This is a genomic window from Micromonospora sp. NBC_00421, from assembly GCF_036017915.1.
Classification (GTDB): Bacteria; Actinomycetota; Actinomycetes; order Mycobacteriales; family Micromonosporaceae; genus Micromonospora.
Window position 1 is genome coordinate 4,549,052 of record NZ_CP107929.1, and the last position, 115,343, is coordinate 4,664,394.

General features: G+C 72.4%; 101 protein-coding genes (2 of these 101 running past the window's edge). 39 read left to right on the forward strand and 62 right to left on the reverse strand.

All coding sequences use genetic code 11. From position 1 onward, the window contains the following. The 3 genes in view from OHQ87_RS18965 to hutH are tightly spaced (at most 54 nt apart) and all read left to right on the forward strand, a layout consistent with a single transcriptional unit that may run on beyond the window. A protein-coding gene (locus OHQ87_RS18965) for a formimidoylglutamate deiminase (protein ID WP_328348908.1) crosses the window boundary here: on the forward strand, positions 1-172 show its end. 1,184 nt of this gene lie to the left of the window's left edge; the window shows 172 of its 1,356 coding nt (coding positions 1,185-1,356); the start codon falls outside the window, past its left edge; it ends in the stop codon at positions 170-172. 54 nt (positions 173-226) lie between these two features. Next, positions 227-1,462 carry an amidohydrolase family protein gene (locus OHQ87_RS18970; RefSeq protein WP_328339631.1) on the forward strand — a complete coding sequence of 412 codons (1,236 nt, stop codon included), beginning with the start codon at positions 227-229 and terminating at the stop codon, positions 1,460-1,462. After that, positions 1,450-2,988, forward strand: coding sequence for a histidine ammonia-lyase (gene hutH, locus OHQ87_RS18975; RefSeq protein ID WP_328339633.1), 1,539 nt, complete (start codon positions 1,450-1,452; stop codon positions 2,986-2,988). Before OHQ87_RS18970 ends, hutH begins: the two co-directional genes overlap by 13 nt. 400 nt (positions 2,989-3,388) lie before the next feature. Here the strand turns inward: hutH and rdgB are convergent, their stop codons facing one another. The 8 genes from rdgB to clpS all read right to left on the reverse strand — a co-directional run bounded on the left by rdgB (position 3,389) and on the right by clpS (position 8,687). Further along, a complete protein-coding gene (gene rdgB / locus OHQ87_RS18980; protein WP_328339635.1) occupies positions 3,389-4,003 on the reverse strand; it encodes an RdgB/HAM1 family non-canonical purine NTP pyrophosphatase in 615 nt (204 codons plus the stop codon). Continuing rightward, a complete protein-coding gene (gene rph / locus OHQ87_RS18985) occupies positions 4,000-4,728 on the reverse strand; it encodes a ribonuclease PH (protein WP_328339637.1) in 729 nt (242 codons plus the stop codon). The genes rdgB and rph overlap by 4 nt, the downstream gene beginning before the upstream one ends. A 200-nt stretch (positions 4,729-4,928) precedes the next feature. Next, positions 4,929-5,675 carry an MBL fold metallo-hydrolase gene (locus OHQ87_RS18990; protein WP_328339639.1) on the reverse strand — a complete coding sequence of 249 codons (747 nt, stop codon included), beginning with the start codon at positions 5,673-5,675 and terminating at the stop codon, positions 4,929-4,931. Between the two features lie 193 nt (positions 5,676-5,868). Further along, positions 5,869-6,834 (reverse strand): PLP-dependent cysteine synthase family protein, encoded by a 966-nt coding sequence (locus OHQ87_RS18995; RefSeq protein WP_328339641.1) that lies wholly within the window; start codon positions 6,832-6,834, stop codon positions 5,869-5,871. Between the two features lie 11 nt (positions 6,835-6,845). Then, positions 6,846-7,235, reverse strand: a complete 390-nt coding sequence (locus OHQ87_RS19000) for a MoaD/ThiS family protein (protein WP_328339643.1) — start codon at positions 7,233-7,235, stop codon at positions 6,846-6,848. A 61-nt stretch (positions 7,236-7,296) separates the two neighbouring features. Beyond that, positions 7,297-7,785 carry a M67 family metallopeptidase gene (locus OHQ87_RS19005; RefSeq protein WP_328339645.1) on the reverse strand — a complete coding sequence of 163 codons (489 nt, stop codon included), beginning with the start codon at positions 7,783-7,785 and terminating at the stop codon, positions 7,297-7,299. Positions 7,786-7,840: 55 nt separating this feature from the next. Then, a complete protein-coding gene (locus OHQ87_RS19010; RefSeq protein ID WP_328348909.1) occupies positions 7,841-8,335 on the reverse strand; it encodes a DUF2017 domain-containing protein in 495 nt (164 codons plus the stop codon). A gap of 61 nt (positions 8,336-8,396) precedes the next feature. Beyond that, positions 8,397-8,687: an ATP-dependent Clp protease adapter ClpS gene (gene clpS, locus OHQ87_RS19015; protein ID WP_091251593.1), complete on the reverse strand. Its 291-nt coding sequence runs from the start codon at positions 8,685-8,687 to the stop codon at positions 8,397-8,399. Between the two features lie 448 nt (positions 8,688-9,135). Here clpS and OHQ87_RS19020 point away from each other — a divergent pair, with 448 nt between their 5' ends. The 4 genes from OHQ87_RS19020 to OHQ87_RS19035 all read left to right on the forward strand — a co-directional run bounded on the left by OHQ87_RS19020 (position 9,136) and on the right by OHQ87_RS19035 (position 15,114). Next, a complete protein-coding gene (locus OHQ87_RS19020; RefSeq protein WP_328339646.1) occupies positions 9,136-11,814 on the forward strand; it encodes a LuxR C-terminal-related transcriptional regulator in 2,679 nt (892 codons plus the stop codon). Positions 11,815-11,830: 16 nt separating this feature from the next. Next, positions 11,831-13,117 carry a nicotinate phosphoribosyltransferase gene (locus tag OHQ87_RS19025; RefSeq protein ID WP_328339647.1) on the forward strand — a complete coding sequence of 429 codons (1,287 nt, stop codon included), beginning with the start codon at positions 11,831-11,833 and terminating at the stop codon, positions 13,115-13,117. Positions 13,118-13,253: 136 nt separating this feature from the next. Next, a complete protein-coding gene (locus OHQ87_RS19030; RefSeq protein WP_328339649.1) occupies positions 13,254-13,835 on the forward strand; it encodes an isochorismatase family protein in 582 nt (193 codons plus the stop codon). Between the two features lie 64 nt (positions 13,836-13,899). Then, positions 13,900-15,114, forward strand: a complete 1,215-nt coding sequence (locus tag OHQ87_RS19035; protein WP_328339651.1) for an MFS transporter — start codon at positions 13,900-13,902, stop codon at positions 15,112-15,114. Positions 15,115-15,425: 311 nt separating this feature from the next. Here OHQ87_RS19035 and ctaD read toward each other — a convergent pair whose 3' ends face one another. Further along, a complete protein-coding gene (ctaD, locus tag OHQ87_RS19040; protein WP_328339653.1) occupies positions 15,426-17,180 on the reverse strand; it encodes an aa3-type cytochrome oxidase subunit I in 1,755 nt (584 codons plus the stop codon). 137 nt (positions 17,181-17,317) lie between these two features. Then, positions 17,318-18,424, reverse strand: coding sequence for an FAD-dependent monooxygenase (locus OHQ87_RS19045; protein WP_328339655.1), 1,107 nt, complete (start codon positions 18,422-18,424; stop codon positions 17,318-17,320). A gap of 197 nt (positions 18,425-18,621) precedes the next feature. Between OHQ87_RS19045 and OHQ87_RS19050 the strand changes: the two genes are divergently transcribed. Then, entirely contained in the window at positions 18,622-19,401 is a 780-nt protein-coding gene (locus tag OHQ87_RS19050) for an IclR family transcriptional regulator (RefSeq protein ID WP_328339657.1), read from the forward strand. 155 nt (positions 19,402-19,556) lie between these two features. Beyond that, positions 19,557-20,684 (forward strand): GH12 family glycosyl hydrolase domain-containing protein, encoded by a 1,128-nt coding sequence (locus tag OHQ87_RS19055; RefSeq protein WP_328339659.1) that lies wholly within the window; start codon positions 19,557-19,559, stop codon positions 20,682-20,684. Between the two features lie 87 nt (positions 20,685-20,771). Here OHQ87_RS19055 and OHQ87_RS19060 read toward each other — a convergent pair whose 3' ends face one another. Beyond that, positions 20,772-21,554, reverse strand: a complete 783-nt coding sequence (locus tag OHQ87_RS19060; RefSeq protein WP_328339661.1) for an aldo/keto reductase — start codon at positions 21,552-21,554, stop codon at positions 20,772-20,774. A gap of 163 nt (positions 21,555-21,717) precedes the next feature. Here OHQ87_RS19060 and OHQ87_RS19065 point away from each other — a divergent pair, with 163 nt between their 5' ends. Further along, positions 21,718-22,905: a threonine synthase gene (locus tag OHQ87_RS19065; protein WP_328339662.1), complete on the forward strand. Its 1,188-nt coding sequence runs from the start codon at positions 21,718-21,720 to the stop codon at positions 22,903-22,905. Between the two features lie 117 nt (positions 22,906-23,022). On the opposite strand, the gene OHQ87_RS19070 is transcribed toward OHQ87_RS19065, so the two are convergent. Next, entirely contained in the window at positions 23,023-23,415 is a 393-nt protein-coding gene (locus OHQ87_RS19070; protein WP_328339663.1) for a cupin domain-containing protein, read from the reverse strand. 295 nt (positions 23,416-23,710) lie between these two features. Here OHQ87_RS19070 and OHQ87_RS19075 point away from each other — a divergent pair, with 295 nt between their 5' ends. Next, the gene (locus tag OHQ87_RS19075; RefSeq protein ID WP_328339664.1) at positions 23,711-24,478 is read left to right on the forward strand and encodes a response regulator transcription factor; all 768 of its coding nucleotides are present in this window, start codon (positions 23,711-23,713) and stop codon (positions 24,476-24,478) included. Positions 24,479-24,533: 55 nt separating this feature from the next. Here OHQ87_RS19075 and OHQ87_RS19080 read toward each other — a convergent pair whose 3' ends face one another. Next, the gene (locus tag OHQ87_RS19080) at positions 24,534-25,901 is read right to left on the reverse strand and encodes a cellulose binding domain-containing protein (protein WP_328339665.1); all 1,368 of its coding nucleotides are present in this window, start codon (positions 25,899-25,901) and stop codon (positions 24,534-24,536) included. 196 nt (positions 25,902-26,097) lie between these two features. On the opposite strand from OHQ87_RS19080, the gene OHQ87_RS19085 reads away from it, so the two are divergent. Further along, positions 26,098-27,195 carry a beta family protein gene (locus OHQ87_RS19085; RefSeq protein WP_328339666.1) on the forward strand — a complete coding sequence of 366 codons (1,098 nt, stop codon included), beginning with the start codon at positions 26,098-26,100 and terminating at the stop codon, positions 27,193-27,195. A gap of 5 nt (positions 27,196-27,200) precedes the next feature. Here the strand turns inward: OHQ87_RS19085 and OHQ87_RS19090 are convergent, their stop codons facing one another. Then, positions 27,201-27,482, reverse strand: coding sequence for a HesB/IscA family protein (locus OHQ87_RS19090; RefSeq protein WP_328339668.1), 282 nt, complete (start codon positions 27,480-27,482; stop codon positions 27,201-27,203). A gap of 230 nt (positions 27,483-27,712) precedes the next feature. On the opposite strand from OHQ87_RS19090, the gene OHQ87_RS19095 reads away from it, so the two are divergent. Together OHQ87_RS19095 and dacB are read left to right on the forward strand one after the other, a co-directional pair. Continuing rightward, a complete protein-coding gene (locus tag OHQ87_RS19095; RefSeq protein WP_328339670.1) occupies positions 27,713-28,438 on the forward strand; it encodes an MIP/aquaporin family protein in 726 nt (241 codons plus the stop codon). A 98-nt stretch (positions 28,439-28,536) separates the two neighbouring features. After that, positions 28,537-30,120, forward strand: a complete 1,584-nt coding sequence (dacB, locus tag OHQ87_RS19100) for a D-alanyl-D-alanine carboxypeptidase/D-alanyl-D-alanine endopeptidase (protein ID WP_328339672.1) — start codon at positions 28,537-28,539, stop codon at positions 30,118-30,120. A gap of 68 nt (positions 30,121-30,188) precedes the next feature. Here the strand turns inward: dacB and OHQ87_RS19105 are convergent, their stop codons facing one another. The 3 genes from OHQ87_RS19105 to OHQ87_RS19115 form a co-directional block, all read right to left on the reverse strand. After that, positions 30,189-30,626, reverse strand: coding sequence for a nitroreductase family deazaflavin-dependent oxidoreductase (locus OHQ87_RS19105; protein WP_328348910.1), 438 nt, complete (start codon positions 30,624-30,626; stop codon positions 30,189-30,191). A 75-nt stretch (positions 30,627-30,701) separates the two neighbouring features. Then, the gene (locus OHQ87_RS19110) at positions 30,702-31,601 is read right to left on the reverse strand and encodes a hypothetical protein (protein ID WP_328339674.1); all 900 of its coding nucleotides are present in this window, start codon (positions 31,599-31,601) and stop codon (positions 30,702-30,704) included. A gap of 212 nt (positions 31,602-31,813) precedes the next feature. Then, positions 31,814-32,407, reverse strand: coding sequence for a pentapeptide repeat-containing protein (locus tag OHQ87_RS19115; protein WP_328339676.1), 594 nt, complete (start codon positions 32,405-32,407; stop codon positions 31,814-31,816). A gap of 78 nt (positions 32,408-32,485) precedes the next feature. Here OHQ87_RS19115 and OHQ87_RS19120 point away from each other — a divergent pair, with 78 nt between their 5' ends. Next, a complete protein-coding gene (locus OHQ87_RS19120; protein WP_328339678.1) occupies positions 32,486-33,718 on the forward strand; it encodes a serine hydrolase domain-containing protein in 1,233 nt (410 codons plus the stop codon). Positions 33,719-33,762: 44 nt separating this feature from the next. Here OHQ87_RS19120 and OHQ87_RS19125 read toward each other — a convergent pair whose 3' ends face one another. Both OHQ87_RS19125 and OHQ87_RS19130 read right to left on the reverse strand, forming a co-directional pair. After that, positions 33,763-34,227: a PPOX class F420-dependent oxidoreductase gene (locus tag OHQ87_RS19125; RefSeq protein ID WP_328339680.1), complete on the reverse strand. Its 465-nt coding sequence runs from the start codon at positions 34,225-34,227 to the stop codon at positions 33,763-33,765. Between the two features lie 43 nt (positions 34,228-34,270). Continuing rightward, entirely contained in the window at positions 34,271-34,912 is a 642-nt protein-coding gene (locus OHQ87_RS19130) for a DUF6642 family protein (RefSeq protein WP_328339682.1), read from the reverse strand. 322 nt (positions 34,913-35,234) lie between these two features. On the opposite strand from OHQ87_RS19130, the gene OHQ87_RS19135 reads away from it, so the two are divergent. Next, entirely contained in the window at positions 35,235-36,014 is a 780-nt protein-coding gene (locus OHQ87_RS19135; protein ID WP_328339684.1) for a D-Ala-D-Ala carboxypeptidase family metallohydrolase, read from the forward strand. A gap of 150 nt (positions 36,015-36,164) precedes the next feature. Here OHQ87_RS19135 and OHQ87_RS19140 read toward each other — a convergent pair whose 3' ends face one another. From OHQ87_RS19140 to OHQ87_RS19150, 3 genes are all read right to left on the reverse strand, one after another. After that, complete coding sequence (locus OHQ87_RS19140) at positions 36,165-36,656, reverse strand: hypothetical protein (protein ID WP_328339686.1); 492 nt, start codon at positions 36,654-36,656, stop codon at positions 36,165-36,167. A gap of 229 nt (positions 36,657-36,885) precedes the next feature. Then, on the reverse strand, positions 36,886-37,488 hold the full coding sequence (locus tag OHQ87_RS19145; RefSeq protein WP_442930843.1) for a response regulator: 603 nt from the start codon (positions 37,486-37,488) through the stop codon (positions 36,886-36,888). 121 nt (positions 37,489-37,609) lie between these two features. Further along, positions 37,610-38,851 (reverse strand): sensor histidine kinase, encoded by a 1,242-nt coding sequence (locus OHQ87_RS19150; RefSeq protein WP_328339691.1) that lies wholly within the window; start codon positions 38,849-38,851, stop codon positions 37,610-37,612. A 133-nt stretch (positions 38,852-38,984) separates the two neighbouring features. Here OHQ87_RS19150 and OHQ87_RS19155 point away from each other — a divergent pair, with 133 nt between their 5' ends. The 5 genes from OHQ87_RS19155 to OHQ87_RS19175 all read left to right on the forward strand — a co-directional run bounded on the left by OHQ87_RS19155 (position 38,985) and on the right by OHQ87_RS19175 (position 43,530). Further along, the gene (locus tag OHQ87_RS19155) at positions 38,985-39,884 is read left to right on the forward strand and encodes an ABC transporter ATP-binding protein (protein ID WP_328339693.1); all 900 of its coding nucleotides are present in this window, start codon (positions 38,985-38,987) and stop codon (positions 39,882-39,884) included. Continuing rightward, entirely contained in the window at positions 39,881-40,663 is a 783-nt protein-coding gene (locus OHQ87_RS19160; RefSeq protein WP_328339695.1) for an ABC transporter permease, read from the forward strand. The genes OHQ87_RS19155 and OHQ87_RS19160 overlap by 4 nt, the downstream gene beginning before the upstream one ends. A gap of 2 nt (positions 40,664-40,665) precedes the next feature. Next, positions 40,666-41,385 (forward strand): YqeB family protein, encoded by a 720-nt coding sequence (locus tag OHQ87_RS19165; protein ID WP_328339697.1) that lies wholly within the window; start codon positions 40,666-40,668, stop codon positions 41,383-41,385. A 42-nt stretch (positions 41,386-41,427) separates the two neighbouring features. Then, complete coding sequence (locus OHQ87_RS19170; RefSeq protein ID WP_328339699.1) at positions 41,428-41,991, forward strand: SOUL family heme-binding protein; 564 nt, start codon at positions 41,428-41,430, stop codon at positions 41,989-41,991. Between the two features lie 105 nt (positions 41,992-42,096). Beyond that, positions 42,097-43,530 (forward strand): amino acid permease, encoded by a 1,434-nt coding sequence (locus OHQ87_RS19175; protein WP_328339702.1) that lies wholly within the window; start codon positions 42,097-42,099, stop codon positions 43,528-43,530. On the opposite strand, the gene OHQ87_RS19180 is transcribed toward OHQ87_RS19175, so the two are convergent. Continuing rightward, complete coding sequence (locus tag OHQ87_RS19180) at positions 43,470-44,615, reverse strand: hypothetical protein (RefSeq protein ID WP_328339704.1); 1,146 nt, start codon at positions 44,613-44,615, stop codon at positions 43,470-43,472. The genes OHQ87_RS19175 and OHQ87_RS19180 overlap by 61 nt on opposite strands. A gap of 56 nt (positions 44,616-44,671) precedes the next feature. Between OHQ87_RS19180 and OHQ87_RS19185 the strand changes: the two genes are divergently transcribed. The 5 genes from OHQ87_RS19185 (at position 44,672) to OHQ87_RS19205 (ending at position 48,704) form a co-directional block, all read left to right on the forward strand. Next, positions 44,672-45,604 (forward strand): ParA family protein, encoded by a 933-nt coding sequence (locus OHQ87_RS19185; protein ID WP_328339706.1) that lies wholly within the window; start codon positions 44,672-44,674, stop codon positions 45,602-45,604. After that, on the forward strand, positions 45,601-46,056 hold the full coding sequence (locus OHQ87_RS19190) for a Rho termination factor N-terminal domain-containing protein (protein WP_328339708.1): 456 nt from the start codon (positions 45,601-45,603) through the stop codon (positions 46,054-46,056). The genes OHQ87_RS19185 and OHQ87_RS19190 overlap by 4 nt, the downstream gene beginning before the upstream one ends. A gap of 151 nt (positions 46,057-46,207) precedes the next feature. Next, positions 46,208-46,429, forward strand: a complete 222-nt coding sequence (locus tag OHQ87_RS19195) for a TM2 domain-containing protein (RefSeq protein ID WP_328339710.1) — start codon at positions 46,208-46,210, stop codon at positions 46,427-46,429. Positions 46,430-46,585: 156 nt separating this feature from the next. Continuing rightward, entirely contained in the window at positions 46,586-47,782 is a 1,197-nt protein-coding gene (locus OHQ87_RS19200) for an endonuclease (RefSeq protein WP_328339712.1), read from the forward strand. Positions 47,783-47,852: 70 nt separating this feature from the next. Continuing rightward, complete coding sequence (locus OHQ87_RS19205) at positions 47,853-48,704, forward strand: aldo/keto reductase (protein WP_328339714.1); 852 nt, start codon at positions 47,853-47,855, stop codon at positions 48,702-48,704. Between the two features lie 109 nt (positions 48,705-48,813). On the opposite strand, the gene OHQ87_RS19210 is transcribed toward OHQ87_RS19205, so the two are convergent. Both OHQ87_RS19210 and OHQ87_RS19215 read right to left on the reverse strand, forming a co-directional pair. Further along, a complete protein-coding gene (locus tag OHQ87_RS19210; protein WP_328339716.1) occupies positions 48,814-49,584 on the reverse strand; it encodes a hypothetical protein in 771 nt (256 codons plus the stop codon). A gap of 70 nt (positions 49,585-49,654) precedes the next feature. Further along, positions 49,655-49,801, reverse strand: coding sequence for a hypothetical protein (locus OHQ87_RS19215; protein ID WP_328339718.1), 147 nt, complete (start codon positions 49,799-49,801; stop codon positions 49,655-49,657). A gap of 19 nt (positions 49,802-49,820) precedes the next feature. Here OHQ87_RS19215 and OHQ87_RS19220 point away from each other — a divergent pair, with 19 nt between their 5' ends. Next, entirely contained in the window at positions 49,821-50,705 is an 885-nt protein-coding gene (locus OHQ87_RS19220) for a cellulose binding domain-containing protein (protein ID WP_328339720.1), read from the forward strand. A 120-nt stretch (positions 50,706-50,825) separates the two neighbouring features. On the opposite strand, the gene OHQ87_RS19225 is transcribed toward OHQ87_RS19220, so the two are convergent. From OHQ87_RS19225 to OHQ87_RS19280, 12 genes are all read right to left on the reverse strand, one after another. Next, the gene (locus tag OHQ87_RS19225) at positions 50,826-51,194 is read right to left on the reverse strand and encodes a globin (RefSeq protein ID WP_328339722.1); all 369 of its coding nucleotides are present in this window, start codon (positions 51,192-51,194) and stop codon (positions 50,826-50,828) included. 300 nt (positions 51,195-51,494) lie between these two features. Continuing rightward, complete coding sequence (locus OHQ87_RS19230) at positions 51,495-52,817, reverse strand: AAA family ATPase (RefSeq protein ID WP_328339724.1); 1,323 nt, start codon at positions 52,815-52,817, stop codon at positions 51,495-51,497. Positions 52,818-52,908: 91 nt separating this feature from the next. Beyond that, positions 52,909-54,084 (reverse strand): cysteine protease StiP family protein, encoded by a 1,176-nt coding sequence (locus tag OHQ87_RS19235; protein WP_328339726.1) that lies wholly within the window; start codon positions 54,082-54,084, stop codon positions 52,909-52,911. Then, entirely contained in the window at positions 53,988-55,508 is a 1,521-nt protein-coding gene (locus tag OHQ87_RS19240; RefSeq protein ID WP_328339728.1) for a phosphoribosyltransferase family protein, read from the reverse strand. The genes OHQ87_RS19235 and OHQ87_RS19240 overlap by 97 nt, the downstream gene beginning before the upstream one ends. Before the next feature lie 47 nt (positions 55,509-55,555). Next, on the reverse strand, positions 55,556-56,194 hold the full coding sequence (locus tag OHQ87_RS19245; RefSeq protein ID WP_328339730.1) for a hypothetical protein: 639 nt from the start codon (positions 56,192-56,194) through the stop codon (positions 55,556-55,558). Positions 56,195-56,436: 242 nt separating this feature from the next. Continuing rightward, positions 56,437-57,000 (reverse strand): TerD family protein, encoded by a 564-nt coding sequence (locus OHQ87_RS19250; RefSeq protein WP_328339732.1) that lies wholly within the window; start codon positions 56,998-57,000, stop codon positions 56,437-56,439. After that, entirely contained in the window at positions 57,000-57,383 is a 384-nt protein-coding gene (locus OHQ87_RS19255) for a hypothetical protein (RefSeq protein ID WP_328339734.1), read from the reverse strand. Before OHQ87_RS19255 ends, OHQ87_RS19250 begins: the two co-directional genes overlap by 1 nt. 115 nt (positions 57,384-57,498) lie before the next feature. Beyond that, entirely contained in the window at positions 57,499-58,737 is a 1,239-nt protein-coding gene (locus tag OHQ87_RS19260; RefSeq protein ID WP_328339736.1) for a toxic anion resistance protein, read from the reverse strand. Positions 58,738-58,790: 53 nt separating this feature from the next. After that, entirely contained in the window at positions 58,791-59,366 is a 576-nt protein-coding gene (locus OHQ87_RS19265; protein WP_328339738.1) for a TerD family protein, read from the reverse strand. Between the two features lie 58 nt (positions 59,367-59,424). Further along, positions 59,425-60,099: a TerD family protein gene (locus OHQ87_RS19270; protein WP_328339740.1), complete on the reverse strand. Its 675-nt coding sequence runs from the start codon at positions 60,097-60,099 to the stop codon at positions 59,425-59,427. A 48-nt stretch (positions 60,100-60,147) separates the two neighbouring features. Further along, on the reverse strand, positions 60,148-61,287 hold the full coding sequence (locus OHQ87_RS19275; RefSeq protein WP_328339742.1) for a DUF475 domain-containing protein: 1,140 nt from the start codon (positions 61,285-61,287) through the stop codon (positions 60,148-60,150). A 144-nt stretch (positions 61,288-61,431) separates the two neighbouring features. After that, positions 61,432-62,010 carry a TerD family protein gene (locus tag OHQ87_RS19280; RefSeq protein WP_328339744.1) on the reverse strand — a complete coding sequence of 193 codons (579 nt, stop codon included), beginning with the start codon at positions 62,008-62,010 and terminating at the stop codon, positions 61,432-61,434. A 1,084-nt stretch (positions 62,011-63,094) separates the two neighbouring features. Here OHQ87_RS19280 and OHQ87_RS19285 point away from each other — a divergent pair. Continuing rightward, positions 63,095-63,481, forward strand: coding sequence for a hypothetical protein (locus OHQ87_RS19285; protein WP_328339747.1), 387 nt, complete (start codon positions 63,095-63,097; stop codon positions 63,479-63,481). Positions 63,482-63,618: 137 nt separating this feature from the next. On the opposite strand, the gene OHQ87_RS19290 is transcribed toward OHQ87_RS19285, so the two are convergent. Next, positions 63,619-67,353, reverse strand: a complete 3,735-nt coding sequence (locus OHQ87_RS19290; RefSeq protein ID WP_328339748.1) for a glycoside hydrolase family 2 TIM barrel-domain containing protein — start codon at positions 67,351-67,353, stop codon at positions 63,619-63,621. A gap of 846 nt (positions 67,354-68,199) precedes the next feature. Next, complete coding sequence (locus tag OHQ87_RS19295; protein ID WP_328339750.1) at positions 68,200-68,574, reverse strand: hypothetical protein; 375 nt, start codon at positions 68,572-68,574, stop codon at positions 68,200-68,202. 118 nt (positions 68,575-68,692) lie between these two features. Here OHQ87_RS19295 and OHQ87_RS19300 point away from each other — a divergent pair, with 118 nt between their 5' ends. Continuing rightward, entirely contained in the window at positions 68,693-71,755 is a 3,063-nt protein-coding gene (locus OHQ87_RS19300; RefSeq protein ID WP_328339752.1) for a DUF3427 domain-containing protein, read from the forward strand. Between the two features lie 20 nt (positions 71,756-71,775). On the opposite strand, the gene OHQ87_RS19305 is transcribed toward OHQ87_RS19300, so the two are convergent. Continuing rightward, positions 71,776-72,075, reverse strand: a complete 300-nt coding sequence (locus tag OHQ87_RS19305) for a helix-turn-helix domain-containing protein (RefSeq protein WP_328339754.1) — start codon at positions 72,073-72,075, stop codon at positions 71,776-71,778. 125 nt (positions 72,076-72,200) lie between these two features. After that, entirely contained in the window at positions 72,201-76,502 is a 4,302-nt protein-coding gene (locus tag OHQ87_RS19310; protein WP_328339756.1) for an AAA domain-containing protein, read from the reverse strand. A 144-nt stretch (positions 76,503-76,646) separates the two neighbouring features. Between OHQ87_RS19310 and OHQ87_RS19315 the strand changes: the two genes are divergently transcribed. After that, entirely contained in the window at positions 76,647-77,015 is a 369-nt protein-coding gene (locus OHQ87_RS19315; RefSeq protein ID WP_328339758.1) for a VOC family protein, read from the forward strand. Between the two features lie 74 nt (positions 77,016-77,089). On the opposite strand, the gene OHQ87_RS19320 is transcribed toward OHQ87_RS19315, so the two are convergent. From OHQ87_RS19320 to OHQ87_RS19340, 5 genes are all read right to left on the reverse strand, one after another. After that, positions 77,090-78,253 (reverse strand): phosphotransferase family protein, encoded by a 1,164-nt coding sequence (locus OHQ87_RS19320; protein ID WP_328339760.1) that lies wholly within the window; start codon positions 78,251-78,253, stop codon positions 77,090-77,092. A 76-nt stretch (positions 78,254-78,329) separates the two neighbouring features. After that, complete coding sequence (locus tag OHQ87_RS19325) at positions 78,330-79,103, reverse strand: TetR/AcrR family transcriptional regulator (protein ID WP_328339762.1); 774 nt, start codon at positions 79,101-79,103, stop codon at positions 78,330-78,332. Positions 79,104-79,467: 364 nt separating this feature from the next. Continuing rightward, a complete protein-coding gene (yidD, locus tag OHQ87_RS19330; RefSeq protein WP_328339764.1) occupies positions 79,468-79,851 on the reverse strand; it encodes a membrane protein insertion efficiency factor YidD in 384 nt (127 codons plus the stop codon). 775 nt (positions 79,852-80,626) lie between these two features. Beyond that, complete coding sequence (locus OHQ87_RS19335; RefSeq protein ID WP_328339766.1) at positions 80,627-81,295, reverse strand: RHS repeat-associated core domain-containing protein; 669 nt, start codon at positions 81,293-81,295, stop codon at positions 80,627-80,629. A gap of 676 nt (positions 81,296-81,971) precedes the next feature. Continuing rightward, the gene (locus OHQ87_RS19340) at positions 81,972-83,078 is read right to left on the reverse strand and encodes a hypothetical protein (RefSeq protein WP_328339768.1); all 1,107 of its coding nucleotides are present in this window, start codon (positions 83,076-83,078) and stop codon (positions 81,972-81,974) included. A gap of 246 nt (positions 83,079-83,324) precedes the next feature. Here OHQ87_RS19340 and OHQ87_RS19345 point away from each other — a divergent pair, with 246 nt between their 5' ends. Both OHQ87_RS19345 and OHQ87_RS19350 read left to right on the forward strand, forming a co-directional pair. Continuing rightward, positions 83,325-84,875, forward strand: coding sequence for a gluconokinase (locus OHQ87_RS19345; RefSeq protein WP_328339770.1), 1,551 nt, complete (start codon positions 83,325-83,327; stop codon positions 84,873-84,875). 48 nt (positions 84,876-84,923) lie between these two features. After that, positions 84,924-86,498: a GntT/GntP/DsdX family permease gene (locus OHQ87_RS19350; protein ID WP_328339772.1), complete on the forward strand. Its 1,575-nt coding sequence runs from the start codon at positions 84,924-84,926 to the stop codon at positions 86,496-86,498. Between the two features lie 58 nt (positions 86,499-86,556). Here the strand turns inward: OHQ87_RS19350 and OHQ87_RS19355 are convergent, their stop codons facing one another. The 11 genes from OHQ87_RS19355 to OHQ87_RS19405 form a co-directional block, all read right to left on the reverse strand. Then, positions 86,557-87,330, reverse strand: a complete 774-nt coding sequence (locus tag OHQ87_RS19355) for a hypothetical protein (RefSeq protein WP_328339774.1) — start codon at positions 87,328-87,330, stop codon at positions 86,557-86,559. Positions 87,331-87,548: 218 nt separating this feature from the next. Further along, on the reverse strand, positions 87,549-87,833 hold the full coding sequence (locus OHQ87_RS19360; protein ID WP_442930544.1) for a putative quinol monooxygenase: 285 nt from the start codon (positions 87,831-87,833) through the stop codon (positions 87,549-87,551). Between the two features lie 72 nt (positions 87,834-87,905). Beyond that, positions 87,906-88,664 carry a MerR family transcriptional regulator gene (locus tag OHQ87_RS19365; RefSeq protein ID WP_328339778.1) on the reverse strand — a complete coding sequence of 253 codons (759 nt, stop codon included), beginning with the start codon at positions 88,662-88,664 and terminating at the stop codon, positions 87,906-87,908. Positions 88,665-88,756: 92 nt separating this feature from the next. Next, complete coding sequence (locus OHQ87_RS19370; RefSeq protein WP_328339780.1) at positions 88,757-91,021, reverse strand: putative bifunctional diguanylate cyclase/phosphodiesterase; 2,265 nt, start codon at positions 91,019-91,021, stop codon at positions 88,757-88,759. Positions 91,022-91,137: 116 nt separating this feature from the next. Beyond that, complete coding sequence (locus OHQ87_RS19375) at positions 91,138-92,631, reverse strand: hypothetical protein (RefSeq protein ID WP_328339781.1); 1,494 nt, start codon at positions 92,629-92,631, stop codon at positions 91,138-91,140. Next, positions 92,628-93,716, reverse strand: a complete 1,089-nt coding sequence (locus OHQ87_RS19380) for a hypothetical protein (RefSeq protein WP_328339783.1) — start codon at positions 93,714-93,716, stop codon at positions 92,628-92,630. Before OHQ87_RS19380 ends, OHQ87_RS19375 begins: the two co-directional genes overlap by 4 nt. A 420-nt stretch (positions 93,717-94,136) precedes the next feature. Next, the gene (locus tag OHQ87_RS19385; RefSeq protein ID WP_328339785.1) at positions 94,137-94,370 is read right to left on the reverse strand and encodes a zinc-ribbon domain-containing protein; all 234 of its coding nucleotides are present in this window, start codon (positions 94,368-94,370) and stop codon (positions 94,137-94,139) included. A gap of 805 nt (positions 94,371-95,175) precedes the next feature. Continuing rightward, positions 95,176-96,039, reverse strand: a complete 864-nt coding sequence (locus OHQ87_RS19390) for an SRPBCC family protein (RefSeq protein WP_328339787.1) — start codon at positions 96,037-96,039, stop codon at positions 95,176-95,178. Continuing rightward, positions 96,032-96,592 (reverse strand): helix-turn-helix domain-containing protein, encoded by a 561-nt coding sequence (locus tag OHQ87_RS19395; RefSeq protein ID WP_328339789.1) that lies wholly within the window; start codon positions 96,590-96,592, stop codon positions 96,032-96,034. The genes OHQ87_RS19390 and OHQ87_RS19395 overlap by 8 nt, the downstream gene beginning before the upstream one ends. Before the next feature lie 99 nt (positions 96,593-96,691). After that, complete coding sequence (locus OHQ87_RS19400; protein WP_328339791.1) at positions 96,692-98,029, reverse strand: class I SAM-dependent methyltransferase; 1,338 nt, start codon at positions 98,027-98,029, stop codon at positions 96,692-96,694. Then, positions 98,026-99,408 carry an FAD-binding oxidoreductase gene (locus tag OHQ87_RS19405; protein ID WP_328339793.1) on the reverse strand — a complete coding sequence of 461 codons (1,383 nt, stop codon included), beginning with the start codon at positions 99,406-99,408 and terminating at the stop codon, positions 98,026-98,028. The genes OHQ87_RS19400 and OHQ87_RS19405 overlap by 4 nt, the downstream gene beginning before the upstream one ends. A gap of 137 nt (positions 99,409-99,545) precedes the next feature. Here OHQ87_RS19405 and OHQ87_RS19410 point away from each other — a divergent pair, with 137 nt between their 5' ends. Further along, positions 99,546-100,268 (forward strand): RICIN domain-containing protein, encoded by a 723-nt coding sequence (locus tag OHQ87_RS19410; protein WP_328339795.1) that lies wholly within the window; start codon positions 99,546-99,548, stop codon positions 100,266-100,268. A gap of 196 nt (positions 100,269-100,464) precedes the next feature. On the opposite strand, the gene OHQ87_RS19415 is transcribed toward OHQ87_RS19410, so the two are convergent. Then, complete coding sequence (locus OHQ87_RS19415) at positions 100,465-101,760, reverse strand: MFS transporter (RefSeq protein WP_328348911.1); 1,296 nt, start codon at positions 101,758-101,760, stop codon at positions 100,465-100,467. A gap of 74 nt (positions 101,761-101,834) precedes the next feature. Here OHQ87_RS19415 and OHQ87_RS19420 point away from each other — a divergent pair, with 74 nt between their 5' ends. Then, positions 101,835-102,866, forward strand: a complete 1,032-nt coding sequence (locus OHQ87_RS19420; RefSeq protein WP_328339797.1) for a GlxA family transcriptional regulator — start codon at positions 101,835-101,837, stop codon at positions 102,864-102,866. Between the two features lie 123 nt (positions 102,867-102,989). On the opposite strand, the gene OHQ87_RS19425 is transcribed toward OHQ87_RS19420, so the two are convergent. The 3 genes from OHQ87_RS19425 to OHQ87_RS19435 all read right to left on the reverse strand — a co-directional run bounded on the left by OHQ87_RS19425 (position 102,990) and on the right by OHQ87_RS19435 (position 107,576). Beyond that, positions 102,990-104,945: a vWA domain-containing protein gene (locus tag OHQ87_RS19425; RefSeq protein ID WP_328339799.1), complete on the reverse strand. Its 1,956-nt coding sequence runs from the start codon at positions 104,943-104,945 to the stop codon at positions 102,990-102,992. Between the two features lie 2 nt (positions 104,946-104,947). Beyond that, positions 104,948-106,504: a magnesium chelatase gene (locus OHQ87_RS19430; RefSeq protein WP_328339802.1), complete on the reverse strand. Its 1,557-nt coding sequence runs from the start codon at positions 106,502-106,504 to the stop codon at positions 104,948-104,950. A 103-nt stretch (positions 106,505-106,607) separates the two neighbouring features. Then, positions 106,608-107,576: an aldo/keto reductase gene (locus OHQ87_RS19435; protein WP_328339804.1), complete on the reverse strand. Its 969-nt coding sequence runs from the start codon at positions 107,574-107,576 to the stop codon at positions 106,608-106,610. A 119-nt stretch (positions 107,577-107,695) separates the two neighbouring features. Here OHQ87_RS19435 and mgrA point away from each other — a divergent pair, with 119 nt between their 5' ends. Continuing rightward, positions 107,696-108,685 (forward strand): L-glyceraldehyde 3-phosphate reductase, encoded by a 990-nt coding sequence (gene mgrA, locus OHQ87_RS19440; RefSeq protein WP_328339806.1) that lies wholly within the window; start codon positions 107,696-107,698, stop codon positions 108,683-108,685. Between the two features lie 21 nt (positions 108,686-108,706). Here mgrA and OHQ87_RS19445 read toward each other — a convergent pair whose 3' ends face one another. Continuing rightward, the gene (locus OHQ87_RS19445) at positions 108,707-109,666 is read right to left on the reverse strand and encodes a lytic polysaccharide monooxygenase auxiliary activity family 9 protein (RefSeq protein ID WP_328339807.1); all 960 of its coding nucleotides are present in this window, start codon (positions 109,664-109,666) and stop codon (positions 108,707-108,709) included. Between the two features lie 139 nt (positions 109,667-109,805). Here OHQ87_RS19445 and OHQ87_RS19450 point away from each other — a divergent pair, with 139 nt between their 5' ends. The 4 genes from OHQ87_RS19450 to OHQ87_RS19465 all read left to right on the forward strand — a co-directional run. Beyond that, on the forward strand, positions 109,806-112,043 hold the full coding sequence (locus OHQ87_RS19450; protein ID WP_328339809.1) for a DUF4153 domain-containing protein: 2,238 nt from the start codon (positions 109,806-109,808) through the stop codon (positions 112,041-112,043). A 181-nt stretch (positions 112,044-112,224) separates the two neighbouring features. Beyond that, positions 112,225-112,734: a SigE family RNA polymerase sigma factor gene (locus tag OHQ87_RS19455; RefSeq protein ID WP_328339811.1), complete on the forward strand. Its 510-nt coding sequence runs from the start codon at positions 112,225-112,227 to the stop codon at positions 112,732-112,734. Then, the gene (locus tag OHQ87_RS19460) at positions 112,731-113,576 is read left to right on the forward strand and encodes a hypothetical protein (RefSeq protein ID WP_328339813.1); all 846 of its coding nucleotides are present in this window, start codon (positions 112,731-112,733) and stop codon (positions 113,574-113,576) included. The genes OHQ87_RS19455 and OHQ87_RS19460 overlap by 4 nt, the downstream gene beginning before the upstream one ends. 244 nt (positions 113,577-113,820) lie before the next feature. Further along, positions 113,821-115,343 carry the beginning of an Ig-like domain-containing protein gene (locus tag OHQ87_RS19465; protein WP_328339815.1) on the forward strand. 2,572 nt of this gene lie beyond the right edge of the window, so the window shows 1,523 of its 4,095 coding nt (coding positions 1-1,523); it begins with the start codon at positions 113,821-113,823; its stop codon lies off the right edge, out of view.

Sequence of the window (115,343 nt, forward strand, 5' to 3'; positions counted from 1 at the left end):
CAGCCCGCGTACCGCCGGGGTGCCGCCGGTGGGGGTGTTCTTCGCGGCCACCGCCGCCGACGTCGACCAGGTGGTGGTGGACGGGCGGCAGGTGGTGCGCGACGGCCGGCACCTGACCGTGGACGTGCCGGCGGAGCTGCGCGCGGCGATCGCGGCGGTGACCGGTGCCTAGCCGTACCGGGTCGGCGGCGTGCGGAACGCGGCGGTCGGCGGCGGGAGGCGTGGCATGAGCAGTCTGTTGGTCGACGACATCGGCGAGCTGGTCACCAACGTGCCGGCGGCCGGCGGTGACGGGCCGTTGGGCCTGCGGCGCGGGGTCGCCCTGCTGGTGGAGGCGGGTCGGGTCGTCTGGATCGGGCCGGCCCGCTACGCGCCGGCCGCCGACCGGCGGATCGACGCCGAGGGCGGCGCGGTGCTGCCCGGGTTCGTGGACAGCCACGCCCACCTGGTCTTCGCCGGGGACCGGGCGGCCGAGTTCGCGGCCCGCATGGCCGGCGAGCCGTACACCGGGGGTGGCATCCGGACGACTGTCGGCGCGACCCGGGCGGCCTCCGACGACGACCTGCGGGACACCGTGCGCCGGCTGCGCGACGAGGCGATGCGGCAGGGCACCACCACCATGGAGATCAAGAGTGGGTACGGCCTGACCGTTGCCGACGAGGCCCGCTCGCTGCGGATCGCCGCCGAGGTGACCAGCGAGACCACCTTCCTCGGCGCGCACGTCGTCCCCGCCGAGTACGCGGGTCGTCCCGACGACTACGTGGGGCTGGTGTGCGGGCCGATGCTCTCCGCCGCCGCGCCGTACGCCCGCTGGGTGGACGTGTTCTGCGAGCGCGGCGCGTTCGACGCCGACCACGCGCGGGCGATCCTCACCGTCGGACAGGCCGCCGGGCTGGGGTTGCGGCTGCACGCCAACCAGCTCGGGCCGGGGCCGGGGGTGCGGCTCGGGGTGGAACTCGGTGCGGCCAGCGTCGACCACTGCACCCACCTGTCCGACGCCGACGTCGACGCGCTTGCCGGCTCGGCGGGGGCCGACGGGTCGGCCTCCGGGGACGGCTCGACCTCCGCGGACGGGCGGGCGGGCACCGTGGCGACCCTGCTGCCGGGTGCGGAGTTCTCCACCCGGTCGCCGTACCCGGATGCCCGGCGGTTGCTCGACGCGGGGGTGACCGTGGCGCTGGCCACCGACTGCAACCCCGGGTCGTCGTACACCTCCTCGATGCCGTTCTGCGTCGCGCTGGCCGTCCGTGAGATGCGGATGACCCCGGCGGAGGCGGTCTGGGCCTCGACGGCCGGCGGCGCACGGGCGTTGCGCCGGACCGACGTCGGGGTGCTGCGTCCCGGGGCGCGCGCCGACCTGATGATCCTCGACGCCCCGTCCCACCTGCACCTGGCCTACCGGCCGGGTGTTCCACTGGTCCGCCAGGTCCTGCACAACGGAGTGCCGCAATGTCGACTGTGACCGTCCAACCCACCGGGATCACCCCCGCCGACGTGCTCGCCGTGGCGCGCGGCGACGCCCGGGTCGTGCTCGCCCCGGCCGCCGTCGACGCGATGGTCAGCAGCAGGTCCATCGTGGACGGCATCGAGGCCGCCGGCCGCCCCGTGTACGGCGTCTCCACCGGCTTCGGGGCGCTGGCCAACACCTTCGTCGCCCCGCAGCGCCGGGCCGAGTTGCAGCATGCGCTGATCCGCTCGCACGCCGCAGGCATCGGCGCGCCGATGCCCCGGGAGGTGGTCCGGGCGATGATGCTGCTGCGGGTCCGCTCGCTGGCACTGGGCCGTTCCGGGGTCCGGCCGCTGCTCGCCCAGGGGCTGGTCGACCTGCTCAACGCCGACGTCACCCCGTGGGTGCCGGAGCACGGTTCGCTCGGCGCGTCCGGTGACCTGGCGCCGCTGGCGCACTGTGCACTGGTGCTGCTGGGCGAGGGATGGGTGCTCGGCCCGGCCGGTGAGCGGGTCGACGCCGCCGACGCGCTGCGCGACGCCGGGCTGACCCCTGTCGCGTTGGCCGCCAAGGAGGGGTTGGCGCTGATCAACGGCACCGACGGCATGCTCGGGATGCTGCTGCTGGCCGTCGCGGACGCCCGGCACCTGTTCACCATGGCCGACGTGACCGCCGCGCTGGCCATCGAGGCGATGCTCGGCTCGGAGCGGCCCTTCCTGCCCGAGCTGCACGCCATCCGGCCGCACCCGGGGCAGGCCGCCTCGGCGGCGAACATCCACCGGCTGCTCCAGGACTCGCGGGTGATGGACTCGCACCGTGATGACCTGGCACACGCCGTGCAGGACGCGTACTCGATGCGGTGTGCCCCGCAGGTGGCCGGCGCGGCCCGGGACACCCTGGACTTCGTCGTGACGGTGGCCGGCCGGGAGCTGATCTCGGTGGTGGACAACCCGGTGGTGCTGCCGGACGGTCGGGTCGAGTCGACAGGCAACTTCCACGGTGCCCCGCTCGGCTTCGCCGCCGACTACCTGGCCATCGCCGCCGCCGAGGTGGGGGCGATCGCCGAGCGCCGGGTGGACCGGTTGCTCGACGTGACCCGCAACCGGGACCTGCCGGCGTTCCTGTCCCCCGACGCCGGGGTGAACTCCGGGTTGATGATCGCCCAGTACACGGCCGCCGGGATCGTCGCGGAGAACCGCCGGCTGGCCGCCCCCGCCTCGGTCGACTCGCTGCCGACCAGCGGCATGCAGGAGGACCACGTCTCGATGGGCTGGGCGGGGGCCAGGAAGCTGCGCACCGTGCTGGACAACCTGACCAGCCTGCTCGCCGTGGAGCTGCTGGCAGCGGTCCGAGGGCTTCAACTCCGTGCGCCGCTGGTGCCGTCGCCGGCGGGACGGGCCGCGCTGGACGCGCTCGGCCCGGCGGCCGGCGCGCCCGGCCCGGACGTCTTCCTCGCCCCGGTGCTGGAATCGGCCCGTTCGGTGCTGGCCGGCCCCGACCTGCGCGCCGCCATCGAACGGCAGGTCGGCCCGCTGAGCTGACAGTGAGGCTGGCAGAAATGTGGCGGTCAGTAGTCAAGGCCGACTCGTCGCACCCGGCTACCGAGCGTGATCAAGCTCCCGAGGGCCACCACCCCGGTGCAGACCCTTTGCTCTGCTGCCACTGACGCGACAGGGGCTTGAACAGTGAAAACTCATACGCAGATTCCAAGAACAGTAATCCTGGCGAACACTCTGCGTGCCTGTCGCCTCGGGAGCAGCAGAGCAAAGGATGTGGGGTGGAAATGTGGGGGCCTGATCGAAACTACTTTCGGTGACTGGCTGCGGTGCCGTTCCTTAATCGACGGCCGGACGTCGGCGCGTATCCCGGCGACGATGAGTCGGTCGACGGCCGGCCGGCGTCGCATACGCCGGCGGGGCGACGGGTCGATCGACGGCTGGGTCAGCTGGCGGGCAGCACCTTGGCCGCCAGCTTCGCCAGCTCGCGCAGCGCCTTCCCCCGGTGGCTGATCGCGTCCTTCTCCTGCGGGGTCAACTCCGCGTTGGTCCGGTCCTGGCCGTCGCCGAGGAAGATCGGGTCGTACCCGAAGCCGCCCTCACCGCGCGGGGCACGCAGCAGCCGGCCGGGCTGGCGGCCGTCGACCAGGTGCTCCTTGCCGCCGGGCAGCACCAGCACGACGGTGCAGACGAAGGACGCCCCCCGGTGCTCGTCGGGCAGGTCGGCGATCTGGTCCAGCACCAGCTGGAGGTTGGCCCGGTCGTCGCCGTGCCGCCCGGCCCAGCGGGCGCTGAACACCCCCGGCATGCCGTTGAGCGCGTCGACCGCGATGCCGGAGTCGTCGGCGATGGTGGGCAGGCCGGTCCGCCGGCAGCCCTCCCGCGCCTTGATCAGGGCGTTCTCACCGAAGGTGAGACCGGTCTCCGGCAGCTCCGGGTACTCCTCGACGTCGTCCAGCCCCAGAAGGGCGATCCGGTGCGCGCCGAGCGCGCCGTCGAGGATGCGCTGGAGCTCCACCAGCTTCTTACGGTTACGGGTGGCGAGCAGGACCTTGTTCATGATGCGAGTGCCTTCCGCTGCGCCTCGGCCAGTTCCAGACAGCCCAACGACGCCACGTCCAGCAACGCGTCGAGCTGCGCCCGGGAGAAGACCCCGTCCTCGCCCGTGCCCTGCACCTCGACGAAGTCACCCTCACCGGTGCAGACGACGTTCATGTCCACCTCGGCGGCCACGTCCTCGACATAGCAGAGGTCGAGCAGCGGCTCACCGGCGACGATCCCGACGCTGACCGCGGCCACCGACCGGTGCATCACCTTCTCCGGCTTGCCGGCCAGCGACTTGCGGGTGGCAAGCCAGCTCACCGCGTCGTAGAGGGCGACGTACGCGCCGGTGATCGAGGCGGTGCGGGTGCCTCCGTCGGCCTGGAGCACGTCGCAGTCGAGCACGATCGAGTTCTCGCCGAGCGCCTTCAGGTCGACGCAGGCGCGCAGGCTGCGGCCGATCAGCCGGGAGATCTCGTGGGTCCGCCCGCCGATCTTGCCGCGGACGCTCTCCCGGTCCGAGCGGGTGTTGGTCGCCCGGGGCAGCATCGCGTACTCGGCGGTCACCCAGCCGAGCCCGGAGCCCTTGCGCCAGCGGGGCACGCCCTCGGTGACGCTGGCGGTGCAGAGCACCCGGGTCCCCCCGAACTCGACGAGCACCGAGCCCTCCGGGTGGGTGCTCCAGCCACGGGTCAGCGTCACCGGTCGGAGTTGGTCGGGTCGACGCCCGTCAGGTCGTGCCATCCCTGCACCCTATGCGGTGCGGTGATCGAGGCGTCCCGCGGTCTCCTCAGCCGGAGGCCGGGGGCTCTCCGGTCCGGGCCGGCGGGACCGGGGCGGCGTCGTGCACCCGCAGGAACCCGGCCACCGATGTCGGCCAGGAGTGCGCCAGACGACGGGCCGGCTAAGCGGCGGCGAACACTACCGCACGAATCCGGGCCGGGTCAGATGTCGTAGCTGGCACCGGCCCGGACCACTTCCAACGGCCCGGGGTACGCCCCGGCCGCCGCCGCGATGGTGTGCGACTCGCTGCCCCAGGCCACCACCAGATGGGTCAGCAGCAGCCGGCCCACCCCGGCCTTGGTGGCGGTCTCGCCTGCCTCCCGACCGGTGAGGTGCAGATCCGGCGGGTTGTCCACCCCGTCGAGGTAACTCGCCTCACAGAGGAAGACGTCGGCGTCCTGGGCGAGCCGCAGCAGCGCGTCGCAGGGGGCGGTGTCCGAGGAGTAGCAGAGCACCCGACCCTCGTGCTCCAGCCGCACCCCGTACGTCTCGACGGGATGGTTGACCCGGTCGACGGTGACGGTGAACGGGCCGATCGGGAAGGTGCCCGGCTGGAGGCCGTAGAACTGGTAGACGTCCTCCACGCTGCCGTCGTCCTGGCCGTAGGCGGTGGCGAGCCGGTCCGGGGCGCCCGGCGGCGCGTAGACCGGCAACGGCGGGTACGGGCCGTCCGGGGCGTACCGCCGGACCACCACGTACGACGCGGCGTCGAGGATGTGGTCGCAGTGCAGGTGGGTCAGGAGGATGGCGTCCGGGGCGTGCAGGCCGGCGTAGCGCTGGAGGGTGGACAGCGAACCGGACCCGAAGTCGACAAGTAGCCGGAAGCCCTGCGCCTCGACCAGGTAGGCCGAACAGGGGGACTCGGGACCGGGGAAGCTTCCCGCGCAGCCCAGGACGGTCAGCCGCATCCGGTGGCCCCGCGATTACTGTGAGTAGCCGAAACGCCGGGGGGAGCACCGCTGATGATCTCTACCGACGCGTACGCCACGCTGCGCAGCCTACGCGCAGCGACGGCGGGGCAAGAATCATCTTCTGGAAGTTGTCACCAACGTGACACCCACGGGGCCGGCCGACACTCCGCCGGCCGGCCCCCGCAGCTGGTCATGCCCAGAGCTGCCCTTCCAGGGCGCTCTCGGCGTCGGCGAGCGTGCCGCCGTACGCCCCGGTGGAAAGGTACTTCCAGCCGCCGTCGCAGACCACGAAGGCCACGTCGGCCCGGCGGCCGTCCCGCACCGCCTCGTGCGCCACGGCCAGGGCGGCGTGCAGGATCGCCCCGGTGGAGAAGCCGGCGAAGATCCCCTCCACCTCCACCAACTGCCGGGTACGCAGCACCGCGTCCCGGGTGCCCACCGAGAAGCGCCTGTTGAGCACCGTCGCGTCGTACAACTCGGGGACGTAACCCTCGTCGATGTTGCGCAGCCCGTAGACCAGCTCGCCGTAGCGCGGCTCGGCCGCCACCACCTGGATGCCCTCGACCTTCTCCCGGAGGAACCGTCCGGTGCCCATCAGGGTGCCGGTGGTGCCCAGGCCCGCCACGAAGTGCGTGATGGTGGGCAGGTCGTGCAGCAGCTCCGGCCCGGTGGTCTCGTAGTGGGCCCGCGCGTTGGCCTCGTTGCCGTACTGGTAGAGCATCACCCAGTCCGGGTGCTCCGCCGCGATCTGCTTGGCGGTGGCGACCGCCTGGTTCGAACCGCCCGCCGCCGGCGAGAAGATGATCTCCGCGCCGTACATCCGGAGCAGCTGGACCCGTTCGGTGGAGACGTTCTCCGGCATCACGCAGACCAGCCGGTAGCCGCGCATCTTGGCCACCATGGCCAACGAGATGCCGGTGTTGCCGCTGGTCGGCTCGAGAATCGTGTCGCCCGGCCGGAGACTGCCGGCCTGCTCGGCCGCCCGGACCATGAACAGCGCCGCGCGGTCCTTGATGCTGCCGGTGGGATTCCGGTCCTCGAGCTTCGCCCAGAGCCGCACCGGCGGTGCCCCGTCGGGCACCGTCGGCGAGAGCCGGGGCAACCCCACCAGGGGGGTGCCACCGCAGGCGTCGAGCAGGCTGTCGTACCGCGTCATGACGCCCGCCCTCAGCGGGCGGCGACGGCCACGCGCCGAGCCACCGCGGACGACGCGGTCGCCGCGGCGGCGGCGTGCTGGCTGACCCGGTGCTGGCTGATCGCCGCTGCGGCGGCGAAGCCGAACGCGCCACCGGCGACGGCCGGCAGGACGGTCACGCTGTCACCGTCGTTGAGCTTGGCGTCGAGCGCGCCCAGGAACCGGACGTCCTCGTCGTTGACGTAGACGTTGACGAACCGGTGCAGCGCGCCGGCGTCGGTGACCAGCCGGCCCTTCAGGCCGGCGTGCCGGGAGTCCAGGTCGGTGAGCAGGTCGCCCAGGGTGTCCCCGGCGCCCTCGACGACCTTCGCGCCGCCGGTGTAGCTGCGCAGGATGGTGGGGATGCGAACCTCGATGGCCATGACGTACTCCTTGGTCGGGTGTGCCTCGGTGCCGGACGGAAAGGGTGTGCGGAGCTGAAGGTCAGCTGCCGGAACACTCGTAGTCGACCGTCGCCGGGCTCTGCCCGAACATGTAGGACTGGACCGCGTGCGGGTCCACCCCGGCATCCACGATCCGCACCGGCTCCTCGGTCACCACGCCGTCGACGATCCGGAACGACCGGATCTCCTCGGTGTCCGGTTCGCGGGTGGAGACCAGCAGGTAGTGCGCGCCCGGCTCACCGGCGAAGGCCACGTCCGTGCGGGACGGGTATGCCTCGGTGGCGGTGTGCGAGTGGTAGATGACGACCGGCTCCTCGTCGCGGTCGTCCATCTCCCGCCACACCCGCAGCTGCTCCATCGAGTCGAACTCGTAGAACGTCATCGAGCGGGCCGCGTTGTCCATCGGGATGTGCCGGGTCGGGGTGTCGCCGCCGACGGGTCCGGCGACCACTCCGCACGCCTCGTCGGGGTGGTCCCGGCGCGCGTGGGAGACGATCGCCTCGACGATCGACCGGTCGATGCTCAGCACGTCACCCAGCCTAGCGCCCGCCCGCCGCGCCCGGCGAGGCGGTGACCGTCACACTTCAGTCGATCAAGGCGTTGAGCAGGGATTCCTGGAGATAACCGAGGTAGGCGTAGACCGACAGTTGGAACACCCGGGACGAGGTCGGGTCGTCGGCGACCGCGTCGTCGAGCTCCTCGCCCAGGTCGGTGCCGTCCTTGACCTCCAGCCGGACGCCCATCGCGAGCCGGGCGTCGTTGAGCGCGCGAAGCCACGCCTCGGCCGCCTCGGCGTCCAACCGCACCTCGCCGCCGGCGGAGTCGGGCAGTGCGGCGAGCACCGCGCCGGCCTGGTCGATCTTGGCGGTCTTGAGGTCGCCCTCGGTGTACAGGCGGAACTCCGCCGTACCCGCCGGGTCGTCCGGGTACGCCTCGGGGAAGAGCCGGCCGACGACCGGGTCGGCATGGTCGAAGCCGTCGGTGAGCAGGCCGACCACCTCACTGGCGACCTTGCGCAGCACCCGGGCCTCGTCCACGGCGAAGGTCGCCACGTACCGGTCTCCCTGCCGACGGAACATACTCACGGGGCCACCTCGGTTCGCGACTGCGGGGCTCGCAACACCGGCTCACTCCTCGCGCTCACGAGCGGTCCACCGTCGCCCAGAGGCCGTACGCGTGCAACTGCGACGCGTCGTGCTCCATCCGCTCGCGGGCGCCGCTGGACACCACCGCCCGGCCCTTGTGGTGCACGTCCAGCATCAGCTTCTCGGCCTTCTCCCGGCTGTAACCGAACAGCTTCTGGAAGACCCAGGTCACATACGTCATGAGGTTGACCGGGTCGTCCCAGACGATCGTCACCCACTGCCGGTCCGCGACCGGCACCTCGTCGGTGTCCGGCGTCTCGACCGGTGCAACCTGTGGAGCCGCCATGCCCCCCATCGTGCCACCGGAAGTGGCGATCCGATGAACCGGAACGCCGGCGCGACCCTGATCACCCTCCCGAGCTGCGGAAACCCGGTGAGATACGGATATCGGGAAAAACCGGAGGGACGCCCGGTGGTGCCGGCGAGCCGGCTGCCCGACGCACCGGCGGAAACCCCGGGGGACGCGAAGAGCGTCTCGGCCGTCGGCCTCCGGCACCAGGTCGTGGTGCCGGTCGACGCGCCGGCCCCGGCCCGGACGACGTCGCGCACCCGCGCGGGGCGTCGGACCGGTACCGGTCACCCGGCGGCAGGTTGCGGTACGCGAATCCATCCGGCGGCAACCGTGCGCATACTCCGCCGACGCATTGCGGATACTCAGTGCCAATCACGGAGTTACTCCACTTCACCGCGTGACCGGGTGGCTCTGGACCGATCCACATCGATACGCTGCGTGGATGAGTCGGTGGAGCTTCGTCGGCCGTACGGATGAGCTCACCCGTCTACTGGCGGCGACGCACGGCGGTCAGGGACACGGGCTCTTCTTCAGCGGCAGCGCGGGCGTCGGCAAGAGCCGGTTGCTGCGCGAGGGGGTCGCGACCCTCCCCGCCGACCGCTACGCGCTGTCGTTCGTCGCGGCCAGCACGGCCACCGCGGCGCTGCCCTTCGGCGGGCTCGCCCCGGTGCTGCCGGCCGAGCAACCGCCGGGCCTCTCCCCTGCCGGGGTGCTGCGCTGGGGGGTCGACGTACTCCGCGAGCAGGCGGCCGGGCGGCGCATCGTGCTCGCCATCGACGACGCCCACCTGCTCGACCCGCCCTCGGCGGCACTGGTCCACCTGCTCGCCCGCGTCGAGAACACCACGGTGCTGGGGACGCTGCGCAGCGGTGAGCAGATCCCGCTGCCGATCCGGGCACTGTGGACCGACGACCTGGTCGAGCACACCGAACTGGCCCCGCTGGGCGCGGGCGAGACCACCGGCCTGCTCGCCGCCATCCTCGGCGGGCCGGTCGACGCCGGCTCCGCCGAGAGACTGTTCCGGCTCTCCGCCGGCAACCCCCTGCTGCTGCGGGAACTGGTCCTGGCCGCCGCCACCGGAGGCGAGCTGGTCCGCAGCTACGGGGGGTGGCGGTGGACCGGACGGCTGGAGCTGGCCCCCAGCCTCACCGACCTCGTCGACACGCGGATCGGGCAGCTGGAGACCGGCGTCCGGACGGTGGTCGAGCTGGTCGCCTTCGGTGAACCGCTCGGCCTGCACCTGCTCGAACGGGCCGCCGACCCGGCCGACGTGGAGGTGGCCGAGGAACGCGGCCTGATCACCGTCGGACCGGACGACAGGCGGGTCGACGCCCGACTCGCCCACCCGCTCTACGGCGAGGTGATCCGCCGACGTTGCCCGGTCAGCCGGACCCGCCGTCTCCAGGCCCAGCTGGCCGAACGGTTGGAACTGGTCGGCGCCCGCCGCCGGGGCGACCTGCTGCGGGTGGCGGTGTGGCGGCTGAACTCCGGCACCGCCCAGGACCCGGCGCTGCTGCTCGACGCGGCCGGCCAGGCGTTCACCCGGTACGACGTACCGCTGGCCACCCGGCTGGCCCGGGCGGCGCTCGACGCCGAGGGCGGTTTCCACGCCGCCGAACTGCTGGCCACCCTCCTGATGTTCGGCGACCGGCCGGAAGAGGCGATCGGCGTGCTCGACGCGGTGGCCGGTGACCTCGTCTCCGAGGAGCGGCGCAGCCGCTGGCTGGCCGTCCGCGCGATAGTCGGCTACTGGGGTCTGCGTCAGCATTCCATGGTGGACACGATCGCGGCGGCCGGCCACACCCTGACCGACCCCGGGCACCGGGCCCGGCTGCGGGCCTTCGAGGCGATCATGCGGCTGCACGGCCTGGACGTCGACACCGCGGTACGGCTCGCCCGTTCGGTGCTGGACCACCAGGCGCCCGGCGTCGCGGCCCGGGAACTCGCCCGGTCCACCATCGCCCACGCCGACGCGGTGCGCGGCCGGTTCCGGGCCAGCGCCTCGGCGATCGACCGGGTGCAGGCGGAGGCGGCGGACTGGCGGGCCGACATGCCGTACCTGCAACTCGCCATGGAGCTGGCCCGGGGCACCAGGTTGGCGCTCTGCGGGGACCTGACCGGCATCGACGCCCTCGCGGCCGACGAGTTCGCCGACCAGGCGGGCGCCGGGGACTTCCGGCTCGGCACCGGCTACCTGTCCATCCTCCAGGCGTACGCGGCGCGGCTGCGCGGTCGCGCCGACGACGCGCTCAAGGCCAGCGTCGGCGCCTGCGCGGTGCTCGCCACCGGCCGGGTCTTCGCGGGGTTGGCGCACGCCGAGCGGGCCCAGGCGGCGGCGCTGCGCGGCGACGTGGCGACCGCGACCGAGGCGATGGCCGAGGCGGACCGGGCCCAGACCCCCGGGATGGCAATCCTCCAGCCGTGGCTGGAGCAGGCCCGGGGTGCGGTGCTGGCCGCCGCTGGCGATCTGGTCGGGGCGACCAGGCAGCTCGGCGAGCTGGCCGACCGGCTGCGCGCCGACGGCTTCGCCGGTCACGAGGTGCTCGTCCTGCACGACCTGGTCCGGCTCGGCCAGGCCACCGCCCCGGTCGGACCGACCCGCGCCGACGGCAGCCGGCGTACGGTGGCGCAGCGACTGGCGGAGCTCTGCGGGACCGTCGACGGAGCGCTGACGCCGCTGCTCGCCCGGCAGGCACGAGCCGCCGCGGAGGGCGACGGGACAACCCTGCTGGAGGTGGCCGACGAGCTCGCCAAGCTCGACCTGACGGTCTGGGCGGTCGACGCCACGGCGACGGCGCTGCGTGGGTGGCGTCGGGACCGGTCGACGTCGGCCGCCGCCGCGCACGAACGGCTCGCCGCCCTGCTCACCCACTGCGACCGGATTCGTACCCCCGCGTTTGACGCGCTGCGTCCCACGCTGAGCGCCCGGGAGCTGGAGGTCGCCGGCCTCGCCGCCGCCGGGATGACCAGCCGGGTCATCGCGGGCCGGTTGTTCCTGTCGACCCGGACGGTGGAGAACCATCTCCAGCGGGTCTACGGCAAGCTCGGCATCACCAGCCGCGCCAAGCTCGGCGCGGCGCTGCGGTGGATCCCGGGCCACGACGGCAACCCGGCCGGGTGAACTCTAGGCTGGGCTGGTGAACCGTCTTCGCCCCGCGCTGCTGACCGACCACTACGAGCTGACCATGGTCGGTGCCGCCCTGCGGGACGGCACCGCAGACCGCCGCTGCACCTTCGAGGTGTTCAGCCGGCGGCTGCCCACCGGACGCCGGTACGGGGTGGTCGCCGGGACCGGCCGCCTGATCGACATGATCAGGGACTTCCGGTTCGCCGCGGAGGAGGTCGAGTTCCTGCTCCGGACCGGGGTGGTGGACGAGCCGGCCGCCCGGTGGCTGGCCGACTACCGCTTCACCGGCGACATCGACGGGTACGCCGAGGGTGAGCTGTTCTTCCCCGGGTCCCCGATCCTCACCGTCTCCGGTGGCTTCGCCGAGTGCGTGGTGCTCGAGACACTGGTGCTGTCGGTGCTCAACCACGACTGCGCGGTGGCCGCGGCAGCCGCCCGGATGGTCACCGCGGCCCGGGGTCGGGCGCTGATCGAGATGGGTTCCCGGCGGGCCCACGAGGAGGCGGCGGTGGCCGCCGCGCGGGCGGCGTACCTGGCCGGGTTCCGGTTCACCTCCAACCTCGCCGCCGGCCAGCGCTACGGCATACCCACCGCCGGGACCGCCGCGCACGCGTTCACCCTGCTGCACGACGACGAGCGGACGGCGTTCGCCTCGCAGGTCGCCACGCTGGGCAGGGACACCACGCTGCTCGTCGACACGTACGACATCAGCCAGGGCATCCGGACCGCCATCGAGGTGGCCGGGCCGGAACTGCGGGCGGTCCGGATCGACTCCGGCGACCTCGCGGTCATCGCCCAGCAGTCCCGGGAACTGCTCGACTCGCTCGGCGCCACCGAGACGAAGATCATCGTGTCGGGTGATCTCGACGAGTACGCCATCGCCGCGCTCGCCGCCGAACCGGTCGACATGTACGGCGCCGGCACCGCAGTGGTCACCGGTTCCGGTGCGCCCACCGCCAGCCTGGTCTACAAGTTGGTCGAGGTGGAGGGACGGCCGGTGGTCAAGCGCTCCGAGAACAAGGCCACCATCGGCGGCCGGAAGGTCGCGGTACGCCGGCACAAGCCCACCGGTACCGCCACCGAGGAGGTCGTCGTCTCGCAGGGCGTACCGGACCGGCAGGCCAACGACCGGCTGCTCCAGCACTCGTTCGTGATCGACGGTGAGCCCGTCGACCTGCCGGGCATCGAGAAGTCCCGCGAACACCTGCGGCAGTGTCTGATCTCCATTCCGTGGGAGGGGTTGAAGCTCTCCGCCGGTGACCCCGCGATCCCGGTCACCGTCGTACCGGCAGGTTGAGTCGTACCGGCAGGTTGAGTCGTACCGGCAGGTTGAGTCGTACCGGCAGGTTGAGTCGTCCGGGCATGCTGGGTCCTACTGGCAAGCGGGGTCGAGCCGGCTGATTCGTGCCGGCGAGTGGAGGGAGGGCACACCGATGGCCAACGCGCTGATCATCGTGGACGTGCAGAACGACTTCTGTGAGGGCGGCTCGCTCGCCGTCACCGGAGGCGCCGGGGTCGCCGTCGGCATCTCCGGGCTGCTGGCGGCGCAGCCGCAGAGGTGGGATCACGTGGTCGCCACCAAGGACTACCACGTCGACCCGGGGGCGCACTTCGGAGATCCGCCGGACTACGTCGAGTCCTGGCCCCGGCACTGCGTGGTCGGCACCTCGGGCAGCGAGTTCCACCCCGACCTGGCGACCGACCGGGTCGAGGCGATCTTCCACAAGGGCGAGCACGCCGCCGCGTACTCCGGGTTCGAGGGGCACGCCGCCGACGGTGAGCGCCTGGCCGACTGGCTGCGCCGGCACCACGTGGACCGGGTCGACGTGGTCGGCATCGCCACCGACCACTGCATCCGGGCGACCGCCCTGGACGCCGCCCGGGAGGGCTTCGCCACCACCGTGCTGCTCGACCTGACGGCGGCGGTCGCGCCGGCGACGCTGGACGTGGCGCTGCGGGCGATGGACGGTGCCGGGGTGACCCTGCACGGTGAGCCGGTGATCAGCGTCGCATGAGCCGGTAATCGCTTGCCGATGTCGTACCTCCGGTCGAGGATGACCGCCGGAGGTACGGAGCATCATGACGTTGACGCCTTACCGGGAGGCCCTCTCCCAGCCTGGTCTGCGGGCCCTGCTACTGGTGGCGGTGCTGGCCCGCATCCCGCTCACCGCGACCGGGGTGACCCTCACCTTCTTCGTGGTGCTGGAGCTGGGCCGTGGTTACGGTGCCGCAGGCCTGGTCGGGGCCGCGTCGGTCGCCGGCACGGCCCTCGGCTCGCCTCTGCTCGGCCGGCTGGTCGACCGGCGCGGCCTGCGCCCGGTGCTCGCCGTGACCACAGCCGTCGAGGCGGTCTTCTGGGCGAGTGCTCCGACGTTGCGCTTGTCGCTGCTCCTGCCCGCCGCGTTCGTGGCCGGGCTGTTCGCACTGCCGGTCTTCTCGGTGGTCAGGCAGTCGATCGCCGCGCTGGTCCCGGCGCAGCGCCGACGCCCCGCGTACGCGCTGGACTCGATGTCGATGGAGCTGTCCTTCATGATCGGCCCGGCACTGGCCGTGGCGCTCGCCACCGCCGTCTCGCCCCGGGTCACGCTCTGGGCGGTCGGCGCGGGCATCGTCGGATCCGGCATCGTCCTCTGGCTGCTCGACCCGCCGATCCGCAGCGCCGAGGAGCCGGTAGGTCCGCAGCCCCGGGTGCCCCGGCGGCAGTGGCTGACCACCCGCCTGCTCGCCGTGTTCGCGGTGAGCGCCGCCGCCACCCTGGTGCTCGGCGGCACCGACGTGGCGGTGGTGGCCGTGCTGCGGGCCGGTGGCGAGGTCGGCTGGACCGGTGCGGTGCTCACCGCCTGGGCGGTCGCGTCGCTGGTCGGCGGCTTCGCGTACGGGGCTGTGCGCCGATCGTTCTCCCCGTTGACCCTGGCCGTGCTGCTCAGCCTCTGCACCATCCCGGTCGGGCTGGGCGGCGGTCACTGGTGGCTGCTCTGCCTGACCCTGCTGCCCGCCGGCGCGCTCTGCGCCCCCACCATCGCCGCCACCGCCGACGCGGTCAGCCGGCTCGCTCCCGCCGGGGTGCGTGGTGAGGCGATGGGCCTGCACGGCTCCGCCGCCACGGTCGGCATCGCCCTCGGTGCTCCCCTGGCCGGCGCGGTGATCGACGCCTCGGTGCCGCTGTGGGGCTTCGCGGTCACCGGGGCCGTGGGCCTGCTGGTGACCCTGCTGGTCCTACCGGTGGAGCTACGTCACCGCCGGCCGCCCACCACCCCCGAGCACACCGCCGAACTGGCCCCCGCCACCATCTGACGGCGGCACAGCGGCACAGCGGCACAGCGGCGAACCTACTTCTCTCGTGGAGCGGTATGCCACAGCGTCATAAATATGACGCTGTGGCATACCGCTCCTACGAGGATGTGTCGCTCCGGCGACCAACACCGGCAGTAACCGTCGCTGCGACTGCGACTGAGCCCGGGGCCGGGGCCGGAGGCCGGAGGCCGGGGCCGGAGGCTTTGACGAACGACAACGGTGGATGGACGGCGCAGCCCGGCCCGGAATGCCGACGGGCGTCGCACCCGGAGTGGGGGTGCGACGCCCGTCGGCATTGTGCGTGCGCGGCGTCAGCGCTGGTCGAGGTTCCCGGACTTGTCCTCCTGGTAGCTGGCGCCACCATTGACCTCGCTGGTCAGCGGCTTGGCACCACCCTCCGGCGGGCCGGCGAGGCTGCCGGCGGCCAACTCGGGGAACTTCGCGTCGAACGCCGGGCGCTCCGAACGGATCCGGGGCATCCGGTCGAAGTTGCGCAGCGGCGGCGGGGAGCTCGTCGCCCACTCCAGCGAGTTGCCGTGGCCCCACGGGTCGTCCACCTCGACGACCGGCCCGGTCTTGTACGACTTCCAGCAGTTCCAGATGAACGGCAGGGTCGAGATACCGGTGATGAACGCGCCGACCGTGGAGATCATGTTCAGCGTGGTGAAGCCGTCGCTGGGCAGGTAGTCGGCGTACCGCCGGGGCATGCCCTCGGCCCCGAGCCAGTGCTGCACCAGGAAGGTGGTGTGGAAGCCGATCATCGTCAGCCAGAAGTGGATCTTGCCCAGCCGCTCGTCGAGCATCCGGCCGAACATCTTCGGGAACCAGAAGTAGATGCCACCGAAGACGGCGAACACGATCGTGCCGAAGAGCACGTAGTGGAAGTGCGCCACCACGAAGTAGTTGTCGTGCAGGTGGAAGTCGAGCGGCGGGCTGGCCAGCAGCACCCCGGTCAGACCGCCGAAGAGGAAGGTCACCAGGAAGCCGATCGCGAAGAGCATCGGCGTCTCGAAGGTGATCTGACCCCGCCACATGGTGCCGATCCAGTTGAAGAACTTCATCCCGGTCGGTACGGCGATCAGGTAGCTCAGGAAGCTGAAGAACGGCAGCAGCACCTGGCCGGTGGCGAACATGTGGTGCGCCCAGACACTCATCGACAGTGCGGCGATGGCGATGGTGGCGGCGACGAGCCCCTTGTAACCGAAGATCGGCTTGCGGGAGAAGACCGGGATGATCTCGGTGATGATGCCGAAGAACGGCAGCGCGATGATGTAGACCTCGGGGTGACCGAAGAACCAGAAGAGGTGCTGCCACAGCATCGGGCCGCCGGTGGCCGGGTCGTACACGTGGGCGCCGAGCAGCCGGTCCGCGGCGAGCGCGAAGAGCGCGGCGGCCAGCAGCGGGAAGACCAGGATCGCCAGCAGGCTGGTGACCAGCATGTTCCACGTGAAGATCGGCATCCGGAACATGGTCATGCCGGGCGCGCGCAGGGTCAGGATGGTGGTGATCAGGTTGACCGCACCGAGGATGGTGCCCAGACCGGAGATGGCCAGGCCGACCACCCACATGTTCGCGCCGACGCCCGGCGAGTGCTCGATGGTGCTCAGCGGGGTGTAGGCGGTCCAGCCGAAGTCGGCGGCCCCACCCGGGCTGATGAAGCCGGCGGTCGCCATGGTGCCGCCGAACAGGTACAGCCAGTAGGCGAAGGCGTTCAGCCGGGGGAACGAGACGTCGGGAGCGCCGATCTGCAACGGCACGACGTAGTTGGCGAACGCGAACACGATCGGCGTCGCGAAGAACAGCAGCATGATCGTGCCGTGCATCGTGAACAGCTGGTTGTACTGCTCCGGCGACAGGAACTGCATGCCCGGTCGCGCCAGCTCGGCTCGCATGATCAGGGCCATCAGGCCACCGATCATGAAGAACACGAACGCGGTGACCATGTACATGATCCCGATCTGCTTCGCGTCCGTGGTGCGCAGCAGCCGCGCGATGGCCGACCCCTTGACCGGCTCTCGGACCGGCCATGGCCGGGTCACGACCGGCTTGGGTGCGACGGTGGTCACGAATGGCCTCCGGTTCTCGGTTGTCCCGCTCGGCACGCGCTGTCAGCTGCGGGCCGTCATCCGAAAGGATGTTAGTCCCCGGTAGGTGGCAGCACCGCTCGGGGTGCTCTGGCACCATGTTCGGCCGCCCGGCACCCCTACAGCGGGTCCACCAGGAGCCGGTAGTGCTCGCCGAAGATCCGCCCGCCCCGCCCGCGTAGCAACGGGTCGCGCAGCGCCGGCGGCACGTCGCGGGTGCGGTTGCGGTCCCGGGTCCGGTCCCGCACCCATCGGGTACGCGGGCGACGGCGACTCTCGTACGCCACCAGGGCCGCCTCGACGCTGCCGGCGGCCCGGAGCGACTCGGCGAGCACCACCGCGTCCTCCAGCGCCATCGCGATCCCCTGGGCCAGGGTCGGCGCGGTGGCGTGCGCGGCGTCGCCGACCAGCAGCACCCGCCCCCGGTGCCAACGGCCCAGCTCGACCTCGTCGGTGAGCCCGACCTGGACGTCGCGCCAGGCGGCCAGCACCGCCGGGACCGGCCCGCCGTAACCGCCGAAGAGTTCGTGCAGCCGGGCGACCGGGTCGGCCGGGGCGACCGTACCGGCCTCGTCGGCGTAACAGTAGAGCCGACCGGCACCCAGCGGCACCACCAGGAAGCCGGCGCGGCGGCCGAGCAGGGCCGTCCAGTCGGCGACGTGCGGACCGTCGCGCACCACACCCCGGTAGAGCACCTGACCGGCGGGACGGGGCGGACCGCCGAGCGCGGCCAGGGCGCGGACCGCCGAGCGGGGGCCGTCGGCACCGATCACCAGGTCGTACTCGCCGCCGGTGCCGTCGGTGAAGGTGACCGCGACCCCGGCCGGCAACAGCTCGACGCTGCTCACCTCGGCACCGTGTCGGACCGCGCCTCCCGCACCGCTGAGCAGCACCTGGTAGAGGTCGCGGCGGGGCAGTGCCCGGCACTCGCCGACCCCGGCCCAGAGCGCGTCGAGGTCCACCTCGCAGAGCGGGTCACCGGCGGCGTCGAGGAAGCGCTGACGGTGGATCACCTGTCCGAGTGGGCGGACCGGCCCGTCGAGGTCCAGTGCACGCAGCGCCCTTGCGGCGTTGCCGGGGAGATACAGACCGGTGTCGGTCAGCTCGTTGGGTGGGAGTTTCTCGGTGACGTCCGGCCGGAAACCTGCCAGCCGCAGGGCCCGGGCGACAGCCAGACCGGCGATGCCCGCGCCGACGACGAGGATGCGCAGGGGAGAGCCACCCATGGTGGTGTACGCCTCCGGAGGGGATCGGCACGCGGTGAAGGCAAGACACTACTCCGCGCGATGAGAGCACACCAGAGCCGATGATCCCGACACCCGCCGCACTCCAGACTGGACAGAAAGTTGTTCAGCGCGCTGAACACCGTTCGCTCGAAGCACACCCATCGGCCGGATGCCGCTCGTCTCACTACAGTGACGGCGTGACGACGGATGAGTCATACCGGTCGGTCAAGTCGGCAGGGCGGGCGCTGGACGTGCTGGAGGCGCTGGCCGACCCGGACGGTCCCCGGTCACCGGTGGAGCTGAGCCGCGCGCTGGGCATCCCGAAGAGCAGCCTGCACGCCATCCTGCGGACCCTGCTGGACCGCGACTGGGTGGCCGTCGACCCGACCGGGACCCGGTTCTCGGTGGGCCTGCGGGCGCTGGAGGTCGGTGCGACGTTCCTCGCCGGCGCGGACGCCGCCGCCCTCTACGAGGTGACCCTGGACCGACTCGCCGAGTACTCCGGCGAGACGGTCCAGCTCTACCGTCTCGACCGCGGTTCGGTGGTACTGCTGGCCCGGCGGGACTCGGCGCACATCGTCCGGCCGGTCTGCGCGGTGGGGCGTCGGCTGCCCGCGCACGCCACCGCGGCCGGCAAGGCGCTGCTCGCCGCCCGGACCGACGAGGAGGTCGACCGGCTGCTCCAGTGGCCGCTGCCGGCGGTCACCGGGCGGACGGTCACCACGCCGGAGACGCTCCGCGCCGAGCTGGCCGCCGTGCGGCGGCGGGGCTGGGCCGAGGAGTGGGAGGAGTGCAGCCCGGGGCTGGCGGCGGTGGCGGTGGCCGTACCGCTGCGGGAGCCGGCGGTGGACGCGATCGCGGTGGCCGCTCCGGTGGCCCGGCTGGGGCCGGAGGCGCGGACCCGGCTGGCGGCGGTGCTGCGCGAGGCGGCGACCCAGGCCCGCACGGCCCGCGCCCTGCTCTCACTCAACCCATAGAACAAGGTTCGCGTACGTGGACGCAATCGGGTGCCAGCTTAACCGGTTCAGTTGCACACTAGTTTCATGTGTGTAAATGTGATGAGGACCATGGGAGCGCTCCCGGTCACATCCGATACAGGTCCGGCGCCCCCGCGCCGCAGCCAAGGAGCATCATGAAGCGTCCATTGCGGGCACTCGTCGCCGCCGGCCTCCTGGCCGCCGGTTCGATCTTCGCCGTCGCGTTCGGCGGCACCGCCTCCGCCGACACCCTGATCTGTGAGCAGTACGGCTCGACAGTCATCGGCGGCAAGTACGTGGTCCAGAACAACCGCTGGGGCACCACCGCCCAGCAGTGCATCAACGTCACCGGCAGCGGCTTCAACATCACCACCCAGAACGGCTCCGCGCCGACGAACGGTGCGCCGGTCTCGTACCCGTCGATCTTCGTCGGCTGCCACTACACCAACTGCTCGCCGGGGACCAACCTGCCGGCCCAGGTGAAGTCGATAAGCAGCGCCCCCGGCAGCATCTCCTTCAACTACGTCGGTGGCGCGATCTACGACGCCGCCTACGACATCTGGCTCGACCCGTCGCCCAAGCGGGACGGGGTCAACGCGATGGAGATCATGATCTGGTTCAACCGGCAGGGTTCGATCCAGCCGATCGGCTCGCCGGTGGGCAACGTCAACATCGCGGGCCGCAGCTGGGAGGTGTGGCGCGGCAACAACGGCGGCAACAACGTCATCTCGTACGTCGCGCCGTCGGCGATCCAGAGCATGAGCTTCAACGTGCTGGACTTCATCGCGGACACCCGCAACCGGGGCGCGATCACCAACGACTGGTACCTGACCAGCATCCAGGCCGGCTTCGAGCCCTGGCAGGGCGGCGCCGGGCTGGCCGTCACCAACTTCTCCCAGACCGTCAACACCGGCGGCAGCAACCCGCCGCCCACCACCGCCCCGCCCACCAACCCCCCGGGCAACGGCGGCTGCGCGGTGAAGTACACGTCGAACTCGTGGAACAACGGCTTCACCGCCGACGTGACGGTCACCAACCGGGGCTCCGGCACCGTCAACGGCTGGACCCTGACCTACAACCTGCCCGCCGGGCAGCAGGTCACCAGCTCCTGGAACGCCAACGTCACGCAGAGCGGGTCCGCGGTGACCGCGCGCAACGCCAGTCACAACGGCACCCTCTCCCCCGGTGGCACCGCGACCTTCGGCTACCAGGGCTCGCTGAACGGCACGTACTCGGCGCCGACCAGCTTCTCGCTCAACGGCGTCGCCTGCTCGCGCGCCTGAGCTCACCACCCACCACCCCGCCGGGGGGCGTGACCCGTCGGGTCACGCCCCCCGCACCGTCTCCGGCCTGGCCCGGACCACGCGGGGTCAGGCCCCCAGGGCGTCGATGTCCCGCATCTCCTCGGCGGTCAGGGAGAAGTCCCAGATGTCGGCGTTGGCGCGGATGCGTTCCGGGGTGACCGACTTCGGAATCACGACGGTCTCGTGGTCGACGTGCCAGCGCAGCACCACCTGGGCCGGGGAGACGTCGTGCGCGGCGGCGATCCGGGTCAGCACCGGATCGGCCAGGTCACTGGTCTTGAACGGGCTGTAGCCCTCCAACACGATCCCCCGGTCCCGGTGCTCGGCGTGCCGCTGCCTGTCGTACAGCGACGGGCTCCAGCGGATCTGGTTGACCGCCGGGTTCTCCTCGGTCGCCTGGATCAGCTCGTCGAGCTGCGCGGTGGCGTAGTTGCTCACCCCCACCGCCCGGGTCAGGTTCTCGTCCCGGGCGGCCAGCAGTTCGCGCCACATCGGGATGCTGTCCGACGGCGACGACGGCGGCCAGTGGATCAGCCACAGGTCGACGTGGTCGGTGTCCAACGCCCGCAGACTCGCCTCGATCGTCTCGCGTTCCCGACCGACCCGGTCCGGCGGCAGTTTCGTGGTGATGAAGAGGTCCTCCCGGCGCAGTCCGCTCTCCCGGACCGCCCGACCCACCTCCGCCTCGTTGCCGTACATGGTGGCGGTGTCGATGTGCCGGTAACCGGCGTCCAGGGCGGCCAGCACGGCGTCGTACCCGGCCTGGCCGGTCGCCTGCCAGGTGCCGAAGCCGAGCAGCGGCATGCGTACGTCGCCGGGGAGCAGGGCGGTGGGTTGGTCGAGGTCCATGCCGACCGTTCTACCCCTGATCGGAGCGGACATGCCGGGTGAGCGGCGAACCCCGGCGAGCGGCGAACCCGGGCGGGTTCGTGCCGGCGAGCGGCGAACCCGGACGGATTGCCGGAGAATGCCGGTGTGCCGAGCACCGACCGGGCCGACGGCGAGGAGCATCGTGTACCTGACCCACCTGGAGTGTCCCCGCTGCGGCCGGGAGCACGACGCCGGCCGGCTCACCAACCTCTGTGACTGCGGCTCGCCGCTGCTGGCCCGCTACGACCTGCCGGCGGTGGCCGCCGCGGTGACCCCGGAGCGGTTCGGGTTACGCCCGGCCGACCTGTGGCGCTACCGGGAGGTGCTGCCGGTCGCCGACGAGCGGCACGTCACCACGTTGGGTGAGGGGTGGACGCCGCTGTGGCGCGCCCCGGCCTACGGCCACGAGATCGGCATCGACGACCTGATCGTCAAGGACGAGGGGTTGACCCCGACCGGGTCGTTCAAGGCGCGGGGTGCGGCCGTCGGCGTGAGTCGGGCCCGGGAGCTGGGCGTACGGCGGATCGCCATGCCCACCAACGGCAATGCCGGGGCCGCCTGGGCGACGTACGCGGCGCGGGCCGGAATGACCTCGACCATCGTGATGCCGCTGGACGCCCCGGCCATCTGCCGCCGCGAGTGCGTGGCCGCCGGAGCGGATCTGCGCCTGGTGGACGGGTTGATCGGCGACGCCGGGCGCTGGGTGGCCGAGCTGGTGGCCGGCGCGGACGGCGCGATCTTCGACGCCGGCACGCTGCGCGAGCCGTACCGGCTGGAGGGCAAGAAGACGATGGGATACGAGATCGTCGAGCAGCTCGGTTGGCAGGTGCCCGACGTGATCGTCTACCCGACCGGTGGCGGGGTGGGCCTGATCGGCATCCACAAGGCCCTGCACGAGCTGCGGGAGCTGGGCTGGGTGGGCGACAAACTGCCCCGGCTGGTGGCGGTGCAGTCGACCGGCTGTGCACCGATCGTCCGGGCGTTCGCCGCCGGCGAGGAACGGGCCCGGCCCTGGGTCGACGCGCACACGGTGGCGTTCGGGATCACCGTGCCGGCCCCGCTCGGCGACGAGCTGGTCCTGACCGCGCTGCGGGAGAGCAGTGGGACGGCACTCGCCGTCGACGACTCGGAGATCCTGGCCGACCTGCGGGAGTTCGCCGTCCGGGAGGGCCTGTTGCTCTGCCCGGAGGGAGCCGCCTGCCTGACCGCCGCCCGGCAGTTGCGGGCCGGCGGCTGGATCCGGGCCGGTGAGCGGGTGGTGGTGCTGAACACCGGTTCGGGGTTGAAGTACCCGGAGACGGTGGACGTCGCCGACGTACCCGTGCGGTGACTGTCGACGCCCCGCTGACCCGGTGGAACGCGCGGGATGGGTCCGTCGGTCGCCGCAGGGACCCCTGCCCACGCGCGGGGCGCGGAACAGGGGTCGCCGTCCGTACGGCGGCACGGGTCAGGACGTCGGCGGTTCGTCCCGGCCGGCTGCCTCCGCCGCGTCGGCCTCCTCCTTGGTCCGGTGCACCGCCTGGTCGGCGTGCTCCGGCGGGCCGTAGACGGTGTAGAGGACCAACGGGTTGGGGCCGGTGTTGACGAAGTTGTGCTTCGTCCCGGCCGGCACCACCACCAGGTCTCCCTGGGCTACCTCCCGGGTCTCCCCACCGACCCGGGCCTCGCCGGTGCCGCTGACGAAGGTCAGGATCTGGTCGATCCCGTCGTGCACCTCCTCGCCGATCTCACCGCCCGGCGGAATGGTCATGATCACCAATTGGGTCTGCTCGCCGGTCCAGAGCACCCGGCGGAAGTCCGGGCTCTTCTCGGCGACCGTCGCGATCGTGAAATGCTCCATGGCCCGTTCATACCCGCAACGGCAGCAGATCACGCCGGGACGTGCGGATGGTGGAATTCCCCACCCCGGTGAGGTTTGCGGGCCGCCGGAACGGGCAACAAGCGCTCCAAGGCCGGCGCGGCTACCGCCCCGGTCGAACCAGGTCCCCGCTGGCGTACCGCCGGATGGCTGCGATGGTGGGAGACGGTCGGAGCGCGGCGACGGACGACCAGCGGGTCGTACGGCGCCGTGCGCCCGTCTCCGCCCCCCGGTGGTGGCCGACGGCCCGGCCCCCGCCCAGGGCTAGCCTGCTGGGGTGGCCCGACTGCTGCTCGTCGAGGACGACCTGACCATCCGCACCCCGCTGGTCCGGGCGTTGCGCGACCGGGGGCACGCGGTGGCCGCCGCGTCGACCGCGATGGAGGGGCTGCGGCACACCCTCGACGACCGGCCCGACCTCGTCGTGCTCGACCTCGGGCTGCCCGACCTGGACGGCGGCGAGCTGTTGCGGATGTTGCGCGCGGTCAGCACCGTACCGGTGATCGTGGCGACCGCCCGGGACGACGAACGGGAGATCGTCCGGCTGCTCGACGCCGGTGCGGACGACTACGTGGTCAAACCGTTCACCGCCGTCCAGCTCGACGCCCGGATCCGGGCGGTGCTGCGCCGGGGCGGTCCCGACCGGCCCGACGGCGAACCCGTGCTGGTGCTCGGCGGGCTGCGCGTCGACCCGCGCGCCCGACAGGTCACCCTGGACGACGTGCCGGTGGAGCTCACCCCACGCGAGTTCGACCTGCTGCACCACCTCGCCGCCCGGCCCGGCACTGTGGTGACCAAACGGGAGCTGCTCACCGAGGTCTGGCGGATTCCCTACGGCGGGGCGGACAAGACAGTCGACGTGCACCTGTCCTGGCTGCGCCGCAAGCTCGGGGAAAGCGCCCAACAGCCGCGCTACCTGCACACCGTCCGCGGGGTCGGGGTCCGGCTCACCCCGCCCGGCGACGACCACCCCGGGCCGGGCGACGACCATCACGAGCCGGGCGACGACCACGGCGGGCACGGCGGCGACCGGGACGACGACTGAGCCGTGACCGGCCCGGCACCAGCGGTGTCGGGCCGGTCACCCGCTCACCGGCGGTTCAGCGGACGGTGCAGGTCAGCACCGTCGGGGGCTGGTTGTCGCCGGTGACGACCAACCCCCAACTGGTGGTCGCACCGGGGCTCAGGCTCCCGTTGTAGCTGGCGTTGGTCGCGGTGACCTGCCGGCCGGTCTGGCTGACCGTGGCGCTCCAGGACGAAGCGACCTGCTGGGCGCCGGCGAAGGTGAGCGCGGTGGTCCAGCCGGCGATGGCGGTGGCGCCGACGTTGCGGACGGTCACCTCGGCCTGGAAGCCACCCGACCAGGAGCCGGTCACCCGGTAGCCGGCCGAGCAGCCGGTCACCGGTGCCGGCGTGCCAGTAGGGGTGCCGGTCGGCGTCGCGGTGGGAGTGGCAGTCGGCGTGCCGGTCGGGGTCGCGGTGGGGGTGGCAGTCGGGGTGCCGGTCGGGGTCGGGGTGGGGCCGTCAGAGGTGGTGTAGTCGACCCGGGTGTACGCCGCCGAGCACGTCCCGCCGCAGGAGGCGGGCAGCGCGAACCGGTAGACCCGTCCGTCGTTGATCAGCGTGCCGGCCGCGTCGCGTACCCGGATCTGGAAGTCGGTGCCCCCGGCGGCGGTCGCCCCGATCAGGTAGGACTGCCCCATGTCGCTGTTCATGGTGGCGGCCGTCCACACCCCACCGGCCAGGTACTCCACCCCGTGGATGCCGTTGGCCAGGTGCGACACGGCAATCGCCGGCCAGTACCGCTGCGCGCCCTTCATGAAGCCGATCCGAATGTCGCCGGAGTAGTTCGGCGCGGGCACGAACGACCAGGAGACGTGCCTGTTGTTCCAGTGGTCGGGGTTCAGGTCCCCCACCGGCGTCCCGTTCCTGACGAACCGGTTGAGCGAGGCGGTGGAGAGGTCCAGGTGGTACGGATCGTCGCGGCACCAGGCGTTGCCGTCACCGCAACTGTCCGCCACCACCATGGTCAGGGTCGCGCCGTTGTAGGCGTCGGCGGCCCACGAGCCGTTGCGGCAGAACGGCTGGCCGGGCGCGCCGTCGTTGACGCCGGTGCACCGGTCGCCGATGGTGACCCGGACGAACCGACCGCAGTTGAGGCCGTTGTTCCACAGCCCGATCTTCGCCGCCTGGCTGGCCGGGATCGGCCGCATCGGGTAGGACGAGTAGTCGCCGGGCAGGTCGTAGGCGTTGAGCGCGACGAAGTCCGGCGCGTCCAACTCCGCCTGGGGCAGGCCGCAGCCGCCGTACGGGGCGCCGAGGGCGTCGAAGTGGGTGGCGTTGCCGGTGACCGGGGTGTTCGGCTCGGGTACCGCGCGGGCCCGGGCGGGCAGCGGAGCGGCAAGCAGTAGCACGGCGGCGGCGGTCAACGCCGCGAGCAGGCCGGCACGGTGACGTGACGATGTCATCAGGGGGTACGCCTTCCGGGCAGCATGGAGCGGGGACGGTGGTCTTCGGATGCCCTTCCACGCCCGGCGTACGCCCACCCATGGCATCACCGGCACCGACCACTGTCAATGCCCGATGTGGACCCACCACCGCTTTCCAGCGCAAGGATTGCGGTCAACCCCTGTGACGGTGGCGGTCGGCTCGGTAGATTGAGGTATGGTGCCCGCCCCCGGGGGTCGGGTGGCGGAACCGGTCTACCGCCCCGTCCTCACCAGCAGACGCGGTGAGCTGGAGGCGCTGGTTCATCTGGACAGCGCCACGGCTCCCCTGGTCGCCCCGGTCCTCCACGTGTCCCCGACCGACACCGGCCTGCTCGGTCTACCCGGCCTGCTCGGCCGGCTGCCCGCCGGATTGGTGCCGGCCGTCGACGTCTGCGCGCTTCCCGACGGCCCGGACGGCGAGCTGGCCCGGTGGGGCGTACCGGTGCTGCCGGTGATCGGGTTGAGTTGCGGCGACCGGCGGTTGGCGGAGCACGGTGCGGCTTGTCGCGCGTACGACCGGGGGGCGGTGGTCCGACTACGGGTCGGCCGGGACCGGGCCGGTCCGGACGCCACCACGACGGCGGTGGAGCGGGTGTGGCGGCGGGCCGGGCTGGTCCCGGAGCAGTGCGATCTGCTGGTCGACGCCGGTGACGTGTGCTGTGCCGCCGACCTGCGGGTGGCCGAGCCCCGGGTGCGCCGGCTGGTGGACTGGGCCTGCCGGCACGCCTGGCGCACGGTGACCGTGGCTTCCGGCGGGATGCCGCCGTCGCTGTCCCGGCTGCGGATCGACGAGCCGATCCGGGTGGACCGGTGGGACTGGCTGTTCTGGCGTCGGCTGGCCGACCTGGGGGTGGGCTACGGCGACTACGGGGTGGTCCCCGCCCCACCGGGCGACGCCGAGCCGGGCGACCGGCTGCCCACGGTGCGGTACACCGCCGAGGACGGGTGGTGGATCTACCGCTGGTCGCGGCGGGGCGGCCGGGGCGACGAACGGTTCGCCGACCTGTGCCGCACGCTGGTCACCGCACCACACTGGCCGCCCGCCGGGGCGGACTTCTCCTGGGGTGACCACGAGTTGCTGCGACGGGCCCGCCGGGTGACCGGCGCGGGCTCACCGGCGAACTGGACGGCGTGGAGCACGTCGCACCACCTGGCGCACGTGCTGGCGGCGTTGACCGGACCGGTCGACAGGCGTCGTCCGGGCCCGTCACCGGGCGGCGAGGACGGGTTCACCCGCCCGCACCGGGGCGGCGAGCACCGGTGGTCCCGCTGAAGGGGTCACTCCTGCTCGGTGAAGCCGAACTGCACCACGCCCTCGTCGTCGACGGAGGCGTCCACCGAGGTGTCGTTGAGCAGTTCGGCGGCCTCCGGGTCGAGGAAGATGCGGGCCCCCTCGGTGTCGACGACCTGGTCGCCCTGCGCCGGCACGGGCACCAGCTCGATGGTGAGCGCGCCGGCCTCGGTGTCGGCGGCGATCCGCAGCCCACCGTCCTGGGCGACGTCCTGCTGGGCTGCGAGGTCACGGATCACGAGCACGGCGTTGTCGGTCATGGTGAGCATGATGGGACTCCTCGGGATTCTCGGGATCGGAACGTCGCGCGACGACAGCTGCGCGCTCCCTGCGGCGAACCGGTGCTCGCCGGGCGATACGGGGCGGCTTCGCGCGGCCCCTCCCCACCCACCGTGCCCGCTGCCCGGGGGTTCGTCAAATAGAGCGGGGTCTGTCGACCCGCGCACCGGACATTCCCGTTTCCGCTTCCCGGCGCCTCGATCCTTCCTACGCTGAGCGCATGGACGCTGCCAGGAGGTACGCCGCCGAACTGCTCGGCACCCTCATGCTGGTCTTCATCGGGGTAGGCAGCGCGGTCTTCGCCCAGGTGCAGGGCGGAGTGGTGGTCGTGGCGCTGGCCTTCGGGTTCGTCCTGCTGGCACTGGTGTACACGCTCGGCCCCCTCTCCGGCAGCCACCTCAATCCGGCGGTGACGCTCGGGGTGCTGCTCTCCGGCAAGATCTCCCTGATCGGCGCGGTGGCGTACTGGATCGCGCAGTTCGTGGGGGCGACGGTGGCCGGCTTCGCCCTCTGGGGGCTGGTCCGCTGGGGCGGCGTGGCGGACCAGACCGGGGTGCTGGGCACCAACGGCTACGGGGTGCACGTCAACCGGGGCGGCGCGGCGGTACTGGAGGTCATCCTGACGTTCCTGTTCGTGCTGGTGGTGCTGGTGGTGACGAGTCGGGTCGAGCACGCCGGTTTCGCCGGCCTGGCGATCGGGTCGGCGCTGGCGGCGGTGCTCCTGGTGGGGCTCACCCTGGACGGCACCTCGGTCAACCCGGCCCGGTCGTTCGGCCCGGCCGTGTTCGAGGGCGGCACGGCGCTGCGGCAACTGTGGGTGTTCATCGTCTTCCCACTGCTCGGCGGGGCACTGGCCGCGCTGGTCGCCCCCCTGCTGCTGAAGCAGAGCCCACGTTTCCGGGGCGAACCCGAGGCGCCCGAACCGGCCGCGCCGACCCCCACCTGACCGCGACCGGCCCGACCGCGCGGGACCACCCCGGCATGAGAAGAAAACCTACGGTGTCGAGGCTTGCCTGACGGAAATCTTCGTGACAGCGTCACCGCATGCATCGTCGTCTCTTTTCCCGGACGCTCGCGCTGGTGGCGCTGGTCGCCACCGTGGCTGCCGCCGGTGCGCTCCCGGCCACCGCCGAGTCGCCCACCCCGGCGGCCACCCGGCTGCGCGCCACCATCGACGCCGTCCTCGCCGACGCCCGGCTCACCGGGGCGCAGGCCGGGGTGGTCGTGATGGACACCAGCACCGGTCAGACCCTCTACGACCGCAACGGCGACCACCGGCTGGTGCCGGCCTCCAACACCAAGCTGCTGACCTCGACGGCGGCCCTGGCGCTGCTCGGCCCCGGGCACCGGTTCGGCACCGACGTGCTCACCGACGGCCGACGCCGGGCCGGGCTCGTCTCCGGCAACCTCTACCTGCGCGGCGGCGGCGACCCGACGATGCTGGCCGCCGACTACGACGCACTGGCCGCGCAGGTCGCCGCCGACGGGGTACGCATGGTGACCGGTCAGCTGGTCGCCGACGACACCCGTTACGACGACACCCGGCTCGGCACGCAGTGGGCCTGGGACGACGAGTCGTACTACTACGCGGCGCAGGTCTCCGCGTTGACCGTGGCGCCGGACACCGACTACGACGCGGGCACCGTGATCGTGCGGGCCGCCCCGGCGGGCACGGTCGGGGCGAAGCCGGTGGTCACCATGACCCCGCCCAACGGGTACCTGCGGATCGACAACCGGGCCGAGACGGTCGCCGACGGCGAGACGACGCTGTCGTTCGAGCGGACGCACGGCGGCAACACCATCGTGGTCACCGGCCGGATCGCGGTCGGCGGGGCACCGGCCAGCGACTGGATGACCGTCTGGGAGCCCACCGGCTACGCCGCCGCCGTCTTCCGCGACGCGCTGCGCCGGCACGGGGTACGGGTGCTCGGCCGGACCGTGCCCGGCCGGGCCACCCCGGCGGACGCCACGCCGGTGGCCCGGCACGACTCGATGCCCCTGGCCGAGCTGATGGTGCCCTTCCTCAAGTTGTCCAACAACGGGCACGCCGAGGTGCTGACCAAGGAGATCGGGCGGGTCGTCTCCGGCTCCGGCAGCTGGCCGGCGGGGCTCACCGCGATCAGCGAGTACGTCGCCGACACCGGAGTGGACACCGGCGTCCTACGCCAACTCGACGGCTCCGGGCTGTCCCGACGCAACCTGATCCCGCCCGGCGAGTTCGTCGCCCTGCTCGCCGCCGTCCGCCGGGAACCCTGGTTCGACACCTGGTACGCGGCCCTGCCGATCGCCGGCAACGCCGACCGGATGGTCGGTGGCACCCTACGCAGCCGGATGCGCGGCACGGCGGCGGCGGACAACGTGCACGCCAAGACCGGCAGCCTGACCGGGGTGTCCGGTCTCTCCGGCTACGTCACCGACGCCGACGGCCGGGTGCTGGCCTTCTCGGTGGTGTTCAACAACCACCTCACCTCGTCGGTCAAGGAGCTGGAGGACCAGATCGCCATCGCGTTGGCCAGCTACCGCGCGGGGGACGGCGGATCGGCGCGGGCGACGCCGCCGGTGGCCCCGGAGGCACCACGGATACCCGAGGGTCGGGAGTGTTCCTGGGTCAAGCCGATCGTCTGCTGACCCCGCCCGGCCCCGGACGAACCGGTCCGGACGGCCGTCCGGACCGGCCCGGTGCCGGGCGCGGCGGGTCAGCGCCGGTGCAGCACCACCACCGGGATCTCCCGGTCGGTCCGGTCCTGGTACTCGTCGTACGCCGGCCAGATGGCGATCATCGTCGGCCACATCCGGGCCCGCTCCGCCGGCTCGGCGGTGCGCGCCCGGACGGTGAACGTCTCCGCGCCGACCTGCACCTCCGCCTCGGGATCCTCAAGCAGGTTGAGGTACCACGCGGGGTGTTGGGGCGCACCGCCCTGGGAGGCGACGACCAGGTAGTCGTCGCCGTCCCGGCCGTAGATGAGGGCGGTGCGGCGCAGTTTGCCACTGCGTCGTCCCCGGGTGGTCAGCAGCAGCGTGAAGACGCCCGGTTGCCACTCGTGCCCCTCGACGCCGCCGGTCGCGACGTACCGCCGGATGTGGTCGGCGACCCAACCCTCGGGGCTGTCCAGCACCTGCTCGTCGGTCGACATCTGGGCCTCCGGATAGCTCGTGGGCATCGACCCGGCCACGCTATCCCGGCATCGGCCCGTACGGCGGCAAACGACTCAACGTACCGCTGCCGCCTGGAGGTTCACGTTTCCGCAGCTGCTGTTGAAGGTCCCCTCGACGGTCCAGCGGATCAGCAGCTTCGCGCCCTGCGGGGCGCTGAACCGGATGACGAACTGGGTGGTGTGGGTGGTGTGCGGATCCTCCAGCCGCAGGGTGCGGGTCGGACCGCCGGTGGAGAGCCGCACGTCCAACCGGCCCCGGGCCATCCACAGCCCGGCGAAGAGCTGCACCGTGCGCGGTTCGCCGCTGCCCGTCACCGCCAGCGCGAAGCCGTTGCCGACCCCGCAGACGAACACGCCGGTGCCGGTGGCGCCGACGGCCGGCACCGGCGTGCCGTCGCGCCAGCCGAACAGCTCGGGGTTGGTGTCGTACCGGTCACGTGCGCCCCGGCCGCCCTCGTCCCGGATCTCCCCGGTGCCGCCGCTCCTGCGGATCAGGGTCTCCGGCCGGTTGAGCCCCCAGTGCACCCAGTCCCGCGCGCCCAGCCCGGTCAGGTCCACCTCGGCGGGCACCTCGGCCCGGGAGACGCTGAGCGTCGGCGCGGCCGGTGGCGACGAGGCCGCCGGGGTGACGGTGGGTGACGGTGGAACGGTCGGCGGCGGGGTCCGCTCCCGGGGCTGCAACCCGGGCGTGGCGATCCCGGTCTCGGCCGGTTCGCCCAACCCCACCACGCCGGTCGGATAGCCGGCCGGGGTGGGTGCACCGGCCGGCAGCACCACATCGGGCTCCGGCGGGCCCGGATCCGGCCCCAGGTACGTCACCAGCACGGCGAGGCAGGCCAGGGCGGCCACCGCCTCGATCGCCCAGCGGCGACGTTGCCGACGTCGGGCCTCCCGCCGCTGCGCGCTGCGCGTCGTCGGGCCCGGCCCGATCCGCCAGGTCTCTTGGTCGTTCACGTATGTCCCACTCCCCAGCCCGACGCCCGCGACCGGTCGGGGAGGGGGTGCGGTCGCGGCGTGAGCGTTCTCACGTTTTCATTCCAGGGCCGGGATGCGCCATATGCCAGCGGGTGGGCGTTTCCAGTTTGTTACCAACTGGGGCCGGTGGAAAGTTTCCTGCCTATTGTCGAACTCCAGCTCAGCGCCATGATCTCAGAAAGATCGACCAGTCAGCGAATCTCGAAACCCAGCGCCTGTGCCAGCACCATCGCCTGCTCCGGGTCGATCACCGCGCCGGCCCGCTCGACCGCTGTCGGGTCCAGCGCGGTGAGGTCGCTGCCCCGCAGATCGGCCCCGGTGAGACGCACCGCGTGCAACTGGGCGGCCGAGAGGTCCACCCGGGTCAGGGTGGCGCCGGTGAGGTTCGCCCCGGTCAGGTCGGCCTCGCGCATCCGTACGTCGCCGAACTGCGCGCCGCGCAGGTCGGCCCCGGGTAGCGCGACGAACGACCAGTCACCGCCCGACACCCGCAGCGGACGCAGCTCGCACTCGTCGAAGGTGCTGCCCACCAGCTTGCAGCCGGTGAACTCGGCCTCGAACAGGTTGCACCGGCGGAACCCGCAGCGGACGAAGGCCGAGTCGGTGTGCCGGGAGGCGTTGAACGACACCCCACCGAAGGAGCACTCGGTGAACGAGGCGCCCCGGCTGACCGCCTCGGTCAGGTCGACGTCGACGAAGACGCAACGGACGAAGTGCCTGTCGACCAGCTCCTCGGCGTACCAGTCGGCGTGGCGGAACGTCTCGTCCTGGGTGGTCTCCGGCATCGCCCCACCCTATGTGCGGGCACCGACACCGTCGGCGGACCTTCCGCCCGGCGCGTACCGGCTAGTAGTTTCGGCGGGGTGAACGTGGCACGCAGCACCGACCCGGACCGTATCGGCTTCGACCCGGCCCGGCTGGCCCGGATCGACGAACACTTCGGCCGGTACGTCGACGACGGGCGGCTGGCCGGCTGGCAGATCGTGGTCACCCGGCGCGGCGAGGTCGCGCACTCCTCGGTCCACGGGCTGCGCGACGTGGAGGCGGGCACCCCGGTCGAGCCGGACACCATCTGGCGGATCTACTCGATGACCAAACCGATCACCTCGGTCGCGGCGATGATGCTGTGGGAGGAGGGCCGGTTCGAGCTGACCGACCCGATCAGCCGCTGGCTGCCGGAGTTCGCCGACGTCCGGGTCTTCGACAAGGGGTCGGCGCTCAAGCCGTACACCGTGCCGGCGGTCGAGCCGATCCGGGTCTGGCACCTGCTCACCCACACCGCCGGGCTGACCTACGGGTTCGCGCAGACCTCGGTGGTCGACGCGCTCTACCGGGCCGCCGGCTACGACCTCGGCGTCCCGCCGGGGCTGGACCTGGCCGGAGCCAGCGCCGGGATGGCGAAGCTGCCGCTGCTGTTCCAACCGGGCACCGGCTGGAACTACGGCGTCTCCACCGACGTGCTCGGCCGGCTCGTCGAGGTGGTCTCCGGGCAGAGCCTGGCCGACTTCCTCACCGACCGCATCCTCACCCCGCTGGGCATGACCGACACCGGATTCTGGGTCGACCAGGCGGACGCCAAGCGGCTCGCCGCCCTCTACACCCCGCACCCCGGCACCGGCCGGGTGGTCCGCGCCGACCGGCTCGGCGCCGCCGCGCTGGCCCGGCCGGAGTGCTTCTCCGGCGGGGGCGGCCTGGTCTCCACGGCCGCCGACTACCACCGGTTCACCCAGCTGCTGCTGCGCGGCGGCGAGCTGGACGGGGTACGCCTGCTCGGGCCCCGGACGGTGCGCTACATGACCCGCAACCACCTGCCCGGCGGCGGCGACCTGGCGGCGTTGGAGCCGCAGGGGTTCGCCGAGACGGTGCTGGACGGCATCGGGTTCGGGCTGGGCTTCGCAGTGGTGCAGGATCCGGTGCCGGCCAAGGTGCCGAGCAGCGTCGGCGAGTACTACTGGGGCGGGTTGGCCAGCACCGCGTTCTGGGTCGACCCGGTCGAGGAGATCACCGCGCTGCTGTTCACCCAGCTGATGCCGTCGAGCACCTACCCGCTGCGCTCCCAGCTGCGCCAACTCGTCTACGCGGCCCTGGTCGGCTGAGCCGGGCCGACGTAACGACTGCCCGCGTCCGGCCCGGCCAGGGGTCAGTCGGCGAGCCGGGCCGGGAAACCGCCGGTGGCGATCGGACCCCAGCCCTCGACGGTGATCCGGATCAACGACTTGCCCTGCGCCGTCATGGCCGCCCGGTACTCGTCCCAGTCCGGGTGCTCCCCGGAGATGCTGCGGAAGTACTCCACAAGCGGTTCCAGCGCCTCGGGCAGGTCGAGCACCTCGGCCACCCCGTCGACCTGCACCCAGGGGCCGTCCCAGTCGTCGGAGAGCACACAGGCGGAGACCCGTGGATCACGGCGGATGTTGGCGGCCTTGGCCCGTTCCGGGTAGGTGGAGATCACCAACCGACCGGCGGCGTCGACCCCGCAGGCGACCGGGGAGGACTGCGGACGGCCGTCCGCCCGGGTGGTCATCAGCAGGACCCGGTGCCGGGGGCGGACGAACTCGATCAGGGCGTCCCGGTCGACCCGGGTGGTGGTTGCGACGCTGCGTGCCATCCCCCGGTTCTACCAGGCCCGTCGGCCGGCGACGCGGCCGGCGTCAGCCGGACCGGCCGCCGACCCGGCCCGGCGCGGGCTGGGCGGGGACCCGGGGCCGGGCGGTGGGCCGCCAGGCGCGGCCGTTGGCATAGATCACCCGGAAACCGAGATACGCCGCGAGCGGCGCCCAGTGCGCCGAGCCCATCCGCAGCTCGGCGGCGTTGTGCCGCTGGCCGTTGGCGAGCACGTCGAGCAGCACGGTCTCGAAGGCGGCCGACTCGACCCAGTCGACCTCGCGGGTGAACCCGCAGATCAGGGCCGCCCCGGTGACGTCGAGGAAGTCACGAAGCGTGGCGTCGGAGGCGCGCAGCACCGAGCAGCTGCCGAAGTAGAGCCGCCGGCCCTCGCCCCGGCCGGCCATCCGCTCGGCGACGTCGGCCAGCTCGACGGAGTCCCAGTCGGTGAGGCAGAGCCGGCTGGGCTCACCGTGCATGGCGAAGAAACCGACCCGGTGGTCGGCGTACTGCTTGAGCAGCCACCGGTCGAGGAAGTAGAACAGCTCGTCGCGGGTGGCGGCGTCCTTGTGGATGTAGCGGATGCGACCGAGCCGTTCGAGCAGTTCGAGGGTGGGCAGCACGGACCCGCGCTCGTTGAGGTCACGGTGCCACTGCCCCTCGACGCAGAAGACCCCACCACGCGCCACGTGCACCTCCCCGACCCCGGCGGCCGGGACGACGTTACCGGGTCCGGGTCTCGAAACCACACCACCCTCGGTGACTGGTTCATCCATATAGGCGGCTTTTCGAGAGCATAGGGGGGTCCCGCGCTTTCCGTCCGTAGTGGTATGGCCTGACCGAATCGCAATTCCTCGCAATTCACAGGCGGCACCCAGCTATCGCCAACTGTGAGGACAATTCTCCTTTATCGCCACGAATCAGCTGGCCAGCTGTCAGGGTGAAAGTCGCAGGACGTCCCGGGCGATGCCCTGTTGACCACCCCATTCACGTCCAATCGGGAGGACTTCTGTGCGCCAGAACACTGTGAAGCGGGCACTCGTCGCGTTCGCCCTGGCCCTGCCGGGAGCCGCGATCGCCACGGTGGTCGCCGCGCCAGCGGCCCACGCCGACGGCTGCTACACCTGGAAACGCGACCTCTACCAGGGACGCTCCGGCGACGACGTCCGCCAGTTGCAGATCCGGGTCGCCGGGTGGGCGGCCCGGGGGGCGATCGTCCGGATCGACGGGGACTTCGGCCCCGAGACCGCCGCCGCGGTCAAGCGCTTCCAGACCGCGTACGGGCTGCGCAGCGACGGCATCGCCGGCCGGCAGACCTTCGCCAAGATCTACCAGTTGCAGGACGACGACTGCACGCCGGCCCACTTCAGCTACCGCGAACTGGACGACGGCTGCGGCAGGGGCGGCTGGAGCGGCGGCCCGCTCTCGGCCACCGACACCAAGGCCACCGCGGTGCGCACCATGTGGAAACTGGAGGCGCTGCGACGCGGCCTGGGCGACAAGCCGCTCAACGTCACCAGCGGCTTCCGCGACAAAAGCTGCAACAAGCAGGTCGGCGGGGCGTCGGACAGCCAGCACCTCTACGGCAACGCCGCCGACCTGACCTCGGGCAGCAGGTCACTCTGCGAGGTCGCCCGCGCCTCCCGCGACCACGGGTTCAGCGGCATCTACGGTCCCGGCTACCCCGGTCACGACAACCACGTCCACGTGGACTCCCGGCGGGAGAACAACCGGGACACCTCGGCGAACCGCACCAGCTGGGCGGCGCCGGACTGCGGCGTCAGCCGCTGACCGACGCCCGGAAGGCACCGGCCCGGCTGGCCGGGCGAAGGGACACCAGCCCGACTGGCACGGGCGGGAGGAAGCCGGCCCGGCCCCACGGGATCATCGGGGCCGGGCCGGCGTCGGGCACCCGGAGGGAGCCGAGCGGGCGTACCCCGCTCAGCTCGCCCGGGGCCAGCGCGGCGCGGCGGCGGGGGGCGCCACCGGCCGGCCGGGAACGCCGGCGCGCACCGCGGGCCGCATCCCCGCAGCGGCGGGCCGGGCCCCGGGCGTGCCGGGCCTACCGACCTGCCCCCGGGTCGGGTAGCCGGCGGTCGGGGCGGGCCGCGCGGGCGTCGCACCGGCCCGGGGCGTGGTGTACGTGAACGGGAAGGGCACGTGCACGAACGGGTTTCCGTGCCGGATCAGCGCGTCGATCTGACGGTCGTTCAGCCCGTGGTTCTCCAGCACCCGCCGCCCCCAGCGGTGCAGCCGGCACGGGTACGACGCGCCGTCGTTGCGGCACAACGGCCCGGTGGGCCACTCCTCGGCGGCGTGCACCACCACCGCTCGCACCGCGAGCCGGACGTCCTCGGGTGTCAACGAGGCGGGCACCGGCACCTCGCCCAGAACCTGATCGATGGGGTCCGTCGACTGCTCACCAACTCGCACGGCAGGCCTCCCGCAGCTCGGCAGCGATTGCAGCCGAATCGCCGCAACGCATCCTCGCGCAGTGGTACGGGCGGTGAGCGGCGACGGTTCAATCCCCCCAGGCAGTGAGCAGATCGTCCGGGGTCAACACCCGCGCGCCGTCCACCACACCACCGGCTCGGGCGACCGCCACCAGCGGCACCTGTTCGTCCGCTCCGGGCAGCCGGGACCGGTACAGGACGAGCCGGCCTCAGACCAGGCCCGCGTCGTGGACCAGCAGCGCCACCTGGACCCGGTTGTTAAGCGCCAGCTTGGTCAGCAGCCGCGACACGTACGCCTTCACCGTCGCCACGCTCATGAACAGCTCCGCCGAGATCTCCGCGTTGGTCCGGCCGTGGCCGAGCGCCACCGCGACCTCCCGTTCCCGCGCGGTGAGCCCGGCCAGCAGCCGCAGCGCCCGGTCCCGGCGCGGGTCCGGCCCCGGCGTCGGCCCGGTCAGGTGGCTGATCAGCTGCCGGGTGACCGTCGGGGACAGGGTCGCCTCGCCGGCCGCCACCCGACGCACCGCCTGGACGATCTCCGCAGGCGGGGTGTCCTTGAGCAGGAACCCGCCCGCCCCGGCCCGCAATGCGCGCAGCACCTGCTCGTCGGCGTCGAAGGTGGTCAGCACCAGCACCTCCGGCGGGTGCGGCAGCGCCCGCAGCGCCTCGGTGGCGGCCAACCCGTCCACCCGGGGCATCCGGATGTCCATCAGCACCACGTCCGGCGCGCACCCGGCCACGGCGGCGGGCACCTCGTCACCGTCGGCCGCCTCCCCCACCACCCGGACGTCCGGCACGCCGCCGAGGATCATCGACAATCCGGCGCGCACCAGCGCGTCGTCGTCGACGATCAACACCCGCACCGGGGCTCCGGCGTCTCCGGCCGGCACGCCGGTCACCTGGCACCGCGCCGGGAGCGGACGGCCCGGCGACTCATGCCGGCCACGGCAGTCGGGCGGCGAGCCGGAAGTCGCCTGTCGCGTCGTCCCGGCCGTGCGTCAGCCGGCCACCGGCCAGGGTGACCCGCTCGGCGATGCCGACCAGCCCGGTCCCGGCACCCGGCAGGACCGGACCGGGTGCGCCCACCGGCCACGGGTTGCGGAGCTGGACGAACAACTCCCGCCCCGGGCCACCGGCCAGCCGGACGTCGACCGCCGCGCCGGGGGCGTGCTTGCGCGCGTTGGTCAGCCCCTCCTGCACGATCCGGTACGCGCTGCGCCCCACCGCCGCCGGGACCTCCGCCGGGTCGGTGACCTCGTCGACCAGGGTGACCCGTACCCCGGCGGCCCGGGACTCGGCGATCAGCGCGGGCACGTCGGCGAGGGTGGGTTGGGGGCGTTCCGGGGCGGCGTCGCCGCCTGCGGCGTCGGCGCGGAGCACCCCGATCACCTCGCGCAGGTCCTGGAGGGCGGCGTGGGCGCTGCCCCGGATCACCCCGGCCGCCCGGGCCACCTCCTGCGGCGGCGCGTCCGGGCGGAACTCCAACGCCCCGGCGTGCAGGCTGAGCAGCGAGATCCGGTGCGCCAGCACGTCGTGCATCTCCCGGGCGATCCGGGTGCGTTCCAACTGGCGGGCCTGGTCGACGCGGAGCTGCTGCTCGGCCTCGGCCCGGTGAGCGCGGTCGCGCAGCGACAGCACCAGCTGCCGGCGGGCCCGGACGAACATCGCCCAGGCCACCACGATGCCGATGAACATCACCGTCCAGGCCACCGTTCCCCAGTAGGGCAACGTCGGATCGGGGCGGACCACGGTGTAGAGCGGAACCGTCAGCAGGTGGAAGCCGACGAGCGCCGCGCCGATCGGCAGCGGCCGGTGGACCAGCACGGTGAACACCACGACCAGCAGCGCCACCCCGGCGGTCACCGAGAACAGGGCCAGCGGCAGGCCGGCCACGGCCAACCCCACCGGCCAGCGCCGGCGCAGCCAGAGCGCCACACAGTAGGCCAGACCCGCCGCCAGGTCGGCCCCGACCACCCAGGACGGGCCGGCGTTGTGGGCGAACTGCGGATCGGGGGACACCGCGTCGCCGAACGCCACGAGCGCCCAGCCGAGGGCGAGCAGGAAGGCCACCACGTCGACCAGCCAGTCCCGGGGCGTACGCCGGGGGGCCCTCGTCTCGGGCGTCAGCGCCCCCGGCAACAACCAGGGATGATCAGGTACGACGGCAGCACTCACCCACCCATGCTAGAAACCCGGCAGGCGTCACGGACACCAACCAAAGTCGAGGTCTGTGGGTAGACCGAGGTAGGGGTGGCCCTCGACCGCCGGCCGCAGCGCCCGGCCAGGTGGCTGCGACAGGCTCGACGGCATGATCGCAGTTGACCACCTCACCAAGCGGTACGGCCCGCACGCCGCCGTCGACGACGTCTCCTTCCGCTGCGAACCCGGCACGGTGACCGGTTTCCTCGGCCCGAACGGTGCCGGCAAGTCCACCACCATGCGGATGCTCTGCGGGCTCACCCGCCCGAGCTCCGGCACCGCCACCGTCGCCGGTCAGCCCTACCGGGAGCTGCCCAACCCGGGCCGGGAGGTGGGTGTGCTGCTGGACGCCTCGGCCCAGCACGTCGGGCGCAGCGGGCGGGAGACGCTGACCCTGGCCGCCCGGACCATGGGCGTGGCCGCCGCACAGGTGCCCGCCGTCCTCGACCGGGTGGGCCTGAACCCGGTGGCGGCGAAGCGGCGGGTCGGGGCGTACTCGCTGGGGATGCGGCAGCGGCTCGGCCTGGCGCTGGCGCTGCTGGGTGAGCCCCGGGTGCTGGTCCTCGACGAGCCGGCCAACGGCCTGGACCCGGAGGGGATCTTCTGGATGCGCGGGTTGCTGCGCGACTTCGCCGACCGGGGCGGAACCGTGCTGCTCTCCTCCCACCTGTTGCGGGAGGTGGAGGCGGTCGCCGACCGGCTGGTGGTGATCGGCGGCGGCCGGGTGGTCGCCCAGGGCGGCAAGGACGAGTTGCTGGCCGGCACCGGCACCCTGGTCCGGGCCCGCGACCCGCACGCTTTGCGGCTCACCCTCGACCGGGCCGGGCTGGACGCCACCGGCAGCGCCGACGGCGGGTGCGTGGTCCGCGCCGAACCCGACGCCGTCGGGCAGGCCGCCGCCGACGCCGGGCTGGTCCTGACCGAGCTGCGGCCGGCCGGCGGCGGTGGCCTGGAACAGCTCTTCCTCACCCTGACCGCCGGCGCGAGCACCAAGGAGGCCGTGCAGTGACCACCGTGACGACCACTCCCCCCGCCACCGCCCGGGAAGCGATCCCCGGACCGTCCCTGACCCGGCTGGTCGGGGTGGAGCTGCGCAAGCTCGGCGACACCCGGGCCGGCCGCTGGCTGCTGGCCTCGATCGGGCTGATCGCCGCCGCGATCGTCGCGCTGCAACTGCGTTTCGTCGACGACGCCGCACAGACCTTCACCAATTTCTTCACCGCGTCACTGGCGCCGGTGGCGCTGCTGCTGCCGGTGCTGGGCATCCTGTCGATCACGGCCGAGTGGTCCCAGCGCACCGCGCTGACCACGTTCGCCCTGGTGCCGCGCCGGGAACGGGTGGTGCTCGCCAAGCTCGTCGCCGTGCTGCTCGCCGCGCTGGCGTCGGTGCTGGTGAGTCTGGCCGTCGCCGCCGCCGGCACCCTGCTGGCCGGGGTCACCGGCGGGGCGGGGAGCTGGGACTTCGACTGGACGGTGGCCGGGCACGCCGCCGTGTTCCAGGCCATCAACGTGCTGATCGGCGCGGGTTTCGGGTTGCTGCTGCTCAACACCCCGCTGGCGATCGTCACCTCGCTGCTGCTGCCGACGGTGTGGGGCATCCTCTCCGCGATGATCTCGGCGCTGCACGGCCCGGCCCGCTGGCTGGACACCTCGGTCACCATGGAACCGCTGCTCGGCCCGGACGTGAGCGCCGGGCAGTGGGGCCGGCTCGGGGTCTCCCTGCTGGTCTGGGTGGCCGCCCCGCTCGCCGCCGGGCTGGTGCACACGCTGCGGCGGGAGGTGCACTGACGATGCGGGCGCGGGAGCCGGGGGCCGCCACCAGGGTCGGTGGTGACGTCGGGGAACTGGTGGTGCTGTGGGTCGGCTTCCCGCTGCTGGGCGCCGCCGTGGGCGGGCTGCTGCCGCTGGTCGCCGACTGGGTGGCCGGGCTGCCCTGGGCCCCGGTGCAGGGCTGGTTCGAGCTGGTCGCCGGGCTGCCGTACCGGCGGGCGCTGGTCGGGGGCGTGCTGCTCGGCGTGCTGGCCGGGCTGCTCGTCGCCCACGTCGGCACCCGGGAACGGTTGATCGTCACGGTGGACCGGGGCGGGGCCCGGCTGCGCCGCGACGGCGTCGACCGCGACCTGCCCCGCGGGTCCGTCACCGCCGTCTTCACCGACGGCAGGGAACTGGTGCTGCTCGGTCCGGCCGGTGCGGAACTGGCCCGGGAACGGTCCGACCTGAGCCGGCGGCGGCTGCGGGACGCCTTCCGCGAGCACGGCTGGTCGTGGCAGGACGCCGACCCGCACCGGGAGGCGTACCGACGGTGGGTGGCGGGGCTGCCCGACCTGCCGCCGGGGGCGGACCCGCTGCTGTGCGCCAGGCAACGGGCCGTCGACGCCGACCGGCAGCGCGACGCCCGGGAGCTGCGCGGTGAGCTGGCCCGGCTCGGGGTGGTCGTCCGGGACGAGGACAAACGGCAGTACTGGCGGACCGTTCCGCTTCCCCGGGAGGAAAAGCCGGACGGGCGGTAGCGTTGCGGTGGAGGAGATCCCTCGGAACCGGGAGCGTGCCCCATGACCGAGCAGCAGCCGTACCGGGTGCTGGACCAGCACCCCGGCTTCGAGCTGCGCCGGTACCCGGCCCACCTGGTCGCCGAGCTGCGGATCGACGGTGGTTTCGCCGCCGCCGGCAACGCCGCGTTCCGGCCCCTGGCGGCGTACCTGTCCGGGGCCAACCGGTCCCGACGGCGGGTCGGGACGACCGGGCCGGTGGTGTCGGAGGCGGCCGGGTCCGAGCGGATCGCGATGACCGCGCCCGTGGTCCAGGAGGAGGGCGACCGGCCCCGGACCTGGCGGGTGTGGTTCGTGCTGCCGGCGCGGCTCACCCCGGCCACCGTGCCCGAGCCGACGGACCCCCGGATCACCGTCCGGGAGATCCCGGAGCAGCTCGCGGCGGCGGTCCGGTTCGCCGGGCGGTGGACCGACCAGGCGTTCGAGCAGCGGGCCACCGCGCTGGGCCGGGCGGTCACCGACGCCGGCCTCACCCCGTCGGGGGCGATCCGGTACGCCCGTTTCGACCCGCCGTGGAAGCCGTGGTTCCTGCGCCACAACGAGGTGGTGCTGCCGGTCGTCGAGTGAGCGCCGCCGCGTGCCTCCGACCGCTGTCGCGTCGTTGGCGATTGTGTATCCGCCCCGCAGGGAGTATCAACCAAGGTGGATATCTGCCGGCGGAAGGGGACGACGATGGCCTCCACAGTCGACCGCGGTGGGATCTTCCGCCGCAAGCCGGTCGAGGAGATCGCCGACGAGACCGGGTCGGGGCTGTCCCGCTCGCTGGGGTTGTGGCAGCTCACCGCGATCGGCGTCGGCGGCATCATCGGCGCCGGCATCTTCGCCCTGGCCGGGGCGGTCGCCAACGAGACCGCCGGGCCGGCCGTCCTGGTGTCGTTCCTGATCGCCGGCCTGGCCAGCGCGGCGGCGGCCCTGTCGTACGCCGAGTTCGCCGGCATGATCCCCAAGGCCGGCTCGGCCTACACCTACGGTTACGCGGTGCTCGGCGAGGCGGTGGGCTGGTTCATCGGCTGGGACCTGCTGCTGGAGTACACCGCGATCGTGGCGGTGGTGGCGATCGGCATCTCCGGCTACTTCGGTTTCCTCGTCGGTCAGCTCGGCGTCGACCTGCCGGCCTGGATGCTGGGCGCCCCGGGCACCGGCGACGGGCACGTGGTGGACCTGTTCGCGGTGCTGCTCTGCCTGCTGATCGCCTTCCTGCTGACGTTGGGCATCAGGACCGCCGCCCGGTTCGAGACGATCGTGGTCGGGCTGAAGGTGGCCGTGGTGCTGCTGGTGATCGTTGTCGGCTTCTTCCACGTCCGCACCGCGAACTACTCGCCGTTCTTCCCCTTCGGGCTCAGTGGGGCGTTCACCGGCGCGGCCACAGTCTTCTTCGCCGTCTTCGGCTACGACGCGATGAGCACCGCCGCCGAGGAGTCCACCGACGCCCGCCGGCACATGCCGAAGGCGATCATCTGGTCGCTTGTCATCTCGATGGTGCTGTACGTGCTGGCCACCCTGGTGCTGACCGGCATGCAGAACTACCGGGAGATCGACCCGGAGAGCGGCTTCTCCTCCGCGTTCGCCTCGGTCGGGCTCTCCGGCCTGGCCAGCGTCATCGCCGTCGGGGCGATCATCGGCATCCTGACCGTGATGTTCACCTTCATGCTCGGGGTGACCCGGGTGTGGTTCTCGATGAGCCGTGACGGCCTGCTGCCGGCCTGGTTCGCCAAGGTGCACCCGGTGCGCCGGGTACCGACCCGGGTCACCTGGATCGTCGGGGTGGCCTCGGCGGTGATCGCCGGCTTCCTGCCGATCCGGCAGGCCGCCGAGCTGACCAACATCGGCATCCTGCTGGCCTTCGTGGTGGTCTGCGTCGCGGTGATCGTGCTGCGCTACCGCAGCCCGGACGCCCCGCGGACGTTCCGGCTGCCGGGGATGCCGGTGGTGCCGGCGCTCGGCGTGGTCTTCTCGGTCTGGCTGATCAGCTTCCTCGACCACGTCACCTGGCTACGGTTCGCCGTCTGGTTCCTGATCGGCGGGCTGGTCTACGCGTTCTACGGTTACCGCCGCTCCGCGCTGGCCGGTCGGGACGACCCGTCGGCCGGTGAATCCGGGCGGTGACCGGGCGACCTGAGTAGTCCCGGCTCCGGGCCCACGGCCGGACGGGTCAGCAGCAGCGCGGTGCCGAGCCCGGCGAGCAGCCCGGCCAGTGAGGGGAGCGCGTCCGAGCCCGGCCCGGCGATCGGACTGTTGCCGGCCAGCGCGGTCAACGGCGCACCGGGCCGCAGGGCCGCGCTGACCAACTGTGCGACCGACAGCAGCGCCAGCGGGACGACCAACGTGACCGGGACGAGCAACGCGTGCCACCGCCACGCCGGTCGGCCACCAGGCCAGGGCCGGGTCAGCAACGTCACCCCCACCAGCAGCACCGCGCCGAGCACCGCCGCCGGCAGCCGCCGGTCGGCCGACCCGGTCAGCCGGACCAGCAGCAGGCCGACCCCACCGACGACGGCCGTCCCGACCGCCACCGCGATCCGGGCCCGTTCCCGGTCGGGTGCGGCGGCCAGCGCGCCGGCCACGGTCGTCGCCAGCAGGAGCAGGCCGGTCACCAGGGCGGCCGGACCGAGTTCGGGGTCCTGGTCCGTCGGCGACCGGGTCAGCACGGCGACCAGCGCCGACACCGCCGCCACACAGGCCACCCCGGTCAGCACGGCCCGGTCCCGACCGACCACGCCAGCCGCCCGGTACGGGTCTGCCAGAGCTGCGACACGACCCGGCCCGACCACTGCGGCCACGGCGTCCCGGCGTACGGCGGAAGCGGCGGTGATCCCGACGGCCAGCCAGCCGAGGGCGACGAGCAGCACGGTCGCGCCGGTGCCGGTGGGGTCGGCCCGGTCGACGGCGACGTCGGCGGCCAGCGCACCCCCGGCGAGCAGCACGGCGGACAGGGCCCAGGGTCGCCGGCCGCCCCCGGCCAGCACCAGCCCGGACGCCATCGCCGTCAGCGCCAGGAAGCGCAGGTCACGGGCCCAGTAGGTGTTGTCGCCGGGCAGCCGCTCCGACCACGGGCCGACCGGCTCGGTGAGCGGTTGCCACACGGTCATGCCGACCGCCCAGAGCACCACGGCCAGCGCGGCGAGCCCGCTGCCGACGACGGCGAAGCTGACTCCCGGTCGCGCAGCGTGACCGGCTCGGGTGGGCATCATGGATGGTCAGACTCCAGCCGGACCGCTACGGTTCCCCCTCTGGGGAGGTGCCGTCGGTGTACGTCGTATCCGTGATCAACTACAAGGGCGGGGTGGGTAAGACCACAGTGACCGCCAACCTCGGGGCCGAACTGGCCAACCGGGGGATGAAGGTGCTGCTGATCGACCTCGATCCGCAGACCAGCCTGACGTTCAGCTTCTACGACCCGGACGACTGGCGGGAACGGCTGCGCGACGGTCGTACCGTGAAACGCTGGTACGACGGCCTGCGCGGAGACACCCCGGCGGTGACCCTGGGTGACCTGGTGGTCTCCCCCGGCCCGGCCAACGCGCACCTCTCCGGCGCCGGTCGGCTCGACCTGATCGCCTCGCACCTCGGCCTGGCCGACATCGACCTGGCGCTGGCCCGGGGCGTGGCCGACGGGGACGACTACGACCGGGAGCTGTTCCGGGTCCGTGGTTCGCTGGCCGAGGGGCTGCACGACGCGGCGCTCGACGGCTACGACCTGGTGCTGATCGACTGCCCGCCGAACTTCAACGTGGTCACCCAGTCCGCCGTCATCGCCAGCGACCACCTGCTCATCCCCGCGAAGGCCGACTACCTGTCCACGCTCGGCATCGACCACCTCTGCGGCAGCGTCCGGGAACTGGTCGACAGGTACAACGCCGACGCCCGCCGGTTCGCCACCAGCCGCCGGCACCACAAGGTGGCCCCGGACGTCGCCGGGGTGGTCTTCACCATGATCCAGCTGACCGCGCAGCGACCGATCGCCGCCCACCAGGGCTACCTGGACCAGGTACGTGCCCTCGGGCTGCCGGTCTTCCCCACCGCGCTGCGGGAGAACATCACCCTGTTCGCCGGGAACACCCCGCGCGGGGTGCCTGTGGTGCTGCGCCACCGGGTCACCTCGCCTGTGGTGCAGGAGGAGTTGCGGCAGATCACCACCGAGTTCCTCGCCCACCTGCAACCCCGCGAGGTGGCGGTATGACCGGGACGCCACCCGACCGGGACCTCGCGGCCGGTGTCCTGGCCCGGGTGGGCGAGTTGCTGTCCGGGCTGTCGGCCGCCGACGTCGCCGCGCTGGCGCAGGGCCGGGCCCGGCTGGTCGTCGTGCCGGTGGCACCGGCCGGTGACCCCGCCGTCCAGCCGGCCGGCCGGACTCCGGCGACCTCCTTGCCGGCCACCCTGCCGGCCGCACCGGTGCAGAGCAAGCCCTCGGGCGTCGACCTGGACGCCGCATCGGCCACGCTGGACACCATGGTGCACCGCCGGGACGGTACGGCGTACCTGACGCCCTGGTCGATCCGGGACCTGCGGGCGTTGGCCGCCCGACTGGGGTTACGCGGGGTGGCCGGCCTGCGCAAGGCGGAGCTGGTGGAGCGGCTGGTGGACCGGACGATCGGCTTCCGGGCCGCCTCCGCCGCCGTCCGTGCCCGCTGAGCCGGTCCGCCGCCGGCCCGAGGGCGGGACATCCGGTCTGACCGGCCCTGGCCTGCTCGTCCGTCCGGTCGGAGCCAGCGCTTTCGATCTTGTGCGGCACCGGGCCGGTGGATAAGCTCCCGCGGCTGTCTCCACCTGAGAAAGGACCGCAGTGACCGCTTCTGTCACCACCCAGAAGTCCTGGGTCGTCGCCCTGTTGCTCTGCTTCTTCGTCGGCGTGCTCGGCGCGCACCGGTTCTACACCGGCAAGGTCGGCACCGGTGTGCTCCAGCTGATCACCCTCGGCGGGCTCGGCATCTGGGCGTTCATCGATCTGATCATGATCCTGGTCGGTGCGTTCCGCGACAAGCAGGGCCAGCCGCTCGCCAAGTGAGGCGGGTGGGCCCGATCCGCGCCCACCCCGGGACGGCCCCGTCCCGGGGCCGCCCCGTCGGGCGGGTGGGGCCTCCTCCCGGAAGGTTGGCGGTGGGCGGGAATTCACCTGGTCGTCCTCCCACCTGTCGGGTTCCGGCCGATAACATCGCCGGGCATGGATACGAAGAGCAGCACCCGCCCGCGACCCGGGCGGCTGATCACCGCACTCACCGCCGTCGTCACCCTGGCGATCCCGGTGGTGGTGACCACGACCTCGGCGTCCGCGGCGGCCACGTCGACCGTGGCGCAGGCCCTCGCCGCCCAGGACGGCCGGGTCGCCACGGTCACCGGGTACGTGATCGGCCAGCCGACCGCCACCAGCACGGTGCTCACCTCCGGCTACACCGCCGACACCGCCATCGCCCTGGCCGACACGGCCACCGAGACCGGCACCGGCCGGATGCTCTACGTCCAGCTCACCACCGCGTACCGCAGCTCGTTCGGGTTGCTTACCAACCCGTCGCTGCGGGGCCGGCAGGTCACCGCCACCGGGACGCTCACCGCGTACTTCAGTCATGGCGGGTTGAAGAGCCCGACCGCGGTGAGCCTCGGTGGTGGCGGCACGCCGACGCCCACCCCGACCGCCTCCCCCACCCCCGGGCCCACCGGCTCCACCGGGCCGTACGACTCGACGTACTACGTGAACGCGGTGGGCAAGAGCGGCAGCGCGCTGCGCGGTTCCCTGCACACCATCATCAAGACCCAGACGAAGCTGAGCTACGACCAGGTGTGGGAGGCGTTGAAGGACACCGACCAGGACCCGGCGAACGCCAACAACGTGATCCTGCTCTACAGCGGACGGTCGCAGAGCAAGAGCAGCAACGGCGGCGGGGCCGACGACTGGAACCGGGAGCACGTCTGGGCCAAGTCGCACGGTGACTTCGGAACCGCCACCGGACCGGGCACCGACGTGCACCACCTGCGGCCGGAGGACGTGACTGTCAACTCCGTGCGCGGCAACAAGGACTTCGACACCGGCGGCAGCGCGGTCGCCGAGGCCGCCGGCAGCTACACCGACGCCGACTCCTTCGAGCCGCGTAACGCGGTCAAGGGCGACGTCGCCCGCATGATCATGTACATGGCGATCCGGTACGAGGGGGACGACGGCTGGCCGAACCTGGAGATGAACAACTCAGTCAGCAACGGCAGCGCACCCTACCTGGGTCGGCTGTCGGTGCTGCTCCAGTGGCACCGGCAGGACCCGCCGGACGCCTTCGAGCAGCGCCGTAACCAGCGCATCTACGAGCGCTGGCAGGGCAACCGCAACCCGTTCGTCGACCACCCGGAGTGGGCCACCGCGATCTGGGGCTGAACGCGTCGGTTGTCACAGATCACCACCGGTCGGGCGGTGAGGACGCCGCCCGACCGGGTACACCCCCGACATGGCGAATACCGTTCCCGACATCAGTCTCAACGACGGCAACACCATCCCACAGCTCGGCTTCGGGGTCTTCCAGATCGAGCCGAAGGACACCGCCGAGGCGGTGGGTCGGGCGCTGAGGATCGGCTACCGGCACATCGACACCGCCCAGATGTACGGCAACGAGGCGGAGGTCGGCGAGGGCGTCCGCGCCTCCGGCCTGGACCGGGGCGAGGTCTTCGTGACCAGCAAGCTCAACAACGGCTTCCACCGCCCCGAGGACGCCCGCAAGGCGTTCGAGTCGACGCTGTCCGCGCTGAAGATGGACTACGTCGACCTGTTCCTCATCCACTGGCCGCTGCCGACCCGCTACGACGGCGACTTCGTCTCCACCTGGAAGACGCTGGAGGAGTTCCAGCGCGACGGCCGGGCCCGCTCGATCGGGGTGTCGAACTTCCAGGTGCCGCACCTGGAGCGGCTGGCCGCCGAGGCGGACGTGGTGCCGGCGGTCAACCAGATCGAGGTGCACCCGTACTTCACCAACGAGCAGGTGCGCGCGTACGGCAACGCGCACAACATCCCCACCGAGGCGTGGTCCCCGATCGCCCAGGGCAAGGTGCTCGACGACCCGACGATCGTCGACATCGCCGAACAGCTCGGCCGTACGCCCGCCCAGGTGGTGCTGCGTTGGCACGTGCAGCGCGGCGACATCGTCTTCCCCAAGTCGACCACCCCGAAGCGGATCGAGGAGAACTTCCAGATCTTCGACTTCGCCCTGGACGACACGGCGATGGAGCGGATCAGCGGGCTCGACAAGGGCGAGGCCGGACGGACCGGACCGAACCCGGACGCCTTCGACTACATCCCCGCCTGAGCGAACAGGGCGCCGCGCGGCGCGACCCACGGGGCGGGACCCGGTCACGGGTCCCGCCCCGTCGCGTCCGGGACGGGGCGGTGCCAGGGGGCCGGGCCGGGCCGCGCTGTCATCCGTTCCGCGTCAGAACAGCCAGGCGGGACTTTCCTTCCGACAGTGGCGGGCTGCCCTCCTGACGGAGCAAGTCAAGCAGGGCTAGCAGGTCGTCATGTAGCTGACTCAGCCGCTGGTTCCCGTGGTCATCAACGTTCTGGATGACCGGCACCTCGGCACGCAGTCGCTCGAACCAACGGCGGAATGCGGGGTCGCTGTCCAGCAGGTGGCAGAACGCCGCGTATCCCAACACGTCCCGAATCCGGCCGGCGGGCGACTCGGTCCAGGTCAGCATCAGCTCACCGATCGCCCGTTGCTGGCCCCGAAAGAGCCGGAAGGGTCCTTGCAGGGCGTCGGTCGCCAGGGTCTTGTGGGTTCGCTGGATGATCTCCAACAGGTCTCTGGTGTTCTGGTCGGCGTTACTGTGGAGGAACCGGTGGTCCCGTCGCAGCAGTTCGACCCAGCCGAGATACTCGGCAAGCACATAGACGGTGTTGTCGACCACGTACCGTTCGTCCTCCGGGTCACCGCAGCGCAGGTAGCGGGGCAGCAGTCCACATCTGATCACGTTGTACAGGCGCGACTGGAGCGACTCGGCCGCCCACCGAAGCGGGTCCTGATAGCGCCGGAACAGTTCGTCGGCAAGCTCGCCCTTGGTGCGTTCGCGGGATTTCTCCTGTAGCTGATGGGTGACCACCGTGGTGCGGTGTGCGGTCCGAGCGGTGACCAGGACACTGACGAGTGCGACGGTAGCTGACAGGATGGCGATGAGGACTTCCGGCCGCATGAGCCCCAGCCTGCCGCAGGACACGCGCCGATGACGTACCCCTACTCGGTTCGCGACTGACGGATTGCCGTCATCCAAGCTGGTTGATGCGATGTCGCCCCCATGAACCGTCGGCGCCGGCCGAGGGCACGGGGCCAATATGGGTGAGGTCGATGCTGTCGAGCTGATGGCGCAAACGAATCAGCCACCACATCGGCCATTGATAGATGCCCATCAAGGCCCGTAGCATCCCCGGCATGCGTGCCGCCCGCGTCACCGTCACCGCCACCGTCGCCGCGCTGGTGAGCCTGCTCGCGGTCAGCGCCGCCCACGCCGACGACACCCCGGCGCTGACCACCCCCGGCGCACCGGTGGTGGTCGGCAACGACCCGCACCGGCTCACCCTGACCTGGACCCCGTCGACGTGGCGGGGCGAGCCGGGCGGCCCGATCACCTACGACGTGCGCTCGCCGATCGGGCCGAACGCCTACCGGGGCCTGGGCAGCACCGAGACCAACACCGTCACCCTGACCGACCTGGCCCCCGGCACCGACTACCGGATCGCCCTCCAGGCGTACGCCATCGGCGGGTACTCCGACACCTCGCCGGTCACCGAGGTGCGCACCGCGTACGGGCGGGCCAAGATCGACTACCTCAACCTCGACTGGGCGCCCACCGACAACCAGGCCCAGTTCCGGATCAACGTCACCAACACCGGCACCCGGCCGCTGGACCTGACCACCGTGCGAGTCCGCTACCACCTGCGTTTCGAGAACGGCAACGCCGCGCTGACCACCGAGTGCGACTGGGCGACGCTGGGCTGCGCCAACATTCGGCGTACCCTCCAGTACTTTCCGCCGCCCGCGCCGCCGCCCGGCCCCACCCCGACGCCGGTGCCCACCGTCTTCCCGGTGCCCGGCACCCCCTTCCCCGGCTGGGTGGAGCTGACCTTCACCACCGGTGTCCTGGCCCCCGGCGCCTCCTCCGGCCCGATCCAACTCCGGCTGCACCGTCCGAACTGGACGACGATCGACGAACGCGACGACCCGAGCTGGCAGGCGGCCACCGGCGCGTGGACCGCCAACAGCCGGATCACCCTCGACGTCGACGGCGTCCGCGAGTACGGCGACAACTGGGGCTGACCGCCTGCCCACCCTCGACGCCCGACAACTACCGCTCGCCCGTCGGCACGCCCCACGCGTAAGCACGCCCCACGCGTAAGCACGTCTCGCCCGTAAGCACGCCTCACACCTGGGCGTCCCTCAGACCTGGGCATCGCCGGCGACGGCGCGCTGGGCCGCGACGATCGTGTCGACCGGCAGGCCGAGACCGCAGAGCACGGCGGCCAGGTAGTCCAGCACCCGCCAGTGCTGCTCGTCGGTCAGTCCGAGCCGCCGCCACACCCCGCCGGCCGCCCGCCCTCCGTCACCGCCGGGGTCGCCGAGGGTCGCGGCCAGCAGGGCGGTCAGCCGGCAGGCGAGCCGGGGCCGGTCCAGCCCGATCAGGTACGGCGCCAGTTCGGCGTCCGCCGCGACCAGGCGCAGCCAGCGGATCACCACTGCGCGCACGCCGGCCGGACCGAGCCAGTCGAACGCGTTCCGGGGGCAGCTGACCAACTCCGTCGTCCGCACACCCGTCAGTACGGATCACAGCGCACGCGCAGTTCATCAGGCGACCTGGTGGTGGCGAGATCGCAGACGGGCGGCGGGCGGCGGGCGGAAGCAGTCTTCCCGCTACGGCATAAGACGGTGCGTCATATTTATGCCCGACAGGCATACCCGCCTCGGGCATCATCGTCGCCCCGCGAGGTGGGTCCCGTCGTCGAAGCCAGGTCGAGCGTGGAACGCCAGGTCGAGCGTGGAACGCCAGGTCGGACGGTGGGGGACTCCCGTCGGCCGGCGGGACGTGTGCCGACGCATGCGACATCCGGGTCATGCCGAGGCCCGGTGGTCCTCCAGGAACGTCATGGTGGTCTGGTTGGCCGCCCAGCCGTCGGGGAACTTCACCGGCACGTCCAGGTGCACCGACTCCGTCGACGGGTGGGCGTCCAGCAACTCGCCGATGCCGGCGCGGGCCACCACGATGCAGGCGTGCCGGTGCCGGGAGGTCAACACGCACAGCCGCCCCGACTCCAGGTGGAAATTCGTCGCGTCCCGCCGGCCGGAGAGCGGGTGCAGCACGATCGTCACGTCGTACTCGCGGCCCTGGAGCCGGTTGGCGGTGTCCACGGTGATGCCCGCCCCGGCCTCCCCGAGGTGGGCGCGGATCGCGGCGACCTGGTCGCGGTGCGCGGCCCCGACGGCGATCCGGTCGGCGGTGACCGGCGCACCGGCCGGCGCGTGCTCACTGACCGCGACCGCGCCCCGGTGCAGCACCCGCAGGGCGAGCGCGGCGCACGCCGAGGCGGCCTCCGCATCGGTACGCAGGGTGTGCCGGGCCGGCAACTCGTGCAACGCCCAGCCGGTGCCGGCGGCCAGCTCCACCGCCGCGTCGAGCGTGTCGCCCGGCCCCGGCCGGGTCAGCGTCAACGCCCGGTCGGCCGGGCCGGTGCCGGCGCGGAACCCGGTGAACGGGTAGAACGCCGCCGCGACCACCGGGGCCGCCGACGCCGGCAGCCGCCAGGACACCGGCAGGCGGTGCACCGGAAGCTCCGGGTTGTGCCGCAGCAGCACCGCCACCGCCGCCTGCATCGGGTCCCAGCTCAGACCCGTCCAGCGCAGGGTCTCGACGGTGGAGAACGGGTCGAGCTGCCCGGGATCACCCACGAACAGCGCCCGCTCGAACCTCCCGGCCACCCGCAGCAGCGCATCCGAGCGCATCTGGTACGCCTCGTCGACGATCGCCCACGGCCACCGACCCTCGGTGACAGTGGCCCACTTGGCCGCCGTACCGATGGTGACGGCCGGGTCACCCAGGTCGGCGACCTTCGACGCGGCCCGGACCGTGTCGTGGCCACGGACCCGCTCCGACGGCCGGTAGTCGGTCGCCGAGAGCCGGCCGATGCGCAGCTCGGGGGCCTTGGTGGCGAGTCGGTCGATGAGGTCGTCGACCTGCTCGTTGGTCTGCGCCACGATGATCAGCGGCTCCCCGGCGGCGGCCAGCTCGACGGCGGCCCGCACGACCAGGGTCGACTTGCCGGCCCCGGGCGGAGAGTCGACCACCACGCCCCGGTGGTCACCCGCGCGCAGGTCCGCCAGGACGGCCGCGACGACCCGTTCCGCCTCGACGGCCGGCGGCACTTCCAGCCCGAGCATCAACCTCACCTCCCACCAGGCATTCTCGGCACCCTACCCGTCCCGCCCTACCTTCAGCCGCCAGCCGCTCGGTCACCCGGCCCCCGCCGCGTCACGCGCGGCGCACGCCGTGGACCGCCGTCCGGGGCCGGATCAGGCCCACGCAGCGGAACGGGAGCCGGTCGACCAGTTCGACCGGAACACCACGTCGTTCGGCCAGCAACCGGATGTGCGGCAGCTCGGTGGTCGCGTCGACCCGCAGCAGGATCTTCCACGGCATCCGACGCAGCAACGCACGGGTGGTCTCCCCGACGCCGGGTTTGACGAGGTCGACGTCACCGATGCCGTAGGCACGGCTGATCTCCTCGGCCGCCCGCCAGCCGGCCCAGGTTTCCGACAGCTCGGCCGGGCATCCGGCCGCCCGGTCACGCCGGACCGCGTCGACCACCTCCGGGAACGCGGCGGTGACGGTGTCGACGAATACGGCGGAGACGTCCGCACCAGCCAGCTGCGGGTAGAACTTCGCGCCGTGGAACTGGCCGGGCGCGATCAGATCGTCGCGGAGAACCGTCCGCGAGACGAGACCCGACACGGTGGAGTTGAGGCAGGCCGACGGCACCAGGCAGTCGTCTCTCGTGCCGTGGAACCGGGTGCAGCCGCCGGGGTCGGCGAGGACGGCCAACTCGGCGGAGAAGCCACCGCCGCCGGACAGGCCGAGCTGGAGGTTGGCGACGGCGACGGCGTCGACCAGTTCGCGGGCGATGGCACCCTTACCGGTCCACCCGTCGACGAACATGACGGCCGACGCCGGGTGGTGCGCCGCGAGGTACTCCAACGCCACCAGGTCGATCCCCCGACCCCGGATGATGCTGCACGAGTAGTGCGGCACCTCCAACTGGTGGGCGTACCTGGCCCACCGGCGCAGCAACACCCCGACGGGGGTGCCCGCCCGCGCCAGGGACGCCAGCACGACACCGCTACCGCGGGCCGCCAACACCCGTTCCGTGAGAATGCCGACGACGTACGCGAGTCTGGTCGCGGACGCGGCGAGCTCGGTGTGGAAGAGCCGCTGGTAGGCGGCCCCCGGCTGGTACTCCACCGGCAGGGATTCGGCGTAGTGCGCCCGGCCGGACTGCACGGCCTCCTCACGCTCCTCCGCCGACGCCTCCAGTGCCACGTCGGACAGGTCGGTCAACAACCAGCCGACCTCGCTGCGGTCGTACGAGCCGAAGCCGGGGCCGCGCAGCGGTGTGGCGGGAACAGGACGGGTGGGGGTACGGACGGACACGACACGGTCTCCGGTGCGGGTGGAAGGGACGGCAACGTCAGCAGGTGGACCTGGTCGCAGACGCCGCCGAGCTGGTCGAGCAGCCCGCCCGGGGCGTGCAGCGCGGGGGTGTCGCCGACGCTGTCCACGACGACCAGGACATCGGTGAACCCGTGCCCCGGCTTCGGGTCGGGGGGCAGGTTGTAGGCGTACCGGAGTCCGGGCCCGTCGGCCGGATCGTCATGACTGGGAAAGGTGATCCTGCTCCGGATGGCGTAGCCGGGGTCGTCAACGGCGAGCGCCGGTGACCGGGCGGTGGCCAGGAACCGGACCACGGCGACCCCGGCCAGGAGCATCCGGAGCTGGTTGGCGATGAGCAGCGGGGCGTACATCAGCTCCTCGGACCCGAGGACCAGGACACGGTCCCCGGTGAACCGGGCGACCAGCTGTGCCGCGACCCGTTCGGCGGCGGTGTGCAGGGCGGTCCGGTCGTGCCGGTCGAATCCGTGGCGTGCACCTTCCCGGGCACCGTGCCATCCGAGGAGTGGCAGGCGTCGCGGCGGGGTGCCGCCGGCGGGCGCACCGGTCGGCGCTGCGGAAGGCTCGTGATCCGTCACGAGTCGTCGACCGGTGGACAGGACGTCGGTGGGTAGCCGCAGCCGGCCCCGGGCCAGGGCGACCACGGTGAGGTCGACGCCCATCCGCCTCGCGACCGACGCCATCCGGGCCCGGTCGGCGGGCTCCCGGAGGTCGACCAACGTGGCGATCACGTACCGGGACCGGGGGGTACGCCGGTGGAGGGCCGCGACGGTGTTCAGGACGGTCTGCCCGGTGGACAGTTCGTCGTCGACGAGCACCAGTGGTCCGCCCCGGGACAACAGTTCTTCGTCGTCGGGCAGCAGGAGGTGCCGGGTGGCGTGGCTGTGTTCCTCCTCGAACTCGGCGAAGCGCCGCGCTGCGGGCGGACTCCGGCGGGTGGAGTGCAGATAGTCCGCACCCCACGCGTCGGAGACCGCGTGACCGAGTGCGGTGGCCGTCTCCGCGTAACCGAGGACTGTCGTCGACGAGGCCAGGTCGGGACGCGCCACCCGGTGGGCTTCACCATGCGTCGCGCAGAGCTGGATCAGCGCGTCGGCGGAGCCGGATGAGCCGGCGAGGGCCGCGCGGAGGAGCGTGGCGCCGGCCCGGGCGATGCCGGTGTCGCGTCCGGTGACCCGGTCCACGGTCACCGCCCCGAGCAGGCGACCCACTCCGTAGACCAGCGCCGGGTCCGCCGGCACGTACTTGCCGAGCACGGCCGAGACGAGCAGGTGGACACGTCTGGTGTTGTGTCGCAACGCGAGGCCCACCAGATCCGTCAACGCCAGCGGGATTGCGGTGGATTCGGTGGTGATCCGCGCGCCCAGCCGCTCGGCCACCCACCGACCGGTCCAGACGTCACTCACGCAATCCCGCTCCCCGGTTCCGCTTCTTCCGACCGCCGCACCGCTCATCACCGAACCGACGGCTGTTGATTGGTGGTGGTACGCCCGTCGATCCAGGTGATGCGGTCGAACCCGTACGCCAGGCAGGCGTCGCGGACCTGGCCGTCGATCGTCTCCATCTCGTTGCGCAGGACGAACTCGCCGCCGACGCGGTACAGCGACAGGACCACGCGGACCCCACGCGACGGCTCCGCGTCGAGCGGCAGCTCGATCCGGGCCCCACCGAAGGTCGACACGACGAGCACGCCGCCCCAGCACAGCTCGATGTCCCGTTCCGAGAACGCGTAGACGATCAGACGGTCGATGTCGCGGCACCGCCGCAGGTCGAGGCTGAGTTGTTCGTCGCGACCCGCCCCCTTGACGATCACCGGGACGGCGGGGTTCCCCGCCACCAGGGCCTGGTCGCCGGCGTTCTGCACCGTCGACGACTGGCCGGTCCGGAGCTGGTAGGCGCAGCCGAGGCGGAGGTCACCCACCCCGTCGGGGCGGAGCATGCCGATGACCAGTGCCCCGATGCCCGACTGCAGCCTGGTCAGGGTCACCGTGGGCGTGGCGGCGTCGAGCACGGTGGTGCCCGTCCGGGTCCGTACGACGTCCCGGGTCGCACCGGGGTGCAGCGGCGGGGGCACCACCGCCTTCGCTGCCACCGCCGGGGCTGCCGCCGCTGGAGACGACAGGTCCAGCGAGGTCGACCGGGACGGGGCCGGCGCAGCCGTTGCGGACGTCGACCCGGCTGCGCCCCGCCGTTGGGGGCGTGGACCGCGCGAGGCCAGGAAGTCGGCTACCGCGCGCTGGCCGGGGTCGGTGCTGGACACTGCGGCCGACCGGACCCGACGCCTCAGGAACGGCAGGTCGTCGCGCTGGGGAGCGGACCCGGGGTCGGGGATGCTCACAGGGTGACCCCGTAGTCGGCGGCGATGCCCGCGATACCGGAGCCGTAGCCCTGGCCGATCACCTTGAACTTCCAGCCGCCGTCGTGCCGGTAGATCTCCGCCAGCACGGCCGCGGTCTCCCGGTCCAGGATCGGGACCAGGTCCTCCGACCGGACGAGTTCCCGGTCGTCGGCGAGGTTCAGCACCCGTACCACGCAGTGCCGCAGTTGACCCAGGGTGCGCCGGTGCACGGAACCGTCGTTGAGATACAGCACGACGACGATGCGCCGGATGTCCTCCGGTACGGCGGTGAGGTCGATCTCGATCTGCTCGTCGTCGGTGCCGAGGGCCTCCGTCAGCTGCCGGACGGACAGGTCCGGGGAGCTCAGCTGGTTGAAGAACACGAAATGCTCGTCGGAGAGCGCCCGGTGCGCGGCATCGCAGAGGATCGTCGCGGTCACCAGACTCCGGGCCAGGGCGGTCTCCGCGCCCGCGCCCCACGAGACGCCGACCACGACGCCGGTCAGATCGGGCACCTCCCGGGTGAGGGCCACGTTCGCCCCCCGCCTCATCACCGCCATCAGAGGTCCAGGTCCGATCGGGAGAACTTGGCCCGCAGGAATTCGCCCTGCGCGGTCAGGGCGTTGGCATCGTCGCGCCACACCGCGGCACGCACCTCCCGGGCCGAGTCGAGCAGTACGTCGAGCTGCTCCCGCAGGGACTCCACCGCGGTGACGCCGGTTGCCTGCGGCACGTCGAGCTGGCTCGGATCGAGGGCCAGGAAGCCCCGCATACTGGTGGGAAGATAGTCGTCGATCATTCCCTGCACCGAGATCGCGGCGAAGGTGTCGATCGGTCGGCTCTCCCCGCGCGCGATCACCTCCCCGAGGATGTCGGTGATCCGCCGGGCGGTCACCACCACGTCACCGGGGAGGCGACCCGCGCTGCGGTTGACCAGACGCACGACCTCACCCAGCCGGTCACGCATCTCCCCGTCGGGCGTCGGCCCGCCCGGTGACACGCCGGGCCGCGCTCTACGAAACCACGCCATGACAGTCCCAACAGGTCGTCGTTGCAGGTCAGGACCCGACAGATCCGGCGGTGCCACGCTCGTCCCGGCGGGTACGTTCCAGGTAGGGCTTCGCCCGTTCGAGCTGCCCCTCCAGCACCCGCACTGTCTGCGCCATGCTGTCCACCGCCTGACCGCGGAACGTGTCCAGGGCGTCCATCGTCTGGAAGACGTTGTCGAACGCCGCCTGGAGCCGGCCGAGGTCGAGCGTCGCGTCGGCCGCCTGCTGGCTGATCTGGGCACCCTGGGTACGCAGCTGCGCAGAGGTCGACTCGATCAGCGTGGAGGTGACCGTGTTCAAGGCCGTCACCTGGTCGAGCACCAGCTTCTGCCGGGCCAGCGCCTGGGCCACGATGACCGCCGTCCGCAGAGCGGTGACTGTCGTCGTCCGGGCCCGGTCGACGCCCTTGATGAGCTCGATGTTGTTCTTGCGGACCAGGTCCAGCGCCAGGTAGCCCTGGACGGCGACCGCCAACTGGGTCATGATGTCCTGCCGCCGCTGCCGGACCGGGAACAGCACGTCGGCACGCAGCGTCTGCGCGTCCTCGGTCCTCCCGGCGGCCTCGCACTCCGCAACTTTCGCCTCGACGGCGGCGTCGAGGGCGGCCGCGAGCTCCTGGTATTCGCCGAGCCGGCCCATCGCGGTCCACATGCCGGCCTTCTCCGTGTCGATGCCGGCGTTGTCCTTGCGCAGTTCGTCCTGGCCCGACTCAAGTGCCCTGATGATGGCGTTGAGGTGGCCCTGTGCCGACTGGAACCGGTCGAAGTAGCGGCGGAGCCGGTCCCCACCGGGCAGGAATCGCAGGACCTTGCGCGCCCCGCCGAGATCTGCCCGACCCGGGTCCAGTTCGGCGACGGTGGAGCGGAGGTCGGCCAGGGTGTTCGCGACCCGGGTCTGCGCGTCGTCACCACCGGCTCCCCGGGCCGACCGCAGCGCGGCGGCCGGACGTTCGAGCATGCGGTTCGACACGCCGGCCGATGCCCTCATCTCCCGTTCGCCCATCGACGTGATCGCGCCGACCTTCTCGCCGAACTCGGGTGACCGCATGTCCAGCGCGGTCAACTCCGCGACGAACGACTCCGCCTTTCCGCGCAGTTCCCGCTGTTTCGCGCTGTCGACGGGCACGGCGCCGGCGGCCTGCTCCCGCTCCACCACGACGACGGGTACGGGCGGGGTGAGCACCAACCCCGCGCCGGGACCACCCTGCGGGGACGGCGCAGCGGGGGCACCGAGATCGAGTTCGGACACGGAAGCAGCTCCTTGCCTGGTGTCGGCCCGGTTCGAGCCGTCGGAGGGACCGGTCACAGGTGTGCGGTGACCGCCGGAAGAAGATCACGGAACGTACGACCGGAGGCGGCGGCACCGATCGCCGCCATCGACCACCCCTGCCCGTCGCGGACCACCTTGGCCATGATCTGGGCGGTGTGCCGACCGGAGCCGGTCAGGTCGTACCGGGCCACCTCCCGGCCGGTCGTCTCGTCGACCAACCGGCAGAACGCGTTCTCGATCTGGGAGAAGTCCTGGCCGGTGAACGAGTTGACGGTGAATACCAGCGCACTGACCTGCGCGGGAACGCGGGACAGGTCCACCCGGATCGACTCGTCGTCACCCTCGCCGTCGCCGGTGAGGTTGTCTCCGGTGTGCTGGATCGAGCCGTCGCGGCTGCGCAGCTGCCGGAACCACACCTGGTCCACCAGGGCACCGTTGACGTCGAACAGCAGGCAGGACGCATCGAGGTCGATCGTCTGCCGCCGCGTGCCGAACAGGCCCCGCTTCGGTGCGGCGTCCCACCCCAGACCCATCAGGACCCGGGTCAGCGTCTCACCACCGGCCTTGACCAGGGATACCCGCTGGCCCTTGGACAAACTTACCGCCATGATCGTCCTCCGTGCTTCGTCGTGTTCACAGCCAGCTCTCTGTGGTTCCTGCGGGAGTTCACTTGCGCGCCGAGGTCCACGTCATGTTCCAGCCGTACGCGCGGTCCAGACTCTGCTGGCCACCGTCGATGTAACGCCCCTCGCGGCGGACCGACAGGTCACCACCGACCGACTCGATCATCGCGATGGCGCAGATCCGTGCCCCGGGCCGTGACTCGTCCAGACGCACCTCGACCTGCGGCCCGCTGACCGGGAACAGGGTCACCACGCCGTCGGCGGCAGCCCAGTTCGGCACCCCCTCGTAGATCAGCGCGAAGACCAGGATGCGGCGGATCCGCGCCGCGTGGCGCAGGTCGATGAAGAGGTTCTCCCCACCGGACTGGTTACCCGACCGGTCGTCGCCGTCCAGCCAGATCACCGGCTCCCCGAAGCCGGGAAGCCCTGCCTGGAAGGTGTTGCCAAGCGCCTGGACGACCCCCTTGGACCCGTCGACGAACTCGTACAGGCAACCGAGGTCCAGGTCGATGGAGGAGGCGGCGCGCCGGCCGAACATGCCGCCGCGCGTCGGGCCGGTGTTCCAGTTCAGGTTGACGCGCAGGACGCCGGTGGTGGCCCCCTGTTTGGTCAGCGAGACCGCAGGGGCCGCCTTGGTCAGGGTCACCTTGGACAGGGACACCGGCCCCGGCGGGGGCGTGGCGGGCCCCTTGGGCCGCCTGGTGTAGTCGATAGGCATGGACACTGCTCCCTCTCGGGGGTGGGTGTGGCTGCTGGTGGGCGAGCGTCAGACCGGGGTGAGCTCGCGCGCCTCGACGTCCCCCGTGGCGGCGTTACGGCGGTTGCGCACGATCGAGGAGACCAGGGCCGCCGAGATGAGACCCACGCCGATCAGGCCGGTGACGACCTCGGGGATCTCCACCCTGATCGTGAAGAGCAGCAGGACCGCCAGCGCGCCGATGGCCCACTGGGCACCGTGCTCCAGAAAGACGTACTCGCTCAGGGTGCCCTGACGTACCAGGTAGACGGTCAGCGACCGGACGAAGAGCGCGCCGCTGCCCAGGCCGATGGCCATCACGATCGGGTCGGAGGTGATGGCGAAGGCGCCGATGACGCCGTCGAAGCTGAACGACGCGTCGAGCAGTTCCAGGTAGAGGAAGGAGAAGAACGCGGCCTTGCCGGTCTTGACGGCGAGCTGGCTGGCACCGCTCCGGTTGGTGACCCGCCCGATCCGCTCCGCGCCACCGTGGATGCCGGGGAGGCTCTGCACCTCGTCCGCGTCCTCGTCGGCCTCGAACAGCTCGCCGAGCCCGTTGACCAACAGGTAGGTGACCATGCCCAGGATGCCGGAGACCAGCACCGTGGCGGTCTTGCCCGCCGGGGCGAGGGTGTACCCGGCCACCGCGACGGTGATCATGGCGACCACGACCGACAGTTGGTCGAGCTTCCCGATCCGCGCCAGGGGTCGTTCCAGCCACGACAGCCAGGTGATCTCACGGTCCTCGAAGACGAAGTCGAGGAACAGCATCAGCAGGAAGACCCCGCCGAACGCGGCGATCGCCGGGTGGGCGTCACGCATCAGGTGCCCGTAGGTCCCGGGGACGTCCGGGTCGCCCTTCTCCAGGGCGAGGGTGACCGCCTCGACGGGGGACAACTGGGCGGTGATGCCGACCACGGCCAGCGGGAACAGCAGCCGCATGCCGAAGACCGCGATCGCGACACCGAGCGTCAGGAAGAGCCGTTGCCAGAACGGGCTCATCCGTTGCAGCACTGTCGCGTTGACGACGGCGTTGTCGAACGACAGGGAGAGTTCCAGGACCACCAGGATCGCGGCGATGGCCAGGCCGCCAGGCCCGGCGTACAGCAGGGCCGCCGTGAGGGCGACGGCGGTGAGGGCGATCGAACCCCCGAAGGTTCTCAGCAGCACGTCTCTTCCTTCTGTCGGACCGGGGTGGGTGGCCGGGCCGGGATGGGTGGCCGGGCGGACCGGCGGGGAGGGAGCGGGCGACCCCGGCTCGGCGGGGCTCGGCCTCCTGGCCGGCGGGCCACCCACCCCAGGTCGGTACGGTCGTCAGCCGATGTTGACGCCGAAGTCGCGAGCGATCCCGGCCAGGCCCGACACGTAGCCCTGGCCGACCGCCCGGAACTTCCAGTCGGCGCCGTGCCGGTAGAGCTCGCCGAAGATCATCGCGGTCTCGGTGGACGCGTCCTCGGTCAGGTCGTACCGGGTCAGCTCGGCACCGCCGGCCTCGTTGACCACACGGATGTAGGCGTTGCGCACCTGCCCGAAGGACTGGCCGCGGGACTCCGCCTCGTAGATCGACACGGTGACCACGATCCGGTCCACCTCCGCCGGCACGCCGGCCAGGTTCACCTTGATCGACTCGTCGTCGCCGTCCCCGTCGCCGGTCAGGTTGTCGCCGGTGTGTTCCACCGAGCCGTCCGGGCTGACCAGGTTGTTGAAGAACACGAAGTGCGCGTCGGAAAGGATCTTGCCCGAGCTGTCGAGCAGCAGCGCGCTCGCGTCCAGGTCGAAGGCCGCACCGCTGGTCGTCCGTGCGTCCCAACCCAGTCCCACCACCACCGCGGTCAGGCCCGGCGCCTGCTTGGTGAGGGAGACGTTGCCGCCCTTGCTGAGGCTGACACCCATGCTGATCCTCCTACTGATGTTCGTCGTCGTACATCCGTGGCCGATGCGGTATCGGCCCCCGGCCGTTCAATCCGCCCGTCGTCGCCGATTCGGCGCACGGACCGGCAACGATCACCACTCGGGCGAGTGGCGTCGTCGATTATGGGAAATTGGATTCCAGGATCTCCGTCAAGGCATGTCCGCCGTCAGTCGGAAAACGATCAGTCTGCCGAACCGAAGTGCGAAGACTGCCAGTTCGACGCGACCCCCACCCCTGATCCCCGTTCGACTCCTACCTACGTCAGGACTTCGATGAAGCCATCTCCGCTCCCCTGGAACCACCCTCGGAGAGGTCCGACCCGTTACCCCACGAAGGGTACGACCGGCCCGCAAGCCGGGGCAGACACTGCACCTCTACGTGATGCATGGATCTGCGGAGTCCACTGTGCAGTAATCGCTGGAAAGACGTCGCCCCACCTGAAACAACAGACACGGACGCCTGCCACCCGACGAAGATAGAGACCCGTTGAGGGTTCGGCAAATCGCCGTGCGGCCGTCGACCGCACCTCGATCCGGATTCGATGAACCGATCGTCAATCCACCGCACCCGACGAGGAGCCTCGGACACTACCCGAAGGCCGCCCGACAAAGGGGGCGGCACTATTCGGCCTTTCGGTCGGCACGCACTCGACCCGCTCCGCCAATCGCCACCCGGGCCGGCGACGAAACGGCCAGCCGCCCAGCCAGACGGACCAGTCCTCCCTGATCAGGGCAGACCGGCGGATGGCCGGCCCGGCGGACCCTTCTCGTCGCTCAGCGGACGTCCGTCCCCTGACCAGACGACGCTGTCATGCACCCGACAGCCCTGTCACGCCCGGAAGACGAGCGGTTCCGCACCCGACTCCCGGCGACCTACAGAAAGCACCACGACCGTCACACCGGCCCAGGCCCCTGTCGAAGATCCGACATGGACGACCGCCCAATCGGGAGAAACCTCTCATCCGATTACCGAGGGCCAGCACCTGCAATCGCCCAGGCTGTCCCGATCAGTCGCATGCTGGCCATGGTGGCCGCTCCGCCATCCCTCGCTACACATAGGACTGACGTGGGCATCCTCAAGGAGATGCAGCGGGCGCATGCGCGACAGGTGCGCGCCCAGAAGCAGGCTCAAGCCGCCGCACATCGGCATCACCAGCAGCTCCGCCGAGATGCCGAACGCGCGCTGAACGCCGCGCAGCGTACCGCCGTCGCGAACGAGCGCGAACGAAAGCGACTGTACGTCGAAGCGCGCCTGGCTGAGGTCGCCGCCGACAACTGCGACCGATCGCGCCTGGTCAGACGAGTTCTCCCGCTGCTCGGATTCATCGGAGCGCTCCTGCTCGTCGCCTCCTTCACCGCCGTGCTGTTCGACGTCTGGGGACGAACCTCCGCGCAGTCGAGGCTCGCGCACTTCCGATCGCACTGTGGGAGCTCTCACCGGGCGTGTGGCTGATCGCCAAGGGCTTCAAGCCCTCACCTGACGACGCGGGTTGAGCGATTGTTCGGAACAGGATGGCGGGTCGACGGGGACCGATCTGGCGCAGGTACCGAGGTACCTGCGCCAGATCGGTCCGCATCCGGACTACCGGCTCACACGCGCTGGAGGGCGAAGCGCTGGTTGGCACCGCCGCCCGGGGTCCATTGCGAGATGCGGGCACCGTCGGCGGTCGACGCGCTGAACACGTCCATCGCCAGGCCGCTCTGGCGGTTGACCAGGCTCACCGTGCCGCCGCCCTGGTCCACCACGCGCCACTGCTGGCTCGCGGCGTTGGAATCGGGTTGCTGGCTGATGTCGGCGCCGGTGCTCGAACTCGCGACCTGCAACACCAGGCCGCTGTGCCGCGCCCGAATCCGGTAGTAGCCGCTACCCGAGTCGACGAAGTCGAACTGCTGGTTGAGCCCGCTGGACACCGACCACTGGATCAGCAGCGCGCCGGCCGCGGTGGACGCGCCGTTGATGTCCACGGCCTTGCCGCTGTGCTGGGCCACCAGCCGGTAGTACACGCCGGTCTGCGGACCGCTGCCGCTGCCCGCCGTCTCCACCGGTCGCCGGGACAGCGCCAGGGCCTGGCCGACGTCCGGCAGGGGCCGCAGCCGGTAGGTGTAGGAGTAGTCCCGGTTGGCGAACAGCTTGTACTGGTCCAGGGTCTGCGCGCCCCAGCTGTCGTTGCCGCCGACACCCATCTGGCGGTGGTTGAGCCGCAGCACGACCTCCGACCGCCGCGTCAACTGGTAGTCGTGCCGGGCACCGGTCGACAGGTCCTCCGGGGTGTAGTGCGACGCGTTCACCTCCAGCAGCGGTTCGCCGAACGCGAGCAGGCCACGGCCGCTGCCGTTGACCAGTGCTACCCACCGCACGTCGGTCTTGTTGCCGTTCTCCTGCGGCCGGATGTAACCGGTCCACTGCCCCGAGACGGTCGAGGAGTACACACCGACGTCGGACCCGCTGTTGCGGTCCCAGTGGTTCTCCTCCGGCCCGCGGCCGTAGTAGCGCACCTGCTCCAGGTCGGCGGGCAGGAACAGGATCGTGCCCACCTCCGGGATGTACGGCAGGCTGGTCGCCCCGGGGTGCAGGGTGTTGTCCACCTTGATCTCCCCGTTGCCGTACACCGTGTACGTCGTGGTGTACGTCGACGTGGTGCTGGTCGGCAGGGTGCCGGTGACCGCGATCCGGACGGCGCGGTCCGACGGCTTGCTGACGGAGAACCCGGTTACCCTCCGGTCCAGGCCGGCCCGCCGCCAGGTGCCGTTGCGGCTGGGCTGGCCGTTGCCCCGGTCGTTGTCCGTGGGCCCGCGCCAGAAGTTCGGCACCGGGCCGGAGTTGACCAGCCGCACACCCATCGCGTCGAACGAGCTGATCGTGCCGGTCGCCTTGGCGAAGACGACGGTGAAGTCCGTGCCCGCGACGGTGACGCGGTCACTGGCCTCGGTGACCGTCAACGCCGGCACGTCCGCCACCGGCGTCGGCACGATGGGCGGGCTGGAGAAGTTCACCGGGAGCTGTTGCCGCGCCACCTCGTACCCCGCATCGGCCCAGGCCGTGGCAGTCGTAAGGGTGAACGACAGTTCGAGGAAGTGCTCCTCCCCCGGTGCCGGGGCGGTCGGCCGCTGCACGGGCAGCTGCACGGTCTTGCTCGTCAACGGCGCGATGTCGAGCTGCGCGGTGGTGAGCGTTCCGCTTTGGACGACCTTGCCGTCGGCGACCAGCGCCCACCGGCCGGTGAACTCGTTGACGTTGGTGAACAGGTTCTCGTTGGTGATCTTGACGACCCCGCTGGTGACGTCCGCGCCCGCCGAGACGGTGATCGCCTGGTAGACCCGCTTGACCTCGGCCGCCTTGCCGGCCGGCCGCCGGTCCGCGTTGACGATGCCGTTGGCACAGAAGTTGCCGTCGTTGGGGTTGTCGCCCCAGTCGCCGCCGTACGCGAGGTAGGTCCCGCCGCCCGACGGAATCGGCCGGCGCAGGCTCTGGTCGACGAAGTCCCAGATGTACCCGCCTTGCAGGACCGGATAGCGCCGGATGATGTCCCAGTACTCCTTGAAGTTGCCGTTGGAGTTGCCCATCGCGTGCGAGTACTCGATCATCACGTACGGGCGGGTGTCGGAGGTGTCCCTGGCGCGGCCCTCGACCGCGGACGGGCTCTCGTACATCCGGGACCGGATGTCACTGACCTCGCGCCGGTTGTCGCCCTCGTACTGGATGATCCGGGTCGGGTCGGCCGAGCGGATCGCGTTGCGCATCGCCACGAAGTTGCTGCCGCCGCCCGCCTCGTTGCCGAGCGACCAGATGACGACCGACGGGTGGTTCTTGTCGCGGTGCACCATCTGGACGGCCCGGTCCACGACGGCCGCGGTCCAGGCGGAGTTGGAGTCGGGGTAGTTGTCCCGCACGCCGTGGGTCTCCAGGTTGGCCTCGTCCATGACGTAGATGCCGTACTCGTCGGCGAGGTCGTACCACACCGCGTTGTTGGGGTAGTGCGAGGTCCGGACGGCGTTGATGTTGAGCCGCTTCATCAGCTTGATGTCGGCGACCATGTCCTCGCGGGTCAACGCCTGCCCACGGTCGGGGTTCGTCTCGTGCCGGTTGGTACCGCGCAACGACACAGGCTGACCGTTGATCCGCATCAGGCCGCCCGAGAGCGTGAACTCGCGGAAGCCGACCCGTGCCGACGCGGTCTGGGTGACCGCGCCGGACGGGTCGCGCAGTTGCAGCACCGCGGTGTAGAGGTTCGGGTGCTCGGCCGACCAGAGCTTCGGGCCCTGGACGGCCTGGGAGCCCTGCGCCGTCGCGTCCTGCCCGACCGGCACCGCGCCCACGTTCACCGGTACCCGCAGGGGCGACGGCCAGACGGCCTGCCGGTTGGCGTCGTAGAGCTGGACCTCCACCGAGTACGTCCCTGACTGCTGCGCGCCGCGGTTGCGCACCGCGACCTTCACCGCCAGGTCGGCGTTGGTGTAGTTGTCCCGCAGCGGGGTGGTGAGCGTGAAGTCGCGCAGGTGCACCGCGGGCACCGAGTACAGGAAGACCGGCCGGAAGATCCCGGACAGCCGGATCATGTCCTGGTCCTCCATCCAGTCCCCGTCCGGGAACCGGTAGACCTCGACCGCGACCAGGTTGGAGCCGGCCCGGACGTAGTCGGTGACGTCGAACTCGGCCGGCGTGTACGAGCCCTCGCGGTACCCGACCTTGGTTCCGTTGACCCACAGGTAGAACCCGGACTTGACGCCCTCGAAGTGCAGGTGTACCCGCCGCCCCTGCCAGGCGGCCGGGAGGTCGAACCGCCGGCGGTACTGGCCGACCGGGTTGAACCGCGTCGGCGCGAACGGCGGCTGGGGGTTCTCGTTCTGCCCGTTGGCGCCCGACCAGGGGTAGGTGAAGTTGGTGTAGATCGGGAAGTCATAGCCGTGCTGCTGCCAGTTGGCGGGCACCGGGATGGTCGGCCAGGCGGTGTCGTCGACGTCGGTGCGGTAGAAGTTCAGGTCACGGTCGGCGGGCTTGGCGACGTGCTTGAAGCGCCACGTCCCGGTGAGGTCGAGCCGGTACGGCGACGTGGTGCGGTCGGCGTCCAGCGCCTGCTGGAGGTCGGCGTACGGCATGGAGGTCGCGTGCGGCAGCTCCGAGTTGACCTCGAAGATCCCGATGTTGTTGTTCCACTCGGGGTAACCGTTGGGCGGGTCCACCCACGCGGCCGCGACTTCGGGTGCCGCGCCGGACGCGCCCGACGCGATCCCGCCCGGCAGGGCCACGGCCCCCAGAGCGGCGAGCCCCCCGCCGAGAACCGTGCGCCGGCGGACGGATCGTCCTTGGTCCTGCGGGTCGTTCATCATCGTCTCCCATGAGTGCGTGGAACTGTGGTGGCGGCGTCAGGTCCCCACGCCTCCGCTGCCGGTTCAGTCCGGGCTGTGCGTCGACATCGCCCAACGCGGGCACCCCCGGCGGCACCGGGATCGTCGGTGCGGGGTGGGCGCGAGGTGGCCGACCGCGCGACATCTGGCTGGGGCGCGGCTCTTCAACGGTCGGGAGCCGGCACCGCACACCGGATCGCCTCCCTCGTCGCAGGCCACGGCTGAGTCCCGTAACGGGACCAACCCAGTGCCAGCAGTGTGGCACAGTCGCGGTCGAGCCGGCCAGACTGGATCGCACTTTCTTCACCGACGCAAACGCACCTGCCGAATGAGCAGACTCATCGACGGGAGCCATCGTCCAGACTTGTGGATTAGGAATCTCCGATCATACAACGGCAGTGATGGTGATGGATTCGCCCGCCCGCCGCCGGCGGGACCGACCCGGTCGCTGGCGTGGGGGTCATCCGAGTTGACTACGGTGAGCACGGAGGTACCGTCCCGACCCTCGTTGGCGCGCGGGCCTTGCCGGTAACCTCCATCGGCCATCGGAAGGCACGTCCCCCCAAGGTCATCCACAGGTTTCAAGCATTGCTCGCGGTTGGGACGTCAGCAGGCGGGTCAGTCCGGAAAGCGAGCGGGTGCTGCCGGAGATCCCCGTTCGGCGGTGGCTGCTCGCCGACAGGGCGCAGTAAAGCTGCCCCTGTCGTCGGGGATTCCTGAGGGTTGGCCCACCGCAATTTCCATGCCGCATCGAGCAGGGCAAATGCGAATGTCGCCGGGGTTGAGGGCGGCCTCGGGATGGTGCTGGCAGAATCGCCGGTGTACTCACGTTTCGTAGGCGAGCGCCCACTGGAGGTGGAAGTCCGCGACGTCGCGCATCCACTGCCGGTCCGGGAAGTCCCCCTCGGCGATCCGAAGTGGGCCGCCGACCAAGTCCAGGTGCATGACGTACTGGTAGTACTTGACACGCTGCGGGTCGAGATTCGGGTTGCGGAGCGCCTCGTAGTGCGGGCCGAAGCGCATCCGCATCCAGCAGTGCTCGACTTCGACGTCGGTGTACATCAGACCCTCGATGTCGATGATGACCAGCTCCCCGTCCGGCCCGACGAGCGTGTGTTCAGCGCAGAGTTCGCCGTGGACCACGCCGTGCTCCGCGCGGGGTTCGAGGGCGGCGTGCAGAGTGCGGAGTTGTTCCGGCATCGGCAAGGTTCCGCTCTGCCGTCATTTCCGGTCCTCTCCTGGAACGCCTGCGTCGACCCTCCGCCAGTGGTACCGGCATGACCGCGCATCGCGCGTGGCCGCGCTAACCTCCACCGTCATGGACGGGCTTGCGGCGGGCACCTACGAGCATCTGATCACCCACCAGTTCGCCACCCGGCTCCGCCACCTCGACCCGGCCCACGTCCAGCAGCACCCCCTGGACGCCGCCGACTCCCACCACCCCCTCACCCGGCACCTCGCCGCCCTGATCAGCCGTGCCCTGCAAGCCGTCCCGAACGGCGATGACAAGCTCCGTCACCAGATCGACCTGACCAACCGGATCGCCGAGGCCATCGCCACCCTCAGCCCCGCCGCGACCGACCAGCACGACCAGATCGCCGACGCCCGCAACCTGCTGCACGCCATCGCCGCCCCACCCACACCCCCGGCGCAGCCGACCTTCCCCCAGCGCCCCACCACCCCGCTCTCCACCGGCGCGCTGCTGGTCAACGGCAGGCACCAGCCCCGCATCGGCCACGTGGTCACTCACGAGATGGCGTCGGCGCAGCGCGTCGATCTGCTCTGCGCGTTCATCAAGTGGCACGGCCTGCGCATCGTCGAACCCGCCATCCGTGAGCTGATCCAGCGCGGCGGCAAGCTACGCGTCATCACCACCACCTACCTGGGCGCGACCGACCAACGCGCCCTCGACCGGCTCGCCGAACTCGGGGCCGACGTCAAGGTCTCCTACGAGACGCGTACCACCCGGCTGCACGCCAAGGCCTGGCTGTTCCGCCGCCATAACGGCCTGACCACCGCATACGTCGGGTCGAGCAACCTGTCGAAGGCGGCGCTGGTCGACGGGGTGGAGTGGAACGTCCGGATCTCGAACGTCGAGCAGCCGCACGTCATCGACACGTTCACCGCCACCTTCGAGGACTACTGGAACGATCCGGCGTTCGAGACGTACGACGCCGGGCGGGACGCCGAGCGGCTGCGCCGCGCCCTCAGTGGGGAACGGCGCGAGGACTCGCCGACGCAGATCGCCAACCTGGACGTGCGGCCGTACCCGTACCAGGCGGAGATCCTGGCGGACCTGGACGCGGAGCGGCAGGTGCACGGCCGGCACCGCAACCTGGTGGTGATGGCGACCGGCACCGGCAAGACGGTCGTCGCCGCCCTGGACTACCGGCGGCTGCACCGCGCCGGGCAGGTCGACTCGCTGCTGTTCGTCGCGCATCAGGAGCAGATCCTGCGGCAGAGCCTGTCGACGTTCCGGCAGGTCATGGGGGACGGCAGCTTCGGCGAGACGCTGGTGGGCGGCCAGGTGCCGACGAGCTGGACGCACGTCTTCGCCTCCATCCAGTCGCTGCACCGGCGGGAGATCGACCCGCAGGCGTACGACATGGTGATCGTCGACGAGTTCCACCACGCGGAAGCGCCGACGTACGCCCGGTTGTTGGAACGGCTCGCGCCGCGCGTACTGCTGGGGCTTACGGCGACGCCCGACCGGGCCGACGGCGGCGACGTGCGGCGGTGGTTCGACGGACGCGCGGCCGTGGAGCTGCACCTGTGGGAGGCGTTGGAGCGGCAACTGCTCGCACCGTTCCAGTATTTCGGGGTACACGACGACACTGATCTGTCGCACCTGCGGTGGCGGCGCGGCCAGGGCTACGACCTGGCGGACCTCGACGGCGTCTACACCGGTGACGACGCGCGGGCACGGATCATCCTCCGGGCCGTGCGGGACACCGTGGACGCCGGTCGGATGCGGGCGCTCGGGTTCTGCGTGGGCATCGGGCACGCCGAGTTCATGGCCGACTGGTTCACCCGGCACGGCGTACCGTCGGCGGCGGTGACCTCGCGGGCCGACCGCGCGGCCCGCGACGGGCTGCTGCGGGAGTTCAAGGCCGGGAAGCTGCGGGTGCTGTTCACGGTCGACCTGTTCAACGAGGGTGTCGACCTGCCGATGGTCGACACGATCCTGATGCTGCGGCCCACCGAGAGCGCCACGATCTTCCTCCAGCAGCTCGGCCGTGGGCTGCGCCTCGACGACGACAAGCCGTGCCTGACCGTGCTCGACTTCATCGGCGCGCAGCACGCCAACTTCCGGTTCGATCTGCGCTGGCGGGCGCTGACCGGGGTCAGCCGCCGGGCCGTCAGAGCCGCCGTCGAGCAGGATTTTCCGTCGCTGCCCAGCGGCTGCCACGTGCAGCTCGACCGGGTCGCCAAGGAGATCGTGCTCGACAACCTGCGCACGGCCCTGCCCACGTCCAAGAAGGGTCTGGTGGCCGAGCTGCGGCAGCTCGGTGACGTCAGCCTCGCCGAGTTCCTGCGGGAGACCGGGCTTGAGGTGGCCGACGTCTACCGGTCGGCGTCGGTCGGCGGGTGGGCCGGGCTGCGGCGGCTCGCCGGCCTGGACACCTCCGCACCCGGCCCGGCCGACCGGGAGTTGGGCCGTGCGATCGGCCGGATGCTGCACCTGGACGACATCGACCGGCTCGACCTGCTGGCCCGGGTCGCCGCCGGTGACCCACCACCGGACGGGCGGCTATGGAACATGTTGCACTTCGACCTGTGGGGGCCGCAGGTGCCGCTATCCGCCCAGGAGGAACGACTCAAGCGGCTGTGGGCGGAGCCGGCACGCTGCGCCGAACTGCGTCAGCTCGCCGAGGTGCTGCGCGACGGCATCCACCGGGTCACCACGCCGGTCGGCGTGCTGCGCGTGCACGCCCGGTACAGCCGCAACGAGGCGTGCGCTGCCTTTGGCATGCCCAACCCCGGGTCGCTGCGGGAAGGCGTGAAGTGGCTGCCAGCCGAGCAGGCGGACCTGTTCTTCGTCACGGTGGTCAAGTCGGAACAGCACTACTCCCCCACCACCATGTACGCCGACCGGGCCATCACCGACCGACTGTTCCAGTGGGAGTCGCAGAGCACCACCTCGGCGGGGTCGGCGACCGGCCAGCGCTACGTCCACCACGCGGCGCGGGGTTCGACGGTGCACCTGTTCATCCGGGAGACCCGGGTGCCGGACCGGGATCTCGGCGCACCGGCCTACCTGTACGCCGGCCCGATGACCTACCAGAAGCACAGCGGGGAACGGCCGATGCGGATCGTGTGGGAGCTGGCGACCCCGCTACCCGCCGACCTGTACGCGGCAGCCCGCACCATCGCCGCCTGACCGGGTCGATGCCGAGCCATTCAGGCGGCGTCGGCGTTCGGGGTGAACCTGACATCCAGCCGCATGTCCAGGGCACGGGCCAGCCGTTCCAGGACAGGCAGCGTGGGGACCGTCCCACCAGCCTCGAAACGCGCTACAGCCGACTGCGTCATCCCGGCGGCGCGGGCCAACTGGCTCTGGCTCCAACCACCGGCCTCCCGCAGATGCCGCACCTCCTGACCCAACTCGAACGCGATCTGGGTCGCCTCGTACGCCTCGGCGACGCCAGGCTCGGCCATCCGGCGGTCACGTAGATCGTTCCAGTCGATGCGGTCACTCATCGTTCCACCCATAGCATTGATGCTATGACCTGAGGTAATGACACGCTGTCAGCGACGATCGCGTGTCGCGTTACGTGTCCGGCTCGACGGTGACTGCGGAGAGGGGCGTCAGCCGGAAGCGGTTGTCAGAACGAGGACGCCTCCACCGTCCGGCTCCCCCCGATGCCCAACTCCTCGATGCGCTGCCACAACGGTGCCAGCGCCGCCTCCGGATCCCGGCTGAACACGCTGCCCCGGATCCGCACGAAGACGCAGTTGCCGACCCGTTCCAGCACCGCCTGCCGGCGCATGTCGCTCTCCCACTGCTCCGGCCCGTGGTAGGCGTCCCCGTCACACTCGATCGCCAGCCGCCGCCCGTCCGGCGCGGGCAGCACGAAATCGATCCGGTACGAACCGATCCGGAACTGCGGCAACGGCCGGAACCCCCGGCGCAACACCCGGCGCAGCACCTCGCGTTCGAAATCACTGTCGCAACGCTTCTCCAGGTCGTCGTAGGACTCCTCGGCGGTGTTGACGTTCTGGCAGTAGCGCAGCAGCAGCCCCCGGGCGTCGTCGTCGCGCAGGTCGTCGGGTTGCACGGAGTGGAACACCCAGAGCTGGTCGCGGGCCCGGGAGGCGGCGACGTTGACCCGGCGGTGATGGTCGCGCTTGGTGAAGGCGGAGACCACCCCGTTGTGCGGGGAGACGACGGTGGACACCAGCACCACGTCGCGTTCGTCGCCCTGGAAGGTGTACGGGTCGCCGACGCGCAGCCGGCGGTGCTCCATCTCCTCCTCGCCGATCTCCTCGCGCAGCCGGGACAGCAGGTAGATTGCCTGCCCGCTGGTGCTGAGCAGGCTGACCACGCCGATGCTGCGCCCCGCGTACGCCGGGTCGGCGACGATCGCGGCGACCCGGGCGACCAGCGCCTCGGCCTCGGCGACGTTGACGTTGCCGTACGTGGGCAGGTCCTGGCGGATGCCCTCGGGCACGTGCACGGCGACGACCGGGTCGCCGATGCCGGCGGGCCGGTCGGTGCGCAGCGGTTCGATCTCGCCGCCGTAGTAGGTGTCGCTGGAGAATCCGATGATCGCCGGTACGGACCGGAAGTGCTCGGTCAACAGGATCCGCTCGGGCGAGCGGCGGACGGCGTGGTCGTAGAGGCTGCTCTCCGGATCGAAGTGCTCCGCCGACGGCACGTCGACCAGGTGTGAGTTGATCAGGCCGGTGACGCTGCCGACGAAGGAGAGCTGTGGCCCGATCTGCTGGTCGTCCCCGACCACGACGGCCCGTTCGGCGAGGCTGAGGATCGGCAGCGCGAACAGGTCGGCCTGGGACGCCTCGTCGACGATGACCACGTCGAATCGGGCACCCCCGGCGAACTGCTCGATGGCCCGGTCGACCGACATCACCCAGACCGGTACGGCGTCCACCGCGGCGGCCATCGCCTTCTGCGCGTAGGCCTGCCACTGGGCGGCGTTCTTCCCCGTCCCCTTGCCGATCTTGCGCAGCGCGGTGGTCCAGTCGGCGAGGGCGGCCCGCCGCCTGTCGTCAAGCGCCAGCGACACCTCCAACCAGGAGGAGGCGACCACCAGCTCCTTGGTGAGCTGCCGGATGCGTTCCCGGGTGCGGTCGACGCGCCGGCCCAGGGCGACCGGGTCGACGCTGCCGACGACCTGGTCGAACCAGGTTTGCGCGCGCCGCCACCGCCACCGGTCGAGGCACTGTGCGCCGGTGCCGTGCAGGGCGGCGGCGGTGCCCTCCTCGATCTGCGCGGTCCAGTCGGGGGCGACGGGTCGCAGCCTGTCGGTGAGCTGGGCGAGGCGTTGCGCCTCGGGGCGCAGGGCGGCGAGCCGGCGTACCTCGTCGAGCAGGGCGTCCCAGCCGTCGAGGTCGCCCTGGTAGCTGTGGTCGAGCAGCCGCCACAGGTCGCTGGCGGCGGGGCTGGCCATGCCGTGCTGGAGCAGTGCGTCGAGCCGGCGTTCCTCGGCCACCAGCTCGTCGTGGACGAATACCGCCGTACCCCGGCCGAGCAGGGCGATCAGCGCGGTCAGCCGGCGTACGTCGATGGTGTGCTCGGCGCGCGGCAGCAACCGGCGGACGGTGCCCAGCAGGGTCGGCCAACGCCGCCGGTCCCAGTCCAGCGCGGTGGTGGCGGCGGTGAGCAGCTGGCCGGTCCAGTATTCCGGCTCGTCGCCGACCTCGGCGGGCAGGCCGAGCGGGGTCCGCCACTCCGCCCACCGGGTGGCCAGCGCCTGCCGCAGCCGACGCCGGGTGACGTACGCGACGACGATGTCGACGTCGTCGGCGCTGCGCAGCACCTCGCCGTCGATCCGGCAGTCGGTGGCGATCCGGGCCAGGGTGCCCTGGAACAGCTTGCTGACGCCCTTGCCGGCGGCGAACCGTTGCCGCAGCTCGTCGAGCAGGGCCAGCAACCGGCGTGGTTCGGTCAGGTGGGCGTCGGCGACGGTGACCTCGTGCCCGGCGATGACCCGGGCGGCGGCGGCCAGGTCGGCGAGCGCCTGCTGGCTGGCGGCGACGTGGTCCTCCCACCGGATCCGCCAGTTGGCGTCGGCCTGCAACAGGGTGCCGAGCCGGTCGGTCCACGCCCCCTCCCGCTCGGTGAGCTGGGTGAGGGCCTCCCGCAGTTGCCCGCCAAGCTCCTCCAGGGCGGGCTGCCCGACGGCGCGTACCTCGGCGACCAGCACCCCGGCGTCGGCGAGCCGGTCCAGCTCGCGCCGGGTCTCGGTCAGCTCGCGGCGGTCGGCCCGGATCGCCTCGGCGGTGGGCAGGTCGGCCGCCGTCGGCAGCTGCCGCAGCGCCTGCGCCCGGTCCTGCCGTCCGGTACGTCGGGCGATGTCGAGCAGTTCGCTGAACTCCTCGCCGGTCAGCGGGGCGTCGAGGTCGGGGGCGAGCGGGTCGGGGATGTCGCCGTACCGGTCGGCCCGTTCCCGCAGCCAGGCGCCGACGTCACCGGGGGACAGCCGGATGCCGTCGATCTCGTACCGGGCGGACTCGTTCTCCGCCAGCGCGCGCAGGCCCGCCAGGGCGAGCCCGAGGTCCCGCTCGGCCTCCTCCAGTTGCCGGCGCAGCCGGTCGACCCGCTGCTGCTCGGCACGACGGTCCAGGGTGGCGCCCCGGTCGGAGAGTTCCCGGGCGGCGAGCTGCAACTGGACGAGCTGGTCGGCGGAGCGGCCGAGCACCGCCAGGCAGAGCGGCTGGATCTCCGGCGGCAGACCGTCGCGCAGCACCCGCAGCGGGTCCTCCTTCTGCGCGACGACGAGCACCCGCTTGCCGTGCGCCATCAGGTGGCAGATCAGGTTGCGGATGGTGTGCGTCTTGCCGGTGCCGGGTGGCCCCTGTACGGCGACGTTGCGGTGCTGGGCCAGCCGGCGGGCGATGGACTCCTGTGCCTCGTTGGTGGGCAGCGGCATGAGCAGCCGTTCACCCAGCGGCTGCCACAGCTGCGGCTGGTCCTGCGGCATCTCCAGCCGGCTCGGTTCGTGGGCGAGGATGGCGGCCAGCGCGCCGATGCCTGTGGTGTCGCCGGCCAGCAACCGGGCCCGCAACTCCTCCAGGAACCGGCGCAGCATCCGCTGTCGGGGCCTGACGAACAGCACCCCGGTGTCGTGCACGTACGGCCCGGCGGGGGCCGGTGCGCCGGCGTCGCGCAGCACCGGGTCGTGGCCGAGCCGGCGCAGCGCCCGCGAGAAGAACTCCCGCCGGTCCTCCTCCGCCCAGACGTCGAGGTCGAGCTGCCCGCCCACCCCGGCCAGGGCCAGCAGTTGCCGCAGGTAACGCTCGTCGAGGCCGGTCAGCGGGTCGGTCTGCAACCGCGCCGGCCCCTGCGGTACGACCCGGACGACCGACCGGTCGGGGTCGAACTCGACGGCGACCGGGGTCACCACCAGCGGGTACTGCACCCGTTGGCCGTCGACCTCGGTGCGGACGATGCCGTGCCCCCAGACCAGTTCGTGGCTGGCGGCGCTCATGTCGACCCGGTGCATCAGGTCGAACAGGGCACGGTGCAGCTGGCGTACCCGGTCGGTGCGGGCGGCCTGCTCGGCCCAGGGTCGCCAGTCCTGCTCGCGCCACTGCGCGAAGCGGGGTGTCAACCGCGCGACCGTCTCCTCGTCACCGGTCAGCCTCGGCTCCGCCGGGTAGGACGGGGTGCCGGCGAGGTGCGGGACCAACTCCACCGGGGTCTTGAGCCGGCCGGGCGCCGCCGGCAGTCCGACCTGCAACCAGCTGACCCCGTCGGCCGAGACGCCCACCTGGCAGTCGGGGTGGTCGGGCAGGTCGTGCTGCCAGAACGCGTCCGTCGTGGGCACCGTCCGGACCGGCTTCTCCAACTGGGCACGGACGGCCATCAGGTAGTCGACGAGCGCGGTGGTGCGCTCCAGGATCAGCGCGGGTGATTCGGTGTCGGACGTGGCGCGGGGGAGCATGCGGCACCTTTGCTGGCTGTGGCGGTCCCCGGCACCCTACCGGCGAATTCCTCCCGGACGGGACCTCCGGTCGGCATTCTTCACCCCGACCGTGTCGTAGGGCCGTTCTAACCTGGGCCGGCAACCACATCGAGGGAGACCACAGTGCTCGACCATCTGGGCATCCAGGCCCGTGACATCCCCGCCAGCCTGGCCTTCTACGACGCCGTCCTCGCCCCGCTGGGCGCCCGCCGGATGCTGGAGTTCGGCGACGTGGTCGGCTACGGCGTCGAGCGGCCCGACTTCTGGCTCAGCCCGACCACCACGCCCGGCCCGCCGCACGAGGCGCACATCGCCTTCACCGCCGCCGACCGGGCCGCCGTCCTGGCCTTCCACGACGCGGCGGTGACCGCCGGTGCCGAGGTGCTGCACGCCCCGAAGCTCTGGCCGGAATACCACCCGACCTACTTCGGCGCGTTCGTCCGCGACCCGGACGGCAACAACGTCGAGGCGGTCTGCCACCGGCCGGAGTGAGGTTCCGCCGCCCGGTCCGCCCCTACCTCGGCCGCCGGGCGCGGCGCGTCCCCGATCGCCGCCCGCAGCGACTGTCAGCCAGGCTCGGCCGCCGCTCGGGCGAGGTTTTCCGGCAGGTCGTCGGCGTGGTAGATCCGTTCGCTCGGTTCGATCCCGGCGAGGAACATCGCGTACACCGCCGCCATCCGGAGCCAGGCCACCGGCCGCAGCAGCGCCACCGCCCGTTCCGGCCGGCAGCCGGGCACGTCGGCCCGCCAGCGGGCGCACCAGTCGGCGACCAGGGCGGCGGCCGGCTCGGCGGGCATCCGCTCGGTGAGCCGGAGGATGTCGAAGGCCGGGTGCCCGACGAACGAGTCACCCCAGTCGATGATGGTGTGTCGCGACCCGTCGGAGCGGACGTTGCCGGGGTGCAGGTCGCCGTGCACGAGGGTGTCCGGCAGCCCACACCGGGCCACCTCGTCGAGCCGCGCCTCCAACCCGGCGATGAGCGGGTCGGCGGCGGGATGTGGGGCGAGGGTCGCGCGCATCCACCGGGCCAGGGCGACGCCGCGCATGTCCGGTACCCCGGCGGCGACGATCCGGTCGGCGGTGGGCACCGCGCGTACCTGGAGGGCGTGGTGGGTGGCGGCGATCGTGGCGCGTTCGGCGGGATCGGCCCCGTAGCGGTCCTCCCCCGGCACGTGGTCGAGCAGTATCCGCCCCTCGTCGGCGGCGGCGAGCAGCGTCGGCGTGGCCGGGTCGTCGGCCAACAGCCGCAGCACCGCCGCCTCGTGCCGGAAGAAGACCGGCACCTGCTTGAGCCAGGCGGTGCCGCGCGGCCCGTCGAGCCGCCAGATCGCCGACAGGTTCCAGGTGCGCTGCTGGGTCACCAGGGTCGCCGGGCGGCCCAACCGGTCGAGCTGCCCGGCGGCCCAGGCCAGGCTCGCCGCCGGCCCGCCCGGCTGCGCGTAGGGCGCGCGCAGCGGATGCGCCGCCGGCTCCGCCGCCCCCGCCGGCAGCAGCGGTACGCCCACCGGCCCGGCCACCTCCGCCAGGTAGCTGACCTGGCCCCCGGGCGGCCCGTCGCGCTGCCCGGCGAGCAAGCGCAGCACTGTCACCTCGACGCCGTACGCCGCGCGGGCACCGGCGACGATCGCCGCCGCGTCCTGCCACCAGGGCACCGGCACGGCGAAGTCGGGCAGCGCGCCCAGCATCCGGCCGGTGGCGTCGATCAGGACGAGGCGCACGGTGCGGGACATGCCCGGACGGTAACGGCGACCCCGGCGGCAGGCGAGCCGATTAGCGCACCGGAGCGGACCGGGTCGGCGGGTGGGGTCAGTGTCCCGGGTCGGTGGCGAGGATCGCGTCGAGGCCCCGGAGGAAGAGGTCGTCGTCGCTCCACCGTGTGTCGTCGAGGTGGCCGGAGGCGACGAGGGTGGGATAGGCGGCGGGGTTCGCCACGAGGTGGCGACGGGCGTCGGCGCGTACCTCGGGATCGTCGGTCCGCCGCCAGGTGGCCTCGGTGAGCGCCGCGCCGATCACGTAGTTGGCCACCAGCCGGGTCACCACGGCCAGGTGGACGCCGGTGAACCCGGCGCGGACCAGTGCCGATTGCAGGAACTCCGTGCGGGCGAGGACGTGCGGGCCGAGCATGGGCCGGCCGATCAGGCTGGGCGCCCAGGGGTGGCGGAGCATGGCCGCCCGCCACCCGGAGGTCAGCGTGCGTATGTCGTCGCGCCAGTCGGCGCCGGCGGCGATCAGCGGGCCCCCGGCCGGGTCGTCGGTGACCACCGCGTTCTCGGCCGGCAGCGGCACCTCGCCGAAGATCTGGTCGACGGCTAGGTCGAGGACGTCCTCCTTCGTGGTCACGTGCCAGTAGAGGGCCGTCGGGGTGACCCCGAGACGCTCCGCCAGCCGACGCATGGTCAGCCCGTCCACGCCGTGCCGGTCGAGCAGGGCCACGGCCTCCGCCACGATCCGTTCCCGGGTCAACGGGGTGGCCCGGCGGTTGCGGGCCGGCTCCGCGCGCAACCAGACCGTGCCGGCCCTGCCGTCGGACCGGCCACCCTGCCGTTCGGCGGGTGCTCCGCTCAATCCAGTCGCCTCCACCCGCACGAGCCTAGTACCGTGCTCAGTTGACTTAACGTTGTTAAGGCAACTGAGCCATGTCAAGGAAGGCGGATGAGCCCACCGCCTTCCGGCAGGCGGTGGCGTTCCCCAGGAAGGACTGTGGCGCCACGTGCCATTGATGCGGATACAGCTGGACAGCGACCGTTACACCGCGCGGCGGGTGGTGGAGCTGCCGGGAAGGTCCACCGCGAATCCCGCGACGCCGCCCGCGCCGAGGTGTGGCGGCGCGGGCGCACCCCCGCCCGGGAACCGGAATTCGTCGGCACCACGAACGGCGAGCCCGTCCGGCTCATCTACGACGTCGAGGTCTACCGGGACGTGACGTCGTGACCCCGCCGACTCGTCAGCGGACCGGGTCGTGGGTGCCGCGTGGGACACCCGGCCGGCAACGACGCAACCGGTCAGCCGCCATCCGCCCGCCGACGGCCAGGCCGTACCGCTCCACGGCGGTCAGGCCGTACGCGCTGCACGTCGGGGTGTAGCGGCACCGGCCCGGCCAGCGGTGCGACAACCACCGCCGGTAACCGAGGATCGCCGCGCGGCCCGCCCGGTCCACCACCGGTACCCGGCTCACCCGGGCCGTGGTCGCGCCGAGGGTGAGCAGGAACGAGAACAGGCCGAAGTCACAGCAGGGCAGGCCGTCGCAGTCGCAGACGTCGCAGTCGACGTCGCACCAGTCGCGCTTCTTCTTGCGCTGCTTGCGCTTGAGATGGATCACGCCGTACATGATGCGACGGCCCCGCCACCACCCGGACGGCCAGCGGCACACCGGTCCACTCCTGCACGGCGCACCCGGGGCCACCCACGGCTGGATGCCATGGACGGCCCGGATGCAGAGCAGGTCAGCGGTCAGCCGCTGCGACGACGTACAGCGACTCGGATCAGCAGGAGGACCGCCACCAGCAACGCGAACACGGCACCCGGCCACCATCGACCGGACAACCCGATTCCGCCGGTTACCAGCAACAGCACGATGAGTACCGTCTCGGGCCGACCGCCCGCTTTCCTGGCGCCCTCTGCCATGCCGCTCTCTCGTCTCTCTCGTCAGCCCAAGCCCCGGGTGGTCATCTCCGCCGCGTGACAAGCAGCGCGAGCGCCAGACGGCAGGAGCGGCCACGATGGCGAGCACGACCGCAACCTGTGACCTTCTCACCCGCACCGGTCTTCCCCGGCCTACCGACGGCCGTTCCAGCCCTCGAACATGGAGACGGCAGGCCACGCCGATGGGGCACTCCCCCGTGGCAGGAGTGCCCCATCGTGCTGGGAAGCGACCGATTGGACCTGAAGGCTAACGCCGTCGCTTGACGATCATCAACAACCCGAGCACGAGGCAGGCGGCACTGAGCGCGATTGCCACGTATCTCGCTGCAGGGTCGATGCCATCAGCCAGGAGAGCAACCCCGGCAGCGGAGAGTGCGCCGAGAAATGGCGTTGCCGTTGCCGCGCCGACCCTCCAGTCGAGGCGGCCCCTGGCACGATTTCCCACGAATTCCTCCATACCTTCAACACATGTCCATAACTGCGTCGATGCCAAAAGGCAGCGAGAATACGGAGACTTCGAAACCTACCAGGGTTGCCGCCACCTGAATAGCTGCAGTGCTGGCAGTGATTCCCACCAGCGCAACCGAGCTTGCAGCAAGCCCAACGACTCCGACCGCGAGAAGCATGCCCGCCACGAAACACTCTGAAGCCGCTCCAGTGGGATCGATATTGTTGGTCGGATTGCAGGCAGCGTAGGCGTACCGGTTGCCGTGCTTCGGGTTGCCGATGAAGCTGAGGTTGTCCTGCTGGGTGAAGCGGCCCTGAGCCGGGTTGTACCAGCGCTGTCCGAACTTGGTGAAGCCGGTCTGCGAGTCGTACGTGCCGCCGGCGTAGCGGAGGACGTTGGTGGCCGCACCGAGGTAGTACTCGTCGGTGAGGGTGCCCTTGGGCACCACGGGCGCTGCCCCCGCGGCAGCACGGGCGGTGCGTCGGGTCGGGCTGTCGTAGAGCCAGACGTTCTTGCCGGACCTGGGCGACACCAGCGAGGTGTCCGTCCTGGGGGCGGCGGACATGGGCGGGGCGGCGGACATGGGCGGGGCGGCGGACGCCGGACCGCCGACCGGGGCGATGACCATCGAGGCGGCCAGCACGGTGGCTGCCACTCCCCCGGTCGTGGTGCGTTTACCCATCAATTCTCCCTATGTTCTCCACGGGAGGGATTCCCGTGGTCGAAGCCATGCGGTAATTGCGCCCCACCGGCCGGGAAAACGGCCGGAAATTGGCGCGCGGATATGGTGCCGATCGCCGATTTGGCGATGACGACACAGGGTGCGGTATTAGCAGCGGATGACGTCGGCGAAAGCGGGCCGGACCTGCTCAGGACGGCATCGAGCCGCCCCCAGAGAGGGTCAGCAGCGACGGTCCGGTGTCGGAGCTGTGCGGTGTGGCCTGTCGAGCAGACCATTGGCGGTCCAGGTTGCCGGCGTTATCCGCATGGCGACGCTTTCGGCGGCCGGTCGTGGGCGACGCCGGCCCACAACGGGCAGCGGGCAGCAACGCCATTATTGACGGCGATTGTCCTGTGCATGATCGACTCCCCCGTGAGTCAATTGCCGTTCGACAAGCTTCCGCCCAAGAAGCTATCCATCGATTGAATGGGTGTCGATGAAAAACACAACCAGGTAGGAGCTATGCCTGAATTCCCACACAATCGGACACCGATGTGACGATCCGTGTTCGGGCGGTAGGGCCGACCGTCACCCGCCCACAGGCGGCAGATCACCAGTGGGCCGGAGTGCCGGCGACGACCGGGGGCCTGACATCCGCCACTCCGGTCCGCCCGAACGAGCGCCCCTGGGTGGGCGGTCAGCGGTCGACGGTGCGGCGTACCCCGTCGTGTCCGGCGCAGGGCTTCGGCCGGCCGCCGGTCAGGCTGACCGCGCCGTCACGGCACAGCACCAGGTAGCCGCGCCCGGCCCAGAACTCCGGCACGCAGTCGAACCAGTCGCAGACCCGGTGGTCGGGCTCGCGGACCCGGTCGCCGCCGCAGTAGTCGTACCCCATCGGGTTGGCAGGTGCCCCGCAGCGCCGCTCCCGCACCACCGACGGCGAGGGGGACGGGTGGTGCGGTGTCGGCGACGGCGGCCTGGTGCGCGACGGGACGGGCGCGGGCGCGGCGGTGGCCGCCGCCGCCACCTCCGGCGTCACCGGCGGATCCGACTCGACGAGCACCGCCGGCACCACCAGGGTCAGCGCGGCGGCCACCGCGACGGTACGGCGACCGCCGGGGACGCGGGCGCTGATCCGCGCCTGCGCGGGGGTGGCGATCGCCGGCCGGAACGGCGCGCTCTCGGCGTGCGCCGCGATCAGCTCGTCGAGCTGGGCGAGGACGGCGGATCGCTGCTCGATGGCGTCGGCGAAGGCCAGGGTGAGCACGAACCGGAACTCGGCCGTCGCGCCCGGCGGCAGCAGCACACCGGAGGTCTGCCGCCGGTCCAGGACCTGGATCAGGGTGACCGGCGCCGCCGGGTCGTGCAGCAGCCCGGTCATCCTCCCGTACGCCCAGTCGCGCCGGCCCCTCCCGCCGACCAGGACCAACCGGCGGTTGGTGACCACCGCGATGCCGGCGTCGGTGACCCGGACCCCGTCGGGCAGCCGGTGGCGCAACCGCCCGCAGTCCGGCTCGACGACCAGGTCGGGGGCGGGCAGCACGCCTGTGTGCCGGACCTCGACCAGTTGCGCGCCGGGCATCGTCGCGAGGACGGCCTCACCCGGGCCCAGTGCCAGCGGCAGGCCGACGCCGGCCGCCGCCGTGCCCCGCAGGCCGACGGCGAGTGCGCGCAGTCGGCGCAGCTCGTCGTCGCGGCGTCGCCAGGCCCGCTCGACGGTGCGGAAGGCCCGCCGCCGCCGTTCGTTCTGCTGGCGTGCCCAGGTGTAGCGCCAGGTGGAACCCGTCGAATCAGTCATCGCCACGCCGATCCCTCCGCCGCGCGAGCCACCAACCGGGGTGTTCACCCGGCTCAACGGCAGCGACGAGCCCGACGGACCGGTAATGCGGATTTACCACCCGATCGGGGGATGGATTCCGATGAAGGCGGCACACGCCGCGCCGGTTCACCTTCCGGCCCGACGCCATGCGGGGTGGGGCGTCCATGGGTAACGTCAGCCGCAGCCGGGTCCGCACCGCAGCGCCCGCACCACCGACGCCAAGGGGGACCTGTGACCGGCCCGGACCAGCGCCACCTGGTGCTCGGCGTCGACATCGGCACCACAAGCACCAAGACCGTGGCGTACGACACCGAGGGCCGCCAGCTCGCCAGCCACTCCGTCGGCTATCCGCTCGAAGAGCCGCACCCCGGCTACGCCGAGCAGGATCCGCAGCTCATCTTCGACGCGGTGGTGGAGACGATCCGCACCGTCGTCACCGAGCTGGGTGACGGGATCGCCGGCCTGTCGTTCAGCACCGCGATGCACAGCCTGATCGGCCTCGACCCGGACGGCGTACCGCTCACCCCGTCGGTGACCTGGGCCGACTCCCGGGCCAGCAGCCAGGCCGAACGGTTGCGCGCCGCCCCGTGGGGGCTGGCCCTGCACCGGCGCACCGGCACCCCCGTGCACCCGATGGCCCCACTGCCCAAACTCCTCTGGTACGCCGAGCAGGAGCCGAAGCTGCACGAGCGGGTCGCGCACTGGGTCGGCATCAAGGACTACGTGCTGCTGCGGCTGGCCGACGCGCTGGTCACCGACCACTCGGTCGCCTCGGCCACCGGTCTGATGGACATCCACCAGCTCGTCTGGGACGGCCAGGCGCTGCGGATCGCCGGGATCACCGAGGAGCAACTCCCCCAGCTCGTCCCCACCACCACCGTGCTGCCGGGGCTCACCGCCCGCGCCGCCATCGCCACCGGCCTGCCCGCCGACACCCCGATCGTGGTCGGCGCGGGCGACGGCCCGCTGGCCAACCTCGGTCTCGGCGCGGTACGCCCCGGCGTCGTCGCCTGCTCCATCGGCACCTCCGGGGCGATGCGGGTGGCCGTCGAACGTCCCGCCGTCGACCCGCTCGGCGGGGTGTTCTGCTATGCGCTCACCGAGGACCGCTGGGTGGTCGGCGGGGCGATCAACAACGGTGGGATCGTGCTCCAGTGGGCCGGCGACGCGCTCGCCCCCGAGTTCGGCGAGCACGGCGAGGAGGAGCTGCTGGCGCTGGCCGCCACCGCCCCGGTCGGCTCCGGTGGGCTGATCATGCTGCCGTACCTGCTCAGCGAGCGGGCGCCGCACTGGAGCTCGCTGCCGCGCGGGGCGTACGTGGGGTTGACCCACGGGCACCGCCGCGAACACCTCGTCCGGGCCGCGTTGGAGGGGGTCTGCCAACAGCTCGCCCTGGTCCTGGCGTCGGTCCGGGCGGCCGGCAACGAGGTCCGCGAGGTCCGCGCCAGCGGTGGTTTCGCCCGCAGCCCGCTGTGGCGGCAGATGCTCGCCGACGCGCTCGGCATGCCGGTCCGGTTCCCCGCCGGCCACGAGGGCTCCAGCTTCGGCGCGGCGCTGCTCGGCATGCAGGCGCTCGGCCTGATCGACTCCATCGACGTCGCCGCCGACCTGGTGCACATCGACGAGACGGTACGCCCCGAGCCCGCCTCCGCCGCCGTCTACGCCGCCCTGCTCCCCCTGCACTCCGAGCTGTACGACGCGCTGGTGCCCACCTTCGCGTCGCTGCGCCGGCTGGCGCCCAGCCTGCCGGCGGAGCCACCACCCACACCCGCACCCATGTGATCGCCCGTCCCCTCCCGGGTCGGACGCCGTCCGAAGGTCGTGATTACCGTGCTCGCTCTCCTCGCCGCACCGGCGGAACCGGCCACCAGCGCCGGTGACGCCCAGCTCGTCGTGGCCGCCCTGCTGGGCATCGCCGCGGTGGTGCTGCTCATCGCCTGGGGCAAGGTGCACCCCTTCCTGTCGCTGATCCTCGGTGCGGCGGTGCTCGGCGTGGTCGCCGCCATGGCCCCGGACAAGATGATCAGCTCGTTCAGCGCCGGCGTCGGCTCCACCGTCGGCGGGGTGGGTCTGCTGATCGCGCTCGGCGCGATGATCGGTGGGCTGCTCGCCGAGTCCGGTGGGGCCGACGGCATCGTCAGCCGGGTCGTCGGACGGGTCTCCGGCTCCGCCCTGCCCTGGGCGATGGCCGGGGTCGCCGCGCTGATCGGCCTGCCGCTCTTCTTCGAGGTGGGCGTGGTGCTGCTGGTGCCGATCGTGCTGCTTGTCTCGCTGCGCACCGACGTACCGCTGATGAAGATCGGCATCCCGGCGCTGGCCGGCCTGTCGGTGCTGCACGGCCTCGTCCCACCGCACCCCGGGCCGCTGGTGGCGATCTCCTCGCTCAACGCCGACCTGGGCCTCACCCTGGGTCTGGGCCTGATCATCGCCATCCCCACCGTGATCATCGCCGGCCCGGTGTTCGGCAACTTCATCGCCAGGTACGTGCCGGCCACCGCCCCGGCCGCACTGCTGCCCACCCGGCAGCCGGCCACCGGCGGCGGCGGCCGGCGCGGACCCGGCAGCCCGGACGCCCCCGCCGCCGAACGCGGCCGGGGAACCGGCGGCCCGGAAGCCGGACGTGGCCGACCCGCCGACGACGTGGACGGCGACCTGCTCACCGACGACGACCTGGTCAACCCGGGCACCGGTCGGCCGGGCGCCCCGGTCGACGACAGCGGCACCGAGACCGCCCGGCGTGCCCCGAGGTTCTGGCCGGCGGTGCTCACCGTGCTGTTGCCGGTGGTGCTGATGCTGCTGCGCGCGGTCGGCGAACTGGCCCTGGCCGAGGGGACCTTCGCCCGGCAGGCACTGGACATCGTCGGCACCCCGATCGTGGCGCTGCTGGCCGGCGTGATCGTCGCCATGTTCACCCTCGGCTACCAGGCCGGCTTCAGCCGCAGTCAGGTCTCCTCGGTGCTCGGCGGCTCGCTGCCGCCGATCGCCGGCATCCTGCTGATCGTCGCCGCCGGTGGCGGATTCAAGCAGGTGCTCGTGGACGCCGGGGTGGGCAACCTGGTCGCCGACGCCGCCAAGGACGCCAATCTCTCCCCGCTGCTGCTGGGCTGGCTGGTCGCCGTCGGCATCCGGGTCGCCACCGGCTCCGCGACGGTCGCCACCATCACCGCCGCCGGCATCGTCGCCCCGCTGGCAGCCAGCCTGGACCGCCCGGAGGTGGCGCTGCTGGCGCTGGCCATCGGCTGCGGGTCGCTGTTCTTCTCGCACGTCAACGACGCCGGCTTCTGGCTGGTCAAGGAGTACTTCGGGCTGACCGTGGGGCAGACCATCAAGAGCTGGTCGGTGCTGGAGACGATCATCTCGGTGGTCGGCTTCGCCGGCGTCCTCCTGCTCGACCTGCTGCTCTGACGGACCCCGCCGCCGGTCGGGCCGGCTCGCCCGCCCCGGCGGGGGAAAACGGCCCGGGTCAGGCGCCGGGGATGTTGCTCGGCGGGTCCTCGCCGATCAGGCCCGCCGCCGGCTTCTCCGCCGACACCGGCAGGCCGAAGTCCGCGTACGTCAGGTCGAGCGCCGAGACCTTGCCCGGCTCACCGGACAGCTCGATCCGGTAGCGGACCAGCCGCCCCTGCGCGTCCACGGTCGCGGTGAACGGCACCGCGGCGGCCCGCTCCCCGAGCACCCCGCCCAACCCGTCGCCGAGCACCTCGGTGCTGCGTCGCAGGTCCAGGGTGCCGGCGTAGGCCCGGTCGCCGGTGGCGCGTACCTCGGTGGCCGTGCCGAGGGTGGTGGCCAGCCGGGTGTTGTCCAGCCCGGTCCGCTTCGCGGCGGCCGCCTCGGCGGTGCCCAGGTGCCACCAGGTGCGCCCGTCCCAGACCGGCACCCGCCGGTCCGGGGCGGTCACCTTCACGTAGACGTCGGTGCCGGTGGCGAGCCGTTCGATGACCACCTTGCCGTTCGCCACGGCCAGCGTCGTCGTCTCCAGCCCGCGCCGGGCCTTCGGATCCCAGACCAGGGTGGTGCCGTCCCCGCCCGCGCCGTCACCCAGGCTCAGCCGGTAGGACTGCTGGTCGACCCGCTGCGCGGCGGCGGCCAGCACGGCGGTCGGCTCGGTCGGGGCCGGCCCGGACGCGGACGCCCCGGCGGCCGGTGTCGACCCGGCACCGCCACCGTCCGAGGTGCAGCCGGCCACCGCCACCAGTACGACGAGGACGGCGGCGGTGGCCAGCTTCGGGTGCTTCACGACGGTCTCCCCGGGCGGTGCGCCCGCCGGCCGAGCCGATCGACGCTTGTGACAGAGCGGTCGCGCCAGCCTAGCCCGAGGGCCTGCCGCCGACCGGCCACCCCTGCCCGGCCCTCTCCCCGGGAGCGACAACCAGCCCGGGCGCGCACCCGGGGGGACGACACCGCTCGGACCCGGGCACGCGCCGATACCGTTCCCCGCGCCCGTCGGCGCGCGGGTCAGGGAGCCTCGACGGCGGAGATGCGGTAGCGGTGCACCTCCGCGCCGAGGATCGCGGTCACCTGCTCCTGGGCCGGGCCGGACCCCCGGAACGCCAGCAACTGGTCGTCGGACTCCCACCGTTCGTAGACGTTGATCCGGCCCGGCTCGACCAGGTCGGGACCGATCGCGAAGTCCACGCAGCCGGGCGCCGCACGGGCCTGCCGGACGACCTCCAGGCAGGACTCCAGGTAGGCGTCCCGCTCGGCGGGTGCGACGTAGAGACTTCCGGCGACGATGAACACGGGCGACCTCCGGTAGGCGGGTGGCACGTCCCCCATCCTGACCTACCGGAGGTGACGCCCTCGTCGTCCCGGTCAGGCCCGGCTGATCGCGTTGGCGTGGATCGCCTCCACCAGGTACTCCGCCAGCCCCGGCGCGATCGTCTCGTAGTAGGCGGTGAACCGGGGATCGGCCAGGTACATGTCGGCCAGCCCGGTGTGCACCTCGTACGAGCAGTCGTAGAACCAACGGACGATGAGCTGCCGGTGCTCCTCGGCCAACGCCATCGCCTCCGCCGAGTCGGCCGGCGTCCCGCCGGTCAGCGCCGCCACGATCCGCCCGTTCCAGTCGTCCTGCGCCGCCCTGAACCGCAGCCAGTCCTCCTTCGAGTAGCCGGCCGCCCGTCGGGTCGACACCCGGTACGCCTCGGTGTCGCCCCAGCGCTGCCGCGCCTCCTCGGCGTGCTCCTCCGGATCGGCACCGCCGAAGACCTCGAACCGCTCCTCCGGGGTCAGGTTGATCTCCATCCGTCTCGCCTCCATCGCGATCTCGATCGCCGCGACCATCTCCTGGAGTTTCCCGATCCGCCCGGTCAGCAGGTCGTGCTGTCGGCGCAGGTGCGCCGCCGGGTCGGCGGTCGGGTCGTCGAGGATCGCCGCGATCTCCTCCAGCGGAAACCCCAGCTCCCGGTAGAAGCGGACGTGTTGCAACCGCTCCAGGTCCGCGTCGTCGTAGCGGCGGTAGCCGGCCGCCGTCCGGCCGCTCGGCGAGAGCAGCCCGATCTCGTCGTAGTGATGCAGCGTCCGGACCGTCACCCGGGCCGCCTTCGCCACCTGACCCACCGTGTACGCCATGGTTTCCTCCCTTCCTGCACCAAGGCTCCGGCCTGCCGTGACGTGAGGGTCAAGCCCGATTCTGCGCCGACTCCCCCGTTTCGCCGGCGGGATCAGCGTGGGGTGGGCAGGGCGTGCAGGCCACCGGGGCGGCCGTACCGGTAGCCCTGACCGTGGACGCAGCCGATAGCGGTGACCGCCACGTGCTGCTCCTCGGTCTCCACCCCCTCGGCCACCACCGCCAGGTCGAACGCCCCGGCCAACCGGGTGACCATCTCCACCGTGGCGTACGCCCGCGCGTCGGAGTCCAGCCTGGCCACGAACGACCTGTCGATCTTCAACTCGGTGGCCGGGATGCGGTGCAGGTAGCTCAACGACGAGTAGCCGGTGCCGAAGTCGTCGATGGCGATCCGGATGCCCAGCTCACGGAGCTGGGCGAGCCGTTCCAGCACCGCCTCGCTGCCGTCGATCAGCGCCGACTCGGTCAGCTCCAGGGTGAGCGCGCGGGGGGCCAGGCCGGCGGTGGCGGTGGCCGCCGTGACGGTGGCGATCAGGTCGGGACGGCGTACGTGCGCGGCGGCGATGTTGACCGCCACGGTCGCCTCGGGAACCCGGGCCCGCCAGGTCGCGGCGGCCCGGCACGCCTCGTGGATCACCCACCTGTCGATCGGCACGATCAGCCCGGTCTCCTCGGCCAACGGCAGGAACGCCGCCGGGGCGAGCAGTCCGAGCCGGGGATGCCGCCAGCGGACCAGGGCCTCCGCGCTGCGGACCGCACCGGTGGCCAGGTCGACGATCGGCTGGTATTCCAGGTGCAGTTGCTGCTCGTCGACGGCCCGCCGCAGGTCGGCGATCAGCTCTGCCCGGGTCACCGCCGATTCCCGCAGCGCCGGCGTGCAGGTGCGGTACGCGGACTTCCCGGCGGCCTTCGCCGCGTACATCGCGATGTCGGCGTCGCGCAGCAGGTCGGTGTGGGAGGCGTGCTGCGGACCGAACTCGGCGATGCCGATGCTCGCCGACGGGCGGACCCCGACGTCCTCCTCGCCCGGGGACGGTTGCAGGGCGGCGAGCAGCCGCCCGGCCAGCCGTTCCGGGGCGACCGGCCGGTCCCCGTCGACCAGCACGGCGAACTCGTCGCCGCCGAGCCGGGCGACCGTGCCGTCGGCACCGACCGCCGTCCGCATCCGGACCGCGATGCTGGTCAGCAGGGTGTCGCCGGTGGCGTGCCCGAACCGGTCGTTGACCTGCTTGAAGCCGTCCAGGTCGAGAAGCAGGACGGCCACCGGCGGGCCTTCGCGCAGCGCCTGGCGCAACCGCCTGTTGAACATCAACCGGTTCGGCAGGCCGGTGAGCTGGTCGGCGTACGCGAGCCGGCGCAGCCGGGCCACCAGCCGCAGGTTCTCGTTGGCGGCCAGCCCCTGCCGCAGGGCGAGCACCCCGAGCAGCGCCATCATCCCGACGAAGACCAGGGTCGGGGTCTGCCCGGTGGGTCGGCGGGCCAGCACCACCGCGATGATCGCCCCGCCGACCGGAAGGTAGGGCAGCGCCACCCGCCACCAGGACGGGAGCGGGGACTCGCCGATCTCCTCGGCGCCGTCGCAGGTCGGCGGCGGCGGTCGGGTGGTGGCGATGCCGATCAGCAGGTAACTCAGCGGCCAGCAGACGTCGATCGGGTGGCCGGGGGCGTAACTGCCGTGCGCCACCAGCGAGACGTAGACGGCGTCCGCGCCGGCCCGGGTGACCAGGCTCGCCCCGATCAGGGTCAACGGCGGCCACACCGGGCGGGCCGAGCCGGCCACCGCCACCAGGATGGTCAGCTGCATCAGGTCGATCATCGGGTAGAGCAGGCCGAACGTCCGCAGCGGATCGTCGAGGTCGGCGGCGGCGATGTCGCGGAACACCACCACCCAGCCGATCGGGATCAGGGCCAGCCCGACGATCACCCCGTCCAGCACCGTACGGGCCCGGCCGACCATGCTGCGTGGGGCGGTCAGCGCGGCGAGCAGGGCGGCCGTGCCGGTGACGATGCCGGCGGTGAAGACCGCGCCGATCAGCGGGGTGTGCGGCAGCTCGTCGGCGCTCAGCCGGTCCACCGTCCACAGCAGCCGGCCGGCGGCGGCGAGCCCCATGGTGAGCGCGAGCAGCGCCCAGAACCGGCGCAGCGGGGCGGGGTGCCGGCGCATCGTCCGGGTGCAGGCGAAACTGGCCCAACTCGCCACCACCGTGGCGGTCACGTCGCCGACCAGGGCGGCTCCGGGCAACGCGGCGAGCAGCCAGGCCAGCTCCAGGACGACGACCACCGACGCGACGACCGCACCCACCCGGGGAAGGGCCAGCGGCCGGGTCGGGGCACCGGAGACGGCGTCCTGGGGCAGCACGGTGATCGCTCCGGCTCTCTCTCCTGCGCACACCTCGACCGTGCGAACCGGCCACGGACGGCGAACCCTCGAAGCCTAGCCAGCGGCACGACCCGCCGCCAGGGTCCACCGGTCGGCTATCCGACCACTGAGGACGGATCAGGGACGGCGGCGGCAGGTGGCCCGCCGTGCGTCCACGGTGTCTCCTCCGCCGTCGGGAACGCTCCGGCCGGCAGGAACGCCTCCGACAGGGTGGTCAGGCAGAGCCGCTCCCCCACCTGCGGCACGCTGCCCGGTGGCGCGGTCAGCCCCCGGCCCATCCCACCGGACAGCTCCAGCACCACCTCGGTCCGGCTGTCCGCCACCGGGGTCACGAAGACCACCCGCGCCTTCTGCCCCGGCCGTGCCGTCGACCAGAGCGTCGCCCCGACCGGCACCCGTACCGGCTCGGTGGTCGACACCTGGATCCTCGGCCGCAGCACCGGCCGTTTGCCGCTGTCGTCCACCCGGGTCGGGTCGGCCAACGTCACGTCCCCGACGAACGCCTCCCCGGTCAGCCGGTGCTCGGCCATCACCAGCGGATCGTCGTAGGCGCGCTGCACCGCGTACGTGGTCGCGGCGCGTTCCAGCCGGTGCAGTCGTACCGCCGCCGCCACCGCGCCGTCGTGCCGGGGCTGCGGCCCGCCGTCGGCGTCGAGATGCTCGGCGTACCCGGTGAAGGCGTCCCGGTCGCCGGCCCACCGACCGGCCACCCGGGCCCCGGGCGGCAGGGTGCCGAGCAACCCCAGGCCGCGCCACATCAGCTCCCAGGTGGGCGCGAGCTGCCCGCGCAGCAACCGCACCAGCTCCGCGTACGCCGCGTCGCGCGCGACCGGGTCGTCGTCGGCCGCCGCCCAGGCGGCCGTCACCGGGGCGAGCGCCGTGTTGTCGAACTCCGGGTCGGTGGCCGGGCCGGCCGGCGGGCAGACCCGCGGGTCCTCGGCCCGGGTGGCGGCCTCGACACCTGTCGTGCCAGCCGGCGGGTCGATCCAGCCGAGCAGCGCCGGCAGGTGCAGGTCCTCCACCGCACTCTGCCCTGTCGCCCAGTGCAGGGTCAACGCGTCGGTCATCGCCAGCAGCGCCGACGAGCCGGGCTGCTCGGCCCTCTCGACGAAGAAGGTCAGCCAGCGGCCGAGCAGCGGCACGGCCGGGTGCACCGGGTGGTCGCCGTCCGGCCGACGGAACCGGGTCGACCGGCCCAGCAGGCGCAGGAAGGTGACCCCGGCCGGGTTCGGCACCCAGAGCTGCGGGGCGTCGGAGTAGCGGTAGCGGACGTCGCGGCCCCGGTCGACGGCCACCGCCTCCGAGACGCCCCGGAAGCCGTCCAGCCACGGCAGCACGATCGCGGCCAGCTCGGTGACGAACCGGAAGCGCTGGTCCCGGTTGCGGGGCTGCGGCACGATCAGCAGCCGGGCGTCGTCGGGCGCGGTGCCGACCAGCGCGGCGAGCGGGGCGTGCGCCTCACCTGCCATCGCCAAAGGCACCAGCACCAGCGGGCGCTCCGCCAGGTGCAGGTGCCGGACGGTGGCGACCGGCTGGGCCAGCCCGGCGGCGACGGCCTGCGCCTTCGCCAGCGCGCGCAGCGTACTCATGCGGGGTTGCCGGCGAGGGCGTCGGCGCGCAGCCGGGCGGCGGCCCGCAGCAACGCGGCGGCCTCCTCCCGCTCCGGGTCGGCGGTCCGTTCGCCGGTCGCCAGGGCCAGCACCTCGGCCACCTCGGCGATGCCGCCGAGCGCCTCCCGCACCGGGCGGCCCAGCGCGCCGGTCTGCCCCCGTGCCTCGTTCCGACAGAAGTACGCCAGCTCGCAGCCGGCCAGGCAGTCCGGCGCGTAGCGGGCCGGCACGGTACGCAGGGCGGCGGTCACCGTCACCGGGTCGGCGGCCGGGTCGGCGGTGAAGTCGGCAGGCACGGCGGCGAGCAGGTCGTCCAACCGGGCCATCCGGTCCAGTTGGCGACGCAGCACAAGCAGTTGCTTGCGGACGTCGATCAGGCTGGCCACCGGCCGGTTGGCGAAGTCCCGCGGGCAGACCAGCACCACCTCGTGCGACACCGACTCCGGATCCCGCCCCTCGGCGGCGAGCAGGTCACGCAGCGCCAGCACGTAGACGGCCGACTGGACGGCGGCGGCGGACACCTTCGCCGGGTCGGCCTGCCCGTCGATCACCGGGAACGACTTGATCTCCACGACGTGGAACCGGCCGCCGAGCCGGGCGGCGACCAGGTCCGGTTCCAGGTGCACCCGCTGACCCGCCACGTCCAGGCCGAGCAGCGGATGGTCGAACAGCGCCGCCTCCGCCCCGCCGGCGGTCAACGCCGCCCGGGACCGTTCCCGCCGGTCCGGAAGGTCGTCCGCCCCGCCCAGGTCCGTCCAGCTCGCCCGCTCCGGCACCGGTACGCCCAACCGCTGCGCGACCAGCCGCAGCAGCTCCGCACCGCCGTCCGCCTTGACCTGCGCCTCGAACGCGTTTCCCCTGGTGATGGCGAACCGGGACTGGCCGAACCGGGCCGGGAACCCGACCCGCTCGGCGAGCGCGGACTTGTCGACCCCGGCGCCGTCGAGCACAGCCCGCCGGGCGCAGCCGGGGTTGCCGGTGAGTGCGGCGAGCGTCCGGGCGTTGTGTCGTTTCGGGGGCGCGTCACCCCGAATGGCAGCCAGGCGTTGCGCGGTGCTCGTCACGACAGGCCACGATAGCCGCCCCGCCCGACCCTGCACCCCGGGCCGCCGCCCGACGACGTCGTCGTCCGTCTAGTCGGTCAAGGCAATCGCCCGGACCGTCAGCGCAGGGCGGTCAACCCGGGTCACAGCGCGGGGCCGTCACCCCGGGTCACAGCGCGGGGCGGCCCACCCGGGGCCGCAGGGCAGGGCGGCCCACCCGGGGCCGCGGAGCGGGGCCGTCGCCTGGGGTGGGGATCGGGGTTCAGCGTCCGGCGGACCGGTTCCAGGGCGAACGGGGTGAGCGGGCACCGGCGAGCGGCCGGTGGCGGCGGCGCGTCCGGCGGCGGCCCGGGGTGCAGGGCGGGCGGGAGGCGGTGTACAGCGGCACGGTCGGCCCGTCCGGCGGCCAACCGATCAACCAGCAGAGGAAGCGTGCCACGGTCAGCTGACCGGGAGGCGGCGGGCCTCGTCGGCGTCGACGGCGTACTCGGCTCCGCAGAACGAACACTGCTGCACGTACTTCGTCCGGATCGGGATCAGCGGGACGAAGAAGAGGGTGAACTTCGTGGCCCGGCGGCTGATCACCTGCGCGGCCTGGTTGCCACAGTGCCGACAGACCGCCGTCACCACCCCTGCCCGGGTGACCTTGGTACGGAGTCCGAAGATGAAGAACATCGTCCCGCAGTACCCAGCCCGACGCTCCGGGAACCGCCGCGCGGAGATTTCCCGGTGGCCGGCCGGTGCACCGGCGGAGCGACCCGCTAACAGTGCCCGAGTCACATGCCCGAGCTGCGTGCCCGAGCTGCGTGCCCGAGTCACGTGCCCGGATCGCGTGCCCGAGCCGCATGCCCGAGCCGCATGCCCGGATCGCGTGCCCGAGCCGCATGCCCGAGCCGCATGCTCGGATCGCGTGCCCGGATCGCGTGCCCGGATCGCGTGCCCGGATCGCGTGCCCGGGCCGGTGTCCGGATCGCGTGCCCGGGCCGCGTGTCCGGATCACCAACCTCTGTCCGACGTCCTTTGGAGCTGATGACGTTAGCGATTCACTGACAACTGGGACCTCGCCGAGCACCACGCGCCACACGACACGACCCGGCAGGCCTCCGTCGTCACCTGCTGACAACACGACACGGAGCCGCCGCTCGCGAGAACATGGCCCGGCTCGGTGGCCCGCCGTCGCCTCCGCGCACCGGTGATTCGTTTGCGTCATCAGCTCGACAGGATCCGCATGCATGGTCCCGCCCCTGGAACTGCCGGACCGGCCCTGCCCCCGGGCGTCCCGAAACCCGCCCTTCCTCCCGGGCACCCACACCGGAGTGTCCAGGGGAAGGATCGAGGCGGATACCGACGACCACATCCCGCGCGGGCAGAGACCGCAGCGCAAAGACCGCAGGCCAGAGACCGCACAGCTGGGCCAGAGGGGGCAAGGCCGGAGGGCTGGGGGCGGGAACGGGGGCGGGAACGGGGGCGGGAACGGGGATCAGGCGGCGGGAGCGCCGGTGTGGATCTCCTCGGCAACCCAGATCGGCTGCCAGTCGGCCATGTCGTGGAATCGGCACAGCTCGAGCATGCCGGCCACCGACCCGCACCACATCGCGTACGGCGGGTTGCCCTCGTCGAACCCGCTCTGCACGAAGGTCAGAGTCGTCTTCCCGCCGGATTCGGCCAGTTCCCAGGTGGTGACGCCGACCGGTCCCCAGTCCACCGACATCTTCCGGCCGGGCTCCAGGTCGACCACCTTCGCCGCGGGCCCGGCGTCGAAGCCGCCCATGGCGTACCGGCCGCCGACCCAGGGCTCGATGCCGATCGGGTAGCCGAACCAGGCGCTGGCCTGCGCCGAGTCGGTCAGTGAGGTCCAGACCCGGTCGATCGGCGCGGCGATGGTCAGCTCACCGCGCAGGTCGGTGGAGGTGAAGTCGGTCTTCGGCAGCAGCGGACGACCCTCCAGGTAAGCGGCGAGGTTGGCGATCGACAGCGACCACCAGGTCTGCAGCACTCCTCGGATGCTGCTGCCGTCCAGCGCCTCGGCGAAGTGGAAGTGGGTCTGGCTGAGGGTCAGCAGCGTGGTGTCCGGCCCCTCCGACGTCAGGCGCAGTTCGCTGGTCGTCTCCACCCCGTCGATCAGCCAGCCGAAGCGCAACGTGTACGGGGCGGCGTGCAGCACCCGCTGGTGGGGCGCATCGCCGTCGGGCGTGTGCCGGCCCCAGAACTCGTACCGGCCGGGCAGCTCGACCTCGGCGTGCTCGGTCAGCCAGACGCGCAGCGCTGCCGGGTCGGTGAGCGCCCGCCAGACGGCCTCGACCGGCGCGGCGAGCCGGGCACCCAGCGTGAGTGGTTCAGTCACGGTCTTCTCCCTTGGGATAGCAGGCCACGGCGAGCTTGAAGGCGTCCCCCTCGACGCCGCCGTAGCGGGTGAACAGGTCCTGCAATGTCGACTGCAGGTCGTGCAGGAACTCCTGCCGACGCTCGGCCGGCACCCGGATCTCACCGGAGACCCCGATCGAGGGCAGTTCCGGCGCGCTCCGGTCGAGCGCCGCGACGTCGGCCTGGACCTCCTCCATCAGGTCGAGCAGGTGACCCAGGCTCAACTCGTCGGATACCCGGCGGGCTCCGCCGATCCGGCCGACAAGCCGGGGCGAGAGCCAGTAGGACCGGGCCACGGCCTGCCAGATGCCCTCGCTGATGCCGCGCACCCTACGGCTGGACACCTGCTCGACCAGGCCGGCCGCGGCGAGTTGTTTGACGTGGTAGTAGACCCGCTGCGGGGTCTGGTTCAGCCGGGCCGCCACCTCGGTGCAGGTGCGTGGCTCGGCCAACTGCCGCAGCACGTCCACGCGCTGCGGCTTGAGCAGGATCTCGGCCTGCTCGATCTGCTCCAGGTACAGGACGTCTCTCATCGCAAAAACAATCCTGTACGTAAAAAATCTGCTTGTCAATCGGGTCGACGAAAGCCGCGCCGGGATGGCGCGGCTTTCGTCCCAGCGGTCGTACGACGGTCAGGGCGTCCAGTCGGGACGAAGCGGGTAGCCGTCGTCGCCCATCGGCCCGTTGCGGGTGGCCAGCACCTGGTGCAGCTGGATGCCGTTGCGCTCGAAGGCCAACCGCGACCCGGCCATGTAGAGCCCCCAGACCCGGGCGGTGCCCAGGCCCACCTCGTCGACGCAGAAGTCCCAGTTCGCCACGAGGTTGCGACACCAGGCGGCCAGCGTCAGCGCGTAGTGCTGCCGCAGGTTCTCCTCGTGGTGCACCTCCAACCCGGCGTCGTGCACCTCGCTGATCAGGCGACCCGGCCCGGCCAACTCGCCGTCGGGGAAGACGTACCTGTCGATGAACGCGCCGGAGCGGTGCGGGGCCCGGTTGTCGGCCCGGGTGATGCAGTGGTTGAGCAGCCGCCCGCCGGGGCGCAGCCGATCCCGCAACGCCCGGAAGTATGCCGGGTAGTTGCGCACCCCGATGTGCTCGGTCAACCCGATCGACGAGATCGCGTCGAACCGCTCCCGGGGGGCGTCGCGGTAGTCGAGGTGGCGCACCTCGGCCAGCCCGGTGAGCCCCTCCCGCGCGATGGCCGCCTGCGCCCACTGCGCCTGCGCCCGGGACAGGGTCACCCCGATCGCCTTGACGCCGTACTCGCGGGCCGCGTGCCGGACCATGCCGCCCCAACCGCAGCCCACGTCCAGCAGGCGCATCCCCGGCTTCAGTGCCAGCTTGCCGGCGACCAGGTCGTACTTGGCCGCCTGGGCCTGCTCCAGGGTGTCGGCCGGGCTGCGGTACACCGCGCAGGTGTACGTCATCGAGTCGCCGAGCACCTTCTCGTAGAAGGCGTTCGACACGTCGTAGTGGTGCGAGATGGCCGTGCTGTCCCGGAAGCGGGAGTGCCGCAGCCCGCCCATCACCCGCCGCCAGCGGGGCAACGCCTCCTGCGGCGGGGCCGGCGGGGGCCGCAGCCGCTCCCAGCCGAGCCCGCGCGCCAGGGCCAACCCCTCGGCCACCGGGGGAATCCGCAACCGCAGGTCCGCGAGCACGCTCAGGGCGTCGTACGGGTCGCCGGGGTGCACCCCGCCCAGCCCGAGGTCGCCACTGACGTACGCCCGCACCATGCCCAGGTCACCCGGGGCGGTGAGCAGATAGGACAGCCCCCGCTCGGAACGGATGTCGAGGGTGATACCGGCGTCGGCCGGGCCGATCGCGCTGCCGTCGTAGCCGGTCACCCGGATCGGCAGGTCCCGCGTGGTGACCGCGCGGACGACGTCGGCGACGGTCGGGCCGGGTCGACCCCCCGACGGGGGGCTGGCCGGGGCGCTCGCCGCCCCCTGTTCTCGGTCGGTCAGGCTCATCTTCGTGCAACCGCCTTCTCGTAGAGTCCGGTGAGCCGGTGGTCCGGGTCGTAGCGGTCCTTCACGGCACGCCAGGTCTCCCCGCCGTAGAGCCGATCGAAGGCCGCCCGGTCGTAGTACGCGTCGGAATAGAGCGACTTGTGCCCGCCCAGCTCCGACACCGCCCGCTCGATGGAGCGGTTCATGTCACCGTCCGTGGCACCCGCCGCGATCGGCACGCTGCCCCAGAAGCCGATGTTGACGTACGTGCGGCCGGGGTGCAGCGGGTATAGCGGCCAGTTGCGGGCCGAGCCGGGGCCGGCCGGCTCGCGCAGCCGCAACGGGCAGAGCCACACCGGTGTCATCCCCACCTCGCGGTCGAACCACCGCAGGAACCCGGCCGTGCCGTCCAGCGGAATCTCCACGTCCTGCACGACCCGTTCCCGGGCCGGCCGACCCCGCCACCGGTCCACCCGGGCGGCCACCTGGTGCCGGTGTTCCAGCCGGACCAGCCGGTGGTAGACGTCGCTGCGCCGCCAGCGGGCCGGCCAGAGCCGACGCACCACCGGGTGCTGCACCCCGAACGCGGCCGAGCACCAGAACCAGTCGGTGTCCCAGCGCCAGAGGTAGTCGTGGCCACTCAGGGCGTCGCGCACCCGGCGGCGCACCGAGCGGTAGTAGATGTCCTGCCCGGTGTAGTCGCTGAGCCGCTCCGGATCGTCGGTGAAGGAGCCGAGGACCAGGTAGGACTCGCCGGGGCTGAACACCACGCCGTCCATCGCGTCGACCGGCCGCCCCTCCCACTCGCCCTTGGCCACCACGTCGGCGATCGCGTCGGTCAGCTCCTCCAGCCGGGTGAACCGGATGTTGCGCAGGGCCACCGCCCGACCCACCGGCTGGAGCTCGATGCGCAGCCGGGTGGCGTACCCGAGGCTGCCCAGCGAGTTGGGGAAGGCGGCGAACAGGTCGGCGTGCGGCCCGTCCGGTCGGGCGGTGACCACCTCACCCGCGCCGGTGAGGACGTCCAGCTCGACGACCGACTCGTGCGGGAGCCCGTTGCGGAACGACGTCGACTCGATGCCCAGCCCGGTGACCGCACCGCCCAGGGTGATCGTGCGCAACTGGGGCACGACCAGCGGCATCAACCCGTGCGGCAGGGTCGCGTCGACCAGGTCCTCGTAGGTGCACATGCCCTGCACGTCGGCGGTGCGGGCGACCGGGTCGACCGCCAGGACGCCGCCCAGCCCACTCACGTCGAGCCCGGGTGCGCCGGTGACCGACCGGGGTCGGAACAGGTTGGAGGTGCGTTTGGCAAGTCGTACGGGTTGCCCCGGAGGCACTGCGGCGTACGACCGCCGCAACGCGTCCACCGCCAGCTCATGATCACGCTGCGCGCGCATGAGATCACCTTACGCGCGAAGCACCATTCCGTGGGCCCCTCCGGTGGCCGTTTCGCCGAGGACGTCCGGGGCGTCGACCCGGTCACGCACCGCGGGCCGACTGGCCCCGGGCCCGTCCGGTGGGTCACCATTCCGGCATGGCCGTCCCCGATCCGCACCGCGACCCGTCCGGCACCGTGTACGGCGTCCGGCGGCCCGCCCGTCCCGGGCCGACCCGCGATCCGCTGATGCGGTTCGCGCTGGCCGCCGGGCTGGTGGGCGTACTGCTGGGGGTCTTCTTCGCCACCGGTGTGCTGGGGGGCGGCGACGGCCGGGAGCAACCGGTGGTGCCGGCCGCAGCCGCACCGACCCCCGGCGCGCCCACCACGGCGGCACCGCCGGCCAGCCCGCCGCCCACGACCACGGCACCGCCCACCCCGACCCCACCGCCCACCACCCCGGCCACGCTCTCCGGGCCGACCGTGCTGCGCGCGGTCACCTCCGGCCTCTGCGTCGGCACCGACGGCGACGGCGAGACGGCCGCCGCCGAGTTGGCCACCTGCACCGGCGGGCCGGAGCAGCAGTGGGTCGCCAACCCGGTCGCCCCGGACCTGGTGACGCTCACCAACGCCGGACACGGGCAGTGCCTCGACGTCGAGGGCGGCAGCGGTGACGACGGCGCGAGGCTCCAGCAGTTCGGCTGCCACGGGCAGGCCAACCAGCAGTGGCGGGTGACCCCGGTCGGCACCGGGCCGGTCCTGCTGGTCGGCGTCCAGTCCGGCAAGTGTGCGCAGGTCAGGAACGACGGCACCGGGCCCGGCGACGACCTGGTGCAGGCCACCTGCACCGCCGCCGCCGGCCAGCAGTGGACCCTCGGCTGACCGGCGCGGCGCGGCGGTCGCCGTAGCGGGGCCGGTGCACCGGGCGGACCTCGACCCACCGGGCGGCCGGCAGCCCGACGGCAGGCCAGGCCGGCAGCCCGACGGCAGGCCAGGCCGGCAGCCCGACGGCAGGCCAGGCCGGCAGCCCGACGGCAGGCCAGGCCGGCAGCCCGACGGCAGGCCAGGCCGGCGTCGGTCAGCCCCGGTAGCTCCAGGCTGCGGCGGTGCGGGCCGGCACCAGGAACGGCGGCGGCACCGCGCGACGTCGGCGCAGCAGCAGCGACAGCACCCCGGCCCCGATCGAGAGCGCCCCGGCCGCGTACCAGGCCGGCGCGTAGTCGCCGAGCCGGTCGCGGACCAGGCCGGCGCCGGTCGCCGCGACGGCGGCCCCGAACTGGTGCGCGGCGAAGACCCAACCGAAGACCACCGCCGCCGAGCCGCCGAAGTACTCCCGGCACAGGGCCACCGTCGGCGGCACGGTCGCCACCCAGTCCAGGCCGTAGAAGACGATGAAGACCAGCATGCTCGGCGCGACGCCGCCGGTGAACAGGCTGGGCAGCACCAGCAGCGACAGGCCCCGCAGCCCGTAGTAGGCGGCGAGCAGCAGCCGGCTGTCCACCCGGTCGGTGAGCCAGCCCGAGGCGATGGTGCCGACGATGTCGAAGAGCCCGACCAGGGCGAGCAGCCCCGCCGCCGTGGTCTGCGGCATCCCGTGATCGTGTGCGGCCGGCACGAAGTGGGTGCCGACCAGGCCGTTGGTGGTCGCACCACAGATCGCGAAGCCGCCGGCGAGCAGCCAGAACGGGCGGGTGCGGGCGGCGGCGGCGAGCGCGCCGACGGCCCGCGCGGCGGCGCCGCCCGCCGGCGGGGGCGGCGGCGTCACCTCGGTCGTGCCGTAGGCGGGCAGGCCGAGATCCGCCGGGTGTTCCCGCAACAACCAGACCACAAGTGGTACGACCGCCAGCGCCGCTGCGGCCACCACCAGTGCCGCCGTACGCCAACCGTGGTCACGGACCAGCACCGCCAGCAGCGGCAGGAAGACCAGTTGACCGGCCGCCCCACCGGCGGTGAGCACCCCGGTGACCAGCCCGCGTCGGGCGACGAACCAGCGCCCGGTGACGGTGGCGACGAGGGCCAGCGCCATCGACCCGGTGCCCAGCCCGACCAGGACACCCCAGCAGAGGATCAGTTGCCAGCTCGCCGTCATGAAGACGGTCAGGCCGCTGCCGAGGGCCACCAGCGCCAGCGCGCCGGCCACCACCCGGCGGATGCCGAACCGGTCCATCAGCGCGGCGGCGAACGGGGCGGTCAGGCCGTAGAGCAGCAGGTTGACCGAGACGGCGGCGGAGATGGTGGCCAGCGGCCAGCGGAACTCGGCGTGCAGCGGGTGCAGCAGCACCGACGGGGTGGCGCGGAAGCCGGCCGCGCCGACCAGGGCGACGAAGGTCACGGCGGCCACGGTCCAGGCCGGGTGGAGGCGACGGGATCGGATCACGCTCCGAGTCTCGGCGGCGTGCCCGGGCGGCGGCGAGTGGCCGGAAAGCCATCGTACGCAATAATCGGGCCATGACCCTCGTGCCGCACCGGATCGGCGTGCTGGCCCTCGACGGCGTGGTCGGCCTCGACCTGGGTGCCCCGGCGCAGGTCTTCGGGGCTGCCCGTGGCGACGACCGGCTACCGCTCTACACCGTCGACACCTGCACCCCCGGTGGCCGCCCGGTCCGCAGCACCGCCGGTTTCCGGGTCCTGCCCGACCACGACCTAGACCTGCTGACGACCGTCGACACGGTGGTGGTGCCCGGCCTGCACGACGGCCCGCCGATGACCGACGGCACGCTCGACCCGGCGGTGACCACGGCGCTGCGGGCCGCCCACCGCCGGGGCGCCCGGGTGATGTCGATCTGCACGGGCGCGTTCGTGCTGGCCGCCGCCGGGCTGCTCGGCGGCCTCCCGGCCACCACCCACTGGGCCTACGCCGACCGCTTCCGCCGGCTGTACCCCGAGGTCGACCTCGACCCGGACGTGCTGTTCATCGACGCCGGCCGGGTGCTCACCTCGGCCGGGGTGGCCGCCGGCATCGACCTCTGCCTGCACGTCGTCCGCAGCGACCACGGCAGCGAGGTGGCCAACCGGGCGGCCCGGCGGTGCGTGGTGCCCCCGTGGCGCGACGGTGGCCAGGCCCAGTACATCGAGCGGCCGGTGCCGCGCACCCCGGCCAGCGGCACCGCGGCCACCCGGGAGTGGGCCCGGCAGCGCCTGCACGAGCCGGTCGCCCTGCGGGAGTTGGCCGCCCACGCCCGGATGAGCGTGCGCACCTTCACCAGGCACTTCCGCTCGGAGACCGGGCTGAGCCCGGCGCAGTGGCTGCTCCAGCAGCGCACCGACCACGCCCGACTACTCCTGGAGACCACCGACCTGAGCGTCGAACAGGTGGCCCGGCGGGCGGGCTTCGGCACCACCGCCGCCCTGCGCCAGCACCTGCACACCCGGATCGGCGTCTCCCCCTCGGCCTACCGCCGCACCTTCCGCCGCGCCCCGGCCGCCGGGTCGGCACCTGCGGAGTCAGGCGGGCTGCGGCTGGTCGCTCAGCATCCGTAGCTGCCCGAGCTGCCGGGGCAGACGCAGCCCGGCCCACTGTCCACAACCCCCTTGCCACCCCGTCGGGCAGGGGGTCGTGCCGCCCGGATCACCCGGACGGACGGCACCTCGGCGGGGCCGGGATCAGCGCCCGGGGGTGCGCCGGGAACGGAGGTAGTCGGAGACCACGTACTCGCCCAGGTCGCCCAGGTCGGGGGTGAACAGGCGGCCCCGGGAGCGGCGGGCCACCGCGTCCATGAAACGGCGCAGGCCGGGATCCTCACCCAACAGGAACAGGTTGAGGGTGACACCGGCACGGGCCAGCCGGTCCACCTCGCGGATGGTGGCCTGGACCGTCTCCGGCAGCGGCGGCCAGTGGAAGTACGCCTCGCCGTCGCCCGGGTCGAGGTGGGCGGTCGGCTCACCGTCGGTGACCACCAGCACCACCGGCTCGGCCCCCGGGTGCCGGCGCAGGTGCCGCCCGGCCAGCCGCAAGGCGTGCTGGAGGTTGGTGCCCTGCCGCAGGTCCGGCTCCACCGCCGCCAACTCCTGCTGGGTCAACGGCATCGCCTCAAGGCCGAAGCCGACGATCTGCAACGCGTCCTGCGGGAACCGGGTCGCCATCAGGTGCGACAGGGCCAGCGCCGTCTGCTTCATCGGCCCCCACCGCCCCTGCGACACCATTGAGTACGACAGGTCGACGCAGAGCACCACCGCCGCCGACGCCCGCCGTTCCGTCTCCACCACCTCGAAGTCCTCGACGGCGAGTTGGAGCGGCACCGTGGGACCGGCACGGCTGACCGCCCGGGTGAGCGTGCGCACCACGTCCAGCGGCTGCTCGTCGCCGTACTCCCACTGCCGGGAGGCACCGCTGACCTCGCCGGCCGCCCCGGCCGTGCGCAGGTCGTGCTGGCCGCGCGGGCCGGCGGTGAGGTCGGCGAAGACCCGGCGCAGCGCGGTGCCCGCCAACCGGCGCAGCGCCTTCGGGCTGAGCGTCAGCCCGTCGGCGTCCCGGCCCACCCAGCCCTGCCGGCGCAGCTCCCGCTCCAGCTCCCGCAGCCGGCTCACCTCGTCGGCGGCGTCCCGGCCCAGCATCCGGGCGACCGCGTCGACGTCCACGTCGTCCAGGGTGGCCCCGGGATGCTGCTGGTCGAGGGAGTCGAGCAGTTCGTCCAGCTCGGCGATCTCGTCCAGCGCGTCGGTCGCCTCGCCGTAGCCGAGCGGCCGGTCGCCCCGGACCCGCTCGCCCCGCTGCCAGTCCAGGTCGGGGCGCAGGGCGCGCAGGTGGGCGTCGAGCGCGGACAGCTCACCGGTGAGCCGGTCGCCGAGCGACTGCCGCATCAGCCCGGCCAGCTCCTCGCGCTGCCGGTCAGACAGCGACCGCATCAGCCGCTGGCCGGCGGCCGACCGGCGGGCCAGCACGTCGACCAGCTCGTCGACGTCCTTCGGCTGCTCCGGGAAGAACTCGCCGTGCCGGCGCATGAACTCGGCGAACGCGTCGGTGGTGTCCTCCGCGCGGGCGTGCCGGGCCAGCAGGTCGTTGAGGTCGCGCATCATCTCGGCGAGCTGCGCCTGCACGGCCGGATCCCCGGCGGCCCGCGCGGCGTCGCGCAGCCCGGCGAACCGCTGCTCCAGCACGTCACCGCGCAGCCCGTCGAGAATCCGCTGATAGGTCTGCCGGGCCTCGTCGCTTGTCCACCGGTATTCGGCCAGCTCCTGCACGGCGCGGGCGGTGGACCGGGGCAGGTTGTCGAGCACCGTCTCGGCGAACCGGGCGTCGTCGTCGGTCCGCCCGCGCAGTGCGTCCCGCTCCGCCGCGAGCGCCTGGTCGAGCAGCGCCCGGGACCGGGTCACCGCACCGTCCAGGTCGCCCCGGCGCAGCGCCTCCCGGCGCAGCCGGCGGGCCCGGGCGGCCAGGTCGTCCAGGCCGCCCCGACCCTGCGGGCCCCGGCGCAGCAGATCGCGCAGCGCGTCCCGGAGGCTGCCGCCGGCCAGCACCTCCGCGCCGACCGCGTCCACCGCGGCGCGTACGTCGTACGGCGGGGCGAGCGGGTCGGGGCCGCCCTGCCACTGGCCGTACCGGAACCGGTTGCCGGCCATGCTCAGCTCCGACCGCCGTAGACGGTGCGGCCGGACTCGGTGACGTCCTTGCCGAGCCGGCGGGTCAGGTGCAACCCCTCCAGCACGAACTCGACACCGGCGGCGGCCTGTTCCGGGGTGGGCGCGTCGCCCAGCCCCAACCGGTCAAGTGCCTTGGCCAGCCCCGGCACGGTGCCGACCTGGCGCAGCAGTTCCGCCGAGGCGACCAGCTCACCGGTCTCGATCACCGCCCCCTCGGCGACCAGCGCGGTGAAGCCGGACAGGTCCAACCCGGCCAGCCGGGCCCGGAACGTCTCGGCGGTCGCGGTACGCAGCACGTGGGCCAGGATCTCGGTCTCCCGCCCCTCCTCACCGCTCTCGAACTCGACCTTGCCCCGCAGCGTCGAGGTCACCGACACCGCGTCACCGACCCGGGCGACAGGCGCTTCGGGACGTACCGTGGCGGCGCCGGCACCCGACGCGGAGCCGGCACCCCGCGACCCGGCCGGACCGGGGTCGGTGGCCGGGGACCCGGCGGGACCGGAGTCGGAGGTCGGCGCACCGGCGGGACCGGCGAGCAGGCCGGCGCGGCGCAACGCGGCGGCGGCGACCGTCTCGGCGGCGGCGATGGCGAACCGGGCGGAGACCCCGGAGCGCGGGTCCACCGACGGCGACTCGCGCACCGCGCGGGCGAACCGGGCCAGCACCTCCAGCACGTGCTCCGGCACCTCGGCGACCAGGTCGGCCTCCTGCCGGATCAGGGCCAGCTCCAGGTCCAGGTCGACCGGGTAGTGGGTCCGGACCTCCGCACCGAACCGGTCCTTGAGCGGGGTGATGATCCGGCCCCGGTTGGTGTAGTCCTCCGGGTTGGCGCTGGCCACCAGGAAGAGGTCCAGCGGCAGCCGCAGCTGGTAGCCACGGACCTGGATGTCCCGCTCCTCCAGCACGTTGAGCAGCGCCACCTGGATCCGCTCGGCCAGGTCGGGCAGCTCGTTGACGGCGAAGATGCCCCGGTTGGTACGCGGCACCAACCCGAAGTGGATCGTCTCCGGGTCGCCGAGGGTGCGCCCCTGGGCGATCCGGATCGGGTCGACGTCGCCGATCAGGTCACCGACGCTGGTGTCCGGGGTGGCCAGCTTCTCGCCGTACCGCATGGAGCGGTGCAGCCAGCCGATCGGCAGGTCGTCACCGGCCTCGGCGACCAGCGCGCGGGAGGCCGGGGTGAGCGGGTGCAGCGGGTGCTCGTTGAGCACCGACCCGGGGAGCACCGGGGTCCACTCGTCGAGCAGCGCCACGAGCGAACGGATCAGTCGGGTCTTGCCCTGGCCGCGCTCGCCGAGCAGCACCATGTCGTGGCCGGCGAGCAGGGCCCGCTCGACCTCGGGCAGCACACTGTCGTCGTAGCCGACGATGCCGGGGAAACGGTCCTCGCCGGAGCGCATCCGGGCGAGGAGGTTGTGGCGGAGTTCCTGCTTGACGGTCTGGTACCGGTGTCCGGCGGCGCGCAGTGCGCCGAGGGTGCCCGGCAGGTCGGCGGGCGGGACCGGGAGAGCCTGGTTGGGCGCAGTCACCCGACCCACGCTAGCGCGGTCGCGCTCCCGCCGCCCCCGTCACCGGGATCGCCCCCCGCCGCGGGAGGTGGTTCCGGTGCGGGAGGCGGGCCGGTGGTCGGCGTCGTGCCGCTCACCTGCCGGCGCGGGCGCGGATCAGCTTCGGCAGCGCGGCCAGGCCGGTGACCGGCCGGAACTGCCGGGCGGCGGTGGCCAGGGCGGCGTACTCGTCGGCGGGCAGGTCGATCTCCGCGGCGGCGGCGTTGCGCTCCACCTGCTCCACGCTGGAGGCCCCGGGGATGGCCACCACGTTCGGGTGGTGCAGCAGGTAGGCCAGGGCGATCTGGCTGGGGGTGGCGTCGTGCGCGTCGGCCACCTCCCGCAGGGTGCCGATCAGCGCCGCGCCGCGTTCCAGGTTCTCCGGCAGGAAGTACGGGTTGGCCCGGCGCACCGCCCCGGTGGGCGGGTGGGCCGCGTCGTACCGGCCGGAGAGGAAGCCCTGGGCCAGCGGGCTGTACGCGATGACGACCCGCCCGGCCTGCTCCGCGTACGGGATCAGGTCCTCCTCCGGACCACGGTCGACCATGCTGTAGCGGACCTGGTTGCTCAGCACCCGCCGACCCAGCGCGGCCTCGGCGAACTGCCAGCGACGCAGCGGATAGTTGCTGACCCCGACCTCGCCGACCAGGCCGACGTCCTGGAGGGCGCGCATGCCCCGCATGGTGTGCGTGTCGGCGACCACCGGGTTGGCCTGGTGCACCTGGTAGAGGTCGATGCAGCGGACGCCGAGCCGGGCCGCCGAGGCGACCGCGCGCTGCTGCACCACCGGGGCCACCGGCAGCAGCGGAAAGATCTTGCTGGCCACCACGACCTTGGCCCGGTCGGCGTCGAGCGCCTCGCCGAGGATGCGCTCGCTGCGACCGAAGCCGTACAGCTCGGCGGTGTCGAACAGGGTCACCCCGAGGTCGAGTGCCCGCCTGACGATCTGGGTCGCCCGCCGCTCGTAGTCGGGCCCGTAGCCCCACTCCCGGGAACCGAACTGCCAGGTGCCGAGGCCGATCTTGGAAATGGGCTTGGGAGTGTCGACCGGGACGAAGCGCATACGCTCGAAGCTACCCTGGGCGGCGGCCCGACGAGCCCGAGTCGCCGTGTGCTGCCGGCGACGGGACGGCCCCGACCAGGGTGAACGCCCTGTCGGGGGGTCGGGCTAGGGTCGGGGCCGTGACCTACCTCGCCGCGGACGACCGCTACGACCAGATGACCTACCGCCGCAGCGGGCGCAGTGGCCTGCGACTGCCGGCCATCTCCCTCGGGCTGTGGCACAACTTCGGGCCGGACCGCCCGTTCGACAGGCAGCGGGACATCGTCCGCCGGGCGTTCGACCTCGGCGTCACCCACTTCGACCTCGCCAACAACTACGGTCCCCCGCCCGGCGCGGCCGAGGAGGCGTTCGGCCGACTGCTCGCCACCGACCTGAAGCCCTACCGGGACGAGCTGGTGGTGTCCAGCAAGGCGGGCTACCTGATGTGGCCCGGCCCGTACGGCGAGTGGGGCTCCCGCAAGAACCTGATCTCGTCGCTGGACCAGTCGCTGCGGCGGATGGGTCTGGACTACGTCGACGTCTTCTACTCCCACCGGTTCGACCCGGACACCCCGCTGGAGGAGACGATGGGCGCGCTCGACGCCATCGTCCGGTCCGGTCGGGCGCTCTACGTCGGCGTCTCCAACTACGACTCGGAGCAGACCGCGCGGGCCGCCGCGATCCTGCGTGACCTGGGTACGCCGCTGCTGATCAACCAGCCGTCCTACTCCATGCTCAACCGCTGGACGGAGGCCGACGGCCTGCTCGACACGCTGGCCGAGGTCGGGGCGGGCTGCATCGCCTACAGCCCGCTGGCCCAGGGGCTGCTCACCGACCGCTACCTCGGCGGCATCCCGGAGGATTCCCGGGTACGCACCAGCGTCTTCCTCGACGAGAGCGCCGTGACCGACGAGAAGCTGGCCACCGTCCGGGGCCTCGGCAAGGTCGCCGAAGGGCGTGGGCAGACCCTCGCCCAGCTCGCCCTGGCCTGGGCGCTGCGTGACCCCCGGATGACCAGCCTGATCATCGGGGCCAGCAGCGTGGCCCAGTTGGAGGGCAACGTCGCCGCCCTACGCCGCCTCGACCTCACCCCCGACGAGCTGAGCGAGATCGACCGCCTCCTCGGCTGACTCCCCCGCCGGCCGTCCCGCTCACCAGATGCGGCGGCGGCCGGCGCGGTGGTTGCGCACCCCGCAGGGGCGGCCGGGCGGGACGGGTGCCGGGCGGCGCAGCCGGGTCGCCACCAGCGCCACCAGCAGCACGGTCACCACCACCGCCGCGCCCACCACCAGCCGCAGGTTGCCGCCGCCGAGCCGGGTCACCGACGCCACCGGTACGCCGGCCTCCCCGCCCGGGCCGACGGACCCGCCGACGACCGAGGTGGCTTCGGGGGAGGCCGCCGGGGCCGTGCCGGCACCTGTCGACGTGGCACCTGTCGACGTGGTGCCGCTCGGGGCGGTGTCGGTCGGGCTGGCCGCCAGCACGCCGCCGGCCGGCCGGAACAGCACGTCGGAGCAGGAGTAGTAGGTGTCCGGGGTGTCGGAGTTCTGCCACACCGTGTAGATCAGGTGCCGGCCGGTCAAACCTGCGGGCAACCGCCCCGGCATCTGGTACGACCCGTCCCGCAGCGGCGGGTCGGTCACCGACAGGAACGGAATCCTGTCGAGGTCGGCCCAGCGCAGCGGAGTCTGCGGGTCGTACCCGGGGCGGGTGGTGTACAGCCGGAAGGTGCCCTTGTGCGGGATGGTGCCCCGGTAGCGGAAGGTGTACTTCGCCCCGGCGGTCAGCTCGGTCGCCGGCCAGTCCGCGCGGGCCAGGTCCAGCCCCCGGTAGGCGGAGAGCCCACCGCTGCACAGCTCGCCGTCCGGGATGCGCTGCCGGTCCCGGCCGGCGACGCCGTACACCCGGATGTTGTCCCACTCGCGCAGTGCCGCGCCCGCCGACACCGCCGCCAGGCAGGCCGGTGTCGAGACGTGCGGCCCGTCCGGGCCGCAGGCCGCCGAACGGCTCAGCGGGCTGGTCGGTGCGCCGTGCGCGGCGGCGGGAGCCGCGTCGAGCAGCACAGTCACCGCCACGACCGCGAGGGCGGCGAGCGTTCGGCGTACGGTCATCTGGTCGACCTCCCGCCACTGGTACGGATGCGGACGGGCAAAGGTTCGACGGTCGGGCGCGGCGTGCCGGCGGCGAGGGGCGGCGGGTGGGGTCTGGTTGGCTCTACAGTGACCGCACTTCCCGTATCAAGGAGCGTGCGTGTCCGAGCCGGAACCGACGTCAGACTCCCCCGGGGGCAGCCCACCGCCGTCCGGGCCCCCGCCCGCCGCCGGGACGCCGTACCTGTTGACCATGCCCACCCTGGCGGGGGCGCCGCCGGCCATCAGGTGGCCCGGCCGGGAGGGTGAGCCCGGGTGGGCCATCCCGGTCCAGGTCCCGGACGGCACCCTCGGCTATGCCATCTTCCTGCCCCTGGTGCCGGCGACCACCGACGCCCCGGCGGGCGACGTCGACGCGCATCCGGAGACCGCCCCCGCCACCGGGCGGACAGAAGCACTCCCGTCGGCCGCCGCCCGGGCAACGGCAGCTCCTGCCGTGCCGGCCGCTCGAAGCGACGGGGCCCCGGCCGGCTCGACCGACGATGACCCGGCTGGCGAGGTATCCGGGCAGGCAGGGCAGGTTCCCGCAGCCCAGCGGGCCACGACGGTCCCCGCTCCGCGCACCGGGGCAGCCACCACCGCCGGCGAGCCGGCCCCGAAGAACCCGGCAGCGCCCGCCCCACAGCCCGGCCCGGACCGGCCGGCGACGCCCGGTCCGGGCGCGCCCCCGGTGCCGCCCGGTCCGGGCGCGCCCCCGGTGCCGCCGGGTCCGGGCGCGCCCCCGGTGCCGCCGGGTCCGGGCGCGCCCCCGGTGCCGCCGGGTGCCGGTGCACGGCCGGCCCCGTACTGGGGTGGGCCGCCGGCGTCCTGGGCCCCGCAGCCGCCACCGCCGTCGTTCCTCAGCACCCGGTGGCCCGGACCCCGGCCCGCGACCGGGTGGGCGGTGCCGGCGGCGGTGCTCGTCGGCGCGCTGGGCGTGGCGTTCTTCGTCCCGCTGAGCCGCACCGGCATCGGCTGGTTCCTCGGCTGGTTGATCCTCACCGTCGGGGTGGTCGCCGCCGTCCGGAAGAGCACCGAGGCGCTGACCCGCACCGACCGGCTGATCCGGGGCGGCTGGGCGGTGGCCGCGCTGGCGCTGCTGGCCGTGCTGGCCTTCCGTAACGCCTGGTGGCTGGTGACCTTCTGCGTGTTCGGGGCACTGGGCTGCGCGGCGCTGGCCATCGTGGGCGGAAGACAGCTCCGTTCGATCCTGTTCAGCCTGGTCGCGGCCCCGTTCGCGGCGCTGCGCGGGCTGCCCTGGGTACGTCGGCACGTGACCACCACCGGCTCCGGCCAGTTGGTGCCCCGGGTCGTCGGCTCGGTCGTCGCCACCGCCGTGGTGCTGCTCGTCTTCGGGCTGCTGCTCTCCTCCGCCGATGCCGCCTTCAACCAGGTGCTCGGCGCGATCGTGCCCGAGATCAACGTCGGTACGGTGATCCGCTGGATCTTCCTGGCCACGCTGGGCGGGTTGATCGCGGTCGCCGCCACCTACACCCTGACCGCCCCGCCGGACCTGTCCGCTGTCGACCGGGAGGGTCGCCGTCGGTGGGGGACGCTGGAGTGGGCCCCGGCCATCGCGGCCCTGACACTGCTCTTCGTCGGCTTCGTCGCGGTGCAGTTCACAGTGCTCTTCGGCGGTCAGCGGCACGTCCTGCGCACCGCCGGCCTGAGCTACGCCGAGTACGCCCGCAGCGGGTTCTGGCAGCTCACCGTGGTGACCCTGCTGACCGTGGCGGTGCTGGGCGGGGTGACCCGGTGGGCGCGACGGGAGACCCGGGTCGAACGGATCCTGCTGCGGGTGCTGCTCGGGCTGCTCAGCGCGCTCAGCGTGGTGATCGTGGTGTCCGCGCTGTCCCGGATGTACACCTACCAGAAGGTCTACAGCTTCACCGGCGAGCGGATCTTCGTGATGGCCTTCGAGCTGCTGCTCGGCGCGGTCTTCCTGATGATCCTGGCGGCGGGGGTGCGGTGGCAGGGCCGCTGGGTTCCCGGCGTCACCGTCGGCCTGGCCGTGGTGATGCTGCTCGGCCTGGCCGTGCTCAACCCGGAGGACTACGCGGCCCGCCGCAACATCGCCCGGTACGAGCAGTCCGGCAAGATCGACGCCTGGTACCTGCGGGCGCTCTCCGCCGACGCCACCCCCGCCCTGGCCAACCTGCCGGACCGGGTCCGCCGCTGCACGCTGAGCTGGATCGACGACGACCTCGCCGAACCGGATCCGTGGTACGCCTGGAACCTGGGCCGCACCCGGGCCCGCGCCGAACTGGACCGGCTGGGCCCGCGCGCGATCGGTGGGCAGAAGGACTGCAAGGCCGCCGACCAGTTCGACCTGCCGAAGACCCGCCGCACGCCCCGCTGACCGTCCCACACCGCACCGCACCGCACCGCACTGCACCGAATCCGCTGCCCGGCCCGGATCGTTTACCGGGTCGGGCAGCGCTGTTCCACCACCGAACCGCCCGGTGACGATTTCGCCGGGACGGGCAACCCGCGGCGCCGGACCCCGCGTGACTATCTCGACATGGGGATCGGAGGCCTGAATGGGTGATCGCGACGCGGCGTTCGCGGCGTACTTCGCGGCGAGGTCGGAGGCGATGCGCGGCACCGCGTACCTGCTCTGCGGCGACTGGCACCGGGCGGAGGACCTGGTGCAGACCGCGTTCACGAAGCTCTATCTGGTCTGGAACCGGGTCTCCCGGCACGAGGTACTGGACGCCTACGTGCGGCAGATCCTGGTCCGGACCTTCCTCGACGAGCGGCGGCGCGGCTGGTGGCGGCGGGAACGGGTGGGTGCCGAGCAGAGCGAGCGGCCGGCACCGCCCGAGTCACCGGAGAACCGGCTGGTGCTGCTCCAGGCGCTGGCCGCCGTACCGCCACGGCAGCGGGCCGTCCTGGTGCTCCGTTACTGGGAGGACCAGTCCGTCGAGGAGGCCGCGGCGGTGCTCGGCTGCTCCACCGGGACGGTGAAGAGCCAGTCGGCGCGCGGGCTGGAAACGCTGCGCGGCCTCCTGTCCCCCACCCTCAGCGGAGTCCGGAAGGGACAACGATGAACGGCGAAGAGTTGCGCGAGGCACTACGTACCGAGATGGCCGGCACCACCCGGCCGCCGTCGTTGAGCGTGGACGCCGCGCTGCGTGCGGCCCGACGGACCCGGGTACGACGCCGTACCGCCTGGGCCGGCGTCGGACTGGCGGTGGCGCTGCTCGCGGTGACCGGGGTGGGGGCGATCGGCGCCCCCGGTTCCGGCGGGTTCACCCCGGCGGCGTCCGATCCCGGTCCCGTCCCACCCCCGTCGGTGCACGACACCAAGCAGGCGTGGCCGACCGGGCCCGACGGTCGTCCCCAGGAGGACCGGACCGCGCGGGCGGGCACCCGGTACGACCAGGGGGTCCGACTGCTCGACGAACTCGTCGCCGTGGTACCGACCAGGTACACCGTGCCGGCGGACCCGGCGAACCCGCCCGCCGGCCAGCCCCTGGTGCGCGACCATCAGGCACAGTTCGACGGCGAGTTGGACGGGGTCGAGGTGTGGAGTTACACGTCCTCGGTCACCGTGCAGCAGGGGCAACGGATGGGCCGGTTGCTCGTCGAGGTGCACAGTGCCGGCAACCGGTTGTCGACCGGGCCGTGCCCGCTGACCCGGCAGTTCTGGGGCATGGCGGGCGAGTGCGAGGTGGTGACCGTCGGCACGACGCAGGTCGGCGTGGTGGTCCGGCCCGGCGGGGACGACCGGTTCGACCAGTGGGCCGCCTACCGGCACCCGGACGGGGTGGTGGTCTTCGTCGCGCAGTCGGCGAGGCTCGGCGACGGCCAACCGGAACTGACCGCCCTGCCGTTCTCGCCGCGACAGCTGGCGACCCTCGCCGGTGACGAACGGTTCCATCTGCGCTGAGAGGACTTGCCCGGGATAAGCGGGTTGCCCGGTAGGCGGCAGCCATCCGCAATTCCGGCACCCGTCCGGTTACCCGCCGGGTTACCGTCGCGGGCGCATTTCCCCTGGTAGGACGGTATTTGATCAGCCAGAAAACGGCTGTCAACGGAAACCTCGGAGAAACGAGAACTGGTTAGCGTTCGCGACCGTTGAACGCTCAACTCGTTCCGAGGAGAATCCTTTGAAGGTACGAACATCGAGGAGTATGCGCGTACTCCTCTCGGTGATCGTCGCGGTGACGGCCCCGGTGGCACTGGCGACGCCGGCCACCGCGGCGTCACCCACCGCAGTCGCACCACCCCCGGCCGCCTCGCCGGACCTGCCCGACCCGACGGCCCGCGGCCCCTTCGGTCACCGGGCCGTCCAGGAGGCCAAGTTCGGCCTCGCCAGCATCCAGGAGCCGAACTCCGCAGGCGCCGACCCGACGGCCGGCACGGCGCAGGCGGCGGAGCAGGTCGAGATCCGGGGTCAGCTCTACACGCCGGACTGGACCAAGCGCACCACCCCGTCGCCGGTGATCGTGCTGGTGCACGGCAACCACGGCTCGTGCGACTCCGGTCAGGACACCGCCCAGCTCACCTGCGCCCAGTTCAAGCACAACGAGAACGGCTACGCCTACCTGGCGGAAAACCTCGCCACCTGGGGCTACACCACGTTCTCGGTGTCCCAGGACCAGCTGATGATGCGGCAGGACAGCAGCAAGGGCAAGGGCATGCACAGCCGGCGGCTGCTCATCGCCGCCACCCTGGACGCGATAAGCGCGGCGAACCGCCCCGGCGGGCTGCCTGTCGACCCGCACACCACAGTCGGCACCACCCTCGCCGGTCGCCTCGACCTGACCCGCATCGGCCTGATGGGCCACTCGCGCGGTGGTGACGCGGTGTCGAGCTTCATCGACTACAACCGGATCCGCACCGACGGTCCGCGTTATCCGCTGCGCGGGGTCATCTCGCTAGCGCCTGTGGACTACGAGCGCAAGGCCCCGTACGGGATGCCGTACATGTCGATCCTGCCGATGTGCGACGGCGACGTCTCCAACCTCCAGGGCGCGCGGCTCTTCGAACGCAGCCAGTACGTCAACCCGGGCGACCCCTTCCCCCGGATCCAGGTGGAGCACCTGGGCTCGATCCACAACTGGTACAACACCGTCTGGTACGCCGACGGCGGCGCGGACGGCCAGGCCAACAACGACGCCGCCTGCGGCAACTCGGCGCCGTTCGCGACCAACAACATCCACCCCAACAACCTGCGGCTCAGCGGTGCGGCCAGCTACACCGACCCCGACCTGAACTACTCCATCGACAACTCCGACCCGTTGAACCCGGCCGTGAACACCAAGTTCTCCGGCGACGCGGCGCGGATGGGCGACCAGGAGAAGCTCGGGCTGGCGACGATGGCCGCCTTCTTCCGGCGCTACGTCGGCGGCGAGGGCGCGTTCCAGCCCTACCTGACAGGTGAGCTGGCGAACACCCCGAGCGGGCTCCAGGTCCCGGCGTCGGCCTGCCCGACCAGCCCGTCCGGCACCGCCATCGGATGCAACGAGCGGGTCAACACCAGCTACTTCGCCGCCCCGCAGGAGCGGGTGGACGTGATCCGTCCCGAGGTGAACAACCCGCTCACCCGCAACGCCCTCGGCGGCACCCTGACCGGCAGCGGCTTCGCCGACCCGTACGCGCAGGCCGCCGGGGTGACGCCGAAGCCGGCGACCACCACAGGTGGTTACGACTG

Excerpts from the sequence above, each read along its gene's own strand:
- OHQ87_RS18970 (WP_328339631.1), top strand. The coding sequence starts at position 227 with ATGAGCAGTCTGTTGGTCGACGACATCGGCGAGCTGGTCACCAACGTG.
- hutH (WP_328339633.1), top strand. The coding sequence starts at position 1,450 with ATGTCGACTGTGACCGTCCAACCCACCGGGATCACCCCCGCCGACGTG.
- rdgB (WP_328339635.1), bottom strand. The coding sequence starts at position 4,003 with ATGAACAAGGTCCTGCTCGCCACCCGTAACCGTAAGAAGCTGGTGGAG.
- rph (WP_328339637.1), bottom strand. The coding sequence starts at position 4,728 with ATGGCACGACCTGACGGGCGTCGACCCGACCAACTCCGACCGGTGACG.
- OHQ87_RS18990 (WP_328339639.1), bottom strand. The coding sequence starts at position 5,675 with ATGCGGCTGACCGTCCTGGGCTGCGCGGGAAGCTTCCCCGGTCCCGAG.
- OHQ87_RS18995 (WP_328339641.1), bottom strand. The coding sequence starts at position 6,834 with ATGACGCGGTACGACAGCCTGCTCGACGCCTGCGGTGGCACCCCCCTG.
- OHQ87_RS19000 (WP_328339643.1), bottom strand. The coding sequence starts at position 7,235 with ATGGCCATCGAGGTTCGCATCCCCACCATCCTGCGCAGCTACACCGGC.
- OHQ87_RS19010 (WP_328348909.1), bottom strand. The coding sequence starts at position 8,335 with ATGTTCCGTCGGCAGGGAGACCGGTACGTGGCGACCTTCGCCGTGGAC.
- clpS (WP_091251593.1), bottom strand. The coding sequence starts at position 8,687 with ATGGCGGCTCCACAGGTTGCACCGGTCGAGACGCCGGACACCGACGAG.
- OHQ87_RS19020 (WP_328339646.1), top strand. The coding sequence starts at position 9,136 with ATGAGTCGGTGGAGCTTCGTCGGCCGTACGGATGAGCTCACCCGTCTA.
- OHQ87_RS19030 (WP_328339649.1), top strand. The coding sequence starts at position 13,254 with ATGGCCAACGCGCTGATCATCGTGGACGTGCAGAACGACTTCTGTGAG.
- OHQ87_RS19035 (WP_328339651.1), top strand. The coding sequence starts at position 13,900 with ATGACGTTGACGCCTTACCGGGAGGCCCTCTCCCAGCCTGGTCTGCGG.
- OHQ87_RS19045 (WP_328339655.1), bottom strand. The coding sequence starts at position 18,424 with ATGGGTGGCTCTCCCCTGCGCATCCTCGTCGTCGGCGCGGGCATCGCC.
- OHQ87_RS19055 (WP_328339659.1), top strand. The coding sequence starts at position 19,557 with ATGAAGCGTCCATTGCGGGCACTCGTCGCCGCCGGCCTCCTGGCCGCC.
- OHQ87_RS19060 (WP_328339661.1), bottom strand. The coding sequence starts at position 21,554 with ATGGACCTCGACCAACCCACCGCCCTGCTCCCCGGCGACGTACGCATG.
- OHQ87_RS19070 (WP_328339663.1), bottom strand. The coding sequence starts at position 23,415 with ATGGAGCATTTCACGATCGCGACGGTCGCCGAGAAGAGCCCGGACTTC.
- OHQ87_RS19080 (WP_328339665.1), bottom strand. The coding sequence starts at position 25,901 with ATGACATCGTCACGTCACCGTGCCGGCCTGCTCGCGGCGTTGACCGCC.
- OHQ87_RS19085 (WP_328339666.1), top strand. The coding sequence starts at position 26,098 with ATGGTGCCCGCCCCCGGGGGTCGGGTGGCGGAACCGGTCTACCGCCCC.
- OHQ87_RS19090 (WP_328339668.1), bottom strand. The coding sequence starts at position 27,482 with ATGCTCACCATGACCGACAACGCCGTGCTCGTGATCCGTGACCTCGCA.
- OHQ87_RS19095 (WP_328339670.1), top strand. The coding sequence starts at position 27,713 with ATGGACGCTGCCAGGAGGTACGCCGCCGAACTGCTCGGCACCCTCATG.
- dacB (WP_328339672.1), top strand. The coding sequence starts at position 28,537 with ATGCATCGTCGTCTCTTTTCCCGGACGCTCGCGCTGGTGGCGCTGGTC.
- OHQ87_RS19105 (WP_328348910.1), bottom strand. The coding sequence starts at position 30,626 with ATGTCGACCGACGAGCAGGTGCTGGACAGCCCCGAGGGTTGGGTCGCC.
- OHQ87_RS19115 (WP_328339676.1), bottom strand. The coding sequence starts at position 32,407 with ATGCCGGAGACCACCCAGGACGAGACGTTCCGCCACGCCGACTGGTAC.
- OHQ87_RS19125 (WP_328339680.1), bottom strand. The coding sequence starts at position 34,227 with ATGGCACGCAGCGTCGCAACCACCACCCGGGTCGACCGGGACGCCCTG.
- OHQ87_RS19145 (WP_442930843.1), bottom strand. The coding sequence starts at position 37,488 with ATGATCCTCGGCGGCGTGCCGGACGTCCGGGTGGTGGGGGAGGCGGCC.
- OHQ87_RS19155 (WP_328339693.1), top strand. The coding sequence starts at position 38,985 with ATGATCGCAGTTGACCACCTCACCAAGCGGTACGGCCCGCACGCCGCC.
- OHQ87_RS19165 (WP_328339697.1), top strand. The coding sequence starts at position 40,666 with ATGCGGGCGCGGGAGCCGGGGGCCGCCACCAGGGTCGGTGGTGACGTC.
- OHQ87_RS19170 (WP_328339699.1), top strand. The coding sequence starts at position 41,428 with ATGACCGAGCAGCAGCCGTACCGGGTGCTGGACCAGCACCCCGGCTTC.
- OHQ87_RS19175 (WP_328339702.1), top strand. The coding sequence starts at position 42,097 with ATGGCCTCCACAGTCGACCGCGGTGGGATCTTCCGCCGCAAGCCGGTC.
- OHQ87_RS19180 (WP_328339704.1), bottom strand. The coding sequence starts at position 44,615 with ATGATGCCCACCCGAGCCGGTCACGCTGCGCGACCGGGAGTCAGCTTC.
- OHQ87_RS19190 (WP_328339708.1), top strand. The coding sequence starts at position 45,601 with ATGACCGGGACGCCACCCGACCGGGACCTCGCGGCCGGTGTCCTGGCC.
- OHQ87_RS19200 (WP_328339712.1), top strand. The coding sequence starts at position 46,586 with ATGGATACGAAGAGCAGCACCCGCCCGCGACCCGGGCGGCTGATCACC.
- OHQ87_RS19205 (WP_328339714.1), top strand. The coding sequence starts at position 47,853 with ATGGCGAATACCGTTCCCGACATCAGTCTCAACGACGGCAACACCATC.
- OHQ87_RS19210 (WP_328339716.1), bottom strand. The coding sequence starts at position 49,584 with ATGCGGCCGGAAGTCCTCATCGCCATCCTGTCAGCTACCGTCGCACTC.
- OHQ87_RS19220 (WP_328339720.1), top strand. The coding sequence starts at position 49,821 with ATGCGTGCCGCCCGCGTCACCGTCACCGCCACCGTCGCCGCGCTGGTG.
- OHQ87_RS19230 (WP_328339724.1), bottom strand. The coding sequence starts at position 52,817 with ATGCTCGGGCTGGAAGTGCCGCCGGCCGTCGAGGCGGAACGGGTCGTC.
- OHQ87_RS19250 (WP_328339732.1), bottom strand. The coding sequence starts at position 57,000 with ATGGCGGTGATGAGGCGGGGGGCGAACGTGGCCCTCACCCGGGAGGTG.
- OHQ87_RS19265 (WP_328339738.1), bottom strand. The coding sequence starts at position 59,366 with ATGGCGGTAAGTTTGTCCAAGGGCCAGCGGGTATCCCTGGTCAAGGCC.
- OHQ87_RS19270 (WP_328339740.1), bottom strand. The coding sequence starts at position 60,099 with ATGCCTATCGACTACACCAGGCGGCCCAAGGGGCCCGCCACGCCCCCG.
- OHQ87_RS19280 (WP_328339744.1), bottom strand. The coding sequence starts at position 62,010 with ATGGGTGTCAGCCTCAGCAAGGGCGGCAACGTCTCCCTCACCAAGCAG.
- OHQ87_RS19290 (WP_328339748.1), bottom strand. The coding sequence starts at position 67,353 with ATGAACGACCCGCAGGACCAAGGACGATCCGTCCGCCGGCGCACGGTT.
- OHQ87_RS19295 (WP_328339750.1), bottom strand. The coding sequence starts at position 68,574 with ATGCCGGAACAACTCCGCACTCTGCACGCCGCCCTCGAACCCCGCGCG.
- OHQ87_RS19300 (WP_328339752.1), top strand. The coding sequence starts at position 68,693 with ATGGACGGGCTTGCGGCGGGCACCTACGAGCATCTGATCACCCACCAG.
- OHQ87_RS19305 (WP_328339754.1), bottom strand. The coding sequence starts at position 72,075 with ATGAGTGACCGCATCGACTGGAACGATCTACGTGACCGCCGGATGGCC.
- OHQ87_RS19310 (WP_328339756.1), bottom strand. The coding sequence starts at position 76,502 with ATGCTCCCCCGCGCCACGTCCGACACCGAATCACCCGCGCTGATCCTG.
- OHQ87_RS19320 (WP_328339760.1), bottom strand. The coding sequence starts at position 78,253 with ATGTCCCGCACCGTGCGCCTCGTCCTGATCGACGCCACCGGCCGGATG.
- yidD (WP_328339764.1), bottom strand. The coding sequence starts at position 79,851 with ATGTACGGCGTGATCCATCTCAAGCGCAAGCAGCGCAAGAAGAAGCGC.
- OHQ87_RS19335 (WP_328339766.1), bottom strand. The coding sequence starts at position 81,295 with ATGGGTAAACGCACCACGACCGGGGGAGTGGCAGCCACCGTGCTGGCC.
- OHQ87_RS19365 (WP_328339778.1), bottom strand. The coding sequence starts at position 88,664 with ATGGCGTACACGGTGGGTCAGGTGGCGAAGGCGGCCCGGGTGACGGTC.
- OHQ87_RS19375 (WP_328339781.1), bottom strand. The coding sequence starts at position 92,631 with ATGAGTACGCTGCGCGCGCTGGCGAAGGCGCAGGCCGTCGCCGCCGGG.
- OHQ87_RS19385 (WP_328339785.1), bottom strand. The coding sequence starts at position 94,370 with ATGTTCTTCATCTTCGGACTCCGTACCAAGGTCACCCGGGCAGGGGTG.
- OHQ87_RS19395 (WP_328339789.1), bottom strand. The coding sequence starts at position 96,592 with ATGAGAGACGTCCTGTACCTGGAGCAGATCGAGCAGGCCGAGATCCTG.
- OHQ87_RS19400 (WP_328339791.1), bottom strand. The coding sequence starts at position 98,029 with ATGAGCCTGACCGACCGAGAACAGGGGGCGGCGAGCGCCCCGGCCAGC.
- OHQ87_RS19405 (WP_328339793.1), bottom strand. The coding sequence starts at position 99,408 with ATGCGCGCGCAGCGTGATCATGAGCTGGCGGTGGACGCGTTGCGGCGG.
- OHQ87_RS19410 (WP_328339795.1), top strand. The coding sequence starts at position 99,546 with ATGGCCGTCCCCGATCCGCACCGCGACCCGTCCGGCACCGTGTACGGC.
- OHQ87_RS19420 (WP_328339797.1), top strand. The coding sequence starts at position 101,835 with ATGACCCTCGTGCCGCACCGGATCGGCGTGCTGGCCCTCGACGGCGTG.
- OHQ87_RS19425 (WP_328339799.1), bottom strand. The coding sequence starts at position 104,945 with ATGGCCGGCAACCGGTTCCGGTACGGCCAGTGGCAGGGCGGCCCCGAC.
- OHQ87_RS19435 (WP_328339804.1), bottom strand. The coding sequence starts at position 107,576 with ATGCGCTTCGTCCCGGTCGACACTCCCAAGCCCATTTCCAAGATCGGC.
- OHQ87_RS19445 (WP_328339807.1), bottom strand. The coding sequence starts at position 109,666 with ATGACCGTACGCCGAACGCTCGCCGCCCTCGCGGTCGTGGCGGTGACT.
- OHQ87_RS19455 (WP_328339811.1), top strand. The coding sequence starts at position 112,225 with ATGGGTGATCGCGACGCGGCGTTCGCGGCGTACTTCGCGGCGAGGTCG.
- OHQ87_RS19460 (WP_328339813.1), top strand. The coding sequence starts at position 112,731 with ATGAACGGCGAAGAGTTGCGCGAGGCACTACGTACCGAGATGGCCGGC.